Origin of the sequence: Undibacterium umbellatum (genome assembly GCF_014284125.1) — a bacterium.
In the GTDB taxonomy this organism is placed as follows: Bacteria; Pseudomonadota; Gammaproteobacteria; order Burkholderiales; family Burkholderiaceae_D; genus Undibacterium; species Undibacterium umbellatum.
In genome coordinates this window covers 115,344-227,179 of record NZ_JACOFX010000008.1, presented here as the reverse complement: position 1 = coordinate 227,179, position 111,836 = coordinate 115,344, and the positions used below count along the sequence as shown (strand labels likewise).

Annotated in this window: 110 protein-coding genes, 3 tRNA genes and 1 pseudogene (1 of these 114 only partly in view); 43 read left to right on the top strand and 71 right to left on the bottom strand. The window is 49.1% G+C overall.

Annotated features, from left to right (window positions below):
- The 6 genes and pseudogenes from H8L47_RS16670 to H8L47_RS16645 form a co-directional block, all read left to right on the top strand.
- Positions 1–308 (top strand): annotated as a pseudogene (locus tag H8L47_RS16670) (bifunctional DNA primase/helicase); the annotation flags it as partial.
- Positions 309–326: 18 nt separating this feature from the next.
- The gene (locus tag H8L47_RS16665; RefSeq protein ID WP_186954705.1) at positions 327–473 is read left to right on the top strand and encodes a hypothetical protein; all 147 of its coding nucleotides are present in this window, start codon (positions 327–329) and stop codon (positions 471–473) included.
- Positions 470–625 carry a hypothetical protein gene (locus H8L47_RS16660; protein WP_186954704.1) on the top strand — a complete coding sequence of 52 codons (156 nt, stop codon included), beginning with the start codon at positions 470–472 and terminating at the stop codon, positions 623–625. Before H8L47_RS16665 ends, H8L47_RS16660 begins: the two co-directional genes overlap by 4 nt.
- A complete protein-coding gene (locus tag H8L47_RS16655; protein WP_230413782.1) occupies positions 603–815 on the top strand; it encodes a DUF7706 family protein in 213 nt (70 codons plus the stop codon). Before H8L47_RS16660 ends, H8L47_RS16655 begins: the two co-directional genes overlap by 23 nt.
- Positions 816–824: 9 nt before the next feature.
- Positions 825–1,076 (top strand): DUF4224 domain-containing protein, encoded by a 252-nt coding sequence (locus H8L47_RS16650; RefSeq protein ID WP_186954703.1) that lies wholly within the window; start codon positions 825–827, stop codon positions 1,074–1,076.
- 47 nt (positions 1,077–1,123) lie between these two features.
- Positions 1,124–2,143: a tyrosine-type recombinase/integrase gene (locus H8L47_RS16645; RefSeq protein WP_222616568.1), complete on the top strand. Its 1,020-nt coding sequence runs from the start codon at positions 1,124–1,126 to the stop codon at positions 2,141–2,143.
- Positions 2,144–2,272: 129 nt separating this feature from the next.
- On the opposite strand, the gene H8L47_RS16640 is transcribed toward H8L47_RS16645, so the two are convergent.
- From H8L47_RS16640 to H8L47_RS16605, 8 genes are all read right to left on the bottom strand, one after another.
- A tRNA-Ser gene (locus tag H8L47_RS16640) sits at positions 2,273–2,362 on the bottom strand.
- Between the two features lie 41 nt (positions 2,363–2,403).
- Positions 2,404–4,422: a putative bifunctional diguanylate cyclase/phosphodiesterase gene (locus H8L47_RS16635; protein WP_186954701.1), complete on the bottom strand. Its 2,019-nt coding sequence runs from the start codon at positions 4,420–4,422 to the stop codon at positions 2,404–2,406.
- The gene (locus H8L47_RS16630) at positions 4,423–5,568 is read right to left on the bottom strand and encodes an HDOD domain-containing protein (RefSeq protein ID WP_186954700.1); all 1,146 of its coding nucleotides are present in this window, start codon (positions 5,566–5,568) and stop codon (positions 4,423–4,425) included. It lies immediately after the preceding gene.
- Between the two features lie 318 nt (positions 5,569–5,886).
- A complete protein-coding gene (gene hemW, locus H8L47_RS16625; protein ID WP_186954699.1) occupies positions 5,887–7,146 on the bottom strand; it encodes a radical SAM family heme chaperone HemW in 1,260 nt (419 codons plus the stop codon).
- A complete protein-coding gene (gene rdgB / locus H8L47_RS16620; protein WP_186954698.1) occupies positions 7,143–7,733 on the bottom strand; it encodes an RdgB/HAM1 family non-canonical purine NTP pyrophosphatase in 591 nt (196 codons plus the stop codon). Before rdgB ends, hemW begins: the two co-directional genes overlap by 4 nt.
- Before the next feature lie 26 nt (positions 7,734–7,759).
- Positions 7,760–8,497: a ribonuclease PH gene (rph, locus tag H8L47_RS16615; RefSeq protein ID WP_186954697.1), complete on the bottom strand. Its 738-nt coding sequence runs from the start codon at positions 8,495–8,497 to the stop codon at positions 7,760–7,762.
- A 3-nt stretch (positions 8,498–8,500) separates the two neighbouring features.
- Positions 8,501–9,436: a PP2C family protein-serine/threonine phosphatase gene (locus tag H8L47_RS16610; protein WP_186954696.1), complete on the bottom strand. Its 936-nt coding sequence runs from the start codon at positions 9,434–9,436 to the stop codon at positions 8,501–8,503.
- Between the two features lie 91 nt (positions 9,437–9,527).
- Entirely contained in the window at positions 9,528–10,541 is a 1,014-nt protein-coding gene (locus H8L47_RS16605) for a serine/threonine protein kinase (protein ID WP_186954695.1), read from the bottom strand.
- Positions 10,542–10,683: 142 nt separating this feature from the next.
- On the opposite strand from H8L47_RS16605, the gene H8L47_RS16600 reads away from it, so the two are divergent.
- The 4 genes from H8L47_RS16600 (at position 10,684) to H8L47_RS16585 (ending at position 14,973) form a co-directional block, all read left to right on the top strand.
- The gene (locus tag H8L47_RS16600) at positions 10,684–11,586 is read left to right on the top strand and encodes a YicC/YloC family endoribonuclease (RefSeq protein WP_186954726.1); all 903 of its coding nucleotides are present in this window, start codon (positions 10,684–10,686) and stop codon (positions 11,584–11,586) included.
- Between the two features lie 126 nt (positions 11,587–11,712).
- Positions 11,713–12,357: a guanylate kinase gene (gene gmk, locus H8L47_RS16595; protein ID WP_186954694.1), complete on the top strand. Its 645-nt coding sequence runs from the start codon at positions 11,713–11,715 to the stop codon at positions 12,355–12,357.
- A gap of 45 nt (positions 12,358–12,402) precedes the next feature.
- Complete coding sequence (rpoZ, locus tag H8L47_RS16590) at positions 12,403–12,606, top strand: DNA-directed RNA polymerase subunit omega (protein ID WP_186954693.1); 204 nt, start codon at positions 12,403–12,405, stop codon at positions 12,604–12,606.
- 264 nt (positions 12,607–12,870) lie between these two features.
- Entirely contained in the window at positions 12,871–14,973 is a 2,103-nt protein-coding gene (locus H8L47_RS16585) for a RelA/SpoT family protein (RefSeq protein ID WP_230413792.1), read from the top strand.
- A gap of 9 nt (positions 14,974–14,982) precedes the next feature.
- Here H8L47_RS16585 and H8L47_RS16580 read toward each other — a convergent pair whose 3' ends face one another.
- Together H8L47_RS16580 and greB are read right to left on the bottom strand one after the other, a co-directional pair.
- Positions 14,983–16,335, bottom strand: a complete 1,353-nt coding sequence (locus tag H8L47_RS16580; protein WP_186954691.1) for a DUF3422 family protein — start codon at positions 16,333–16,335, stop codon at positions 14,983–14,985.
- Between the two features lie 25 nt (positions 16,336–16,360).
- Positions 16,361–16,909, bottom strand: a complete 549-nt coding sequence (gene greB / locus H8L47_RS16575) for a transcription elongation factor GreB (protein WP_186954690.1) — start codon at positions 16,907–16,909, stop codon at positions 16,361–16,363.
- A gap of 166 nt (positions 16,910–17,075) precedes the next feature.
- Between greB and H8L47_RS16570 the strand changes: the two genes are divergently transcribed.
- Both H8L47_RS16570 and H8L47_RS16565 read left to right on the top strand, forming a co-directional pair.
- Positions 17,076–17,723 carry a response regulator gene (locus tag H8L47_RS16570; RefSeq protein WP_186954689.1) on the top strand — a complete coding sequence of 216 codons (648 nt, stop codon included), beginning with the start codon at positions 17,076–17,078 and terminating at the stop codon, positions 17,721–17,723.
- 58 nt (positions 17,724–17,781) lie between these two features.
- Entirely contained in the window at positions 17,782–19,437 is a 1,656-nt protein-coding gene (locus H8L47_RS16565) for a GGDEF domain-containing protein (RefSeq protein ID WP_186954688.1), read from the top strand.
- A 12-nt stretch (positions 19,438–19,449) separates the two neighbouring features.
- On the opposite strand, the gene H8L47_RS16560 is transcribed toward H8L47_RS16565, so the two are convergent.
- The 9 genes from H8L47_RS16560 to H8L47_RS16520 all read right to left on the bottom strand — a co-directional run bounded on the left by H8L47_RS16560 (position 19,450) and on the right by H8L47_RS16520 (position 27,858).
- Positions 19,450–20,676 carry a class I SAM-dependent methyltransferase gene (locus H8L47_RS16560; RefSeq protein WP_186954687.1) on the bottom strand — a complete coding sequence of 409 codons (1,227 nt, stop codon included), beginning with the start codon at positions 20,674–20,676 and terminating at the stop codon, positions 19,450–19,452.
- A complete protein-coding gene (locus H8L47_RS16555) occupies positions 20,673–21,236 on the bottom strand; it encodes a dTDP-4-dehydrorhamnose 3,5-epimerase family protein (RefSeq protein WP_186954686.1) in 564 nt (187 codons plus the stop codon). Before H8L47_RS16555 ends, H8L47_RS16560 begins: the two co-directional genes overlap by 4 nt.
- Positions 21,237–21,266: 30 nt before the next feature.
- On the bottom strand, positions 21,267–22,352 hold the full coding sequence (rfbG, locus tag H8L47_RS16550) for a CDP-glucose 4,6-dehydratase (protein WP_329605458.1): 1,086 nt from the start codon (positions 22,350–22,352) through the stop codon (positions 21,267–21,269).
- Entirely contained in the window at positions 22,316–23,086 is a 771-nt protein-coding gene (rfbF, locus tag H8L47_RS16545; protein WP_186954685.1) for a glucose-1-phosphate cytidylyltransferase, read from the bottom strand. Before rfbF ends, rfbG begins: the two co-directional genes overlap by 37 nt.
- Before the next feature lie 75 nt (positions 23,087–23,161).
- Positions 23,162–24,703 (bottom strand): amino acid adenylation domain-containing protein, encoded by a 1,542-nt coding sequence (locus tag H8L47_RS16540; RefSeq protein ID WP_186954684.1) that lies wholly within the window; start codon positions 24,701–24,703, stop codon positions 23,162–23,164.
- Positions 24,704–24,721: 18 nt separating this feature from the next.
- Positions 24,722–25,474, bottom strand: coding sequence for an SDR family NAD(P)-dependent oxidoreductase (locus tag H8L47_RS16535; protein ID WP_186954683.1), 753 nt, complete (start codon positions 25,472–25,474; stop codon positions 24,722–24,724).
- Complete coding sequence (locus H8L47_RS16530) at positions 25,471–25,698, bottom strand: acyl carrier protein (protein WP_186954682.1); 228 nt, start codon at positions 25,696–25,698, stop codon at positions 25,471–25,473. The genes H8L47_RS16535 and H8L47_RS16530 overlap by 4 nt, the downstream gene beginning before the upstream one ends.
- 44 nt (positions 25,699–25,742) lie before the next feature.
- Positions 25,743–26,828, bottom strand: a complete 1,086-nt coding sequence (locus H8L47_RS16525) for a class I SAM-dependent methyltransferase (RefSeq protein WP_186954681.1) — start codon at positions 26,826–26,828, stop codon at positions 25,743–25,745.
- A gap of 13 nt (positions 26,829–26,841) precedes the next feature.
- Complete coding sequence (locus H8L47_RS16520; RefSeq protein WP_186954680.1) at positions 26,842–27,858, bottom strand: class I SAM-dependent methyltransferase; 1,017 nt, start codon at positions 27,856–27,858, stop codon at positions 26,842–26,844.
- A 285-nt stretch (positions 27,859–28,143) separates the two neighbouring features.
- On the opposite strand from H8L47_RS16520, the gene H8L47_RS16515 reads away from it, so the two are divergent.
- Genes H8L47_RS16515 through H8L47_RS16505 form a run of 3 tightly spaced genes read left to right on the top strand, consistent with a single transcriptional unit; the run spans position 28,144 to position 30,936 of the window.
- Positions 28,144–28,869 (top strand): DapH/DapD/GlmU-related protein, encoded by a 726-nt coding sequence (locus tag H8L47_RS16515; protein ID WP_186954679.1) that lies wholly within the window; start codon positions 28,144–28,146, stop codon positions 28,867–28,869.
- Positions 28,870–28,873: 4 nt separating this feature from the next.
- On the top strand, positions 28,874–29,830 hold the full coding sequence (locus H8L47_RS16510; protein ID WP_222616567.1) for a glycoside hydrolase family protein: 957 nt from the start codon (positions 28,874–28,876) through the stop codon (positions 29,828–29,830).
- On the top strand, positions 29,827–30,936 hold the full coding sequence (locus tag H8L47_RS16505; protein WP_186954678.1) for an FkbM family methyltransferase: 1,110 nt from the start codon (positions 29,827–29,829) through the stop codon (positions 30,934–30,936). Before H8L47_RS16510 ends, H8L47_RS16505 begins: the two co-directional genes overlap by 4 nt.
- Here the strand turns inward: H8L47_RS16505 and H8L47_RS16500 are convergent.
- The 4 genes from H8L47_RS16500 to H8L47_RS16485 form a co-directional block, all read right to left on the bottom strand.
- The gene (locus tag H8L47_RS16500; protein WP_186954677.1) at positions 30,925–31,887 is read right to left on the bottom strand and encodes a glycoside hydrolase family protein; all 963 of its coding nucleotides are present in this window, start codon (positions 31,885–31,887) and stop codon (positions 30,925–30,927) included. The genes H8L47_RS16505 and H8L47_RS16500 overlap by 12 nt on opposite strands.
- A gap of 13 nt (positions 31,888–31,900) precedes the next feature.
- Positions 31,901–32,584 (bottom strand): WbqC family protein, encoded by a 684-nt coding sequence (locus H8L47_RS16495; protein WP_186954676.1) that lies wholly within the window; start codon positions 32,582–32,584, stop codon positions 31,901–31,903.
- Positions 32,585–32,699: 115 nt separating this feature from the next.
- Positions 32,700–33,818 carry a DegT/DnrJ/EryC1/StrS family aminotransferase gene (locus H8L47_RS16490; RefSeq protein WP_186954675.1) on the bottom strand — a complete coding sequence of 373 codons (1,119 nt, stop codon included), beginning with the start codon at positions 33,816–33,818 and terminating at the stop codon, positions 32,700–32,702.
- 41 nt (positions 33,819–33,859) lie between these two features.
- Positions 33,860–36,433 (bottom strand): O-linked N-acetylglucosamine transferase family protein, encoded by a 2,574-nt coding sequence (locus tag H8L47_RS16485; protein ID WP_186954674.1) that lies wholly within the window; start codon positions 36,431–36,433, stop codon positions 33,860–33,862.
- Positions 36,434–36,770: 337 nt separating this feature from the next.
- Between H8L47_RS16485 and H8L47_RS30285 the strand changes: the two genes are divergently transcribed.
- From H8L47_RS30285 to H8L47_RS16445, 8 genes are all read left to right on the top strand, one after another.
- Entirely contained in the window at positions 36,771–38,591 is a 1,821-nt protein-coding gene (locus tag H8L47_RS30285; RefSeq protein ID WP_186954673.1) for a flagellin N-terminal helical domain-containing protein, read from the top strand.
- Between the two features lie 88 nt (positions 38,592–38,679).
- Positions 38,680–39,057: a flagellar protein FlaG gene (locus tag H8L47_RS16475; RefSeq protein ID WP_186954672.1), complete on the top strand. Its 378-nt coding sequence runs from the start codon at positions 38,680–38,682 to the stop codon at positions 39,055–39,057.
- 107 nt (positions 39,058–39,164) lie between these two features.
- Positions 39,165–41,177 carry a flagellar filament capping protein FliD gene (gene fliD, locus H8L47_RS16470; protein ID WP_329605457.1) on the top strand — a complete coding sequence of 671 codons (2,013 nt, stop codon included), beginning with the start codon at positions 39,165–39,167 and terminating at the stop codon, positions 41,175–41,177.
- 46 nt (positions 41,178–41,223) lie between these two features.
- On the top strand, positions 41,224–41,694 hold the full coding sequence (fliS, locus tag H8L47_RS16465) for a flagellar export chaperone FliS (RefSeq protein ID WP_186954671.1): 471 nt from the start codon (positions 41,224–41,226) through the stop codon (positions 41,692–41,694).
- A 6-nt stretch (positions 41,695–41,700) separates the two neighbouring features.
- Positions 41,701–42,036 carry a flagellar protein FliT gene (locus H8L47_RS16460; RefSeq protein WP_186954670.1) on the top strand — a complete coding sequence of 112 codons (336 nt, stop codon included), beginning with the start codon at positions 41,701–41,703 and terminating at the stop codon, positions 42,034–42,036.
- 5 nt (positions 42,037–42,041) lie between these two features.
- Positions 42,042–43,388, top strand: coding sequence for a flagellar hook-length control protein FliK (fliK, locus tag H8L47_RS16455; protein ID WP_186954669.1), 1,347 nt, complete (start codon positions 42,042–42,044; stop codon positions 43,386–43,388).
- A complete protein-coding gene (locus H8L47_RS16450; protein ID WP_186954668.1) occupies positions 43,375–43,686 on the top strand; it encodes an EscU/YscU/HrcU family type III secretion system export apparatus switch protein in 312 nt (103 codons plus the stop codon). The genes fliK and H8L47_RS16450 overlap by 14 nt, the downstream gene beginning before the upstream one ends.
- 38 nt (positions 43,687–43,724) lie before the next feature.
- Positions 43,725–44,486, top strand: coding sequence for a flagellar brake protein (locus H8L47_RS16445; protein ID WP_186954667.1), 762 nt, complete (start codon positions 43,725–43,727; stop codon positions 44,484–44,486).
- A gap of 92 nt (positions 44,487–44,578) precedes the next feature.
- Here H8L47_RS16445 and fliE read toward each other — a convergent pair whose 3' ends face one another.
- Positions 44,579–44,929, bottom strand: a complete 351-nt coding sequence (gene fliE / locus H8L47_RS16440) for a flagellar hook-basal body complex protein FliE (protein ID WP_186954666.1) — start codon at positions 44,927–44,929, stop codon at positions 44,579–44,581.
- Positions 44,930–45,129: 200 nt separating this feature from the next.
- Between fliE and fliF the strand changes: the two genes are divergently transcribed.
- The 14 genes from fliF (at position 45,130) to H8L47_RS16370 (ending at position 58,091) form a co-directional block, all read left to right on the top strand.
- Entirely contained in the window at positions 45,130–46,821 is a 1,692-nt protein-coding gene (gene fliF, locus H8L47_RS16435; RefSeq protein ID WP_186954665.1) for a flagellar basal-body MS-ring/collar protein FliF, read from the top strand.
- On the top strand, positions 46,814–47,809 hold the full coding sequence (gene fliG, locus H8L47_RS16430; protein WP_186954664.1) for a flagellar motor switch protein FliG: 996 nt from the start codon (positions 46,814–46,816) through the stop codon (positions 47,807–47,809). Before fliF ends, fliG begins: the two co-directional genes overlap by 8 nt.
- Positions 47,802–48,482, top strand: a complete 681-nt coding sequence (locus H8L47_RS16425; protein WP_186954663.1) for a flagellar assembly protein FliH — start codon at positions 47,802–47,804, stop codon at positions 48,480–48,482. Before fliG ends, H8L47_RS16425 begins: the two co-directional genes overlap by 8 nt.
- Positions 48,482–49,876: a flagellar protein export ATPase FliI gene (fliI, locus tag H8L47_RS16420; protein ID WP_268978065.1), complete on the top strand. Its 1,395-nt coding sequence runs from the start codon at positions 48,482–48,484 to the stop codon at positions 49,874–49,876. Before H8L47_RS16425 ends, fliI begins: the two co-directional genes overlap by 1 nt.
- 32 nt (positions 49,877–49,908) lie before the next feature.
- On the top strand, positions 49,909–50,349 hold the full coding sequence (gene fliJ / locus H8L47_RS16415) for a flagellar export protein FliJ (protein WP_186954662.1): 441 nt from the start codon (positions 49,909–49,911) through the stop codon (positions 50,347–50,349).
- A 20-nt stretch (positions 50,350–50,369) separates the two neighbouring features.
- Positions 50,370–51,950, top strand: coding sequence for a flagellar hook-length control protein FliK (locus H8L47_RS16410; RefSeq protein WP_186954661.1), 1,581 nt, complete (start codon positions 50,370–50,372; stop codon positions 51,948–51,950).
- A gap of 345 nt (positions 51,951–52,295) precedes the next feature.
- Entirely contained in the window at positions 52,296–52,802 is a 507-nt protein-coding gene (fliL, locus tag H8L47_RS16405; RefSeq protein WP_186954660.1) for a flagellar basal body-associated protein FliL, read from the top strand.
- Between the two features lie 4 nt (positions 52,803–52,806).
- Positions 52,807–53,808, top strand: a complete 1,002-nt coding sequence (fliM, locus tag H8L47_RS16400) for a flagellar motor switch protein FliM (RefSeq protein WP_110253184.1) — start codon at positions 52,807–52,809, stop codon at positions 53,806–53,808.
- Positions 53,801–54,226: a flagellar motor switch protein FliN gene (fliN, locus tag H8L47_RS16395; protein ID WP_186954659.1), complete on the top strand. Its 426-nt coding sequence runs from the start codon at positions 53,801–53,803 to the stop codon at positions 54,224–54,226. Before fliM ends, fliN begins: the two co-directional genes overlap by 8 nt.
- A gap of 8 nt (positions 54,227–54,234) precedes the next feature.
- Positions 54,235–54,663 carry a flagellar biosynthetic protein FliO gene (fliO, locus tag H8L47_RS30080; RefSeq protein ID WP_186954658.1) on the top strand — a complete coding sequence of 143 codons (429 nt, stop codon included), beginning with the start codon at positions 54,235–54,237 and terminating at the stop codon, positions 54,661–54,663.
- 72 nt (positions 54,664–54,735) lie between these two features.
- A complete protein-coding gene (fliP, locus tag H8L47_RS16385; RefSeq protein ID WP_186954657.1) occupies positions 54,736–55,440 on the top strand; it encodes a flagellar type III secretion system pore protein FliP in 705 nt (234 codons plus the stop codon).
- Between the two features lie 8 nt (positions 55,441–55,448).
- Positions 55,449–55,718: a flagellar biosynthesis protein FliQ gene (gene fliQ, locus H8L47_RS16380; protein ID WP_162041086.1), complete on the top strand. Its 270-nt coding sequence runs from the start codon at positions 55,449–55,451 to the stop codon at positions 55,716–55,718.
- A 21-nt stretch (positions 55,719–55,739) separates the two neighbouring features.
- The gene (fliR, locus tag H8L47_RS16375) at positions 55,740–56,543 is read left to right on the top strand and encodes a flagellar biosynthetic protein FliR (protein WP_186954656.1); all 804 of its coding nucleotides are present in this window, start codon (positions 55,740–55,742) and stop codon (positions 56,541–56,543) included.
- A gap of 3 nt (positions 56,544–56,546) precedes the next feature.
- A complete protein-coding gene (locus H8L47_RS16370; RefSeq protein ID WP_186954655.1) occupies positions 56,547–58,091 on the top strand; it encodes an NAD(P)H-hydrate dehydratase in 1,545 nt (514 codons plus the stop codon).
- A gap of 42 nt (positions 58,092–58,133) precedes the next feature.
- On the opposite strand, the gene cysE is transcribed toward H8L47_RS16370, so the two are convergent.
- The 3 genes from cysE to rnr all read right to left on the bottom strand — a co-directional run bounded on the left by cysE (position 58,134) and on the right by rnr (position 62,243).
- A complete protein-coding gene (gene cysE, locus H8L47_RS16365) occupies positions 58,134–58,880 on the bottom strand; it encodes a serine O-acetyltransferase (protein WP_186954654.1) in 747 nt (248 codons plus the stop codon).
- 103 nt (positions 58,881–58,983) lie between these two features.
- Complete coding sequence (gene rlmB / locus H8L47_RS16360; protein ID WP_186954653.1) at positions 58,984–59,715, bottom strand: 23S rRNA (guanosine(2251)-2'-O)-methyltransferase RlmB; 732 nt, start codon at positions 59,713–59,715, stop codon at positions 58,984–58,986.
- Positions 59,716–59,750: 35 nt separating this feature from the next.
- Positions 59,751–62,243, bottom strand: a complete 2,493-nt coding sequence (gene rnr, locus H8L47_RS16355; RefSeq protein ID WP_186954652.1) for a ribonuclease R — start codon at positions 62,241–62,243, stop codon at positions 59,751–59,753.
- 159 nt (positions 62,244–62,402) lie between these two features.
- Here rnr and H8L47_RS16350 point away from each other — a divergent pair.
- Together H8L47_RS16350 and H8L47_RS16345 are read left to right on the top strand one after the other, a co-directional pair.
- Positions 62,403–62,487: transfer RNA gene (locus H8L47_RS16350), tRNA-Leu, on the top strand.
- A gap of 295 nt (positions 62,488–62,782) precedes the next feature.
- Positions 62,783–62,867, top strand: a tRNA-Leu gene (locus tag H8L47_RS16345).
- Between the two features lie 249 nt (positions 62,868–63,116).
- Here the strand turns inward: H8L47_RS16345 and H8L47_RS16340 are convergent.
- The 21 genes from H8L47_RS16340 to surE all read right to left on the bottom strand — a co-directional run bounded on the left by H8L47_RS16340 (position 63,117) and on the right by surE (position 84,882).
- Entirely contained in the window at positions 63,117–63,650 is a 534-nt protein-coding gene (locus H8L47_RS16340; RefSeq protein ID WP_110254186.1) for a phosphoribosyltransferase, read from the bottom strand.
- Between the two features lie 23 nt (positions 63,651–63,673).
- Positions 63,674–64,987, bottom strand: a complete 1,314-nt coding sequence (locus H8L47_RS16335) for an adenylosuccinate synthase (RefSeq protein WP_186954651.1) — start codon at positions 64,985–64,987, stop codon at positions 63,674–63,676.
- A 3-nt stretch (positions 64,988–64,990) separates the two neighbouring features.
- A complete protein-coding gene (locus H8L47_RS16330) occupies positions 64,991–66,142 on the bottom strand; it encodes an ATP phosphoribosyltransferase regulatory subunit (protein WP_186954650.1) in 1,152 nt (383 codons plus the stop codon).
- 114 nt (positions 66,143–66,256) lie between these two features.
- Complete coding sequence (gene hflC, locus H8L47_RS16325) at positions 66,257–67,159, bottom strand: protease modulator HflC (RefSeq protein ID WP_186954649.1); 903 nt, start codon at positions 67,157–67,159, stop codon at positions 66,257–66,259.
- A complete protein-coding gene (hflK, locus tag H8L47_RS16320; protein ID WP_186954648.1) occupies positions 67,159–68,433 on the bottom strand; it encodes an FtsH protease activity modulator HflK in 1,275 nt (424 codons plus the stop codon). Before hflK ends, hflC begins: the two co-directional genes overlap by 1 nt.
- Before the next feature lie 31 nt (positions 68,434–68,464).
- Entirely contained in the window at positions 68,465–69,592 is a 1,128-nt protein-coding gene (gene hflX, locus H8L47_RS16315; protein ID WP_186954647.1) for a GTPase HflX, read from the bottom strand.
- 34 nt (positions 69,593–69,626) lie between these two features.
- Positions 69,627–69,863 carry an RNA chaperone Hfq gene (gene hfq, locus H8L47_RS16310; protein WP_186946602.1) on the bottom strand — a complete coding sequence of 79 codons (237 nt, stop codon included), beginning with the start codon at positions 69,861–69,863 and terminating at the stop codon, positions 69,627–69,629.
- A 182-nt stretch (positions 69,864–70,045) separates the two neighbouring features.
- Positions 70,046–71,389, bottom strand: a complete 1,344-nt coding sequence (der, locus tag H8L47_RS16305; protein ID WP_186954646.1) for a ribosome biogenesis GTPase Der — start codon at positions 71,387–71,389, stop codon at positions 70,046–70,048.
- A gap of 5 nt (positions 71,390–71,394) precedes the next feature.
- Positions 71,395–72,555, bottom strand: a complete 1,161-nt coding sequence (gene bamB / locus H8L47_RS16300; protein WP_186954645.1) for an outer membrane protein assembly factor BamB — start codon at positions 72,553–72,555, stop codon at positions 71,395–71,397.
- A gap of 12 nt (positions 72,556–72,567) precedes the next feature.
- Positions 72,568–73,224 carry a YfgM family protein gene (locus H8L47_RS16295; RefSeq protein ID WP_186954644.1) on the bottom strand — a complete coding sequence of 219 codons (657 nt, stop codon included), beginning with the start codon at positions 73,222–73,224 and terminating at the stop codon, positions 72,568–72,570.
- A 42-nt stretch (positions 73,225–73,266) separates the two neighbouring features.
- Positions 73,267–74,625 (bottom strand): histidine--tRNA ligase, encoded by a 1,359-nt coding sequence (hisS, locus tag H8L47_RS16290; RefSeq protein WP_186954643.1) that lies wholly within the window; start codon positions 74,623–74,625, stop codon positions 73,267–73,269.
- Between the two features lie 14 nt (positions 74,626–74,639).
- On the bottom strand, positions 74,640–75,917 hold the full coding sequence (gene ispG, locus H8L47_RS16285; RefSeq protein ID WP_186954721.1) for a flavodoxin-dependent (E)-4-hydroxy-3-methylbut-2-enyl-diphosphate synthase: 1,278 nt from the start codon (positions 75,915–75,917) through the stop codon (positions 74,640–74,642).
- Between the two features lie 2 nt (positions 75,918–75,919).
- The gene (locus H8L47_RS16280; protein ID WP_186954642.1) at positions 75,920–76,933 is read right to left on the bottom strand and encodes a RodZ domain-containing protein; all 1,014 of its coding nucleotides are present in this window, start codon (positions 76,931–76,933) and stop codon (positions 75,920–75,922) included.
- Positions 76,926–77,732 carry a type IV pilus biogenesis/stability protein PilW gene (gene pilW / locus H8L47_RS16275; RefSeq protein ID WP_186954641.1) on the bottom strand — a complete coding sequence of 269 codons (807 nt, stop codon included), beginning with the start codon at positions 77,730–77,732 and terminating at the stop codon, positions 76,926–76,928. Before pilW ends, H8L47_RS16280 begins: the two co-directional genes overlap by 8 nt.
- On the bottom strand, positions 77,729–78,889 hold the full coding sequence (gene rlmN, locus H8L47_RS16270) for a 23S rRNA (adenine(2503)-C(2))-methyltransferase RlmN (protein ID WP_186954720.1): 1,161 nt from the start codon (positions 78,887–78,889) through the stop codon (positions 77,729–77,731). The genes pilW and rlmN overlap by 4 nt, the downstream gene beginning before the upstream one ends.
- Before the next feature lie 86 nt (positions 78,890–78,975).
- Positions 78,976–79,401, bottom strand: a complete 426-nt coding sequence (gene ndk, locus H8L47_RS16265; protein ID WP_110253161.1) for a nucleoside-diphosphate kinase — start codon at positions 79,399–79,401, stop codon at positions 78,976–78,978.
- Positions 79,402–79,625: 224 nt separating this feature from the next.
- Positions 79,626–80,960, bottom strand: a complete 1,335-nt coding sequence (rlmD, locus tag H8L47_RS16260) for a 23S rRNA (uracil(1939)-C(5))-methyltransferase RlmD (protein WP_186954640.1) — start codon at positions 80,958–80,960, stop codon at positions 79,626–79,628.
- 118 nt (positions 80,961–81,078) lie between these two features.
- Positions 81,079–82,092: an RNA polymerase sigma factor RpoS gene (gene rpoS, locus H8L47_RS16255; protein ID WP_186954719.1), complete on the bottom strand. Its 1,014-nt coding sequence runs from the start codon at positions 82,090–82,092 to the stop codon at positions 81,079–81,081.
- 209 nt (positions 82,093–82,301) lie between these two features.
- A complete protein-coding gene (locus tag H8L47_RS16250) occupies positions 82,302–83,240 on the bottom strand; it encodes a peptidoglycan DD-metalloendopeptidase family protein (protein WP_186954639.1) in 939 nt (312 codons plus the stop codon).
- Positions 83,241–83,284: 44 nt separating this feature from the next.
- A complete protein-coding gene (locus H8L47_RS16245; RefSeq protein ID WP_186954638.1) occupies positions 83,285–84,148 on the bottom strand; it encodes a protein-L-isoaspartate(D-aspartate) O-methyltransferase in 864 nt (287 codons plus the stop codon).
- Positions 84,145–84,882 carry a 5'/3'-nucleotidase SurE gene (gene surE, locus H8L47_RS16240; RefSeq protein ID WP_186954637.1) on the bottom strand — a complete coding sequence of 246 codons (738 nt, stop codon included), beginning with the start codon at positions 84,880–84,882 and terminating at the stop codon, positions 84,145–84,147. The genes H8L47_RS16245 and surE overlap by 4 nt, the downstream gene beginning before the upstream one ends.
- Before the next feature lie 105 nt (positions 84,883–84,987).
- Here surE and H8L47_RS16235 point away from each other — a divergent pair, with 105 nt between their 5' ends.
- Positions 84,988–85,968, top strand: coding sequence for an NADPH:quinone oxidoreductase family protein (locus H8L47_RS16235; RefSeq protein ID WP_186954636.1), 981 nt, complete (start codon positions 84,988–84,990; stop codon positions 85,966–85,968).
- 68 nt (positions 85,969–86,036) lie between these two features.
- On the opposite strand, the gene H8L47_RS16230 is transcribed toward H8L47_RS16235, so the two are convergent.
- The 16 genes from H8L47_RS16230 to H8L47_RS16155 form a co-directional block, all read right to left on the bottom strand.
- Positions 86,037–87,287, bottom strand: a complete 1,251-nt coding sequence (locus H8L47_RS16230; RefSeq protein ID WP_186954635.1) for an HD-GYP domain-containing protein — start codon at positions 87,285–87,287, stop codon at positions 86,037–86,039.
- A 99-nt stretch (positions 87,288–87,386) separates the two neighbouring features.
- Positions 87,387–88,112, bottom strand: a complete 726-nt coding sequence (locus tag H8L47_RS16225) for a uracil-DNA glycosylase family protein (protein WP_329605459.1) — start codon at positions 88,110–88,112, stop codon at positions 87,387–87,389.
- A 98-nt stretch (positions 88,113–88,210) separates the two neighbouring features.
- Entirely contained in the window at positions 88,211–88,807 is a 597-nt protein-coding gene (locus H8L47_RS16220) for a type II secretion system protein N (RefSeq protein ID WP_186954633.1), read from the bottom strand.
- An 11-nt stretch (positions 88,808–88,818) separates the two neighbouring features.
- Positions 88,819–90,039 (bottom strand): type II secretion system inner membrane protein GspF, encoded by a 1,221-nt coding sequence (gspF, locus tag H8L47_RS16215; protein ID WP_186954632.1) that lies wholly within the window; start codon positions 90,037–90,039, stop codon positions 88,819–88,821.
- 4 nt (positions 90,040–90,043) lie between these two features.
- Positions 90,044–91,474, bottom strand: a complete 1,431-nt coding sequence (gene gspE / locus H8L47_RS16210; protein ID WP_186954631.1) for a type II secretion system ATPase GspE — start codon at positions 91,472–91,474, stop codon at positions 90,044–90,046.
- A 3-nt stretch (positions 91,475–91,477) separates the two neighbouring features.
- Positions 91,478–93,646 (bottom strand): type II secretion system secretin GspD, encoded by a 2,169-nt coding sequence (gene gspD / locus H8L47_RS16205; protein WP_230413778.1) that lies wholly within the window; start codon positions 93,644–93,646, stop codon positions 91,478–91,480.
- Entirely contained in the window at positions 93,643–94,422 is a 780-nt protein-coding gene (gspN, locus tag H8L47_RS16200) for a type II secretion system protein N (protein WP_186954630.1), read from the bottom strand. The genes gspD and gspN overlap by 4 nt, the downstream gene beginning before the upstream one ends.
- A gap of 15 nt (positions 94,423–94,437) precedes the next feature.
- Complete coding sequence (gene gspM / locus H8L47_RS16195; RefSeq protein WP_186954629.1) at positions 94,438–94,938, bottom strand: type II secretion system protein GspM; 501 nt, start codon at positions 94,936–94,938, stop codon at positions 94,438–94,440.
- Entirely contained in the window at positions 94,938–96,185 is a 1,248-nt protein-coding gene (gene gspL / locus H8L47_RS16190) for a type II secretion system protein GspL (RefSeq protein ID WP_186954628.1), read from the bottom strand. The genes gspM and gspL overlap by 1 nt, the downstream gene beginning before the upstream one ends.
- A 7-nt stretch (positions 96,186–96,192) precedes the next feature.
- Positions 96,193–97,167, bottom strand: coding sequence for a type II secretion system minor pseudopilin GspK (gene gspK / locus H8L47_RS16185; RefSeq protein WP_305261984.1), 975 nt, complete (start codon positions 97,165–97,167; stop codon positions 96,193–96,195).
- A gap of 32 nt (positions 97,168–97,199) precedes the next feature.
- Complete coding sequence (locus H8L47_RS16180; RefSeq protein WP_230413777.1) at positions 97,200–97,886, bottom strand: PulJ/GspJ family protein; 687 nt, start codon at positions 97,884–97,886, stop codon at positions 97,200–97,202.
- The gene (gspI, locus tag H8L47_RS16175) at positions 97,876–98,253 is read right to left on the bottom strand and encodes a type II secretion system minor pseudopilin GspI (protein WP_186954626.1); all 378 of its coding nucleotides are present in this window, start codon (positions 98,251–98,253) and stop codon (positions 97,876–97,878) included. The genes H8L47_RS16180 and gspI overlap by 11 nt, the downstream gene beginning before the upstream one ends.
- A gap of 1 nt (position 98,254) precedes the next feature.
- Positions 98,255–98,719: a type II secretion system minor pseudopilin GspH gene (gene gspH, locus H8L47_RS16170; protein WP_186954625.1), complete on the bottom strand. Its 465-nt coding sequence runs from the start codon at positions 98,717–98,719 to the stop codon at positions 98,255–98,257.
- Positions 98,720–98,728: 9 nt separating this feature from the next.
- Positions 98,729–99,190 (bottom strand): type II secretion system major pseudopilin GspG, encoded by a 462-nt coding sequence (gene gspG / locus H8L47_RS16165; protein WP_186954624.1) that lies wholly within the window; start codon positions 99,188–99,190, stop codon positions 98,729–98,731.
- A gap of 217 nt (positions 99,191–99,407) precedes the next feature.
- On the bottom strand, positions 99,408–101,666 hold the full coding sequence (locus tag H8L47_RS16160; RefSeq protein ID WP_186954623.1) for a xanthine dehydrogenase family protein molybdopterin-binding subunit: 2,259 nt from the start codon (positions 101,664–101,666) through the stop codon (positions 99,408–99,410).
- Positions 101,667–101,707: 41 nt separating this feature from the next.
- Entirely contained in the window at positions 101,708–101,908 is a 201-nt protein-coding gene (locus H8L47_RS16155) for a DUF1289 domain-containing protein (RefSeq protein ID WP_186954622.1), read from the bottom strand.
- A gap of 221 nt (positions 101,909–102,129) precedes the next feature.
- On the opposite strand from H8L47_RS16155, the gene elbB reads away from it, so the two are divergent.
- Both elbB and H8L47_RS16145 read left to right on the top strand, forming a co-directional pair.
- Entirely contained in the window at positions 102,130–102,780 is a 651-nt protein-coding gene (gene elbB / locus H8L47_RS16150) for an isoprenoid biosynthesis glyoxalase ElbB (protein ID WP_186954621.1), read from the top strand.
- Between the two features lie 40 nt (positions 102,781–102,820).
- The gene (locus H8L47_RS16145) at positions 102,821–103,423 is read left to right on the top strand and encodes a MarC family protein (protein ID WP_186954620.1); all 603 of its coding nucleotides are present in this window, start codon (positions 102,821–102,823) and stop codon (positions 103,421–103,423) included.
- A 150-nt stretch (positions 103,424–103,573) separates the two neighbouring features.
- Here H8L47_RS16145 and H8L47_RS16140 read toward each other — a convergent pair whose 3' ends face one another.
- The 6 genes from H8L47_RS16140 to H8L47_RS16115 all read right to left on the bottom strand — a co-directional run bounded on the left by H8L47_RS16140 (position 103,574) and on the right by H8L47_RS16115 (position 109,486).
- A complete protein-coding gene (locus H8L47_RS16140; RefSeq protein WP_186954619.1) occupies positions 103,574–104,821 on the bottom strand; it encodes a CaiB/BaiF CoA transferase family protein in 1,248 nt (415 codons plus the stop codon).
- Between the two features lie 40 nt (positions 104,822–104,861).
- Positions 104,862–105,527 (bottom strand): HD domain-containing protein, encoded by a 666-nt coding sequence (locus H8L47_RS16135; RefSeq protein ID WP_186954618.1) that lies wholly within the window; start codon positions 105,525–105,527, stop codon positions 104,862–104,864.
- A gap of 31 nt (positions 105,528–105,558) precedes the next feature.
- Positions 105,559–106,155, bottom strand: a complete 597-nt coding sequence (recR, locus tag H8L47_RS16130) for a recombination mediator RecR (protein WP_186954617.1) — start codon at positions 106,153–106,155, stop codon at positions 105,559–105,561.
- A gap of 2 nt (positions 106,156–106,157) precedes the next feature.
- Positions 106,158–106,484: a YbaB/EbfC family nucleoid-associated protein gene (locus tag H8L47_RS16125; RefSeq protein WP_186954616.1), complete on the bottom strand. Its 327-nt coding sequence runs from the start codon at positions 106,482–106,484 to the stop codon at positions 106,158–106,160.
- Between the two features lie 71 nt (positions 106,485–106,555).
- Positions 106,556–108,838: a DNA polymerase III subunit gamma/tau gene (locus H8L47_RS16120; protein WP_186954615.1), complete on the bottom strand. Its 2,283-nt coding sequence runs from the start codon at positions 108,836–108,838 to the stop codon at positions 106,556–106,558.
- A gap of 9 nt (positions 108,839–108,847) precedes the next feature.
- Entirely contained in the window at positions 108,848–109,486 is a 639-nt protein-coding gene (locus tag H8L47_RS16115) for a TetR/AcrR family transcriptional regulator (protein ID WP_186954614.1), read from the bottom strand.
- 123 nt (positions 109,487–109,609) lie between these two features.
- On the opposite strand from H8L47_RS16115, the gene H8L47_RS16110 reads away from it, so the two are divergent.
- Complete coding sequence (locus H8L47_RS16110) at positions 109,610–111,253, top strand: isovaleryl-CoA dehydrogenase (RefSeq protein WP_186954613.1); 1,644 nt, start codon at positions 109,610–109,612, stop codon at positions 111,251–111,253.
- A 32-nt stretch (positions 111,254–111,285) separates the two neighbouring features.
- Here the strand turns inward: H8L47_RS16110 and H8L47_RS16105 are convergent, their stop codons facing one another.
- Positions 111,286–111,836, bottom strand: partial view of a potassium channel family protein gene (locus tag H8L47_RS16105; RefSeq protein ID WP_186954612.1) — the 3' portion only. Its footprint extends 238 nt past the window's final position; the window shows 551 of its 789 coding nt (coding positions 239–789); its start codon lies off the right edge, out of view; it ends in the stop codon at positions 111,286–111,288.

Here is a 111,836-nt window from a genome sequence, read left to right as displayed (position 1 = left end):
ACCATGTGCTCGTGCAGGAATTCTGGGAGGCGTTTGATTATCTGGATAACGGGGATATGTCGATCTTGAATCATTCGCGTGACCCGTCTTTGATTGCAGTCAATCTGAATCATTTCCTGCAGGTGGCAACAGAGAAACGTCAGCAAGTACCGCCATTGCGCGACTTGAAAAAGGTGCTGAAGACGAGCGCACGGCGCAAGTTTATCGAAGCTAACAAGCCTATCTACAGTCTTGTACGGAACACACAGTCACCAATCGCCACACCGGCAACAACCGTTAGATGCTGGATTTTCCAGCGCGACAAATAACTATTGAAAGGACCGAATATGAGCTTTCGAGTCAAAGTAAAAACAGAGCTGGGCGAGTTTCAATACTTCGCTATCGCCCAGGAGGCCTGCGCGGTGTTCGACGCTGTCTATGATTTTTTTGGTGCTTGTGGCGTTACCGTGAACCCTGTGAGGGGTGGCAAATGATTGTTGCTAAACATCGGATTTTGCAGGTGTTCGCTATCACCTATGCACCAGGCAAGGCCAACGCGGCCCGCTTTGATGAAGTTGCCCGGCTGTTGGGTATCGATGCTGAAACAGTGGAAGTAATCGTGAATGAAAACGTGGGGGTGCAGTGAAATGAGAACGGTGAAAATTACTTCATACATGAATGCGGATCAGGCTGAGGCGTTGGCGCAGTTTTTTAAGCGTATCGGGTTTTCTGAATTTAAACAGCTTGCAGTCAGTATTGATGAAGCCTATTTGATGCAGGAAGGTGCGCTGAAGGTGGCTGATGGCCTTGCTGACAATGGCTTTGCACCTCGTTGATTGATTTATATGAGTTCAATTTTTGAAACAAAGGTGGAGTCGGAGACGTTGACCAGCGATGAGCTGGCAAGTATCACCGGCTGCACGCGCCGGCACGACCAGGTAGCCTGGCTTAAAAGTAATGGCTGGGTTTATCACTTGAAGCGGAACGGGGAGCCAGTCGTTGGCCGCTTGTATGCACGCTTGAAGCTGGCGGGCGTGAATCCTGCCAGTTTTGCGCCTGCAGCGCCTTGGGTGCCTGATTTTTCTAAATTATCTTGATTTTTACTATGAGACCAAAAACTACGTCGCGGACATTGCCACCAAAAATGCTAAAACGAACTAAGAAGCTGAAGAGTGGCAAACTTTGGACAAGTTATTACTACAACGGGCGCGATGAAGTCGGTAAGCGATTGGAAATCCCTTTGGGTAAGGACTTGAACGAGGCCAAGCGGAAATGGGCTGAACTGGAGTGTGTTGCTGCGCCGGTTGAAACTGGCCTGATGTGTCATATTTTTGACCGCTATGAGCGGTTTATCTTGCCGGATAAGGCACGAAGCACTCAGAAAGACAACGCTGACTCAATAAGGCAATTGCGTAAAGTGTTCGACTCAGCGCCTATTGATGCTATTACGCCGCAAATGATTGCTGCTTATAGAGACGTGAGAACGGCGAAGATCCGCGCAAACAGGGAATTGGCGTTGTTGTCGCATATTTTCAACATTGCGCGAGAATGGGGATATACCGCACAAGAAAACCCTTGCCGTGGAGTGCGCAAGAATAAGGAGGAGCCCAGGGATTTTTACGCTTCAAAGGATGTATGGGAGGCTGTATACGCCCTCGCCTCCTTCGAGTTACGTGATGCGATGGATATGGCCTATTTAACTGGTCAACGACCAGGCGACGTGCTGCGCATGCTGGAGACTGATATTCATGACGGTGCACTGCATGTCAAACAAGGCAAAACCAAGAAATTTTTACGGATCATGCTTGATATCAATGGCGTGCGTTCGGAGCTGGGCCTTGCCCTCGATCAGATTCTTGCACGGCCGCACCGCATTAACAAATCTTATATTGTTACTACGGAACAGGATCAGCCTTTGAACAAATGGACCTTACGCTTGCGTTTTGAGAAGGCCAGGTCGTCTGCAGCGGAAAAAGCCCGGCTTGATGGAAATGAGCACCTTGCTGGCAAAATTGAAAAGTTTCAATTCAGGGATATTCGATCAAAAGCGGCCAGCGAAATCGCGAGTTTGCACGATGCCAGCAAATTGCTTGGACATAATGACAAACAGATCACAGAAAAAGTGTATCGCCGTATCGGTGAAGAGGTCAAACCGACCCGATAAATACGGGGGTTGCGGAGATCGTCTCCGCAACTCAGACCAATTTGCGCATTTTGAACGCTTGGCGGCCGGGCAATAATAATTGCTGAAAATAAAAAAGCCCTTGATTATCAAGGGCTTTTTCGTATTCGTTGGCGGAAGCTGTGAGATTCGAACTCACGAAGGCTATAACACCTCGCCAGTTTTCAAGACTGGTGCATTCAACCGCTCTGCCAAGCTTCCGAGCCTGATAGTATAACCTGAGTGACGGGCATGAGCAAGGCTCAAATGTCGAAATGGAAGTTTTTATCCAGTAAAGCAATCAATTGCTGGGGGCTGACGGGGCGGGAATAGAGGTAGCCCTGCACTTCGTCGCAACCGGCGTTGATGAGAAAAGCCAGTTGTTCGCGGGTTTCTACGCCTTCGGCGATGACTTTGTGCTTGAGCTGCTTGGCCATCATGATAATGGCGCTGGCGATGGCGCAGTCGTTCTGGTCCGTCGGGATGTTGAGGATGAAGGAACGATCTATCTTAAGCGTGTCTATCGGGAATCGCTTTAGGTAGGACAGGCTGGAATAGCCGGTGCCAAAATCATCGAGCGCCAGGATGACGTTCTGGGCGGTGATTTGCTCCATGATGGCAATCACGCTCTGCGTGCTGTGCATGAGCATGCTTTCGGTGATTTCCAATTCCAGCCATTGAGGTGAAATCTGATAGCGTTGCAATGCTTCCTTAATGCGCATCGGCAGGCTGTTGGTGAACTCTCTTGCTGTGACATTGACTGCGATGCGGAATGGCGCTATGCCGCTGTCTTGCCATTCCTTGGCCTGGGCACAGGCGGTTTCCAGTACCCAGGCATCTATTTGCAGGATCAGGCCGGTTTCTTCTGCGACGGGGATGAATTCTGCCGGGGAGATCAAGCCTTTTTCCGGGTGTTGCCAGCGCAGTAAGGCTTCAGCACCGATGATTTTGCCGCTTTGTATATCAACTTTGGGTTGGTACTGTAAATAGAATTCTTGGTTTTCTAGGGCCTTGCGCATGCTGGATTCAAGATACAGCCTGCCAGCGATACTCTGGTTCATGCTGTCGCTGTAAAAAACAAAGCTGCCAGATACATTGCCTGCACTATGCTTGGCCTTATACATGGCAATGTCGGCTTTTTGCAGCAAGACATTGGCGTCGTTACCATCTTGGGGGAAGACGCTGATACCTATGCTGGCACCGACGCGCAACTCATGTCCAGAGACGATGAAGGCATCATTCAGGGTGTGCAAGAGTTTTTGTACCACCAGGCTGGCATGAAAATGCTGGTTGATGTCTAGCACGGCAATGGCAAATTCGTCGCTACCTAAACGGGCAACGATGTCGTTCTCGCGCAAGGTAAGCAAAAACCTGGCGGCGACTTGGCTTAGCAATTCATTGCCAATATCGTGGCCCAGGGTGTCGTTGATGAGTTTGAAGCGGTTCAGGTCCAGGAAGATGATGGCGGCACTGGTGTTATTTCTTTGTGAATGCAGTAGCGCATTATCAACCAGTTGGCGGAACAGGCTGCGGTTGGGCAAGTTGGTGAGGCCATCGTAATAAGCCAGGTGATTAATCTTTTGTTCTGCTTCTTTGCGTGCAGTGATATCGCTGAGGTAGCCTATGATGCCTATGGGCAAACCCTGGGCATCACACAAGGGAGAAAGATTGAGGCTGGCCCAGAAAACCTCACCTGATTTTTTCTTGCGGCGCACTTCCATTTCACGACCGCCGTGCTCAAGGAAACTGTCATACATTTTCATGCCAGTTTCATCTTCACCGTCATACAGAAACAGGATGTTCTTGCCTATCACTTCTTGCGCAGCATAGCCAAACAGCTTTTCTGCACCACGGTTCCAGCTCAGGATAAAGCCTGCCAGATCCATGGTCACAATAGATTCATGGATTTGATCGATGATCTGGGTCTGTTGCCATTGGGCCTGGGCAGATGCCTGCATTTCCTGGTCAAGTTGGGCACGTCTGGAAAATAACTTGGCCGTGAGGCTGGCAAGTGTATTTAATTTTGCGAGGTCGGCTTCGTTGATGTGCCCTTTTTTTCCGGACAAGATGTAATAGGTTTCAGGCGATGTCATGCATAACACGTCGTCGCGTGCTTTTTGCGCATCGATCTTCCCGTGTTTGAATGCAGCATCAGCACCATGGAAAACTTCTTTGACTATGCGATTTAAAGCGGCGTCCAGTTCTTCACCTTGCAGGCACAATGCTGCCTCGCCAAGGCTGGCACCGACTTCCAGTTCATCTATCGCAGGCAGTCTGGTCATCTACATGTCCTGACAAACCTGATTAACCCACGCATAGGCGGTGATCACGCATTCATAATAATCGTCGGCACTCAAGCCAAGTTCCTCAATCAAGCCAGGAGTAAAGTCCTTGTATGGCCGGTCAGCCTTCTCGACCAGATCCAGGCTCTTGCCCAAGGCACCTATCTTTTGCAGCAAAGCGCTCAACACTTCAGAATTCAGGTTCAGTGGTTGCAAGACTTCAATCAAAGGATTGCCAAACAATTTATCCAACAAGGAAAACATACCAACCATGAAGGCACAATCCAGTTCATCTTTACTGCCGCCACGTTTAAGGCAAATTGCTTCCATCAGGCTGGCGCGAAAAGCAGCGCGTGGCATTAAAGGATTTAACCCACCATGATGATCTTGCTGGCGGGCGTACAACAATAATTGCAGCCATCTTTGCAATTGCCTGCGCCCTAGCAAATTAATGGCCTGACCAAAGCTGGATACGCGCACGGTTTGTGCAAAGGCAGCGGAACTGACCAGCTTGAAGAGCATGAATGAGAGTGTCGCATCCTGCTTGAATAGTTCTTCCAACTCTCGCGATTCGGCATCGCGAGCAACCAAACCCAACAGCTTGAGCAGGCGGGTCCTGGCTGTTGCATCTGCGGCCTTGTTGTGGACAGGTGGATTAAATGCATAATCGCCTGAGAACCACTTAAAGCCAGCTTCATCGGCTTGCGCCAGCAAAGCTGAATTTGGCAAGTTTTGCGCTATATGATTGCCGCCATGCAAACGTATCATCAAGGGTTTGACATGCGCTGGAATGTCTTTGCTGCAGTCAACGCTAATTTCTTTTGCACCCTCCCAGATGGCATTGGTCTCAATATCATCAATAACGACACGTGCCCCATGAGAGCTGAAATACTTGAGCCTGGACTGTGTATCTTTATCGTCTGTCGATCTGGAGGGCACAGAGAACAGTACGCGCGCCAAAGGCAAGCGCGTATCAATGTCTGCCGGCACAAGAACTGGATCTGGAACCCCGATCAAAACTGAAATGCCAGTGAGTTTGGCGAAAATTTCTTTTTCTTGCAAAAACTGGAGGATGCCAATCACTTCACTGACAGGCAAAGCGCCAAAGTCAGCTTGTAGGGCAAGCAATTGTTGCTTGCTATTCATTACAGGCAAAAAAGTGCCAATTCCACGGGCCAGTGTCATAAAAAACGGACTTAAATTGTTACAAAAATTGGTACAGATATTAGTTTGGGAATTAACCAATTGCAACACAATTTAAAGCGGCAGGTGAGGTTTTTTGATGCTTTTTGGAGCTATCTGACACAATTATCGGAAAATGGGCGCTAAATTGCTGTACTGGTGATTTTGCAGCAGATCGTGCAAACACTGCTAGCTACCTATCAGCATAGAAGATATTTTAGATTTCACCAATAAGACAAGTAGCAAATATGTTATGCCTCTCGATTAATGCAGGTGCTTGACTTAGTCGCCACCAAGGAAAATTTGTTGCAGGTCATTTAAAAATTGCTTGCCCAATGGCGTAGGACAAATAATTTCATGATCGCGATAAAGCAAGCCTTTATGCTCTGCAATCAATAGTTCTTTTTCTATTGTGTTGAGCAACATGCCTGTGCGTTCCTGGAACAGGTTGACCTTGAAACCCTGCTGCAAGCGCAGTGCATTCAACATGAATTCAAAACCCATTTCATCCGTTGGGATTTCAAGCGACTCTTGCACGCAATTACCACTGGCAACTGCATCCATATAGGCCCTGGGTTGCTTATAGCGCGCCTGGCGTATCACACGATGTGGGAAGGAGATTTTTGAATGCGCACCAGCACCTATGCCGAGGTAATCACCAAAGTTCCAGTAATTCAGATTATGTTTTGATGCCCTGCCCGCTTGTGCGTAGGCGGAGACTTCATAATTGCCAAAGCCTGCTGCCGCCATGCGACCGTGAATAATATCCTGCATTTCTGCGCTCAGGTCATCATCGGGTATGGCTGGCGGGAATTTGGCGAAATAGGTATTTGGTTCTAGCGTCAGGTGGTATAGCGACAGATGCGGCGGCGCGAAAGAGATAGCTGTTTCCACATCTTCCCTGACTTCTTCCAGCGTCTGACCTGGCAAGGCAAACATCAGGTCGAGATTGAAATTGTCAAAATTCGCCTGTGCGATTTCTATCGCGCGACGTGCCTCGTCACCATCATGAATGCGTCCCAAAGCTGCCAGATGTTTGGAGTTGAAGCTTTGTATGCCTATAGATAAGCGATTGATGCCGCTTTGACGATAAGATCGAAATTTTTCTGCTTCAAAAGTACCAGGATTGGCTTCCATGGTGATTTCTGCGTTGCCATCCAGTGGCAACAGCGTACGCAGGTCTGAAAGCAAGCGATCAAGACCTGCCGCCGACATCAGGCTGGGAGTACCGCCACCGATGAAGATGGTGTAGATCTTGCGCCCCCAGATCAGAGGCAATGCAGCCTCAAGATCGGCGCGCATGGCATCCAGGTAGGCTGATTCGTCAAAGCTGCCTTTAACTTCATGCGAATTGAAATCGCAATAAGGACATTTGCGCACGCACCAGGGGAAATGGATATACAGCGATAGCGGCGGCAACTGGGTCAGGTTCAGACTACCTGGTGCAAGATACTGGCTGGCCACATCACCGGGGATATTCGATAAGTCCGGTGATTTTTTTTGTACAGGCTGGCTTGCCGCTATGGGCTTGATGGGTATCATTTCAGTTTTTCTACAAGGGCGCGCAAGGCTCGCCCACGGTGCGACAATTGATTCTTTTCTGTTGCTGCGAGTTCGGCCACAGTCTTGTTCAAACTGGGAATGAAAAAATGAGGATCGTAGCCAAAACCATTGTCACCACGGGCATCCGCAATAATTTCACCTGCCCAGACACCGTCAGCAATCACAGGCTGAGGATCAAACTCTGAGCGCACAAACACCAACACACAATAATAATAGGCCGACTTGTCTGCTACGCCAGCCAAATCTGCGATGAGTTTTTGATTGTTGCGCAAATCAGACTTGGGCTCACCTGCAAAGCGGGCAGAAAGCACGCCCGGCGAGCCTTGCAAGGCATTGACGCAGATGCCGGAGTCATCGGCCAGTGCTGGCAAGCCTGTCAGGCGGGATGCATGTCTGGCCTTGGTCAGGGCATTTTCCACGAAACTGGGATATGGTTCCTCAGCCTCCGGCACTTCAAATTCAGATTGCGCCCTGAGGTCTATACCCAGCGGCGACAATATCTGGTAAAACTCTTTGAGCTTGCCCTGATTATTCGAAGCCAGGACTATTTTCTGGTTTTTACTCATGCTTGTACTTATGTTTATGCTTACAATCAGCTTACCTGCAAACCCAATACTTCTTTTTGCAAGGCGATCAAGTCAGTGATGCCGTCGTGCGCCAGATTGAGCAAGGTATTCATTGTCATGCGGTCAAACGCTTCACCTTCCGCCGTTCCCTGCACTTCCACAAAGTGGCCGTGCTCTGTCATGACGACATTCATGTCGGTGTCACATTGTGAATCTTCAGGATAATCAAGATCCAGTACAGGATGTGACTGATATACCCCCACCGAAATCGCAGCAACAAAATGCCTGAGTGGTACACGCGGGATGAGTTCACGTTCTACCAGTTTGGAAAACGCATCGTATGCGGCAACCATGGCACCAGTGATGGATGCTGTACGGGTGCCACCATCAGCCTGAATGACATCGCAATCAATATGCAGCGTGCGCTCGCCAAAGGCTTCAAGATCAAAGGCAGAACGCAGGGAGCGCCCTATCAGACGCTGGATCTCTTGCGTGCGGCCAGATTGCTTGCCCTTGGCAGCCTCCCTGTCCATGCGGCTATGAGTGGAGCGTGGCAACATGCCATATTCTGCAGTCATCCAGCCTTGTCCTTTGCCTTTTAGGAAACCTGGGACTTTATCTTCGATACTGGCTGTACATATGACTCTGGTATCACCAAATTCGATGAGGACAGAACCTTCGGCATGCTTGGTAAAATGGCGGCTGATAACCACCGGACGCAGTGCGTCCGGTGCGCGCCCACTAGGGCGAAATGAGTTTGACATGATTTAATTCTTAGAAGTGATGCGTGATGATTTGTGTATCGCGTTGCGAATTTCTGCTATGGCTTTTTCAATTTCCGCATCATTGAAAACATCGCCGTCTGTGACTTCCATTTCAGCATCGATTGGTGCCTGTATGGTAGTGGTAACAGAGCCGATAGGTAAAGTATTGGTAGAGATGATGGTGGAATTATCCATGCGATCATCGCCTTCCCACATCATGGCAAGGGCTGTGACGTTATCGCTTTGCTTGCCAGCGATATCGACAGCTGAGCGTATCAACTCGGGCACCGCACGCACGATGGTGTGATCATGAAGGCGCTGGGCCAGCATATGGTCAGGCAAGACTGACCACAGGCCATCAGAACACAGCAATAACAAATCGCCAGGCTGCAAAACAGCACGACGCGATAATTCAACGATAGGTGCGTTGGGAGCGCCCAGGCAGTTGAACAACTTGTTGCGGTCAGGATGGGTATGTCTTTCCGCAGGATCGACTTTGCCTTGGGCAATCAGAGTTTCCAGACGGGAGTGGTCCTTGGTACGCAATAAAATCTGCCCCTGGCGCATCCAGTACAAGCGTGAATCACCACAATGCGCCCAATAGGCATAGCCATTTTGTATGAGGCAGGCAACGATGGTGGTACGCGGTGTTTCCGGCAAATTATTGATGGCGCGGTAACGATGTATCTCTTGATGGGCAGCCAAGAAGCTGTCTTCCATGAAGCGCTCAGGCCGTCCTATCATAGGGTGAGCCTGTTGCTGGAACAAATTGCCTATGGTTTGCATGGCGATGGCAGCGGCCATTTCGCCCATGATATGACCACCCATGCCGTCCGCCAGCAAAAGCAAAATCGAATCGCGGGTAAAGCTATACCCCATCCGATCCTGGTTAACCTTGCGGCCACCAATATGACTTTCTTGATAAACGGAAAAACGCATGAGATTTTAAAAACTTATGAAAACTATTAATATAAACAAAACAAAGGATAAACCAATATAGGTTACCCAGGGTTTTGGCCAAAAGCGGCATTCAATTCAGGGTGCTTTCCTGTATCGTGGTATGGTCGCTTTCTACTTTCTTTCTCTTGCCACTGCCAATCAGGGTCTTGAATTTCAATGTCATTTTCTCTATGAAAGTCAATTCGCGCTGTGGCTGCGCCTGAATAGCCAGGGCTTTTTGCAAGGCAAATACACTTTGCGGCCGCTCCAGTGGATCAAGTTGCAGGCACCAGCGTACGACCTCGATCAGTTCTGTGGAGTATAAACCTTCCAGCTTGCGATAATGCCCTTCCATCTTGTCGCTGGTCTTGCGCTGATCTGAGGGTTGTGGTGGCGCACCAACCATACAGGCAAAAATCGAGGCACCAATGCTGTATATATCAGTCCAGGGACCAAGATTGCCATTCTTCAGATACAACTCTGGCGCGGCAAAACCAGGAGTATACATTGGGTAGAGCTTGGGGATGTCGGTTTTCAGGGTTTGACGGGCTGCGCCAAAATCCAGCAAGATCGGTGTGCCGTCCAAACGCAGATAGATATTCGCAGGCTTCAGGTCCAGATGCAGCAATTTATTGGTATGCACTTCACGCAAACCGTTCATGACCTGGTTGAACATACGACGAATGAATCGTTCTGACACCAACGGCTTTTCACCTTTGTCGCGACGGCGCAGGATATGTTCTTGCAGTGAGCGGCCAGATTCATAAGCCATGACCATGTAGACGGTCTCATTGGCCCTGAAAAAATTGATAACACTGACCACATTAGGGTGAGAGATACGTGCCAGTGCACGCCCCTCTTCAAAGAAACACTTCAAACCTATCCGATAAATCGGCAGGTTTTCATTGGAAATAGCCGGAACCAGCTCGCCCTGTTGGCGTAATGCCAGGGAACTTGGCAAATATTCTTTAATTGCAACTGCGTTGCCATCTTCATCAGAAGCCAGATATACAATACTAAAGCCACCGGACGCAATTTTCTTTACAATGCGATATCCGGCGATTTCCAGTCCATCTGGCAGAGGTGCGTTATTTTGTGCGGCCATCAATCTTCCAATTCACTATACAAAACGGATTGTGTTGATTATTGCGGTATTTGTAAAGAATATCCTAGTGTCTAATGCGCAATTTTGCCAATCTAATCCACAGTTCGCGCTTTTTTAAGGAAATACCTTGAGCATTTTTAGCATGACAGGTTATGCCACCAGCACTAATGAAACCGATGCTGGCACCATCACTATTGAGATCAAAAGCGTCAATTCTCGCTTTTTGGACCTGCAATTTCGTATTAATGACGAGTTTCGTTCGGTTGAGTCGCAGTTTCGCGAAGCGATCACGCGCAAGCTGGCGCGCGGCAAAGTGGAGTGTCGCTTCAGCTTTGGCAAAAAACTGACAGAAACACACAATAAGAGTCTTAATACAACTTTACTTGAGCAGCTTTCCAGTTTTCAGGCTGGCCTCAAGCCGCAGTTTCCTGATGCCGCTCCGCTGAGCACGAATGAGATCCTGCGCTGGCCTGGCGTTATAGAAGAAAGCGAAATCAATGCTGAATTCTTGCAGACTGCCATTAATGACACTATCAACAAGACGCTTGAAGCATTTATTGTTAGCCGTGAACGTGAAGGAGCAGCACTGGAACAAGTACTGCTGAGCCGTATTGCGGCCATGGAAGAAATCGTCACCCGAATCACGCCGTTGATGCCGCAGATCGTCCAGCAATTCCAGCAAAAAGCCACTACCAGGCTGGAGGAGGCACTGGGGCTGGCCCTACAATCAGGCGGCAGCAATGCTGGCCAGACTATTACGCGTGAAGAAGCTTTGGACCGCATACGCCAGGAAGTGACCATGTATGGCATTCGCGTGGATGTTGCGGAAGAACTGGCGCGCCTGTCTGCCCACCTGACAGAAACCAGGCATATCCTGAAAAAAGGCGGCCAAGTCGGTAAAAGACTGGACTTCATGATGCAGGAACTGAATCGTGAAGCGAACACTTTAGGCTCCAAAGCAGCATCCAAGGAATTGTCTGATGCTTCCATGGAATTGAAGCTATTTATAGAACAAATGCGCGAACAAGTACAAAACCTTGAATAAACAGGCGCATTTGCTTATACTCGCGCACTCTTTTTCTTGGGAAATGTTTCGAGATAAAAACGGGCTGTAAATATGCTCGTCCCTTTGCCTTGTAAATAAACTCAATAACCACACTGGAGGAATCTCATGCAAACCAATAATTCGACTGCCGGCAGTCTGTTTGTGGTGGCCGCCCCCTCTGGTGCTGGCAAGTCCACCCTGGTAAATGCCTTGCTGGCGCAGGAACCTGCCATCAAATTATCGATTTCCTACACCACCCGTCCGCCACGCCCTGGTGAACAAAATGGTCGCGAATACCATTTCACGACACCAGAAGATTTTCTGGTGCGCAAGGCTCAGGGAGAATTTCTGGAGTCAGCTGAGGTGCATGGCAACTACTATGGCACTTCACGTATTATCATTGAAGACCAGATGCGTTCGGGTACAGATGTTCTACTGGAGATAGACTGGCAAGGTGCGCAACAAGTCAGAAAACAATTTCCTGGAGCAGTTGGCATCTTCATCTTGCCGCCCTCCATTCCAGCACTGGAAGAACGTTTGAGAAAGCGAGGCCAGGACGAGCCGCATGTCATCACTAAGCGGATTTTGGCTGCCGGCGGTGAAATGGCCCACTCCCCAGAGTTCGAATATGTTATTATTAATCAAGACTTTGCAACAGCCTTGTCAGAATTGAATGCAATCGTGAAGGCAACACGCTGCCGATTTGCACAACAGGCAACACGCCACCATGAGCTGTTTGCCCAACTTGGCATTCACGCCAACGCGAATTGATTCGCAAATCCAATTTAGTTATCTAGTTTGTATCGAGGAAAAAACATGGCACGTATTACTATTGAAGATGCACTGAAACAAATCCCTAACCGCTTCCAGTTGACACTGTGCGCCACTTACCGCGCACGCCAATTGCTACAAGGCCATACACCCAAGGTTGACTCCAAGGACAAACCCACCGTCATCGCCCTGCGTGAAATCGCGGAAGGTAAAGTTGGCATAGAAATGCTGAAAAAAGTGCCAATGTAAGATACTGCATCTGCATTCTTAACCGCTACCTCTAAAAGCCTTTATCCGGTCGGGAATCACAGAATGAACCTCAATGATAGTTATTCATCTCTGGAAAACAAACCGGCCGATTCAGGTTCAGTCGCGCTGGCTGCTATACGCAGCCCAGCCAATGCTATCAATAAGCACAACTCCCATCTGGATGAGATAGACAGTGTTCGTGCGTCGTCAGCGAATACCGGCGTCGCTTCGATTACTGCATTGACTAATCGCGTCAGCGAGTACATGTCGGCCAGTGAACTAAAATTGGTCAAGGAAGCCTATCGCTTCTCTGATGAAATGCATCTGGGTCAGGTACGCAAATCTGGTGAACCATATATTTCCCACCCCATCGCTGTGGCTGAAATCTGCGCAGAATGGAAGCTGGATGTGCAAGCCATCATGGCCGCTCTTTTGCATGACGTGATGGAAGATCAGGATGTTAAAAAAGACGAGTTGATCGAACGCTTCGGCGCACCTGTTGCCACACTGGTCGACGGCCTCTCCAAACTGGAAAAGATAGAATTCCAGAGCCAGATAGAAGCCCAGGCAGAAAATTTCCGCAAGATGTTGCTCGCCATGGCGAGAGACGTGCGCGTGATTTTGGTAAAACTGGCAGACCGGCTGCACAATATGCGCACCCTCGATTTCATGTCGTCAGAAAAGAAGCGCCGCATCTCACGCGAGACCATGGACGTGTATGTGCCTATAGCACATAGGCTGGGCCTGAATAATATCTATCGCGAGTTGCAGGATCTGGCGTTTTCGCACCTTTACCCCATGCGTTACCGTACGCTGTCTAAAGCAGTTAAAGCTGCCCGAGGCAATCGTCGAGAAGTCGTTAACAAGATCATGGACGCGGTAAAGACCGCGCTGGCAGAAGCTGGCCTGAAAGCAGAAGTATATGGCCGCGAAAAAACCCTGTACGGCATTTACCGCAAAATGCATGACAAGCACCTGAGTTTTTCCCAGGTGCTGGATGTGTATGGCTTCCGCATCGTGGTCGGCGATTTTCGTGACAGTTATTATGCCCTGGGCAGTTTGCATGCCTTGTACAAACCCATGCCGGGCAAATTCAAGGATTATATTGCCATACCCAAGACCAATGGTTACCAATCCCTGCACACCACATTGATTGGCCCTTATGGTACGCCAGTGGAATTCCAGATACGCACGCGTGATATGCACCATGTGGCTGAATCTGGCGTCGCAGCACACTGGTTGTACAAGAATGAAGAAGGCAGCCTGACTGATTTGCAACAGCGGACTCACGCCTGGCTGCAGTCTTTGCTGGACATACAAAAACAGACTGGTGATTCTGCCGAGTTTCTGGAACATGTCAAGATTGACCTATTCCCCGATTCTGTGTACGTCTTCACACCAAAATCCAAAATTATTGCCCTGCCACGCGGAGCAACAGCTTTGGACTTTGCTTACACCATCCATACAGATATTGGTGACCAGGCGATTGCCACTCGCATCAATCATGAGCCAGTACCTTTGCGCTCTGAATTGAAAAATGGCGATATCGTCGAGATCATCACTTCCCCTAATTCGCGCCCGACACCAAACTGGCTGACTTATGTGCGCACAGGCAAGGCCAGGTCAGCAATACGCCATTACCTGCGCACGATCAACCTGAACGAATCAACAGAATTGGGCAAACAATTGCTGGCACAAGCACTAGTGTCGGTGAATCTGAATCCAGATTTGCCAGAGAGCCTGGTCGATAAATTGCTCAATGAATCCAGCGCCAAGTCTCTGGATGAAATCCATACCGACATCGGTATAGGAAAACGGATGGCTGCACTGGTAGCCAGGCATATCCTCGACCTGGTGGAAGATGATTCACCATCCATCCCTTTCCAGCAATATGGCGACAAGATCAGCAACAAGCGCGATCCAGTCATCATTTATGGCAGTGAAGGCTTGTCCGTGCAATTGGCAGCATGTTGCCTACCCATACCTGGCGATGGCATCGTCGGCCAGCTCAAGCGCGATCAGGGCCTGGTCGTACATACGGATGACTGTGAGCACGCCAAGCGCCTGCATATCAAGGAGCCAGACCGCTGGATCGACGTGAACTGGGGTGAAGACCTCAACCGTCGCTTCGATTGCCGCATTGCTGTGACAGTGACGAATGAACGCGGCGCCCTCGCCCGCATCGCCGCAGAAATTGGCGAATCAGACGCGAATATCAGCCATGTCAACATGGAAGACGGCGATGCCAATGACATGACCAATATTCACTTCACGATACAGATAGAAGACCGCACTCACCTGGCGAAAATCATGCGCAACATCAAGCATTTGACTGGTGTTACGCGGATAGTCCGAGAGCACGGTTAAAGAAGGCTGCTAGTGTATGGTCTTGTGCATTTTGCGCAAACCCCACCAGACCGCACCGGCAATCACCGGCAGCGATAAGCCAGCCAGAATATCCGGATTGATGGGCAGATCCATGGCCTTGAGACCCTTGCCTGCATAATAGACCAAACCTGTCACGTAATAACTGATCGCCACGACCGACAAGCCCTCTACCGCTTGCTGCAAGCGCAATTGCTGGCCAGCGCGGGCGTTCATGCTTTGCAGTATCTTGCGGTTTTGCTGTTCCTGAACGATGCCCACTCTGGTGCGCAACAAATCATTGGTATTGGCGATACGCTCTGCCAGCGTCTCCTGACGACGTACGATAGCTTCACAGGTATTCATGGCGGGGGCCAGGCGCCGGTCCATGAATTCACCTATGGTAGGCACCCCTTCTATCCTGAATTCGCGCAACTCGGCTATGCGTGACTGCACCAGCTTGAAATAAGCCTTGGATGCAGCAAAACGATAACTGTTTTCCAGAGCCAGTTTTTCAGTACGGGCGGCCAGGTCTATAATTTGCCGCAACAAGCTTTGCTCAGCATCGGTGGAATTAACCTCACCGTGACCATTAGCTGTCATGGTCATGGCTGCAGTCAGGGTAACCAGTTCACTTTCTATGTCATTCAACACGGGAGAAGCATTTTGCGCATGCGGCAGGCCCAGCAAGGCCATCATTCGATATGTTTCTATCTCCAGTAGTCGCTGCACAGTACGACCGGCTTGCTGATCCAGAAAGCCATTGTCCTTGACGACGAAGCGGCTGAAACCGTCAGCCTGGATCAGGAAATCAGTCCATACTTCGCCACGACTCAAAACTTCACACCCCACCACCACTCCACCCTCAAATATCTGCTTTACCGGCAAAGGAGGATTAAATGCCTGTGCGGCAGGAATAAGTGCCACATGGGTCGCCACCATGACTTTTTCTTGCAACTCAAACAACCATTGTTGCGGCAAATGACGAATTGGTGCATTCGCAAACACCTGCGCCAACTCGATTTCTGGCGAGACCTCGTTTTGCTGCTCGGCCTGGTTTTCTACAAAGGTATAGGTGGCAAATTCTGTATGGCATTCCCATTTAAGGCGGAAACGACCAAAATCATGGAAAAAATACTTGGCATCCCCTGAGGGACTGGCGACGGCAAAGTGCCGGCAAAAATCACCCAGTATGACTTGCTGCGTCAGCAGATTATCACCACCGAGATGAGCATCGCTCCGGGCAAAAATGGCCAGATGTGTTAATGTCTCAGGGGCATGCAGCCGCAACGAGGGTCTGGAATGGACTTCTGCCGCCAGCGGCACGCGCAAGGGATGATTGAGTTTGGAATAAGCAATGGACATGGGATTAATCGGGAAATTAGAAATCTTATGCCGGATAATTGACCTCAAGTATGGTCAACTCCTCGATTCCTCCTGGCGTCCGCAGCGTCACTGTATCGTCAACCCTGGCCTTGATGAGTGCTCTGGCGACAGGGGAAATCCAGCTGATCTTGCCTTGCAGGGGATCAAATTCATCTACGCCAACAATAGTGACGGTATGCATTTCACCATGCTGATTTTCATAAGTGACAGTAGCCCCAAAATAAATCTGCTCATACCCATGGTGTATGCGCGGGTCAAATACTTCTGCAAGATCAAGGCGCTTGGTCAAAAAACGGATGCGCCTGTCGATCTCGCGCAAGCGCTTCTTACCGTAGATATAGTCCCCATTTTCTGAACGGTCGCCATTAGAGGCGGCCCAGTGGACGATGTTAACGACCTCTGGACGCTCTACATCCATGAGTTGCAAAAACTCATCCTTCATGCGCTGATGCCCCTGGGGCGTCATATAGTTTTTAACACCGGCAGGAATAGCTGGCGCGCCGAATTCCTCTTCGTCGTCAGAATCTGGTTCTTTGATAAATGCTTTGCTCATTTCTACATTGTAATGGAGTTGACCAAAATAATTTTCTTTGTGGCACCGAAAGCCCACACTTAGCTTATAAAATAGACGAATACTTTGCTTGCCATTAGCATTCAATATCACTATAGATAGCTTGCTAGCTAATGTCAGGTCGACTGATTAAGAAAATGGATTTTGCATGACAGAAAAAGCATCAATTAATGTACTCATCGTCGATGATCATGCCGTCGTCAGGGAGGGGATAAAAAGCATTATCTCAACCACAACAGATATCGCCGTTATTGCAGAAGCAGAGGCTGGATTGGAAGCAATACGTCTGAGCCGCCAACTCGATTTCGAAGTCATGCTTCTCGATATTGCCTTGCCAGACAAAAACGGCATTGAAGTATTAAAGCAAATCAAATCTGAGAAGCCGGGTTTAGCTATACTTATGTTTTCTATACACAGAGAAGATCAATATGCCGTACGTGCGCTGAAGGCAGGTGCTTCTGGCTTTCTGAACAAGCAATGCAGCAGTACGCAGATTTTGGACGCGATACGCCAGGTAGCCCGCGGATTGAAATACATCAGCACGCAACTTGCGCAAGAACTGGCCAATAACCTGAATCAAGAACATGAAGATGCGCTGCACAAAACCCTGTCTGACCGTGAGTTCCAGACCATGACCTTGATCGCATCGGGAAAGTCTGTCAGCGATATTGCAAAAGAATTGTCACTTTCTGTAAAAACCATCAGCGAATACCGCTCCAGAATTCTATTGAAGATGAAATTGCGGCACAATGCTGAATTAACGCACTACGCCATTAAAAATCAGCTTGTAGATTAAACGGCAACATTGATGTCGTCAGCAATACTCTTGTTAGCAAGGTCATTGGCAAAGCAAAATGTCAAAAACTCCAAATAATACGCAATTCAAAAGCCCCACTGACATTGCACGCGAGACATTCCGACAATTGGCGATACAGAGAATTGCGCCAACGCCAGAAGCCTATCGCAAGCTTTATAATGACATCGCTGGCGTCCCGGATGCGCCGGTAGAGGCCACGCCTCCACCAGAAACAACACCACAAATTTCAGAAGCAGAGATTTTACTGGCCAATTTTGCCAACAATCTGCAACTTTCGACTGGTGACATGTCCAGCTTTGGTCAACGCTTCAGCCGTGCGATCAAGACTGGTAACTGGCAAGACTATGGCCGCGGGTTGACACTACTGGCAGACCGCATTACTGCACCTCCAGCAGCACCGAGCAACAATATCAGCCTGGTTGACGATCCAGTGCCCACGCCTGTCACCAGTAAAAATATCTCACTGGTTGATGATGGCCCGGTTGAAGACCCGCGCCTGCGCATACTCAAGGATCTGCTGTACCGGACTTTGACTCTCGCCCTCACTTCTTTGCTGAAGCCGACACCGCAGCTTGCTGGTGAATCAGAAAGCCTGGGCATGTCGGTGAAAACAGCAGTCAATGAAGCGGAACTTAACCAAATTGCTGGCCGCCTCAAGCAATTATGCTTTCAAATTGAATTACAAAGCGGGGATAGTGCGGAACAGCAGGAATTGCTGCTACGCTTGTTTGATCTGCTGCTGACCAATATCCATGATTTGCTGGACAATGATAACTGGCTGCGTGGCCAAATTGAAGTCGTACAAAATTTGATTGCTGGTCCGATTGATCACCGCGCACTGCAAGAAGCCACGCGTAGCCTGAAGGATGTCATCTACAAACAAGGCGTACTGAAAAACAGCATTGCCGAATCGAAAACCTCTGTCAAAAACATGATGACAGCGTTTATCGACAGATTAAATGCCATGGCAGATAGCACTGGTGCTTATCAGAACAAAATGGGAGCTTATTCACAGCAATTGAGCTCTGCCAAGGAGGTCTCTGAAGTCAGTGCCTTGATTGCCAGCATACTCAGTGAAACCAAAGAGGTACAGTCAGAAACCCTGCGTTCACGCGACATGATAGTCGCCGCACAAAAAGAAGTCAGCGAAGCAGAAGCACGCATCAAGGAACTGGAAAACAAGCTTGCCCACATGAGCGAGTTAGTCAGAGAAGATCAACTTACAGGCAGCCTGAACCGTCGGGGCATGGACGATGTGTTTGAGCGCGAGGCCGACCGCGCTGACCGCCGCAATACACCACTATGCGTCGCCCTACTGGACCTAGATAATTTCAAAAAACTAAATGACACCCATGGCCATGCAGCGGGCGACGAAGCTTTGGTGCATCTGGTACGCATCGTCAAGCAAACTTTGAGGTCCATTGACGTCGTGGCCCGTTATGGCGGTGAGGAATTTGTCATCATCATGCCTGAGACGCAACTTGATGAAGCGGCCCAGGCCATGATGCGGGTACAGAGAGAACTAACCAAGCATTTCTTTACAGCAAACGAACAAAGACTATTCATCACCTTTAGTGCTGGCGTCGCCTTGCGCAATCCGCACGAAGCTCAGGATGCCACCATCAAACGTGCGGATAAAGCCATGTACGAAGCCAAGCAATCCGGGAAAAACCGGGTTATCAAGGCCAGCTAAGTCCACCGGCAACTAAAAAACAGACAGCGTGGGGATAGCAGTAACAAACTTCCCACCCCAAGCGCGGATATAGCTCAATTGTCCCTCGATTTCCTGGCGCAAATTCCAAGGCAAGATCAGGACATAATCTGGTTTGTCTGCAACCAGTTCAGTTTCAGTCAAAATCGGTATACGGCTACCCGGCATATATTTGCCTTGCTTATGAACATTAATGTCGACAACATAGGTTAAAAGGTCAGGTCTGATGCCGGAAAAATTGAGCAAAGTGTTACCCTTTGCAGCTGCTCCGTAGCCCACCACCGTCTTCTCCTCCTTTTTGCAATTCAGTAAAAATTCCAGCAGCTCAAATTTGGCCTTTTCCGCCTGTTTTTGGGCGCTTTGATAAAAAGAGACATCTGTAATTCCTGCCGCGCTCTCTTTTTTCAGCATGGCGACGACGCTATCGCGCTGGTTGCGCAGTCCTGTATCGCTACGCTGCGCAAGAACACGCAAGCTGCCGCCATGAGTAGGCCATTCCTGCACATCAAAAACCTGCAGGCCATTTTTTTCAAAAATAGCCTGAACTGCATGCAAAGAAAGGTAAGAGTAATGCTCGTGGTAGGCCGTATCGAATTGATTCTCCTGCACCATATTCAGTAAATGCGGAAACTCAAAACTCGCCACCCCCTGAGGCTTAAGCAAGGCTGAAAAGCCAGCAACAAAGTCATTAATATCAGGTACATGTGCCAGCACATTATTGGCAACGGTGAGATCAGCAGATTGCTGATTTGCCTTTAACTCTTGCGCGAGATTGGTACCAAAAAAATTTTCAATGACAGGAATGCCCTTGGCACGTGCAGCGTTGGCCGTACTGGTGGTAGGCTCTACTCCTAAACAAGGAATGCCTGCTGCTTTCACATACTGCAATAGGTAACCATCATTGGCAGCCACTTCTACTACCAGACTATGTTCGTTCAAAGCCAATTCTTGGCGCATGGCTGCCACGAATTGCTCTGCATGCTTCAACCAGCTTGAAGAAAACGAACTGAAGTATGCATAATCCGCATCAAACAGGTTTTCGCGACCAGTAAAATCCAGAGTCTGAGCCAGCCAGCAAGCATCGCAAACCATCAACTTCAAAGGTAGCCAGACTTCCGGATTCTCCAGCGTATCGGTGCGCAAATAAGCATTTGAAGGTGGCGCACTACCAAGATCAAGAAATGGTTTTGTCAACTCGTGATCACAATGCCGGCATTTCATACGTTTACTCCACTAAATTCTTTGTCAAGCATAGGAAAAACACGATCTTTCCCGGATATTTCAGATATTGCCAAAGGCAGATTGATTCTCAATATCTCATCCAATATGTTCAAGCCCAGCTCATGTATAGGCATATAGCGTTGACTATGGCAGTACATCATTTCAACATCGTCGGTAAGAGTTTGAAATCCATGCGCAAAGCCTTCAGGTAACAAGTAACTGCACTTATTTTCTGCCGACAAGATGACAGCATGCCATTGCAAGAAAGTAAGTGAATTTTTTCTAACATCAACAGCGACATCCCATACCTCGCCTTTGAGGCAGGTAATCAGTTTCATTTCGGCATACGGTGGGCGTTGCATATGCAAGCCACGAAACGTGCCTTTTTTTACAGTCAAGGTACGATTGATTTGACTGACGGGCTGCTGCCATCCGAATTGCGCCAATTCTTCGGCGCAAAACATGCGTTCCAGATAACCACGTTCATCACCCAAAGGTTTGCGTTTCAAGACATGTAAGCCTGCGAGGGGCGTTGGTATTAATTCGAAGCGTTCAGACATGGTATTTCATCAAAAATCTTTGTATTAGCTTCAAAAGTAAGCATCAATGTCGCGCTGACACAGTTCATGTGCAGACGTGCCGGCCAAAAAGTCTGCATACCAGCGCACACTGCGCGATACCGCTACGGATAAATCCCAGCGCGGCTCTATAGATAATTGTTCCCTGGCCTTGCTGGCATCGAGTGACAATAATCCAGCCTCATGTACACCGTCAACATTGACGGCAAAATCGACATCGCCACGGCCAAACTCTTGCCTGGCCAAGTCCACCACTTCACGCACAGTTGCAGCACCATCGGGGCCAAAATTCCAGGCCTGGGCTAGATGGGCATTTTGATACCCGGCTTGCGCCAGTGACAGATAGGCAGCCAAAGGCTCCAGCACATGCTGCCAGGGGCGCACTGATTGTGGTCGCCGTACTTGCAGAGTCTGACCACTTTCCCATGCGCGTATCGCGTCTGGCAGCAGCCTGTCCTCAGACCAGTCGCCACCGCCAATCACATTGCCAGCCCGGGCAACAGCCACCGTCAATCCTTGTTCTGCCAAAAATGAATCGCGATAGCTGGCAATCAACAATTCTGAAGCCGCCTTGCTGGCGCTATAAGGATCATGGCCACCCAATTCTGCAGTTTCAGGATAGGGATCTGGTTGCTCAAGATTGCGGTAAACTTTATCCGTTGTCACCATCACGGCGACCCTGGCACTGTCCTGTCCGCGTAAAGCCTCCAATACATGGGCACTACCCATGATATTGGTCGCGAATGTTGCCAGTGGTTCACGGTAACTCGGCCTGACCAGGGCTTGTGCAGCCAGATGCAGAACCACCTCGGGCTGACAAGCTTGCACAACCTGCCTGACCAGGGCAGCATCCCTGATGTCGCCAATATGGCTGCGCATCTCCTGATCCAGCTTCAATGCAGCAAACAGGCTGGGCGTAGTATTTGGTGCCAGGGATAATCCTGTCAGCTCTGCGCCAAGATTTTTGAGCAAGAAAGATAACCAGGCGCCTTTAAAACCAGTATGCCCCGTCAGCAATACCCTGCGGCCACGCCAAAAATCGGTGTCCATCTGCATACGGTCTACCATTTCCGCCAGGGCGCACTGCCGGATTGCCACAATTCTTCCAGCAGGTTTTTCTCGCGCAAAGTATCCATGGGTTGCCAGAATCCGGCATGTTCAAATGCCATTAATTGCTGTCCACTCGCCAGTTCAGTCAGGGGACCCTGCTCCCAAGTGATGCCATCGTGATCAATAAGATCAAGCACTTTGGGTGACAAGACAAAAAATCCACCATTAATCCAGCCACCATCGCCCCTGGGTTTTTCAACGAAACCCAGGACTTCGTCACCATTACGCTGCAATACCCCATATCGACCCGGCGGCAAGACTGCCGTAACTGTAGCGAGTTTGCCATGATTGCGGTGAAAATTGATTGATGCTGTAATATCCACATCCGATACACCATCGCCGTAGGTAAAACAAAATGCTTCTTCGTCCTGAATATAAGGGGCGACTCTTTTGAGTCGCCCGCCCGTCATGGTCTCTTCGCCAGTATCTACCAGGGTGACTTTCCAGGGTTCGGCATGGCGCTCATGAACTTCCATGTGGTTCTTTTGCATGTCTATGGTCACGTCCGACATGTGCAGAAAATAATTGGCGAAATACTCTTTAATCAGATAGCCCTTATAGCCGCAACAAATCACAAAGTCATTCACGCCGTGAGCAGAATACGACTTCATGATATGCCAGAGTATGGGACGCCCGCCTATTTCTACCATGGGCTTGGGTTTGAGATGGGTTTCTTCAGAAATCCGCGTTCCCAGTCCACCAGCCAGAATTACCGCTTTCATGCGTATTGCTCCTTACTATAAATTTCCGACATTTTACGACAGGTCTGCGCCAGACCCCGTAAGGAAGCAAGAATCTCAATTTTTGATTTCAATTTCACTCAACTTTACTCTGTCAATTTTGCCATTGGCATTTTTTGGCAAGTTATCCAGAAAGCACAGATGTCTGGGCACCATATAGGCAGGCACTATAGCGGCAACCCTGACAAGCAGATCCGCTGACTGGCTCTTTACATTGACGGCGGCATAGGCAATGATCTGCCCCAGGCCGTTATCAAATTTTTTGTAAATCACTGCACATTCAGTCACTTCACCCAGAGTATTGATTGCAGCTTCGATCTCTTCGAGTTCTATACGATATCCCATGTGCTTGATCTGGAAATCTGCCCTGCCCTGGAAATGCAAATTACCTTCAGCATCGCGCATGACGATGTCACCAGTACGGTAACCCACATCGGTATAGCGTGTATGCAAAGGGTTTTGCACGAAGGCCAGCTCACTACGCTGGACATCAGCGTAATAAGCCAGACCAACTTGAGGCCCGCGCAAGAACAATTCGCCTTTGTCTGGATTTTGTTCATCCAACGCCAATATCTCGTAATCAAAATTTTGGGCCAGCTTACCCAAAGGGGCAAAACCGTTCATATCATCAAAATCTGTAGCCTGGACCTGATAAGCAGAACAGATGCAAGTACATTCAGTCGGACCATACACATTTTCCAGCTCGGCCCGGTCAGCAAACAGATCAAACAGTTGCTTAAGTTTGGGTTTCGGGAAACCCTCTCCACCGAAAATGATTTTTCGTATATTGGGCAAATCAGTTTTGCTCAAAGCACGCGTCGTCAATAAATACACCAGCATGGATGGTACAGAAAACCAGATAGTACAAGCCGACTGATTCAGCAAGCGCACCAGTGCACGGGTGTCATGCACTTGCCTTACCGTGAATGGCAGCAAGGTTGCGCCGGAAAACAAAGCGATATAAAAATCGAAAACGGAATTATCAAAATAGCTGGGATTCACATTGGTCAGCACGTCCTGCTCAGTCACATTGAACCTGTCCCGCGCCCACTGTATGAACCACAATAGATTTGCGTGAGACATCACAGCGCCTTTGGGCGAGCCGGTGGAACCTGAGGTGAACATGATATAGGCAGGTGAGCTGCCGGACACTGTCCGGCAGTCAGGCAGTTCACCATCCCTGGCAGACGCCTGCAATTCAGCCAGGCTTATGTGTCGGACGTTGACTTCCTCAAATTGCGCATCAGTGAATGGCAAATCCGAAAAACTGTTGACCAACAATGCTGGTTCGCAAGTGTGCAGGATTTTGCGCAAACGCTCCCAGGGGCTGGCAGGATCAAGATTCGTATAAATCAAACCCAGTCGCAAGCAGGCCAGCATGCAGGCGAATGCCTCAGTTGACTTGTCGTTGAACAAGGCCACCACCTGCCCTTGCCGCAAACCCTTTGAATGCAGTGCACGCGCTAGCATCTCAGCCTTATCGTTCAGGCTACGATAGCTGACAGCCTGGTCAGTGGCGGGATAATACAGGGCACGTCTGTCCGCAAAACGACGTACAATTTCACTAAAAGCAAGAGCCAGATTTGAGGTATAAGTCATATGCCAAGCAAGGACAAATTAAAGCACCAGGCCGCCATCTACTTCCAGGATGCTGCCTGTCAGGTAATCGTTTTCTATCGCGTAGTGGACCGCTTGAGAAACTGCCTGCATACCGCCAAGACGTCGCAAAGGTACTTGTTGTTGCAATTTCGCCAGCATGGTCTCGCTTAATGCTGTACGGGTTGATGGTGTATCGATAAATCCGGGAGCAATCGCGATGAAACGCAAACCCAGTGGCCCCAATTCCTTGGCCCAGGTATGCGTCAGTGCATTGACCCCTGCCTTGGCAGCAGAATAGGCCGACTGACCAGCGTTGCCATTGGCAGCAATAGAACTAATGGAAATCACCACACCTTTTTTGCGCTTGGCCAGCATGTGGTCGACCACACGGCTAGTCACAAAAAATACAGAATCAAGATCTGTCGCCATGACTTTGCGCCAATTATCACGTGAATGCGCCCGCTCGGTCCGCGACAGCATATTGACCAAAGGCTCGCTATGAATAATGCCTGCATTATTGATGAGAACATCAATTTCAAAGCCAGAATCTGTGACTGTCTGTATGGCGACATCCACGGCATCGGCATTTGCCACATCACATCGCACTGCACGAACACGGCCAGAAGCAAGCTGATTCAATTCCTCACATAGGTTTTCATCGTATTCAAGCACAAATACATTGGCACCTGCCTCATCAAGCTGTTCAACCAGATACCGGCCTATACCACGCCCACCGCCTGTAACAAGTACATTGGTGCCTGTAACCTTCATATATTTGCACCTTGCGCCAGCAAGGCTTTACGCGCATCACCAACTGACTTCATGTCGGCAATCTGGTCACCGCTAAACTGGACCTGGTAAGTATCCTCAAGGCGAGTGATCAAAATCATGTGCGCCAGAGAATCCCAACTCCCTATCTCGGTCAATATCAAGGTATCGACAATGCTGGATTCTGGCATACCGAAAACTTCAGAGAATATTTTTTCTATCGTCATATCTATTTTTACTTTTGCTGCGAAGTTTAATGCCACGGAAAGCATCAATTAAATTGTACAAATAAGGCCTTGCCACAGACGAATGATAAAGCGATGTCTTTTGCTCTATCCACCAATAACTGGTTGCCAATACGGTAAGGGCCATCACCGTGTGCCCAGATGTAATCATCAAGTATCAGCCATGCACCAGGCTTTAATAAAGTCAGCCAGTGCGCGCAGTCCTCTTGTACTCGCGCAAAGTCGTGGTTACCGTCTATATGTATCAGAGAAATTTTTCCTGAAAAACTGACCGATGCATTGGATGGCGATGAAAAATCTCGCTTGTTTGCATATTCTGTAAACGCGGCAACCGATGGCAATTGCAAATGCGCATGCTGCCCCCGGTTGAATGGCACCATGTTGACATAAAATCCCTCGCTCAAGACCTTGAAGTCCCAGTCATCTACCAAAGATTGAAATGAGGTGGTCGAGTCGGTTTGTATGGCCTGCTCGCGACCCCACGGGTCAACAGTCAAGAGTGGACCTATATTGTATTTCATTGCAAGGTAAGACAAGACAAAAGCAGAGCGCCCCATCAGGGAACCTATCTCTATGACATCGCCGTCCACAACGGTAGAGGCAATCCCCATTAGTGCAGCTAGCTTGTCGTCATTGGATTCGCCATAAATCAAGCTCACCTGCCGCAACACCCCAGCCACTTCGATTAAAGATAAAGCCTGGTTTCCAGCTGCACACAATTCGACAAATCCCAATAAGCGATTGGCTCGTGCCATCAACTGTCGGTGCTGCTGCACCTGTTGCCGTATCGGTGATTGTCCGACCATTTCTATTTGCAGTTGATGGGTATGGATAAAACGCTGCATGAAGTCATAGACACTGGACACTGGGCTATACAATCGCCGCACAGCATAAGTTTGCAGCAAATTCAGGAAGTGATGGCTAAAGTCCTCAGCGTAAATTGAGGGCAAATGCAATACCTCGGCACCATTGCTGGCCAGCAAATCACTCTTTACCGAGGCTGCACACAGGGTGTGTTCTGCACGGTGCTGCGCGGCAGTCAGGTAATCCAGTGCTGACTGGTCTACTGCCGGGAATATCAGAGTCACATCGCCTTGATTAGCATTTTCCATGGCCAGAGTCCGTTCAGTCTTTCTGACCCATGTCACGCTGGGCTGCTTCGCGCACCACTTCGTCCAGCCATTGATGCATGCTTTTGCCGGTTTTTGCGCGCGCCTCATAGGCCATACGCTTGGCTTCTGCACTCACGCCTTCGAGTTGTCCATACAGACGGGTCCTGTGGGTGCCGCCACGTGCACCGGGGATGTCGAAATCCAGGTCAGCACCTGGCTCGCCTTCTCCCACGACAAAGTCGATCAAATAAAATACTCCGCCGATGATCCATTCCAGACGAGTCTTGCGCGCTTCAACCGGCAACTTGTCCAGCGGCAGTGTGTAGACAAATTCCGGGTTTGAATTCATCAATATCTTGCCAAACTCGGTTTCCCTAAGCCATGGCGGCATGCTCTCATCACCCACCACCACCTTGCCACCCGGTTTGGTGACCCTGGCCATTTCAGAAAAGGCACGCTTGATGTCACCAAATGCATTGATGCCACCAAAATGGAAGCAGGCATCAAAGCTGTTGTCAGCAAATGGCAGATAATAGCCATTGGCGAGTGCAGGTTCGACATGAGTATCCACACCGTGCATGCGTTCCAGATTCTTGTTCAAGAATGAAGGCGACAGGTCTTGAATATACAATTTGCCATCCGGCCCCAGCCTTTTTGCAATAATCTCTGAATCCCTGCCGGTGCCTGCACCAGTTTCCAGCACGATGCTGCCAGGGGTGAGATTAAGTTTGTCAACCATCGCATTTCGTACGACTTGCTCATCTTCCCCATAGGTACTGAAAGTCAGAGGCAAAAAACGGTCATAGGCATCTGCCCTGTCTTCATATTGCTGCAAGGCTTTTTGATCTGCCAAAGGTAGTTCAAACGGGTAGACAAAATTGGGGACACCATTGACGATATCAAAGCGATTGCCTGATGTGCTACTCAGTGTACCTGACACTATTCCAGCAGCATCCCTGACCTCATTTGACAAAACCAGGGGTTCCAGTGTGATGGGATCAACATAGAAATTCTCTTCGCCAAAACGCATGTTCGCTCCAGGTGTAATGTTAAATAGGCTTATGCCATAGTGTATGTGCATTTAAGCAATTTCTTATCCCCGAATTCAAGGGGAAGACCCACTTATTTCTCATAATGAAGCGCTGCAAGCCTATCCAGATGTTTTATAACAACGATTTTGGGAGAAATAGCTGGTTTAAGCGAAAAATGGCACAGTTTCAAATCATTCCTCTATGCAATCAAAAGATAATAAAAAGCTTATACAGTATAGTGAGAAAATCTCTCGAAATCGATCTGAAGACAAGCAGGCCCACATATGAAAAACATGAAACCCATAGTGATCTTTGGTTTAGGAAAAATTTCTGATGTCGTCTATCAACACATAGTGCGTGATCAAAGCTTCCAGGTCCTGGCCTTTACTTGCGACAGGCAATGGCTGAACCAGGCGACTATAGACAAGGGCACACATCAGGGCTTGCCTGTTATCGCATTTGAAGACCTGGAAAAGACCTATCCCCCAGAAACGACAGATCTGATTATCGCCATGGGCTATCAAAATCTGAATGCCAGTCGCCTGAAAAAATGTGCCGAAGCCAAGGCTCGTGGTTATCATCTGGTCAGTTATGTCAGCCCAAAAGCAGATCAGGGGCACTGGCTGAATATAGGAGAAAATTGCGTCATTCTTGACGGTGTCGGCATACAACCGGGTGTCAGCATAGGCAATAATGTCTTTATCTGGAATAACGCATTGATAGGTCACCATTCCACCGTCAAGGACGATTGCTGGATTGCCGCCGGTGTCACCATTGGTGGTAGCACGACACTGGGAGAGCGTTGCTTCGTCGGTTTGAACGCGACTTTAGGCGGTGAAATCACGGTCGGTGCTGATAACCTGCTAGGTGGAGCAAGCCTGATACTGAAAAACACTGCAGACAAAAGTGTATTCATCGCTGCAGGCACAGAAAAATTCAGGCTCGACAGCCCTACTTTCCTCAGGATGACGTCCTTGCCCGCCATGGGAAACGGGCAAAAAAAGGATTAATGGCATGCTGAAATGGAAAAAACTGGGTCAGATATTCAATCCTTGTGCTAGCCAGCCGCGTCCATGGATGCAGGAATATGCACAATGCCCGACCGCCTTCATTTTGAATGAAAGCACCGTCCGGATTTTCATCGCATCCCGGCCCAGGCCAGACTCCGACCTGAAATATGTGTCCTATCCCGGTTATGTCGATCTTGACCGTCGTGACTTGTCAAAAGTCGTAGCGATTGCAGAATCTCCATTACTAGCTTTGGGCGGCTCTGGCGCATTCGACGAATTTGGCATCATGCCCAGCAGCTTTATCAAAACGGGTGATAGTATTCATGCCTATTACACAGGCTGGACGCGGATGTCTTCTGTCCCGTACACCCTGGCTATCGGCTTGGCGACCAGCAAAGATGGCGGCACCAGCTTTGGCAAACTGGGCCAGGGTCCCGTCCTGGGATTGAGCCTTAAAGAAGCTTATTTTGTCACCGGCCCCAGCGTCTTGAAAGTTGGGGATGAATGGTATATGTGGTATCTGAGTGGCAAAAAATGGTTATTTACTGAAGAAAAGCATGAACCCGTCTACCAGGTAGCACTGGCAACATCCTCAGATGGTATCAATTGGCAGCATGATGGCCAGCCCGTGGTTCCACGCCTGAGTGAAAATGAATGCCAGGATGTTTTTTCGCCCTTTTTCCTGAATGGTAAATGGCATGCCGTTTTCGCCTGGCGCCATCCATCCACTTCGGGTGGCGCTTACCGTATGGGCTATGCTTCTTCGCCCGATCTGAAAACCTGGATAAGGGACGATGCACAAGCCGGCATTTCCACCTCGGATAATGGTTGGGATGCACAAATGATTTGCTACCCGAATATCAAGGAAATTGATGGCCGCATTTTCATGTTCTATTGCGGCAATTCCTTCGGCAAGGAAGGCTTTGGTGTTGCAGAACTGATTTCGGGAGATGAACCATGACTATCATTGAGAAATTGCTGGATGAACCAAATCAGCAAAGAGTATTACTGGCTCAGCTAAAAGCCAGTAGCAAGCCCGTCATCATCTATGGCGCAGGTGTCTATGCCTATGTACTGAAGCGCTTTCTTGAATTGAATGACATCAAAATCCAGGCAGCAATGGTAGATGAAGAATATCTGGCGCAGCAGGCATTTGCCGATCTGTCCGTCGTCAGTACCGAGGATTACACAGCGCAATTAGGAAACTGCCACATTATCGTCGGCATTACCAATTACCCGCCCATGCTTGAAAAACTCAGGCGACTTGGTGCCAGTGATGTCCATGTAATTGATATCCCTGACTATTTGAACATGTCCCACGCTTTCATGGACAGGCCATTTGTCATACAAAATAGCGGCAATTTTGATCAGGCGTATAGCTTATTCGATGATGAATTATCCCGGCAAACCTATATAGCAGCGATCAATACGAAGGTAAGTGAAAATCTCACCCACATTGCACCCTGTGTCAGGCTGGACAATCTCTATTTCCCCAGCACGGAATTTTCACCTGGCGATCATGAAAGCTTCCTCGATGTAGGAGGTTTTACTGGTGACACCATCAAGGAATTTCACCACGTCAAACATGGTGCCTACGACAAAATTATATCGCTGGAACCGGGTGACAAGAATTTTTTGGAATTACAACAGACGATAGCCGATCAGCATATCCCCAGAGTCACGGCCATCAAAGTCGGGGCATGGCATGAGAAAACCGTATTACGCTTCACTACCAAAGCCATGCACATTGACAATGAAATCAGTGAGACTGGAGCTAGTGAAATCCAGGTGGACACGATAGATGCGATATTGCAGCAATTGGGCAGCGCGGTCAGCCTCATCAAACTCGACATTAATGGTGCAGAATATAATGCATTGAGCGGCGCGCGCCTGAGCATTAACAAGTACAGACCAAATATCGTAGTCCGGCTACACAAGAAAGAAGACTTTTACCGCCTGCCCATCTTGCTCAAGGAGATTGCGCCAGACATGAAACTATACCTGCGGCAGCGCAATTACATGTCCATGATGCTGATCCTGTATGGGATTTTTGATCTACATCAGTAATCTGGCTAATCCGAAGCCATGACGGCCAAATTCATTGCCGTTATAGAGCATGTAAATCTGGCCCTGGCAGGCAAACACGTGCGGATAGCAAGTCATGCCCGAATCCCAGCCAGCATCAGATAAACCCAGGCTCAGTTCATTATCGTCACGCTGCCAGTTCTGCAAATCTGTAGAACTGGCATGACCAATGCGATAAGAGCGTTCGCGATTATGACGAAAATCACTGGCTTCACGATAACAAAAAAACATATGGTAAACGCCAGCTATTTCTATGACAGTTGGCAGTGCCTGGCATTCATCTGGACCTAATCTGGATGCGATGATCTCTCGCCCGTCATTTTTTTTCCAGTCTATGCCATCTGCAGAAATTGCATGACCAATCTTGTACACCCTGTCGTGTTCGGCTTGCGCATCAAAATGCTGCCAGCCTTTGCCGAAGATATACCACATATGAAAATGTCCACCATACACTTGCACAAAGGGGTCAGCAATCAGACAGGGTTCGTGCAAAGAAGCTGACAAAACCGGGCCATCACCCAGTCGCTGGAAGGTCTTACCCTCATCATAACTAAGAGCTATGCCTATGGCACTATCTACCGGTACCGAACTACGCCGGTTGACGCCACCTATATAGCCATAGATCTGGCCTGCATGGCGCATAACATTCAAAGGGAAAATACCGTGTTCGTCAAAACAGCCCGGCTTTCCCAGTAAAATCACTTCATGGGTGGAAACGGCAAGGACATCCTTGAAATTCAACGCCATATCTACGTAAGCGACATGGCTCAGATATTTGCCATTGCTTTCATCGAGGCTACGTGTAGAAAAATAAATACGGGCAAAATCCCCAAACAATAGCACTTGCGGTGCTTGTGCAAAAGACTGACAATTATTGGATAGCTGATGCTCAGTGGGGTCAAATATTTGCCCCAACTTTTCCCATTTCATCATGCAATTAGCGCTTTCATAGCAAGGTGTAGCCATTTTTTAAATCATCGCTGATTTCATCGACCGAATTGAACATCATCAGATCAATGATAGACAGCCAGGGTACGAACTCTGCCCCAAATTGTTGATATACGCGCAACTCTGACTGAATGAAATGCAAAGCAATATTGCGTGATAAAAAATCCGCTTTGGAATACAAATCCTGGCCGCCGATCGCGTTCACATAATGCGTAGCGCCTACGCTCTGGCATATCGCCAGGACTTTTTCCTGACTTTTCAATTCATGATCAATATTCAGTTTGGAGGACGGTAATATTTTTGTCGATATATTCAGGTAGCTACAAATTTTCACAATAGAGTGATGTAAGAACCTGAACAGATTATGCTCAGGGTAGTGCAATATCACTTCCATCAAGGGGAAAACCTGCGTAAAGTAAGGCGCATGCAAATAAGCTGCCCTGATTTGATTGAGCAGTTTTTTTGCATCAAAACCATCTGCCAACTCCCGCTCGACAACGTCCAGATAATCCGATGCGGTTTTCAGCGGCAAAGAAATCAGTTTATCGCTGCCGTCCTGCAAAATACGATTCCTGTTAATCCAGCCTTTTTTTGTATACTTGATATTGTCGTAAATAACAAATATATCGACCGCCGAGATCAATTGAAAGTAAGCGATGTAAGGAAAAAAATATGGCTGCATGATCGCAACTTTTTTTTGAGCTGATTCAGGCACCACGTGTGGTCTATTATTCAAGCTCATTGCATTTGTCGCAAACATTTATTTTTCAACATCTCTTCAGCACATCAGTCCAGTATCAATGCAAAACCAGATCAGCAATAGTGTCCACTTCTGTTTCGCTCAATCCTGGATAAATCGGTAAACAAATGACCTTGCTGGCGATGTCACGGGCAACTGGCAAGTTTTGATGTGAAGCTGAAGCCAGGCCGCGGTACATGGGGAAGTCACTAATCAGTGGATAGAAATAGCGGCGTGCATAGATCTCATGCTCACGCAGTTTCTGGAACAAGGCATCTCGCGACATGCCATAGTCAGCTTCCACAAGAATAGGAAAATAAGAGTGATTGGGCTTGCTGTTTGCAATATCCTTCACACAAGTGATACCGGTGACATTTCCCAGTCTGGAGCGATACTGTGCGGCGATTTTTTGGCGCGCATCCAGCACCGCATCGATCCCTTTCAGTTGCAGCAAACCCAGTGCAGCATTGAATTCGCTCATTTTTCCATTGATACCCGGTGCCACTACGGTGACTTCGTCAACAAATCCAAAGTTCTTGAGATGATCGATGTGCTGCTTGGTTTTGGCATCAGGGCAGACAATTGCGCCCCCCTCAAAAGTATTGAAGACCTTGGTTGCATGAAAACTCAGTATCGACAAATCGCCAAAATTGAGCAGGCTGTTGCCATGATATTGCACGCCAAAGGCATGGGCAGCGTCGTAAATCAGCTTTAGCCCATAGTTGTCTGCAATTTTTTGTATGCGGTCAACATCGCAAGGCCGCCCATAGCAATGGACAGGCATGATGGCCGATGTTTGCGGTGTGATAGCCGCTTCGATTTTTTCTGCATCCAGATTGAAAGTGACAGGATCAATGTCAACAAATACCGGTTTGATGCCATTCCATAAAAGCGAATGCGCAGTTGCGACAAAAGAATATGGCGTGGTAATTACCTCGCCATTGATACGCAGGGATTGCAGCGCCGTAATCAAGGCGATGGTGGCATTGGCAAACAAGCAGAGATGCTTTACCCCTAGATAATCGCAAAGCGCCTGTTCCAGCTCATGATGAAATGGACCACTATTCGTCAGAATTTTATTTGCCCAGATCTTTTCCAGATAGGGCATGAACTCTTCCAAAGCTGGCAGCACTGGCTGCGTGACATAAATAGATGAACTACCGTCCGTTTTTTTCATATTCTTTTCCAGGAAGGGTGCGCCAGAACTGTTTTAATTCATTAAAGATTGGACTTGTCTATTGAGAAAGCTTCGGGCCTCTCACCATCACACCAATTAGCCCACATCTTGCGCATCGCCTGATGTAAGGCAGTGGCAATTAATTCTGGCTTGCATTTAATGGAATCCTGACAAACTGATCTCAGCGACATTCTGACTTCAGATAGCTTGTCCAGATTATCACACCAGTATTTACCTCTCACCACAAAATCGTCTACATCCTTAGCCAGGAAGCCCTGCATACCGACCTGTCCTAAAATCGCTGCAGCACTTCTGGATGCTAACAAATTTCCATCTATAGATAAAGTCGGCACCCCCATCCACAGGCCATGATGCGTCGTGGTTCCGCCATTGAATGGGAATGAATCCAGGCAAATATCTATTTTGTTGTAGAGATTCAGATATTCCTCAACACTGGTCCGTCCATAAAAACTAATGCGTTCAAAAGATATTCCATTTGCTGCAAAGGCTGAAATAAGAGCGGACGTATCAAATCCGGTGGGCATAGCCCCGATCAGAATTCTTGAATTCTCCACCACTGAAAGCAGTTGAGACCACGCGTCCAGGGTCTGGGTATTGATTTTACTCAAGCGATTAAAGCTGCCAAAGCTGATATAGCCCTTGCTCCTTGCTGGCAGTGCTTGTACTTCTGGTGCCAATGGGCTGGGCAAGAATGGTGCTGCGCAAGGCAAATTGGCAATTTTTTCAGTAAACAAATGATCGAATTGACCAGGTGGCAGGTAGAACTGGTCACCTATGTAGTAATCCATGGCCTGCAAGCCGGTCGTCCCCGGATAGCCAATCCAGCTAAATTGAATGGGGGCTGGCTTATGCGCAAACACCATCAGCCTGTTTTTTGCGGTATGTCCGGACAGGTCGCACAGAATGTCTATCTGGTCGCCCAGAATTTGCCCAACGACGTTCTCATCATCATTTTTGTGTATTTTTCGCCAATGCTTGAAATAAGTACGCAATTCTTTGCTTACTTCATCTTCGACATCATTGTTATCGTAAGCATATAAGTCCAACGTAGCAAAGCGGGACAAATAGTCAAGAACGGGAATAGCAAAGGTGGCCACCGCGTGATTATGAAAATCTCCAGATACAAAGCCGACTCTCAACACACGGTCTTTTTGTTTCACATTGGCATGCATGGGCCAATTTGGTATCAAGGGTGCCTCAAATCTCGCACTGTAATTTAAATGCTCCTGAAATAACTCCTGCGGGTTTAGCTTGCCAGTTTCACTTAAACAAAATAGCAGACAAGTATTGGCCTCGCTCTCGTTCTTTCCATACTGAATGGCGCGACGAAAATGTTGCTCTGCCATGTCAATTTCAGAATCCAGCGAGATGCTGATTTGCCCAAGACAGCGATGGGCATTACTTAATTTGGGATCGTTCTCTAGCGCTTTTTCAAAATACGGCCTGGCAACTACAAAATCTTTTTTATCCAGGTAAATACTGCCTACATTATTATAGGCGTCGGCTAATTTGGGATTTAACTCTATGGCGCGCAACAAATAAGGCAAAGCTTGATCATCCTGACCCATCAACGACAAGACAGAACCAAGAGCATGATGCGCCTCCGCCATGGCAGGAAATCTTGACACAGCCTGCTTCGCCAGTTCCAGGGCCTGGGGAAGCATTTTTCTTTGCCGCAATATCCCGACCAGATTAATGTGGGCAAAGGCAAAATCGGGGGCAAGTACCAACAACTTGCGCACAAAGCTTTCTGACTCAATCAACTTTCCCGCTACCCGCAACAGGTTAGCCAAATTATTATAAGCAGCCAGCATCTTGTCATCGATTTCCAGAGCCTTCCTGTAATGGGCTTCGGCTATGGTTAACTTGTTATTCTTGGCGGACACCAATGCAAAATTAAAGTGCGCCACGGCATCATCCGGCAATAGCTCCAGCGATTTCAACATGGCTTGCTCAGCATCGTCGAATCGAGACGAGTTCAATAAAGCCAACCCCAAAAATCGCCAGGCAATGCCATTGTGAGCATTTTTCTGTACCAGCTTGCGTGCAAGACGCTCTACCTCCTTAAAATTGCCCCTATCATATAATGAGGACAGTTTGCTCATTTCTGCAGCGGTAGCCGCAGCAGAGGTCTTGGCTTGTGTGATTTCTTTCGCAGGAGGAGCAAGCTCAACAAGGGCAAGCGCTTCCTGTTCTTCTTGTACAGGTACGGCAGAATGAAAGACCGTTGCGCGCAACTCCATGGCCTGACGTACTATTTCTGTATCGCCAAATAAATTCAGCACTGCTATATAGGCCTCCCAGTATTCTTCGCACTGTGGCGCCCCTTGGATTGCGGTTTCCAGATAAATGAGCGCTGTATCAGGAGAATCTGATACAGCCAGTAATTTCCCCAGCCCAAAATTTGCATCTGGCCGCTCTGGCGCATTGTCCAAAATTAATTTGTAGTTCGCTATTGCATGAGGCACATCTCCGGCTGCCGTTGCTGCTTGCGCTAAATGCAACAATTGCTGTATGGCCTGCTCAAATGCCTCCTCCGCTGTCATTTGTGCATTTTTTTTATTCATCTCAGCAGGGAATGCGGATTGACTCATAGTAAAACCTTAATAAAACGGGTCGAATACTGCACCCCATTATTTCTAATGTAGATAAAAAAGAGTAATTTTCACCATCGACAATAGCAAAAAAATGTTAAGTCAAAGCCGAAAATAAACGTATATATGGTCTCAAGTATTTTGAAATGCTGCCGTTTAACGGAGTATTGAGAGCAACTTTACCCTCAAAATAAAATATTTACTTTGAGCAACCCATTAAACTTTTGAAATAAGCGTCCGATACCTGATTGCAACGGCGGTCCAATATTATTGGTAGCACAGACCAAAGTTTAAGGCCACCGGCCATATTTACATAACTTGGGTAAGGAGAACTAACATGGCTTCATTTATTAATACCAATATCTCGTCTTTGAATGCTCAGCGCAATCTGACTACATCTCAGTCGTCCCTGAACACTTCCTTGCAACGTCTGTCTTCTGGTCTGCGCATTAATAGTGCTAAAGACGATGCGGCTGGCCTGGCGATTTCTGAACGTCTGTCTTCACAAATCGGCGGCTTGAATCAAGCTGTTCGTAATGCGAATGACGGTATCTCTCTTGCGCAAACCGCTGAGGGCGATTTGACACAAATTGGCTCCAACTTGCAACGTATCCGTGATCTGGCGGTTCAATCGGCTAACGCGTCCAATAGCGCCAGCGACCGCGCTGCGCTGAACAACGAAGCTTCACAACTGATCTCTGAGATCAACCGTGTTGCCAGCTCTTCCAACTTTAACGGCGTGAATCTGCTGGACGGTAGCTTCACAGCACAAACTTTCCAAGTTGGTGCAAATGCAACATCAAATGACCAAATTGCCATTTCTTCCATCGCCAGTGCTAAATCATCCAGCCTGGGTGTTGGTGCCAGCTCCAGCTATGCCACCAATATCTCTGGTGGTGTGAATGGTGTAGGCGGCTTCCAGTCTGGTGATCTGGTGATCAACGGTTTCAACATTGGTGCAACCAGCGGCGACGGCGTATCTTATGCTGATAGCAAAGGTAGTGCGATTGCCAAAGCTGCCGCAATCAACGCTTCAAACGGTACCACTGGCGTAACAGCAACAGCTCAGGCAACAACGACCAGCGGCACTGCTGCAACTGGTTTTGCTACTGCCATCGTTGCTGGTGATGTTCTGATCAACGGCGTTGATATCGGGGCACTTGCTGCTGCAGGCACTGCTGCGGAACGTGGTGCTCAAGTTACAGCCGCAATCAATGCAAAATCCTCACAAACTGGCGTAACTGCAGCATTTGACACTACTACAGGTGCAGTTGCTCTGACAGCAGCTGACGGCAGAAACATTACTGTTTCCAAAACCAATGCATCCACTGGCTTGGCAGCAACTGTTACTGGCCTGGGTAGTGCAACTACTGGTGCTGCAACAGCAATCGGCACAGCTGCTGCAACTACAACTACAGCAGGTACTGTCAAACTGACATCTACCAGCTCTGCCGGTATCGTGTTGGCGAACGGCGGAACAGGTGCAGCAACAACTGGTACGACCATCACAGGTACTAACTCCAATATCTCTGCTGGCGACATTCAGATCAATGGTGTGGACATTGGCGCAATTACTGGTGGTGCTACAGCAACATTGCAAGGCGATGCAATTCGCGATGCAATTAACCAAAAAACTAGAGAAACCGGCATTACTGCATCTAACGCTGCTGGCGTACTGACATTGACAAGTTCACAAAATGCTGGCTACACCTTTACTGTAAAAGGTACAGCAACACTGGCAAATACTGGCTTGGCAGCTACAACAACGACAGTTGCTGGTGCAGGTGCAACAGCAGCCGGCTTGACTGCTGGCGCCACTTCAGCAACGGCAACGGTTGGTGCAGGTGTTTCATCACTAGACCTGACTACAGCGGCTGGTGCCACAGCGGCTCTGACTACTATCGATGCAGCCTTGGCTTCTGTCAATAGTTCACGTGCTTCTTTGGGTGCTTACCAAAACCGTTTCTCCTCAGCAGTTAGCAGCTTGAATACAACTTCTGAGAACTTGACAGCTTCCCGTAGCCGTATCCGTGATGCTGACTTTGCTCAAGAAACAGCAACATTGACACGTGGTCAAGTATTGCAACAAGCTGGTACAGCAATCTTGGCTCAGGCGAACGCGTTACCACAAGGCGTCTTGGCTCTGCTGCGTGGCTAATCAATGAAATAAGTTTAGTTTTTCATTGAAAATGAGTGGTCCCCTGGTCAATTTTATGATCAGGGGAATTTTACTTTAAGGAAACATCATGGACGTCCTATCGATTACCAGTTCATCGTCAGGAGCACCTGTTTCAGATCGGTTGAGCACCGCGACGACCGCTCCTCAGATCGCGCAAAGCGCCGCGCCGCTGCAGACTGCCAATCCGGTCAGAGCCACCAGTCAAAGCTCCAAAGCCGCCTCTGCCGATGAAATTAATAAGGCTGTTGCCGAAATTAATAAATCTGTTCAAGTGAGCTCTCAAAACCTGGAATTCAGCGTAGATAACGACGCCAAAGAAGTCGTGGTCAAGATCGTTGATCAGCAAACCAAGCAGGTTATCAGGCAAATTCCTACCGAAGAAGCGCTAGAAATTGCCAAGTCGCTGGATAAATTGCAGGGTCTCCTGATAAAACAGACCGCCTAAGTTTAAATTTATGTCTATATTGAAAACAAGCAGGTAAATTCCCTTCTAAAGTCTGATTTACCCTTGCCGTTAATAAAGTAAAGTACCACTAACAAAAGGGGAATCACGTGGCAGGAATTCAATCAACAGGCATTGGTTCAAATCTCAATGTGAACGATATCGTCTCCAAGCTAATGCAGGTGGAGAGCCAGCCCTTGACATCGCTCGCAAAAAAAGAAGCGAGCTACCAGGCCAAACTATCCGCCTATGGCTCTCTTAACGGTGCGGTCAGTGCCTTTCAGAATGCATTGACATCACTTAATACACCATCAACTTTTCAATCACTGAACGCAAGTGCTGGCGATTCCACTATCGCCTTTGCGACAGCTAATAGTGCAGCAACTGCTGGTAGCTATAGTGTTGCAATCAGCAAACTGGCACAAGCTCAAGGTATATCAAGTGCGGGACAGGTTAGCTCTACTGACGCAATAGGCACAGGCACAGAAACCACTATCAGCTTCGCTTTCGGCACCATTACCGGAACGGCTGTTAGCGGCATATATCCACCCGGAACCACATTCCAGCAAGATGCCAATCAAACCGTTGGCACTGTAAAAATCAATAGCACAAACAATTCCTTGCAAGGGATTCGTGATGCGATCAATGCAGCAAATGTTGGCGTTTCTGCCTCCATAGTCGGTGATGGCAGTGCCACGCCCTACCATTTGGTACTTAATTCGAGTAAGACTGGGGCAGCATCCAGCCTCAAAATAACATCTTCAGGTGGAGATGCCGCAGTAACATCCCTGCTGGCATACGATCCAACCGCGACACAAAACTTTACTGAAGTCAGCACAGCCCAAAACGCTAACCTGACCGTGAATGGTATTGCCATTTCCAGCGCGTCCAATACTGTTCTGGGTGCCATGCAGGGGGTATCGTTGACTGTATCCAAGGTTGGCACAACCTCTATATCGGTTTCCGCAAATACGACTGGCATTACGGCTGGCGTAAATAGTTTCGTTAAAGCCTACAATGATCTCAATACGACCATAAAAAGCCTGACATCTTATGATCCCAATACCAAGAAAGCGGGCTTGCTTTTAGGTGACTCAACCACGCAAAGCATACAAAACCAAATCAGAAAAACTTTGTCGTCGTCTGTAAATGGTTTGGGCGGCGGATTGACGACTTTGTCACAAATTGGGGTCAGCTTTCAAAAAGATGGCTCCATTTCACTTGATGCTTCCAAATTATCCACGGCACTTGCAACCAAATTTAGTGATGTTGGCGGTTTGTTCGCCTCACTAGGCTCCGCCACTGACAGCCTGGCAAATATTACTGGTTCATCTTCTGCCACCAAAGCTGGCAGTTATGAACTGGCCATTACACAAATCGCCACCAAATCCAGCCTTACGGGTGATTTGACGCTGCCACCGTCAACAACCATCGACCCCAATACCAAGATCAGCGTCACGCTAGATGGAGTTGTTGCAGATGTCAGCCTGGCGGCAGGTAGCTACACTGCGACAGAACTGGCAACCTTAGTTCAAACATCAATCAATAGCACTTCCGCCTTTACCGCCGTAGGCGCAACAGCAAAAGCCAGCGTGGTTGGTGGCGTTTTGGCACTGGAATCAAACAAATACGGATCTACCTCGGCTATTAACATCGCCAGCAATACTGGAACTGGTGTTGCGTCGCTTACTGGCACAGTAGTAACAGGCAGTGTTGGCAAGGATGTCGCAGGGACCTTGAACGGCATCACGGCAACTGGCAACGGCCAATCATTAACAGGAGCGGCAGGAAGCCCTGCAGAGGGTCTCAAACTACTGATTGCAGGCGGGTCACTTGGTGCACGGGGCACCGTCAATTTTTCAGTTGGTTATGCCACCCAGTTAAGTAGTTTGATCAGTGGATTCACTGGCAGTTCAGGGACAATCACTAGCACGACCTCTGGAGTAACCGCCAGCATCAAAGAAATAGGCAAACAGCGCATTACTTTGAATAGTCGATTATTTGATGTAGAAGCACGTTATAGAGCGCAATTTACTGCCCTCGACAGGATAGTAAGCGGCCTCAACAACACCAGCACCTTCTTAACTCAGCAATTGGCAGCATTAACCGGTAGTAATAAGTAATCCAATCATTTGTTATGCACGCAAGAAAATATAAGGAAACGAGATTATGTTTGGCTCTTCACAAGCACGCGGCGCCAATGCCTATGCAAAAGTTGGCATTGAGACTGGCGTAGTCGCCGCCAGTCCACACAAATTGATAGTCATGCTGTTTGACGGGGCAATTGTTGCCATATCAAATGCCGTGCATCACTTGGGCACAGGTGAAGTAGCATCCAAAGGGCAAGCAATCTCCAAGGCCATTGCCATTATAGAAAATGGCTTGCGTGCCAGCCTGGATAAAAAAGCAGGCGGCGAAATCGCTGTCAGCCTTGACTCGCTGTATGAGTACATGACTTCCAGGCTATTGCAAGCCAATCTGGAAAACAGTGTAGTCATGCTCACTGAAGTACAGAATTTATTGCGTGATTTAAAGACCTCCTGGGAAGCCATCTCCCCTACAAAAGAAGTCGTCAATGAAGCACCAAAACTTAGTATTGACCCATTATCCCCTCGTCCCGCCAACTTTGTTGAGGCTTGAATCAAGATGAATAGTCTGGAATTAATCTCATTGTACGAAAATGTCGCCAACATAACGAGCAACATGCTGGAAGCCGCACGTTCAGGCAACTGGGAATTATTGGAACAACTGGAGAATGATTGCTCCAGTCGCGTACAAATCATACGTGAGAGTGAAATCCCTTTCGACCTGCCTGCTGAGATGCGGGACAAGAAAGTACGCATCATCAAAAAAATCCTGGCAGATGACAAGGAAATTCGCGACATCACCGAACCCTGGATGGCTGAGCTATCTGATTTGATGAAAAACTCCAGTACCAGTAGAAAATTATCCAATGCTTATGGTGCAGGTAATACGGCCTGATTTTTATGGCTACCCGACTCGATATTTTGCCCAAACCAGTTGCCAATATCGAGGCACCAGCTGCTGCAATTCCTGTTAGCGGAACCAAGCAGGACATCACACCAAAACTTGCCCAGCTTGTCACCGGGCAATTACTTAAGGGTGAGATTCTATCCAAATTAATGGACGGCAGTTTCACCGTCAGGGTGGCAGGAATCACTGCCAAAATGATGTTGCCAGAAGGTAGCAAAACAGGCGACCAGATTCCTTTGCGCCTGATTTCCACTGAACCCCGCCCCACATTCTTGCTGGAGCATGATGGAGACGCTCACTTCCCTGCCCCTCTCCCGCAAAATTATGCGGCTGGCACAGACAGGCGTCAGCCCCCAAATTTAAGCACATATCTTGGCCCGGTATCTGAGGAAGTCGCCACCCCTACGCAGCCAATACCAGGTTCGGCCAAAATCCTGGCGGAGGGCAACAAGCAAACCAATGCCTCAAGCATCGTCAATTTGTCAACGCAAGACGTTGGCCAGCAAAACGCCGATGAAATAGGCCTGAGCCCAGGGAAACTTGGATCACAGCAAATTGCCACTGCCCGGCCAACAGAAATCACTGCAAAAAATAATCTCGCCAATACCAATGCTGCCGACACCTTACCAGATCGCCTGAGTAGCACTCCCACTTCCTTAAGCAGTACAGGCAAGCTCATCACACAAATTCTACAAACAGCACCAGCCCAGGCTGACAAAGCCAATATTGCCAGCCCGACTCCAATCATGGCTACACCTGTCGAATTAAAAGATACCGCAACAACCGCTGTCAAACTACAACAGCAAATCAGCACCAGCGGCCTGTTTTATGAATCGCATGTTGCAGAATGGGCACAAGGCAAGCGTCCCATCGCTGATATCAAAGCTGAGCCACAGTCACATATTGGAGCCAGAAGTCAGACAGACAGCGTCCCAGGCAATCTAAGTACTACGCTCACCACCATCAACAAGGAAATGGGACAAATAATTCATCAGCAATTAAATGTTCTGGAGCAAAACATTGTACGATGGCAAGGGGAGCTTTTCCCGGGACAAAAAATCGAATGGGAAATAAAAAAAGAAAGCCAGAGCAAGCACAATCCACAAGAAATGGAGGATGCTACAAACTGGCAATCGGTGGTTCGTTTTGACCTGCCCAATTTAGGACCAGTTACAGCCATCATCAATCTGCAATCGAATGTTCTGGGCCTATCCCTGCGGGCTGAGCAAAGTAATACCGTATCTGCCTTGAAGAACCATGCTGGCGAACTGGCTACTGCCATGCAGATTGCCGGCGCGCCACTCATGTCTTTTGTGGTAAATAAAAATGAGCGCAGCTGAGCCTCCCTTTAAACCTGCACAAAATGCTGTTGCATTGGCCTACCAGACAGGGGATGCTGCGCCCAAAGTTGTTGCCAAAGGTAAGGGCCTGATTGCCGAGGAAATCATTGCCAGAGCCAAAGAACACGGGGTACATGTACATCAGTCCAAAGAATTGGTTTCATTGCTGATGAAAGTCGATCTTGACCGAGATATTCCTCCTGCCTTGTATCGGGCAGTTGCAGAACTACTCGCTTGGCTTTACCATATTGATACGGAAAAGTCTGAAACAATGTCGGAGACTTCAGGGCACGAATAAGTTGAACAGCCCCAATTTTTGAATGTGATTATAAAAATATGCCATCCACACCTCCGAGTCTGGGTACGGAAAATCAGAGCCCTTTTCAAGTTGATTCCCGCAGGGAAATCATAGGATTATTGCGCGGCCTCAAAGAAAGCAAGCAATTGATCAGCATGTTGATCAATAGCGGGTCAGAAGTCTTTATCACGTCCATACTTGACGTCGATGACAGCAGTAATATGGTGATTATCGATAGTGCACCGGGTCAACTGGCCAATCAACGCATTATTGACGCACCGAGGGTGTCATTTGAGGGGCTGCTGGATAGAATCAGCATACAGTTTTCCTCATCAAATCTGGAACGTATCGCCTTTGAAGATCGCCCTGCTCTGCAGTTCGCAATACCAGCGAATATGATACGTCTGCAAAGACGCGAATATTATCGTATCAATACACCACTATCAAATCCCATACGGGCAATGATTCCTGTACAACTAGATGACAGGCAAGAAACCTTGAAACTGGCCCTGGTTGACATCAGTTGCGGAGGAATTGCCATTCTGGATGAAAAAAAAGTGCTCGACAGCACTATGGGGGTCATCTATGAGCATTGCAAACTTGAATTGCCCACCATAGGTCTGGTAGATGTTGTTTTACAGGTCAGGAACTCTCAAGATCTGGTTTTGTTGAACGGCAAGTCGAATCGTCGCCTTGGCTGCCAATTCATCAACATGTCAAATAGTGTACTAGCCAGCATACAGCGCTACATCATGAAGCTGGAACGAGAGCGCAATGCCAAGCTGACTGGCATACGCTGAAAACACAAAAGCCCGATCTTTGAGCAATCGGGCTTTCGTTTCATTCCACTGTATTTACCGAACCCAAGCTTTCCTCCGCTAGCCCCAATGAATCAAATCTGCATATTCATGATGTCGTGATAGGCCGACACCAGCTTGTTCCTCACCTGCACTGTCGTCTGGAATGCGATACTGGATTTTTGCATGGAAATCATGACATCAGATAAGCTGACCTTATCATCCCCCATGGCAAATTTCTGCCCTAGTTGCTGTGATTTTGCTTGCGCCTGATTCACACTATCCAGAGAAGCCTTCAAAGCTTCCGAAAAGTCCAGCTTGCCAGGCGCTGGATTTTCTGTCTGGCTCACACCCAGGCCAGCACTCGCCTCCATTTTGGCCGCTGTCGCCTTTAACTGCGCAACCATGGCTTCGATGCGACTGGCGTCTATGCCTCCCATTTTCATCTGATCACCTCTAATATGGACTTTCACAATTGCTACATTAACAGTCGCAAGGCAAACCGGAGCTTCGAAAAGAGCAGTAAAAACATCGTTTTTCCCAAGTTTGATTTTGGTATTTAAGTGGACAATCGCTACAAGGAAAAAACCATATTTGGAATAGCAAGCATGCAATCCACAGACACATTAATCGTACAAGGTGAATTATGGCAACCGCAGAAAATATAGCAATTGCCCCACCTGGACCAGCCCTTCCGGGCCTATTTGGCTTGCCACAAACCCCGGTCACCCGCAACATCATGTTGTCAGTAGGTGCTGCCATCACGATTGCCATCATGGTTGGCGTGTGGCTGTGGAGCCAGACTCCTGACTACAAAGTCTTGTTTTCCAACTTCAATGACAGGGATGGTGGTGCCATTGTTGCCTCATTACAACAATTAAACATCCCTTACAAATATTCTGATGGCGGCAGTGCCATTTTGGTTCCTGCCAATCAGGTTCATGATGTGCGTCTGAAACTGGCGGCCCAGGGCTTGCCCAAGGGCGGCAATGTTGGATTCGAACTCATGGAAAATCAAAAACTGGGCATTTCCCAGTTTTTGGAACAAGTCAACTTCCAGCGCGCACTGGAAGGTGAGCTGGCACGCTCGATTCAGGCCGTATCGGCGGTGCAGACCGCACGCGTGCATCTGGCCATCCCAAAGTCACAAGTTTTCATCCGTGACCAGCAAAAACCAACCGCCTCGGTCTTGTTGAACCTTTATCCCAGCCGCATACTGGATCAACAACAGGTCAGCGCCATTATTCACCTGGTAGCCAGCAGTGTGCCGGAGTTGTCAGCAAAAAATGTGGCCATTATTGATCAGAATGGTAATTTGCTTTCTGATCCCAGCAAGCAAATGGCAAACAACACGCTTGATCCTTCACAGCTCAAGTATGTGCAAGAATATCAACAAAGCATTATCAAGCGCATAGAATCGATTATTTCACCTATTGTTGGTGCTGCAAATGTCCGCGCCGAGGCAACTGCAGATATCGATTTTTCCCGTACAGAGCAGGCGGCAGAAAGCTACAAGCCAAATTCACCACCTGAGGCTTCAGCCATCCGCAGCCAGCAAACCAGTGAGTCCTATAATAAGGGAACCAATCCATCAGGCATACCTGGGGCTTTGAGCAATCAACCCCCTGTGCCTGCCACTGCGCCCATCGTCGCCAGCGGTGCAGCCAATACGCAAAGCGCCGCTTCTAACGCAGGCCTGATGCAAAAAGATTCGACTATGAACTTTGAAGTCGACAAGACCATTCGCTACACTCAACAACCCATGGGCGGCGTCAAGCGTCTTTCTGTCGCTGTTGTCATCAATTACAGAACCGAAACTGATAAAAATGGCAAAACCACGACCCGCCCTTTGACAGACATAGAAAAAACCCAGATTACCGATTTGACCCGGGAAGCCATGGGTTTCAACAAGGACAGGGGTGATACATTGAATGTCGTCAATAGTCCCTTTGCCAGCCCTGAAAAAGAGCCTATAGTGGACTTACCGCTTTGGAAACAGCCTGATGTCTTGCAAATGGCGAAGGAAGTCGCCAAATATATAGGCGTTGCTATCGTCCTGGCTTACTTGTTTTTTGGATTCCTCAAACCCATGTTACTTAAAATAATGGGGAAAGACAAAGAAACTCTGGAAGCACTGGAAGCTGAAAAACGAGAGCAAGAGGAAGTAGAGAAAGAGGAAGAAGATGCTGCCATTGTGAATCTGTCGAGAGAAGCAGAACTACAAAACACCCGTCACGGTTCAAGCTATGAAACGAATTTGGAAATGGCAAAACAATTGGCAAAAGACGATCCACGTATTGTGGCTAACGTAGTAAAGGCATGGGTCAGCAATGAGTGACGATGGAGTCCAAAAAGCCGCCACCCTGATGTTGGCACTGGGTGAAGACGGCGCTGCAGAGGTCATGAAGTATCTTGGCCCGCGCGAAGTGCAAAAAATCGGTGCTGCTATGGCAGCGATCGGAGCCATCCCTCATGAATCCATCGCTAAAGTGCTGGAGGAATTCAAGTCTGCAGCTGATTTGAGCTCGTCGGTTGGCCTGGATTCTGATGAATATATACGCAACGTACTGACCAAAGCCCTGGGCGATGACAAGGCAGCCTCGTTGTTAAATCGCATCCTTGGCGGCAAGGATGCCAGCGGTATAGAAAGCCTGAAATGGATGGATTCCCCTTCAGTTGCTGAACTGATTAAGAATGAACATCCGCAAATTATTGCCACCATATTGGTCCATCTGGAAAGTGATCAGGCCTGTGAAATTCTGAATCAATTTACAGAGCGCCTGCGCAATGACATCGTCCTGCGAATTGCCACACTGGACGGTATCCAGCCTACTGCCTTGCGCGAACTGAATGATGTGTTGACCAAACTGCTGACAGGCAATGAAAGCCTGAAGAAAAAATCCATAGGCGGTGTACGAGCAGCGGCAGAAATCCTGAACTTTATGAGCGGAGAAAACGAAGCCTCCGTGATGGATAATCTGCGTAAATATGATGGCGACATGGCGGAAAAAATCATGGATGAGATGTTTGTCTTCGATAACATTCTGGAAATCGATGACAAAGGCATACAGTTATTGCTGAGGGAAGTGCAGTCCGATTCCCTGATCGTCGCACTCAAGGGCGCAAATCAGGACATGCGCGAAAAAATCTTCAAAAATATGTCGCAGCGCGCTGCTGAAATGATGCGCGAAGACCTGGATTCCAAGGGGCCGGTACGCTTGTCCGAAGTGGAAGCACAGCAAAAACAAATACTGCTCATCGTCAGACGCCTGGCAGATGAAGGCCAGATTATGTTAGGTGCCAAAGGCGAGGACGCATATGTCTAATGCCATGCGTGGTGGCGACATGACTGCTTTCCAACGCTGGGAAATGGCTTCATTTGGTGACAGTCGTCCCGCCCAGGTCGAAGAAATCAGGGCCGCAAGCGCCCAAGTGGCGGCCCAGCAGCACAAGGAAACAGAAATTGTTCGCGAAGCTGCAAAGCAGGAAGGATTTGCAGCTGGCTACAAAGAGGCCTATGAACGTGGTCTGAAAGATGGACAAGAAACTGCTTATGCAGAAACCATGGAACAGGTACAGGTAGAAATACAATCATTACAACAAATAGCTGTCGCATTTTCCGAACAATTGCATACTGCATCACAACAAATGGGCAATGAACTTATGCATCTGGCGCTGGACATTGCACAAGCCATGCTGAAAGCAAAGCTCGATACTGACCCAAGCGCGATACTGCCTATCGTTGAAGATGCAATCGCTCAATTGGCAAATGTGCAGCAGCCTGCGCAAATCATGCTGAACCCGGAAGATGTGGCGATGGTAAAAAATCAATTAGGTGAAACACTGAGTGCTGATGGCTGGCGTATTGTGCCTGATACCCAAATAGAACGCGGTGGTTGCAAGCTTGAAACCCAGCATAATCTGGTCGATGCCAGTTACTCAACACGCTGGAAAAAGCTACTGGATAGCATGCAAATCAGTAACAAGACTGCAGATTGATGCTCATGCAGGACACCTTCATCGACGACTGGAAATCCAAACTCAAGCTGAGCCGAGAGCAGATTTCCCATGTGCAAACCACATCCATGTCCGGCAGAGTGACCCGTGTCACTGGCCTGGTCATGGAAGCTGTAGGCTTACGCTTGCCAGTAGGCAGTGCCTGCACCATCCATTTGCAAAGCGGCGCGAAAATAGACGCCGAAGTAGTTGGCTTCGATGGCGACAGACTATTCCTGATGCCACACAGTGATCTGGATGGTGTCACACCAGGAGCGCCGGTTTTCCCGGCCGAACCAGAAGCCCATGAAATCGCCAATCACCCACGCCGTCGCCCCAGTGACAGAAGCCGTCATTTGCCAGTAGGCTATGAGTTATTGGGACGTGTTCTGGACGGCAATGGTCGCCCACTCGATACTCTTGGCCCGCTGGGCACCCATGAGTCAGCCCCTTTAGGTGCGCGTATTTATAACCCGCTGGAACGCGCCCCCATCGTTGAGACTCTGGATGTGGGTGTCCGTGCCATCAACAGCATGCTGAGCGTAGGCAAGGGCCAGCGCCTGGGTCTGTTCGCCGGTTCAGGCGTAGGCAAAAGTGTCTTACTGGGCATGATGGCGCGCTATACCGCTGCAGACATTATTGTGGTTGGCCTGATTGGTGAGCGGGGGCGTGAAGTTAAAGAATTTATTGAGCAAATTCTCGGCACTGAAGGCCTGGCCCGTTCTGTCGTGGTTGCGGCCCCTGCTGATGCCCCACCCCTGATGCGCTTGCAAGGAGCGGCCTATGCGACCACCATTGCAGAATACTTCAGGGATCAGGGCCGTAGCGTATTACTGATCATGGATTCGCTGACGCGTTATGCCATGGCGCAAAGGGAAATTGCCCTGGCCATTGGCGAGCCGCCTGCCACCAAAGGTTACCCACCATCTGTGTTTGCCAAGCTGCCTATATTAGTGGAAAGAGCTGGAAATGGTAAATCTGGTGGTGGTTCAATTACTGCATTTTATACTGTCCTGACTGAGGGTGATGATCAGCAAGATCCAATCGCAGATGCTGCCAGGGCCATTCTCGATGGCCATATCGTTCTGAACAGAGCTTTGGCAGAAAGTGGTCACTACCCTGCCATTGACATAGAACAGTCGATCAGCCGCGCCATGCATAGCATCACCACGCCAGAACACCAGGCCCTGGCTAGAAAACTGAAACAATTGTATTCTCGTTACGAACGCAGTCGCGATTTGATTAGCGTTGGTGCATATTCTCCCGGTTCCGATCCATTACTGGATGAAGCAATCCGCCTGAATGGAAGAATAGTTTCATTTTTACAACAAGACATCACTGAAAAATGCAGCATTCCTGAAAGCTTGGGGCAACTTCAGGCTCTATTCAACGGATAGAAAACCTGATCAGCGACTATACTTAATTCATCATGGCGTTGAAATCACCGATTACCACACTGATAGAAATGACAGAAAAAGAAGTTGACGATGCCGCCAAACTTCTGGGTAGGGCCATACGTGCGCATGAAGATACCGAAAAAAAACTGAATTTATTACAGCAATACCGAAACGACTATGCACAAAGATTGCAGGATGGTGCAGCAAAAGGTCTGAGCGTGTCGCAATATACGAATTTTCTGTCCTTCCTGGCAAAACTTGATACAGCTATAGACGGGCAAAGGCAAGTCGTCATGGATGCAGCACATCGTATCACCATGGCAAAAACCGAATGGCAAGCCAGCGAAAAAAAACGCCTTTCCTATGACACCTTGCAAAACCGCGCACAAACGGCACTACAAAAAAAAGAAGCAAAACGAGATCAGAAGCAAACAGACGAAATGGCAGCTCGCGCCCTCTTCTATAAGCGCTAATTTATTGACAGGTACCTCAAATGCAAGCGAATAACATACTCACAGCGATAGATAAACAGGGTACAGGCGTCAAAGCGGGCAAAAATGCTTCATCAGCCACTCCCGAAGTCAGTTTCAATCAAGTGCTCAATAAAGAGATCTCCAGCACAAAAAAGCCGGAGATGGATGTCACTCGCCCTGTCAATAAAACACCCACTCCAGCCAAGAATAATAACAACGTCAACAATAACAATAGCAATAGCAACTCTGCCAACAAAATGGCAAACAATGACAATAGCGCCCCTGCCACTGGCAAAACAGAGAAAACCGATAGTTCCACGACCGATGGCACAACTGTCAAGGATGATGAACTTGACACGATGAAAGAAGATGATCTTAGCGCTCAAATCCTAGCCCTGGTAGGTAACCTGGCAACCCCTCCAGTTGTAGCGGATGTAAACAAAACCAATATGTCCCCTGGCTTGGATGCTGTTAAAGCTGAAAGCCTGAACAGCATGTCCAATACAGATGTAGCCGCAATAGCCAAACTACCCGGTGAAAACCCCCTTGCCACATTGACACAGGCAGAAACTAATGCGCTGATTCCGGTAGCCCCACAAGCATCTAGTCAGCTCACATCAATTACTCAACAAAGTCAGGCAGAAGACGCGAGTAAGTCTGGAGTAGCCGCCATTGCTGCACAAATTATGGCCGTAAAAATCGACGACAAATCAATGGGGAAATTGTCTGAAAATGGCTTGAGCACCGTAGCATCTACGATTGCGACAGAAAATAATGGCGCAAGTAATTTGACCGCATCGCCTCCAACTGTATTGATATCAGTCAATCAGAGCCTCACAAAAGGTGCTACTAGCACGTCAGCCAAAACTGACCAGATTGACACTGCCGAAGAGAAACTCAATGCGGTCAAGCTCAACAATCTCGACGTGGGTAAAACTGTCAACGACAAGAGTGGTGATACACGCCCACAAACCTTAGCAACTGACACGCCCAAAGCATTTACAAACGATATTGCACTGGCAAAAGATGTCCTTGCTGAACGCATGGCTGAAATAAAAGCCACACCTTCCGGCAAAGACAGTCAGCAAGTCATTGCCCCTCCAGTTGTCGCAGCAAATAACGTCAACAGCACACAATTCAATGCGGCGGTGATTGCTGCAGAACAAATCGCGCCACGAGTAGGTAGCAATGGCTGGGACAAGGCAGTAGGTCAAAAAGTTGTCTGGATGGTAGGTTCAGGTTTGCAATCAGCAGAATTAACATTGAATCCACCTGATCTCGGGCCTTTACAAGTCGTGCTTAGTGTCAGCAATGATCAAGCCAATGCAAGCTTTAGCTCAGCCCAACCTGAAGTCAGGGAGGCACTGGAAGCTGCCTTACCCCGTTTGAAGCAGATGCTTAGTGATGCCGGGGTTCAACTGACAGGTTTTTCTGTCAATTCGCAGGCGCCTGGCCAGGGGCAAAATTTCACCCAACAACAAGCCAGAGACATGAATCCGTCCAGAACCACCAGAGGTCTTACTGATAATACCATTAGCCCAGCAGCTACCAACCCCGTCAGGATACAATCAAATAACGGTCTGGTAGATACTTTCGCCTGAAACACGTGTCAGTTGCTGCTAAGACTCCTCACTTCATACCTCGCCCAACTACAATCGCGACCATGCACGTCGCCAGTCGCGATTGCAATACCTGTCGATTTCACTATCTGACACATAACTTTTACCTGTCACTAGCATGATAGGTCGCTAGTCTCTGGAAAAAAGCCTGTACATACATGTAGAATGGCCATGAACGGCTAGTCCATGCAGCAAAGCAAGATCACTTCACTTTGCAATTAGTAGAGATAAGCTGAAATACGCCCTCTTTTTCTTGGATATTACATTCCAGCTATCAAGCATAATACTTAAAAATCATGGCATTCAATGCCTACAGAGAGGAAAACCATGGCGAAAGCACCAGCCAAAGCAGCAGATGCAGGTGATGCACCGGTAGCAGGAAAATCAAAGAAGAAACTCTTGATCATCATCGCTGCGGTCGTATTCCTATTGGTCGCTGCAGGCGGTGGCGCTGCTTTTTTTCTATCCAAGAAAAGCTCTACGCCAAAAGATAAAGAAACTAAAACTGAACCTGCAAAAGCGCCCGTCTTCCTTGCACTGGACCCATTTACGGTCAATCTTCAGTCAGATAATGGCGACAAATACTTGCAAATCAGCATGACGCTGCAGGTACAGGACGAAGAACAGGTTACTCTCATTAAGGCTAATATGCCGCAAGTACGCAGCCGCCTGTTATTGCTGTTGTCCAGCAAGGATGCGACTGAAATTTTGTCGTCTGAAGGCAAGGAAAAATTGGTGAGTGAAATCATAGAGAAAGTTGCTCTGCCTTTCACGGCCAAAGGTGATCCGCAAAAAATCAGTAGCGTCTTCTTCACGTCTTTTGTAGTTCAATAAATCAATGTCAGATAATTTTCTCTCCCAGGAAGAAGTTGATGCTCTCTTAAAGGGCGTCACTGGGGATCAGGACGATTCACAATCACTGGAGGATACCTCTGGTGTCAGGCCCTACAATCTTGCTACGCAAGAACGTATCGTCCGTGGCCGCATGCCGACACTGGAAATTATCAATGAGCGTTTTGCCCGACTGTTGCGCATAGGCTTATTCAACTTTCTGCGTCGCAGTGCCGAAGTGTCAGTTGGAACTGTCAGAGTATCGAAATACAGCGAATTCATCCGTAATCTGGTGGTGCCAACCAATCTTAATCTGGTTCACATGAAGCCCTTGCGTGGCACCTCATTGATTGTGCTTGACCCTGGCCTGGTGTTCTTGCTGGTGGATAATCTTTTTGGTGGTGATGGTCGTTTTCATACCCGTGTTGAAGGTCGTGATTTTACTCAGACTGAACAGCGTATCATTCACCGCATCCTTGAAATCATTTTTGAGACTTATTCCAAATCATGGGAGCCAGTTTACCCCATAGAATTTGAATATATACGTTCAGAAATGAACACCCAGTTTGCCAATATTGCGACACCGAATGAGGTCGTGGTTTCCACCACATTCACGATAGAACTAGGACCAGTCAGTGGTGAAATGCATTTATGCATGCCCTACTCCACCATAGAACCCATACGCGACATCCTCACCAGTAGCCTGCAGGGGGAAACCCTGGAAGTGGATAAACGCTGGGTGCGTCTGATGACGCAACAGATACAAATTGCAGAAGTCGAAATAGTTGCCGACCTGGGGACCACACGTGTCACCCTGGGCGATATACTGAATATGAAAGAAGGCGATATCATCCCTCTTTCCATTCCAGAAATTATTTCTGCAAAAGTTGATGGCACTCCCGTGATGGAGTGCAAATACGGTGTATTTAACGGACAGTATGCCTTGCGTGTGGAAAAGTTGATCAGTTCCAGCGTACAGGAAGTAGCACAAGGAGAAAATCATGGATGATAACGGCGAATCCCCCATCAGTGAAGACGACTGGGGTGCAGCAATTGCAGAGCAGGAAAGAGCAGAAGCCGCAGCAGCAGAAAAAGCTGAAGCGCCGCCTGCCAGCGCTGCTATTTTCAAGGAATTCAGCGGCAAGGGTACAACGACTGAAACCCATAATGACATCGACTTCATTCTGGACATCCCAGTACAACTGACTGTCGAACTGGGCCGTACCAAGATCGCCATCAAAAACCTGCTTCAACTGGCACAGGGTTCTGTTGTCGAACTTGACGGCCTGGCGGGTGAACCTATGGACGTATTGGTCAATGGCTGCCTTATTGCACAAGGCGAAGTGGTGGTGGTTAACGACAAGTTTGGTATACGTTTGACCGATATCGTCACGCCTGCCGAACGTATACGCAAGCTCAACAAATGAGGAAGCAAGTGCGTTATCTTGCATTGGCGTTGATCGTTTTGCTGAGCAATGCGGCATTTGCAGCCGAACCTGCCCCTATATCGCCAAGTGGTGGTTTATTGCAAATTGCTACTGCACTGCTGTTCGTGTTGGGACTGGTTTTTGCGGCCGCCTGGCTAATGCGTCGTCTGGGGCCCATGAACGCCGGCAATAAAATCCCGGTCAAGATCATCGGCGGTATCAATGTCGGTAATCGCGAGCGGGTAATGGTGGTTGAAGTCGGCGATCAGTGGCTGATCCTGGGAGTAACTGCAAACAATATCAATAAGCTCGGTAGCATGCCAAAACAAGACGAATTGCTGAATCAGTCAGCGCAAACAGCCGCAAGCGACCCTTTTTCTACCTGGCTCAAGCGCACACTAGATAAGCGAACGACCGAGCGATCTGACAACAGCTAAATACATTGCATGAATATTTTGCGCTCTCATCTGCCACTTTTATGGTTGCCCCTTTTGCTATGTGGACTCGCTATGCCTGAAGCGGCCATAGCCCAAGCCAATGGTGGCCTGCAAGCAATCACCAGCACACCAGCACCCGGTGGCGGACAGAACTATTCTCTCAGCATACAAACGCTGTTATTTCTGACGGCACTTAGTTTCTTGCCAGCGGCCCTGTTGATGATGACCAGCTTCACCCGGATCATTATCGTTTTGTCTCTACTCAGGCAAGCGCTGGGCACACAATCGGCGCCACCGAATCAGGTACTGGTGGGCTTATCCCTGTTTCTGACCTTGTTTGTCATGGGGCCGGTTTTTGACAAAATTTACGTTGATGCCTATCAACCGTTTACTGAAAATAAAATCACAATGCAAGACGCCATGGATAAAGGGGCAACTCCCCTGAAACAATTCATGATGAAGCAAACCCGGCAAACTGATCTTGCCCTTTACGTAAAATTGTCCAATTCTCCCCAGTTGCAGGGGCCAGAAGAGGTGTCCTTGCGGATTTTGATACCAGCTTTTATTACCAGTGAATTAAAAACTGCTTTTCAGATCAGTTTCGCCATTTTTATTCCCTTTCTCATCATCGATATGGTAGTCGCCAGTGTGCTGATGTCCATGGGTATGATGATGGTTTCACCTGCGATTGTGTCGCTCCCCTTCAAGCTCATGCTGTTTGTGCTGGTAGATGGCTGGCAACTGTTGATAGGCTCACTTGCGCAAAGTTTTTACTAAGGACCACCATGACACCCGATAGCGTAATGACACTGGGCCGCCAGGCCATGGAAGTCACCTTGATGGTCTCCGCACCCTTATTACTGGTGGCGTTGGGTATAGGTCTTATCGTCAGTATTTTTCAGGCAGCAACACAAATTAATGAAACAACCTTGTCCTTCATCCCCAAGCTGATAGGTATCTTTGTCACCCTCATTATTGCCGGGCCGTGGATGCTTTCTGTCCTGATGGACTATATGCGCCAAATGTTTTCCAGCATAGCCACCATGGCGGCCTGATTTGCATGCCGTCGTCTACCAATGATTTCCTATTCCAGTAATGAGCTGATTGCGCTGATCAATTCCTTCATCTGGCCCTTGACCAGGATTTTGGGATTGATTGCAGTGGCACCGCCGTTTGGAAATAATTCTGTACCAGTGCGTATCAAAATCATCCTGGGCGTGGTGCTGTCTCTCATCGTCGCACCTACGTTACCTGTTATGTCTGATCTCGATCCAATTTCGTTGAATGGCATCCTGGTGCTGGCGCAGCAGCTCATCATCGGTTTGGGGATGGGTTTTGTCATGCGAGTGATCTTTTCGGCTATAGAAATGGCTGGCGAGATTTCAGGTCTTACCATGGGCCTGGGTTTCGCTACTTTTTTTGATCCGCAAACTCAGGGGCGCTCTTCTGCCATTGCACAATTCCTGGTACTGACAGCCACATTGCTCATGCTGACGTTGAACGTGCATCTCTCCATGCTGGAGGCCTTGGTCGAAAGTTTTCATACCATCCCGATTGCGACCACCTATCAATCAGGCCTCAATTATCAAAAACTGGCGATCTGGGGTGAGCAGATTTTCAGTGTCGGTATGCACCTATCCTTACCTATCGTCGCAGCCCTGCTGGTAACCAATGTCGCCCTGGGGATATTGACGCGTGCAGCACCACAACTGAATATATTTGGTATCGGCTTTCCAATTACCATAGGTGTAGGTTTCTTGATGTTGGCACTGATAATGCCCTACCTACTCATCCCCCTACAAAATCTGTTTCAGAGTGGCATAGAAATGATGCAATCACTGGGGCAGCCTGCGTCAATACCCATCCCGGTAAAGAGATAAATCATGTCGCTTCAGACATTGACACATGAAGCCAGACTGTATAGCGTAGAACAAATACGAGATATAGAAACCCGCGCCTTGGCCCATCAGGGTGAAGTCACGCTCATGCAAAAAGCCGGGCAGGCGGCTGCCGGACTGGCAATCAAAATAGGCGCAATCAAGCAAGACCCACTACTTATTTTGGCAGGGCCCGGCAATAATGGGGGGGATGCTTATGAAGCCGGGAATCAATTGTCCAGACAGGGATATAAAGTAGTTTGTATCATGTGCGGAGAACTTGAGAATTACTCTCAAGATGCGCAAGCAGCGCTGCAAAGAGCCAAGAATGCAGGACTGGAATTTGTAGAATTAGACGCACTACTCCATGGCCCGCAACAAAACTGGAGCATGGTCATTGATGGCTTATTCGGGATAGGTTTGAAACGAGCCCCTGAAGCTGATATTGCCAGGCTCATCGAATTCGTCAATCAGCTAGCCGCTGAACTGGCAATTCCTGTTCTGGCGATTGATGTGCCTAGTGGCTTGAATGCTGATACCGGACAGCCTGCAAGCACTAGCAGTGCTGTTATTCAAGCCAGTCACACTATAACGTATATCGCCAATAAAATCGGCTTGCATACGGCATCAGGCAAAGATTATGCTGGTCATGTCACCGTCAATAAATTGGATATTTCTGAAAATTTCTTTCCAGAATGCCACTGCCATTTGAATGAGCGCACTTCCCTGTTACACGCCCTGGCACCGCGCCAACAAAACAGTCACAAAGGTAGTTTTGGCGATGTCGCGATACTTGGTGGTGCCAAGGGAATGGCAGGAGCAGCCATACTTGCTGCCAGGGCAGCTCAGTATTCTGGTGCAGGACGGATTTACTGCGGCATGCTGGCAGAAGCACCAGCGTACGACAGTCTGCATCCTGAAATCATGTTTCGCAAGATCGGGGAAATTGCACTGACAAATACCACGGTTGTCATAGGCCCAGGCCTGGGAACATCGACCAGTGCCTATGGCTTACTCACTGGCGCGATTCTAACTGCAAAGGCATTGATCATTGATGCCGATGCCTTGAATCTGATCGCTGCAGACACGAAGTTGCAGGCAATGCTAAGCAATAGAAATAACTCATGCATACTCACGCCACATCCACTGGAGGCGGCTAGATTACTCAACAAGAAAGTGGCAGACATCCAAAGTAATCGACTGCAAGCTGCTCAAGCATTGGCAAGGCAATTCAACGCCGTTGTCATACTAAAGGGTTCTGGCAGTGTCATTTGTCATCCAGATGGAGATTTGCTCATCAATACGACTGGCAATCCCGCGCTGGCAAGCGGTGGCACCGGTGATGTATTGGCAGGTATAGCAGGTGCCTTGCTGGCACAGGCATGCAGCAGCATAGATGCGGCGAGAATCGCCACTTGGGTACATGGCCATGCAGCCGACGCACTGGTCGCACGCGGAACAGGGCCTATAGGCCTGACCGCCAGCGAGTTACTGCCAGAGATCAGATCCATTATTAATCAGTTGGTCTATCAGACTAAAGCCTGCCATTAAATCGCGACAGGCTCAAGGCTAAAATAAGGTTCAGCTTGAGGCTCAATCAACCAGACTATTAATCTGCTCTGGAATCAATTTTTCTACTTCTGATGTCGCATCACAGGCGATGCCTGAATGCGCCAATGCTGCAGACAGTTTTTCTATCTGCTCTTGCTGTGCAGCAGCGTGATCGATCAGCTTATGCAAGACTTTGGAGATTGGGTCATCACTGTTTTGGGTCACACCATAGGCCGTGAACAGATGCGCAGTTTCTGAATCTGCAGAAGCCACTTCTTTTTTGATGACGTGAGCAGGATTGCCAACTGCAGTACCACCGGCAGGCACAGGCTTGAGTACCACAGAGTTGGAGCCTATCTTGGCCCCGGCACCAATGGTAAAGCCACCCAGCACCTTGGCCCCAGCACCAACAATGACACCTGCTTCAAGAGTAGGATGGCGCTTGGCACCGCGCGACAAAGAAGTCCCGCCCAGAGTCACTCCCTGGTAGATCGTGCAATCATCGCCAATTTCTGCAGTCTCACCAATAACCACACCAAATCCATGGTCAATAAATACCCTTCGGCCTATCGTTGCACCTGGATGGATTTCTATACCAGTCAGTACACGGGCAATATGAGAAATAAAACGCCCCAACCACTTCAGCCCACGTTTCCAGCACCATTGCGCCCAACCGTGCATGAGGATAGCTTGAAAACCAGGATAACAAGTGATCACCTCCCACGCATTACGGGCGGCAGGATCTTTCTTAATAATGCTGGCTATATCTTCTCTCAGGCTGTTAAACATGAAATTTATATGGATATGACGGAAGGGAATAAGATAGTAGCGTATTTCTGCAAACGCTGCGCCCGGCGCTCAAAATCGCCGGGCATTATCTGGCACGATGGCCTTACAGGCGCTGGCGACGTGCTTCGTAGAGACAAACACCTGAAGCCACGGAGACATTCAGGCTTTCGACAGAACCGAACATGGGGACACTGACCAACACATCGCAGGTTTCGCGAGTCAGGCGGCGCATGCCCTCACCTTCCGAACCCATGACCAGGGCGCAGCCGGATTTGAAATCCACATCATAGATATTTTTTTCGACATCATCGGTCGTACCGACCAGCCAGATATCACGCTCTTTCAACTCACGCAGGGTACGCGCCAGATTGGTGACGGTAATGTATGGCACTGTTTCAGCTGCACCACTGGCAACCTTGGCGGCAGTGGCATTCAAGCCCACAGCCCTGTCCTTGGGAGCGATAACCGCATGAGCACCGGCACCGTCTGCCACACGCAGGCAGGCACCCAGATTATGCGGATCAGTAATACCGTCCAGCACCAACAGTAAAGGTGGGCCATCAATCGCATCCAGCAATTCATCGAGGTTACGTGCCAATGACAACTCACTGGCTTTGGCCACTACACCTTGATGGCGGCGCGTACCGACAATATTGCTCAGTCGCTGATCATCCGCCGGGATGATGCGCACACCAGCAGCTTTTGCCGCTTGCAACAGGTCTTTCATACGGCCATCAACGCGCGAAGAATCTACATAGATTTCTTCGACGGAGGAGGCTTCATGACGGATCCGGGAGGTCACCGCGTGGAAACCAAAAATCATTTTACTTTTCATTTCATTCTTTTCTTTACATGCTTTTCTTTGAGGTACTAGCGTCTTTTCTTCGCTGACTTACCTGCAGCAGCAGGCGCTTTTTTCTTGGCGCTAGCGACAGCGGGTGAGGATTTCTGGCGACGCCCACCAGAAACATTTTCTTCTTTTACTTTTTGGGCAGGAACTGTTTTACCACCTCTGCCATAAGTGGAAACCACTTTTTCTTCAGGAGCAAGCAGCGCCTTTTTAGAGCTGGCAACACCCTTGCGATTTTTTTCATTTGCAGCACCACGAGTATCTGCCAATCCTGCAGAGCGTGGCGACACGGCCTGGACTATGGCCAGATCTATCTTGCGTGCATCCAGGTCAACCCGGCTGACTTGCACCGTTATTTTGTCGGTCAACTGATAACGCTTGCCAGTACGTTCGCCACGCAATTCATGGCGCGCCTCGTCGTATTGGAAGTAATCGGCACCCAACTCAGTCACGTGCACCAGACCTTCGATAAAGATCTCATCAAGCTGGACAAAAATACCAAACTGGGTCACACCAGTAATCATGCCGGTGAATTCTTCACCTACCTTATTGCGAATGAAGTAACACTTGAGCCAGGCTTCGACATCACGCGAAGCTTCATCAGCCCGGCGCTCGTTGGCAGAACAATGGACACCCAGAGCATCCCAGATAGTCTGTTCTTTTTCTTCCTTCTTCTTGCCAGCGGCCTTGTCAGCGATCTGCTGTTTTCTTGTCGCATTCGATACTGAACTATTCAAAAGCGTCAAGTCTATGCCCTTGGGTTCATACTTGCGACCTTGCAAAATTGCCTTGATGGCCCTATGAGTCAGCAAATCAGGATATCGGCGTATCGGACTAGTGAAATGGGCATAGGCATCGTAAGACAAACCGAAGTGACCAATATTATCTGGACTGTATACCGCCTGTTGCATGGAGCGTAGCAACATGGTTTGCAAGAGCGGCGCATCTGGTCGGCCTTTAATTTTATTCATCAGCTCTGCATAGTCCGATGCAGCAGGTTTGTCGCCACCACCAAGGAACAAACCCACCTGCTTCAGGAAATTTCTAACCTGAGTCAGTTTCTCTTTGGTCGGGCCAGCATGGATGCGGTAAGTTCCTGGGTGCTTATAAGTTTCGAGTAAATTTGCTGCGCAGACATTGGCTGCCAGCATGCACTCTTCAATCAGCTTATGCGCATCATTGCGTGTACGCGGCAATATCTTTTCTATTTTGCCTGCAGGATTGCAAACGATATAGGTTTCTGTCGTTTCAAAGTCGATAGCGCCACGAACCTGGCGGGCTTTCAATAAAGACTGGAAGACCTCATACAGATGCAAAAGATGAGGCACCAGTGTCTGGCGCTTGGCAGCCTCAGGGCCTTTGGTGTTACCCAATATGGCAGCCACTTCAGTATACGTGAAGCGAGCTGCAGAATGGATGACAGCCGGATAAAACTGGTAAGCCGTGACTTCTCCATCCTGAGTAATCACCATATCGCAAACCAGCGTCAGTCGATCGACATCAGGATTAAGTGAGCAAAGTCCATTTGAGAGGCGCTCTGGCAGCATCGGTATTACCCGGCGCGGGAAGTATACAGACGTGCTGCGCAGCAGAGCCTCCTCATCAAGAGCATCATTAGGATTGACATAGTGACTGACATCGGCAATCGCAACGATGAGCCTGTGACCTTTGCTACGACCTATCTTGACTGGTTCACAGTAAACTGCATCATCAAAATCGCGGGCGTCTTCACCATCAATCGTCACCAATGGGATATCACGCAGATCCACGCGGTCTGTGAGATCACTATCTCTGACTTCTGAAGGTAACTTGGCCGCAGCCTTTTTAACTGCCTCAGAAAATTCATGCGGCACACCAAATTTTCTAACAGCGATTTCGATTTCCATACCTGGATCATCGACATCACCCAATATCTCGACAATTTTACCAACTGGTTGCGCATAGCGGGTTGGCTGCTCAGTCAACTCGACGCTAACAACCTGACCAGCCTTGGCTTTACCTGGTGCACCGGTGAGCAAAATATCCTGGCTGAAGCGTTTATCTTCAGGCGCCACTATCCATACCCCGTTTTCATTTAGCAAGCGCCCGATGACATGGGTATTGGCTCTGTCGAGTATTTCAAGAATGCCGCCTTCTAGCCGGCCACGTCTGTCAGTACCAACCACGCGTGCCATGACACGGTCGCCATGCAAGACTTTTTGCATTTCGCGCTCTGGCAGGAACAGGTCTTCACTGCCATCATCAGGGATGAGGAAACCATATCCTTCGCGATGACTGCTGACTTTGCCGCTGATGAAATTATCTTGATTGGCGATGGAATAATTTCCACCTTTATCTACTTTGACTTGCCCATCTCTTTCCATCGCGTTTAATCGTCGTGTCATGCCATCTAACTCCTCAGGTTTCACTGACAACACCTCTGCAATCGCAGACGTTGTCATTTTTGCCGTGTTAGTACGTAGAACACCCAGTATCTCTTCGCGACTGGGGATGGGGTATGAATGCTTGTTCAAATTTTGTATTTTTTCTTAAAAAAGTTAATTTGGCTTACGCCAAAATCTTATCAGGCCATAGTTTACTGTAGCTAACCTTTTTCGCCTAACAATTCTTGTATTGCTCAGGTGACTCACCTTGACAAATGCTTCAATTAATTTATAATGTTGTTCTCCGTTGCCCACGTGGCGGAATTGGTAGACGCGCATGGTTCAGGTCCATGTGCCTTCGGGTGTGGGGGTTCGAGTCCCTCCGTGGGCACCACAATTTGAGAGCCCGCTGATGAAAATCAGCGGGCTTTTTCAATTATGCCTTCCGTTTTCAATCCCCTTGCCACAGCAAACCTGGCTTTCAAACAATCTCGTCCTCTCTGTAAGTCATTCTCACCCTACCCCAGACTGCCATATCATTTGCTGTTCATACATAACAAGACTCTCAGCAGATGCTAGTTTAATTGCTCATCAACATGCCAATATTAGCGCGCAAATTGCCAGTCGCATTATCCAGGAAAAATATTTCCCCAAAACCAGGTAAATGCTCTATAATAATGCCTTCCGTTGCCCACGTGGCGGAATTGGTAGACGCGCATGGTTCAGGTCCATGTGTCTTCGGATGTGGGGGTTCGAGTCCCTCCGTGGGCACCACAAGTTTGAGAGCCCGCTGATGAAAATCAGCGGGCTTTTTCAATTCCAGATTTGCTTTTCTCATTTGCGCAAGCTGCACCATATTTGCACCAACCATCCGCACCATCTCAAACAAGCAAAGTCTGACAGGGACTAATAAGCCCTCCCTCGGTGAAACACGAGAAATGCCTCACAATGAAGCACCAGACAATTGCATAGTGTCGACATAAAAAAACGGAAGCAAATTGCTTCCGTTTTTATAACTACCAATTAAGCTGCGCCCTTTTTCAACCAGGCATTCAACTGATGCGGCCTGATACTGTCATACTCTTCAAAAGGCTGATGTATCCAGGGATTGTTCGCCAGATAGTCCAGATAATAATCCGGAGCCACCGATGAACATGCCTTGTACCAGATCACTGCCGACTTTACTTCGGTCACAGCCGGGAAGTTTTCGCGCAAATGCACGAGCACCTTTTCCAGGGTAACGCCAGAATCAACAAGATCGTCCACTACCAGCACTTTGCCCTGCAGTGCACCCTTGGTCATGGAAATATACTTACCTATGTCCAGAGTGCCCTGCACTGTGCCTGACTCTTCGCGATATGAACTGGTCGACAAAATCGCCAGAGGCACATCAAAAATTCTGGAGAAAATATCGCCAGGACGCAAGCCACCACGGGCGAGACACAAAACTTGATCAAACTTCCAGCCAGACTCATGCACTTTCAATGCAAGCTGCTCGATGGAACGATGATAGGCTTCCCAGGAAACCCATAAGTCCTTGTCTGTAGATGCAGGCATATTCATATTTTTATTTTTCCTTCTTAGATAAACGGGTGCCTTAACACGATGGTTTCTTCGCGATCTGGTCCGGTAGAGACCATATCGACAGGAACACCAACCAGCTCCTGAATTCGCATAATGTAATTGCGGGCATTGACTGGCAGAGCATCCATGCTTTGTGCGCCAACAGTGCTTTCAGACCAGCCTGGCATTTCTTCATAAATAGCTTCGCAGCGTGCCGCTTCTTCAGCACCAACCGGAAAGATATCCACGACCTTGCCATCAATCTTGTAACCCGTGCACAGCTTCAATGTTTCCAGGCCATCCAGTACATCAAGCTTGGTCAGGCACATGCCAGAAACACCATTGATTTGCACTGAGCGCTTCAGCAAGGCGGCATCAAACCAGCCACAACGACGGGCACGGCCAGTGACTGTACCAAATTCATGGCCAACACTGGCCAAATGCTTGCCTACGCCTGCATCAGTTGGCAATTCAGACGGGAATGGGCCAGAACCTACGCGGGTTGTGTAAGCCTTGGTGATGCCCAGGATGTAATGCAACATATTTGGGCCAACGCCAGAACCCGCCGCCGCATTGCCAGCCACACAATTGCTGGATGTAACGAAGGGATAAGTACCATGATCCACATCCAGCAAACTGCCTTGCGCACCTTCAAATAACAAACTGGCACCCGCCTTGTGCGCTGCGTACAGTGCACTCGAAACGTCTGCCACCATAGGACGGATACGCGGCACATTGGCCAGCGTGTCATCCAGCGTTTTTTGGAACTCGACCGCTGGCGCTTTCAGATAATTGGTCAACACAAAATTGTGGTAATCCAGATTATCACGCAGTTTTTCCGCAAAACGCTCTTCGTTGAGTAAATCAGCGACGCGTATGGCGCGACGAGCAACTTTATCTTCATAAGCCGGGCCTATACCCTTACCTGTAGTGCCAATCTTGGCAGCGCCACGGGCAATTTCACGAGCCGCATCAAGCGCAGTGTGATAAGGCAAAATGACAGGGCAAGCTTCTGAAATTTTCAGGCGGGAAGCGACTTCCACACCATTTGCCTGTAGCTTGTCGATTTCACGCAAAAGATCAGGCACGGATAAAACCACGCCGTTACCGATATAGCATGCAGTACCAGCGCGCATGATGCCTGATGGTATCAGTTGCAAAGCAGTTTTTTGCCCGCCGATGACCAGCGTATGGCCGGCATTGTGTCCACCTTGAAAACGCACGACGCCCTGGGCGTGGTCCGTCAACCAGTCAACGATTTTTCCTTTGCCTTCATCGCCCCACTGGGTGCCGATTACGACTACGTTTTTTGCAATTTTAGTTTGTGTCATCACTCAACCTACATTTTGAAGAATCCATTTACCTGCATCGAAAATGAGTGCGCGATTGCAATCAAATTCGTCTTGTTCATTTTCGTGTCCTGGCAGACTTTGGATCACGATTTCGCCCTCACCACGCAATGCTGTGATTTTCTCGCGCAAAGCAGGATCACTACCCCAAGGGGCAAGGATTGCGTCTTTTCTCTCGGCGGAAGGCAGCAGACGTGCCAGTTCACGCAGATCTAGAGAAAATCCTGTTGCCGGGCGTGAACGACCAAAAGCCTCACCCACATGGTCATAGCGCCCACCACGTGCAACCGCATTTGGTAAACCAGGAACAAATACATTGAACATCACCCCACTATGATAGTGGTAGCCACGCAAATCAGCGAGGTCTATCGTGACATGGGCCGTGCCTGTCAGACGCACCAAATGCTCAAGCTCATCTAGTGCGGTTTGTATGCCTGTGAATGCAGGCAATACGGCACGCGCCTTTTGAATAATCGAGATATCGCCATACAGACCAGGCAAAGCCATCAATGCAGCACGCACTTCAGGTGAAAAATTCTGGCTCAATTTGTCGATGCTAGGCAAGTCTTTCGCTTCCAGCAAGGCATATAGTGCATTTTCTTCGGCCTTGGCCAATGGGTCAGCAGCCAATAAGGCACGCAAAACGCCGACATGGCACATATCCAGCCTAACATCTTTGACGTGCGCCAGTGCCAGACAAGCCAGTACCAGTTCCTGGATCTCGGCATCAGCCTCCAGACCAGCATGGCCATAAATCTCGGCACCAATTTGCAAAGGCTCGCGCGTGGCATGCAAGCCAGACGGTTTGGTATGCAAGACACTGCCTGCATAGCAAAGACGGGTAACCGTACGGCGGTTCAACAAGTGCGCATCAATACGGGCTACTTGCGTGGTCATATCAGCACGCAGCCCCATGGTACGGCCAGAGAGTTGATCCACCAGCTTGAAAGTACGCAAATCCATATCCTGACCGGCGCCAGTCAGCAAGGATTCTATGTATTCCAGCATGGGCGGCATGACCAGCTCGTAACCATACAGTCTAAAATTGTCCAGCAATACACGGCGCAGCTCTTCTATCTTGCGCGCTTCCGAGGGCAAGATGTCAGCAATATTTTCAGGTAAAAGCCAATTTGGCATGAAGAACAATCAAAAAAAACAAGAAATTGGTTTAGTCTATCCGACAAACAGCGATCTGCACAAAAATTGTGCAGATCGCTGTTTGTCGCTACTATTACTACATGTAGCAGAGTATTACTTGGTCTTTACAGCAGGGGCAGCACCACCAATTGAAGACGGGCTTTTGAAATACTTAAAGAATTCAGAATTTGGATCCACGATCAAAATGTCATTCTTACCCTTGAATGAGGCAGAATACGCTTCCATACTACGGTAAAACTTGTAAAACTCTGGATTCTGACTAAAGGCTTGAGCATAAATCTGCGATGCTTCCGCATCACCCGCACCGCGTATCTTTTGCGCATCACGGTTAGCTTCAGCCTTGATAACCAGCCTTTGCTTATCCGCATCCGCTCGAATCTCTTCGGACTCGGCCGCACCGGTAGAACGCAAGCCATTTGCCTCACGGGTACGCTCAGCCTTCATACGATCATAAACCGAAGTATTGATCTGCTCGACATAATCAACCCGCTTGAGGCGTACGTCAATAATCTCAACACCTATGTTCTTGGTTTCGTCAGACACTTTTTTCTTGATAGCGTCCATGACCTTGCCGCGTTGAGTCGAAATAACTTCGCCTACTTTACGTTTGGTAATTTCATCATTCAACGCAGCCTTGATGATTTGAGACATTCTGTTTTGCGCCCTGCGCTCTTCACCATTGAAACTGACAAAATATAGACGCGGATCCTTGATGCGCCATTTCACATAAGAATCAACCAGAATATTTTTTTTCTCAGAAGTCACAAAACGGTCGGCGGAATCGGTATCAATAGTCAGAATACGTTTATCCAAAAACAAGACGTTTTGAAATGGCGGTGGCAACTTAAAATGCAAACCTGGTTCACTAATCACGGACTTGACTTCACCCAAGGCAAATACAATCGCGTGCGAACGCTGGTCAACGACAAAAATAGTCGAGTATGCAACTAGAATTACTGCACAAAGTGCAATGATAAGGGTGGCTAACTTATTCATTATCTGCCCTCCCTTTCGCGTGTGTCACGATTATCTTTTGATCTTCCATCCTTGCCATAGCGCATTTCCACTGTGGGGATCTGGTCCGCAGCAGGTATAGCCACTTGCGCTGGCGCAGCAGCCTTTACCGCAGATTGATCTCCCTGATTAATCATTTTATCCAGCGGCAGATAAATCATGTTATTGCCTGTCTTGGTGTCCATCATCAACTTGCTGGTATTGGCGAATATTTGCTGCATGGTTTCCAGATATATCCTGTCTCTGGTAATTGCAGGCGCTTTTTGATATTCGGCCAACACTTGCTGGAAACGTGATGCATTACCCTGTGCATTAGCCACAATACTGGCCTTATAACCTTCTGCCTCCTGGATCATGCGTGAAGCTTCACCACGTGCTTTTGGAATCACATCATTAGCGTAGGCAATGCCTTCATTTTTCAGGCGTTCTTTATCTTGCTTGGCTTTTTGCGCATCTTCAAAAACAGCCTGAACTTGCTCTGGCGCCTGTACATTTTGCATGGTCACCTGTGCCACTTGCACACCTGAGCGATAAGCATCAAGGATCTTTTGCATTCCAGCATTGACATCAAGCGCTATTTTTTCGCGCCCTTCATACAAAACAAAATCCATAGTGCTTTTACCAACAATTTCACGCACAACTGCCTCGGCTACCTGACGTATCATCTCTTCCTGATCCCGATTGTTGTATAGCCAGTCAGCAGCATTATTCAATGTATATTGAACCGCAAATTGAATATCGACGATATTTTCATCATCTGTCAGCATCAGGGATTCACGTTCTTTGGAACCCTTTTTATAACCGATCTCTACTGTCCTGACTTGAGATAGATTGACTATCTCGTGGCCCTGTATTGGGTAAGGCCAGCGCCAGTTAAAACCCGCTGTAGTCTGATGACTGAATTTACCAAACGTCGTGATGACGGCAGTCTGACCTTCCTGCACTATGAAAAAACCACTGGACAACCAGACCAGAGCTATTACGGCAGCAATCAGCGAGGCGCCAATTTTAGCACCTGCTGAGTCTGGTGAAAAATTACCACCATTGCCTCCGTTATCACCGCCATTTTGCCCAAGCAAACGCCCTAACTTTTGGGTAAAGTCCTTCCACAACTGATCCAGGTCGGGTGGACCTTCAGGCGGTTTTTTATTATCTGGCTTATTGTTATTTTGGTTATTATTTTGCGAACCACGCCCCCATTGCGGGTCGTTTATAGACATGGTTAAACCAATTCTTTTGAGAAGTGAAACAAGCATTCTGTCGCTATCCAATGAATAGTGGGTTGGACTACTGAAGATCAAAGCGGGCATCAATCAATTCCGGGATTGCCAATTGCGCAATACCGGCTTTTTTTGCCAGAGCGAATTCTGCTATGGATTCGCGCAATAAACCTATACCTGCCCCGGAACGAGCGCTCAAAAAAACCCGTTGAATTTTATCACACTCATCTACTTCAATCGAAGGTTCCAAGCCTGCCAGGTCTATCTTATTCCACACCAGCATCTGTGGAATATGGTCTGCACCAATTTCCTTCAATACATGGTTGACCTGCTGAATCTGGTCAAAGCGCACTGGACTATTTGCGTCCACTACATGCAATAACAAGTCTGCATGTATCGTTTCTTCCAAAGTTGCTCTAAATGCAGCCACCAATTGATGCGGCAATTCACGTATAAAGCCAACCGTATCAGAAATCACGACATTTCCGGCATCGCCGAGATACAAGCGACGTGAAGTCGTATCCAATGTTGCAAATAACTGATTGGCGGCATAGGCGCCAGCCTTGGTCAGCGTATTGAACAAACTGGATTTGCCCGCATTGGTATAGCCGACCAGCGAAATCGATAAGGTATTGCTACGTCCACGTGAACGCCTCTGGGTTTCCCGTTGCTTATGTAATTTCTCAAGCTTTTGCTTGAGCATTTTGACACGCTCACCCAATAAACGACGGTCAGTTTCTAGCTGCGTTTCACCCGGACCACGCAAGCCGATACCACCCTTTTGCCTTTCCAGATGCGTCCAGCCTCGTATCAGTCTTGTTGCCAGATGCTGCAACTGAGCCAACTCAACCTGCACCTTACCCTCATGACTGTGGGCGCGCTGGGCGAAAATATCCAGTATCAAACTGGTTCTATCCACCACCCTCACCTTCAAGTGACGCTCCAGATTTCTTTGCTGCGCCGGAGAAAGTGCATGATTAAATATGACGATTTCAAGCACTCCATCGGCGACAGCATGGGCAATTTCATCCGCCTTGCCACTACCTACAAAAAGAGCAGCATCGGGACTGGAGCGTTTACAAGTAATAGTTGTAACCGGCTCTGCCCCCGCAGATTGCGCGAGCAAAGACAGCTCTTCCAGGCTGGCAGCAAAGTCGTCCTTGCCAAAATCAACGCCAACCAACGCTGCGCGCATGGTCGACTGTTTTCCAAATTCAGCACTCAAAAAATTACTCAGCCTCTGATTCAGTGTTAATGCTTACTGCACGTGCTGGCACGACGGTAGAAATTGCATGCTTGTATACCATTTGCGTAACGGTATTACGGAGCAAAACGACGTACTGATCGAAAGATTCGATGTGTCCTTGCAATTTGATGCCATTGACCAGATAAATTGATACAGGAATGTGTTCTTTACGCAAGGCGTTCAGAAATGGGTCTTGTAATAATTGCCCTTTATTGCTCATAACAGCTCCATTGTGTTGTTGTGATTAGGAGTTGGGGACTACTTATTAAAATACAAGTATTCCCAGAAGTTGATTACAAAGTAATGTAATCTATTTTCACTTTAATTGCATATCCTTGCTTAAATTTCACTGCAAAAGAAGATGAACCAAGCTGTTTTCACTTTTTAATACTTGCCAGCCAATTACTTTGACGACTTGTCGAAAGGGTTCTTGCCTGAGCGCATTTCTATTCTCAAAGGAGTTCCCGTCAATGAGAAAGTCTCGCGGAAATGTTTTTCCAGATAACGCTTATACACATCACCCACAGCTTCCAGCGCATTACCATGGATAACAATGATAGGTGGATTTTGTCCGCCTTGATGGGCGTAACGCAGCTTGGGACGTATTGACCCCTTGCGTTTGGGTTGTTGATGCTCTACCGCTTCGATCAGAGCGCGCGTCAGTTTAGGCGTCGATAAGTTAGCCATTGCTGCAGCATAAGCCGCATCGATGGACTTCATCAAGGGAGCTATACCTGTTGATTTCAGTGCGGAGATAAAATGAAATTTTGCAAAAGTCAGGAAATTCAGCTTACGCTCAATATCCAGCTTGATTTCATCGCGCCTGTCGCTTTGCAAGCCATCCCATTTATTCACGCCGACAACCAGCGCACGCCCTGATTCCAGAATAAAACCGGCAATATGGGCATCCTGCTCAGAAATATCTTGTTGAGCATCCAGTAGCAGCAAGACAACATTGGCTTCTGACACAGACTGCAGGGTCTTCACAACGGAAAATTTTTCTATCGCTTCAAACACCTTGCCACGACGACGAATACCTGCGGTATCGATCAGTGAGTAGTGCACACCATCGCGCTCAAATGGTATTTCTATGGAGTCACGGGTAGTACCAGGCATATCGAAGGCAATTACTCTTTCTTCACCCAGCAAGGTATTCACCAAAGTCGACTTACCGACATTCGGACGACCAACGATGGCAATCTTGATGCCTCGAACATTGGACTCTGGCTCCTCTGTTTCTGGCGGACGCTGTGCAAAGGCGATGTCGACCATTTCTTCGACCAAATCCGTTACGCCATCACCGTGGGCAGCAGAGATCACATAAGGATCACCCAGGCCCAACTCGTAAAAATCTGCAGTGACTGAGGTATATTTCATACCTTCAGCTTTATTTACGACCAACATGACGGAACGGCCTGATTTGCGCAGGAAATCCGTAATGGTTTTGTCATGCGGTGTCAGGCCCTGACGGCCATCGACGATAAAAACAACTACATCTGCCTCAGCCACAGCCTGTTTAGTCTGTTTGGCCATTTCATGCATGATGCCTTCTTTGGCAACAGGTTCGAAACCACCTGTATCAATCACCAAAAAGGGGCGTTCACCAACACGGCCTTCGCCGTAATGCCTATCCCGGGTCAAGCCAGGTAAATCTGCGACCAAAGCATCGCGTGAACGAGTGAGCCGATTGAACAGCGTGGATTTGCCGACATTTGGTCGGCCTATAAGTGCGATAACCGGCTTCATTATTATTACTCGGTTGCAAGAGCAACCACTGATCCTGATTTTGTTTGAACGATCAGTTTAGCATCGACCACCAAAGGCGCTGCTAAAATCTGACTACCATCGGTAGTAACACGTCCGATGAAAGAACCATCTTCCCTTGAGAGGAAGTGGACATAACCTGCGAAATCACCAACCGCTACTGCGCGATCGTATGAAATTGGTGCCGACAAGCGGCGATAAGCAAGTTTATCATTGCGCCACGCACTGGCACCACCGTTACGCGCATAGGCATTGACGGCACCAGCAACATCGGCGGCAAAAACGAAACGCTCGTCAACACTTACACCTACTTCGCTGGACAATGCCTTGCCCCAGCGCAACGCACCTGAACCCACATCAAAGCACGCAACCCTGCCCTGATAAGAACTGGCACAAATGTCATTACCCATAATGACAGGCACACCGGAGACATCGGCAACCCGTTCCAGCTCAGTTGCACCTTTAGGCTCGCCTACTGTTGCCTCCCAGCGCAAACCGCCATTGGTCAATGCCAGAGCAGCCATGCGACCACCAGGCAAGGCAACAATTGCCTGCTGACCATTCATTACTATGCCAGGCGCCAAACGCAGAGTCAAAGGCGGCAGTGGACGCTCCACCGACCATTTACGATCACCACTTGCCAAGTCATAAGCGCTTACCTTGTTGTCTATGCTGCGCACTACCACCAGACCCTGACCAACGGCTGGGGCGGACAATATCTCATTCGTACTCTGCACCTTCCAGCGCAATTTACCATCCAGATCAAAAGCAAAAACCTGACCCTTCTCACCTGCAACAACAACCGATGTGGCATCGACTCCGACACCAGCAGTCAGACGCGAGCCTGCATTGATACGCCAAACTGTACGACCAGTGGCCACTTCTATACGTGCTACCGTACCGTCAGCAGCAGCCACGTAGACATTTTGTGCGTACGCTGCGGGCGAGAAAGCATAATTGCCTGCCGTACCAATTGCCACAGTCCAACTAGATTTGATCGCCATTGTTGCCTTGATGTCCGTCAAGACAGCAGGCTGGTTTTTTGCGTCAGCTTTTGAAGAAAAAGGATTGAGTGACGACAGTGTGGAACAGCCTGTCAAAACGATAAATGCGGACGATACGACGAGCAGCTTGGCAGAAAATTGCATGTATGATTCCCCTTATTTACTAACAACTTTAGTATCTGTCGCGCCACCGATCACATCCAGCTTCATCTGCAAAGCCTGACGACCCGGACTTTTTTCCGACATTTTTTCCAAAGCTGCCTTGTATGCAGTCCGTGCGTCGTCGATTTTGTTTTGGGCTACATAAATATCGCCCTTGGCATCCAACACATCCGCTTCAAACTGAGCAGGGAAAGTGCCTGACAATTGCTTCATACCCTCTTCGTAGGCTTTCTCGTCGAGAGCGACGCCCGCCAGTCGAATCCTGGCCAAGGCCTTGTACTCTTCCGCCTTGGAAGTATCCGCGACCCATTGCAACTGGGATTTAGCCAGTTTCAGATCATTGGCTTCAAAAGCACTTTTGGCAGCAAGCAATGCTGCCATGGGCGCATAGGAGGTAGATGCAAATTTGGTTTTCAAATCTTCTGCAACTGCCTGTACTTTGGCACTATCTTTAGCAACAATGAATTTTTGCATTTCTTCATACAATTGCGATGCCTGCACAGACTGCCCTGTTTGACGCGAAGTCCAAGCATTCCAACCCGCATAGCTACCCAGGATAATGATCAAACCCCAGGTTGCCAGGTTGCCGTACTTTTTCCAAAGCGACTTGAGGTTATCCAGTTGCTCTTGTTCTTCTAAATTGTATGCCATAGCGTCTTCGTCTATCTATTCTATTAATTTAATCAAAATGAATTAATGATGTACATGATGGTGGCCTGGATCATCGCAGCAATCCGACTCAGCACTACCAGCGATTTGATCTACCAGGTAATCCACTGCTGTATCAAAGGGGACATTGACCTGATTATTTTCAGCGTCACCAGCACGCAATTCCTTGATACTCACTGTATTATTGTTCGCCTCATCCTCACCAATGATGACAGCGTAGGCAGCACCGCTACCATCTGCCTTCTTCATCTGTGACTTGAAGCTACCCACACCATTGGCAGTTGCGCAATGTAACACAACATCCAGACCAGCATCACGCAAACGTTCACTTAGGACCATGGCTTGCATTTGTGCTTCTACACCCTGATGCACCAGATAGACATCACACATTGCGGGTTGATGCACGTCGCCATTGGCTTTCATCAATTCCAGCAAGCGTTCTATACCCATGGCAAAACCACAAGCAGGTGTTGGCTTGCCGCCGAAAATACCAAACAAGGCATCATAACGACCGCCAGCACACACCGTGCCCTGAGAGCCCAAATCATCCGTCACCCATTCAAACACGGTACGATTGTAGTAATCAAGACCGCGCACCAGACGTGGATTGATGGTGAATGGAATGCTGTTATGACGCAAAATCTTTTGCACACCTTCAAAGTGCGCAAGGGATTCAGCCCCCAGGTAATCCAGCAATTTAGGCGCAGCATTCACCATCTCTTGCATTGCAGGATTCTTGGTGTCCAGAATACGCAGAGGATTACTCAGCAAACGTCTTTTTGCTTCGGCATCAAGAATGTCCTGATGTTGTTCAAAATAAGTGATCAGTGCAGCCTTGTGCTGATTTCTTTCTTCTGCATCACCAATAGAATTCAATTCCAGGCGCACATTATCCAAACCCAGATCATCCCAGAAGCGCTGGCACATCATGATTAGTTCTGCGTCGATATCAGGACCAGTAAAACCCAACGCTTCTGCACCCACCTGATGAAATTGACGATAACGGCCACGCTGCGGCTTCTCGTGACGGAACATAGGGCCGGTGTACCACAAGCGCCTTGGACCATCATAGATAAGATTATGTTCTATCGCAGAACGCACTACTCCAGCAGTGCCTTCCGGGCGCAAAGTCAGCTTGTCGCCATTCATGGAATCTTCAAAGGAATACATTTCCTTTTCGACGACATCCGTTACCTCACCCAAACCACGCGCAAACAGATTGGTAGGCTCAACAATAGGAGTACGGACTTGCTGGAAACCATAACTCTTCAATACAGATTGCACAGTATTTTCAAACAACTCCCATAACGGGGCATCATCCGGCAAAAGGTCATTCATCCCTTTCACACCGGCTATTTTTTCTGCTTTTTTTATTTCCGACATGCTTGCTACCTGATTTAATTATTTATTACGCCATGCACTGGTGCATAGTGACTCTTGACATATTCCAGCACGATGTCCTGAAACTCTTCTGCGATACGATCGCCACGCAAGGTAAGCGCCTTGGCGCCATCAATAAAGACCGGGGCAGCGGGTGACTCTCCCGTTCCGGGTAAACTGATACCAATATTGGCATGCTTGGATTCACCAGGACCATTGACGATGCAGCCCATGACGGCGACGTTCATATTCTCAACGCCTGGGTATTGGCTTTTCCAGACTGGCATCTGATTGCGCAAGAAGCTCTGGATATCGTCTGCCAGCTCCTGGAATACCGTTGAGGTTGTTCTGCCACAGCCCGGGCAGGCGATCACCATAGGAGTGAACTTTCGCAAGCCCATGGTTTGCAAAATCTCCTGCCCAACGATAACTTCTTTGCAGCGATCACCGCCTGGCTCTGGCGTCAGGGATATGCGTATGGTGTCGCCTATGCCTTCCTGCATCAGCACGGACAATGCCGCTGTTGAGGCAACAATGCCCTTACTACCCATACCTGCTTCGGTCAAACCAAGATGCAAGGGATAATCGCAACGCGCTGCCAATTCGCGGTAAACCGCGATCAAATCTTGAACGCCAGATACTTTGCAAGACAATATAATTTTGTCACCTGCCAGACCCAGTTCTTCGGCTTTTTGCGCACTCTCAATGGCAGAGGTAATCAGAGCCTGATACATGACAGCCTGCACACTCCAGGGAGTCGGACGCCTGGCATTATCATCCATGATGCGTGCCAGCAACGCCTGATCTAGACTCCCCCAGTTAACACCTATGCGTACCGGCTTATCGTAGCGACAGGCCATTTCTATCATTTGGGCAAACTGAGTATCACGTTTTGCGCCCTGCCCTACATTACCCGGATTAATTCTGTACTTCGATAACGCCCTCGCGCAATCAGGAAAGTCATTTAACAGTGTATGGCCGTTGTAGTGAAAATCACCTACCAGCGGCACATCTATACCCATCCTGTCCAGCTGCTCACGTATTGCTGGCACAGCCGCCGCCGCTTCCGCATTATTGACAGTGATGCGCACCAGCTCGGAACCGGCTCTCGCCAGTTCCTTGATCTGTATTGCCGTACCAATCACGTCTGCAGTATCGGTGTTCGTCATGGATTGCACGACAACAGGAGCACCACCACCCACAAGAACTTCACGGGTGCCATATACCACCTTGGCAGAACGGGATGCGCGTCTCAGCTTGGGACCAGAACCGATTTCCGATAAAAAATCCGTCATCATTACTTCACATTCATATTAATGACATTACTATCCTTGCCGGGCGCTATTTCCATGGACTTGCCGCGCAACCAGCCGTCCACACCAGCAGCATTACCTATCCTCAATTGCAAGGCTTCTTTCATGTCAAATACTTCTTCAGTACCCGCTTTCGCCAAATGAGAGGTCACAATACTGCCGTTTTCACGCTTGACCTGTATCCAGGAATCCTGCCTGAATTTCAACTTCAACTGGTTATTAGCAGAATCCGCAACCGGAGTTACCGATGGAACCAGAGGCACAACAGTTTGCGGAGCAATAACTGCATTGGAAGCCGATTGCTCATTCTCCGTCACTTGAGACTGACTAGCGACCTGATCACGCGCCTCTGGCTTAAAATCATTGACCGTCGCCACTACAGTAGGCAGCACTGGTGTAACTGGTTTTACAACGACAGTGTTAACTGGTGTCGGCTCAGCATTCTCAAGCATTTTTTCTGAAGCTACTTCCACTGGCTTTCCCGAAGTTTGCGAAGTCAGAAGATTTTTAAAATAGTCGCTCTGCTCCAGTTTTTGCACTACCAAGAAAATCAGAGCACATGCTGCCAACAAACCTGCACCAATAAGATATTTGCGGTTATTGCTGTCTTGCCGCCCAAGAAATGGTGTGCGCGACTCCATAAAAGGCGTGGCCAAAGTTGGGCGCATATCTGTCACCAACCCTGACAAGCCCACCTCTGCAGGCAAACAACTAATGATAGGTGCAGGGTCTAGCTTAAGGAGTTTTGCATACGACCGCACAAAACCACGCACGATCACCATTTTTGGCAAATCGTCAAACTGATTATTCTCCAGCGCACTGATTTGACGCTGAGATAGTTTGAGCTGATCAGCAACCTGCTGCAAACTCAGCCCCATTTGACTACGTGCAGCAGATAATTGTGAACCAGCAGTCTGCACAACAGACAATACCGTCTTGTGCTCAGACATCTCCGAAGGCAAGGGTTCAACAGGTAAATTCGCTCCCGCTTCACTCATCAAAAACTCCACGTTGATACTGAGACAATTCTTTAGAGTTAGGGTGACGGCGGCGTAATTGGGTACCCAAATTACTCACAGCAGCCTCATCCCCCAACTTCCTTTCAATTTTGATTGCCAACCATAAAACATCAGCAGCCAACACATCAAACTTCAATACGCGACTCATGTAAAACTGCGCTTGCTTATACTCACCGCGCTCATAGAGGATCTTTGCGAGGTTGGCGTTAATTGCAGGATTGGCAGGCTCCTCACGCAAACCTTGCATGAAGTAACGTTCAGCACCCATCGAATCCTTCATGCGCAAACTACACAGGCCAGCATTATTCAGTGCTTTACCTGGCGTGACGTAGTTGGGATCTTTGATTGCCTTATCCAGGTAAACTAGTCCCTGACTTTCACGCCCATTCAAACACAAGAAACGCCCATAGTTATTTCCTATGTCATTATTGCCCGGCGCGAGCTTTAAAGCATGGAGAAAATTATCTTCAGCCAATTGCTTTTCACCCATATCCATAAAAATCAGCGCACGTAAACTGTAAGCATCAACCAGATCAGAAGAAATTAGCAATGCCTGGCGAATTTCTTCCAGAGCTACTTTTTGCTGCCCCTGCTGGTAATAACCTATCGCCAACTGCATGCGTATGGCAGCACGTTTTTGAGCCTCTTGTTTTTCGACAGAAACATTTTCCTCTTGCCGCTCACCTTCCAGACGCTTGTTTGCACAGGCGGAAAGGGTTAATGCCAATGCCAGCAGCATACCCCGCAAAAAGTACTGACACATTTGAGAAATTTTCACTGAGTGATCTCCACGATCTTGCCAAAATTTTCACCAAACTTCTTTTGATATTCCGCCATCTTTTGCATGCGTTCTTGCACACGTGTTCTATCCTGCACTTCACCAGCCAATTGACCGCAAGCTGCATCGATATCATCGCCACGGGTTTTACGCGTGGTGGTCACAAGGCCCGCATCCAGCAAAATCTGGGCAAATGCTTTAATACGTGGATTGGCCGAGCGTTTCAGGCCAGATTCCGGGAAAGGATTAAAAGGAATCAGATTAAACTTGCATGGCACATCACGCACCAGCTCTATCAATTCCCGCGCATGGGCATCAGTATCATTGACGCCATCCAGCATGCAATATTCAAACGTGACAAAGTCGCGCGGCGCAAATTCAAGGTAACGCTTGCAAGCCGCCATCAACTCTTTCAATGGGTGCTTCTTATTCAGTGGTATCAGGCTGTCACGCAAAGCATCATTCGATGCATGTAGCGACACCGCCAACGCGACCGGGCATTCTTGCGACAGCTTGTCTATCATGGGCACAACACCACTGGTAGATAGCGTCACACGGCGGCGCGACAAGCCATAGGCATTATCATCGAGCATGAGACGCAAGGCAGTCACAGTTGGTTCAAAATTCAGCAAAGGCTCGCCCATACCCATCATGACCACATTGGTGATCTGACGTTCACCCTTAGGGCCAGGAGCAATACCTTTGGTCTTACGCAATTCAAATTCTGCCATCCAGAGTTGGCCTATGATTTCGCCTACGCTCAAATTGCGGTTAAAACCCTGTTTGCCGGTGGAACAAAAACGGCAATTCACGGCACAGCCAGCCTGAGTAGAAATACAAAGGGTACCGCGATTTTCTTCAGGGATAAATACAGTTTCTACCGCATTACCCTGGCCGACGTCAACCAGCCACTTTCTAGTGCCATCTGTAGAAGTATGGTCACTCATCACGGCGGGAGCGGCAATCATCGCTCGCGTTGCGAGCTTCTCGCGCAGGGATTTCGCGAGGTCTGTCATTTCATCAAACGAACGAGCACCAAACTGATGTATCCAGCGTTGCAATTGCTTGGCACGAAACGGCTTCTCACCCAAGTCACCGCAATATGCGACGAGCTGCGCTGGATCCAGATCCAATAAATTTGTGAGTACCGTCATGATCTTCTCTTTCGCACCTCATACAGCACCAGACTGTATGAGGTGTATATCTTAATTCTTTATTCTGTTACATGCAGACAAAGTCTGAATTAACGGGAATAAACGTTCAACGCTGGGAAGTAGTAAGCGATTTCCACAGCAGCTGTTTCTGGAGCATCAGAACCGTGAACAGCGTTAGCATCGATAGAGTCAGCGAAATCAGCGCGGATAGTACCAGCGTCTGCCTTCTTAGGATCTGTCGCGCCCATCAGGTCACGGTTTTTCAAAATTGCGCCTTCACCTTCCAGAACCTGGATCATTACAGGACCGGAAATCATGAAGTCAACCAGATCCTTGAAGAAAGGACGTGCACTATGAACAGCATAGAAGCCTTCAGCTTCAGCACGGGACAACTGCGCCATACGGGCAGCAACTACTTTCAGGCCAGCGCCTTCAAAGCGGCTGTAAATTTGACCGATGACGTTTTTTGCAACTGCGTCAGGCTTAATAATAGACAATGTACGTTCGATAGCCATCTAAAAACTCCAATAAAAAGAAAGGGTTAAGAAAAATTTCGAGAATTCATCTAACCTTAGATTTTACCACGAAACCACCATCCCAGATATGTCTTTCAAGAAATACAATTGATCGCAGACTGAAGCAATTGCGCTTTTAATATCTGAAACAAGGATTTCATTGCATTAAGGCAAATCCACTGCCAATTGCCAGCAATGACGCTCGATTTGCCACTGCAAAAAATCTAAATCAGATCAAAAACTGCCATGGATTCCACATGCGAAGTATGCGGGAACATATTGATAACGCCAGCGCTGCTGAGGCGGTAACCAGCTTGATTAACCAGCATGCCAGCGTCCCTGGCCAAAGTTGATGGGCTGCATGAGACATAGACCAGACGCTTGGGCTTTAACTCAGGTGCAATTTCGCCCAGATCAATCAACGCCTGACACACAGCCATGGCACCGTCACGCGGTGGATCAATCAAAAAGCGGTCAAATTTACCCAACTTCACGAAGTCTTGCGCAGTTATCTCAAACAGATTGCGCGTACTGAATGATGTTTTATCAGCCAGCCCATTATGTTTGGCATTTTCCAGTGCTCGCTCAGTCAGGGCATCACTACCCTCTATACCTACCACTTCTTTCGCAAGTGTGGCGATAGGCAGAGTGAAGTTACCCAGACCGCAGAACAGATCAGCAATACGCTCATCTTTTTGCACATCCAGCATACGTAAGGCACGCGCCACCAGTACGCGGTTAATATGATGATTTACTTGGGTAAAATCAGTGGGCTTGAAAGGCATTTTTACGCCAAATTCTGGCAATAGATAATGCAATTCACTGGTCGCAGGATAGTAAGGCGTGGCAGTCTCCGGCCCCTTGGTTTGCAACCACCACTGGACCTGATACTGATCTGCAAATGCCTTCAATTTAATTTCATCATCCTCGGTCAATGGCGCCATAATGCGCAAGACCATGGCAGTCACACCTTCACCTATGGCCAACTCGATCTGCGGCAAAGCCTCAACGATAGACAAAGATGCAACCAGACCTCGCAAGGGCATGAGCATGGCGGAGACATGTGCTGGCAAAATTTCACAGGCTTCCATATTCGCGACATAACGCGATTTTTTCTCATGGAAACCGACCAGTACTGTGCCTTTTTTAATGACGTGACGCACTGACAGGCGGGCACGGTAGCGATAACCCCAGGTCGGCCCGATGATGGGGCGCAGCATGATTTCGGACTTGACCTTACTGATGTGCCAGAGGTTATCTTCCAGCACACGCTGCTTCATGGCCACTTGGGCACTGGCATCCAAGTGCTGCATGGAGCAACCGCCGCAGGTGCCAAAAAATTCACACTTAGGCTCCACCCTTTGCGAAGACTCGCGCACCAGGCTCATCATGGTCGCAGCCTCCCAACTTGCCTTTTTTTTGTAGGTACTGAATTCCACCAATTCACCCGGCAGCGCGCCATCGACAAAGACCACCTTGCCTGCAGTGCCATCTTCATTTTGCAAATTACCGACGCCACGCGCGTCCATATCTAAAGAGCGAATTTCTATTGTATTCATGGAAATTGGCGGCGCGAGACATATCGCGCCGATAGGAATTGAGATTTAAAAGACGGAATTATAAGAGATGCGCGGATGCGCAACCCAAGAAATATGCGAATTGACGAGCGAATATGCCTTAAAGCACAGAATCACGCCCTACGCCACGTGAAGCAAACGAACGCTTGAGTTTGATCAGCGCCTCCTGCTGTATCTGACGCACACGCTCACGGGTTATCCCCATTTCATCTGCCAGGGTTTCCAAGGTTGCCGGATCATCATTATCGAGACCAAAACGGCGAACTATAACAATACGTTGCTTGTCAGGCAACTTTGACAACCAATCCCTGACCAGGATGGTCATTTCATGCTGCTCCGCGCGTATGTCAGGCGCATCGTCGCTGTCACCAGGCAACATATCCATGAGACTGGATTGAGGATCATTATCCAGTGGCGTATCGAGCGAAGTTGCGTGCTCGGACAAGGTCAGGATATCCTGCACCTCATCCACTGGCCTATCGACCAGCAAGGCAATATCTTCCAGCGCAGCATCCCTGCCATCACGCCTTTGCGATTCAAGATGGTACTTGGCTCTTAATATCTGATTCAATTCACGCACCATATGCACCGGCAAGCGTATGGTCCTGGCTTGATTCATGATAGCGCGCTCTATGCTCTGGCGTATCCACCAGGTTGCATAAGTTGAGAAACGGAAGCCGCGTTCGGGTTCGAATTTATCTATCGCATGCATCAAGCCGAGATTGCCCTCTTCTATCATATCAAGCAAGGCAACACCGCGATTAATATAGTGTTTGGCAATCGACACAACCAACCGCAGGTTGTGTTCTATCATCTTTTGTCTGGCTTCAAAATTACCCTGCTTGGCCAATGTGGCGTAATGTAGTTCTTCAGCCAAAGCAAATAAGGGCCGCGTGCCTATCTGGTTCAGATAATACTGGGTGGTATCGGTGGACAATTCTGCCGCCAATACATTTTTTAACTCATCTATGGGGGCAACAACAAGTGCTGCCGGGTCCTCACCCTGCTCGTCCTGCCCCTCCTGAGCCAGATCATTGGCTTCATCAGCCAAGTCTGCCGCATCTCCAATATCAGAAGATGAGTGCACATCTTCACCTGACGCATCCGCAGACATATCCGACTCATCGCTGATGGAAGAGCTTTCCAGCTTATATGTGCTTAAAGTGTTTTGCATAGTCTGAGCTTAGTTCACGAGTCCGGTATTTATTTCAGTCTGAACAAATTGTTTTTGAAAACGCCAATATCAATTCACCAACACTACTCTTACCCTCAAACCTTCAGCACAAACCAGAACCGACACCGCACTGCACACTGTCAATACACTTAGCGCGCAGGCAAATATCTGGCAGGATCAACTGGCTTACCCTGCACCCTGATTTCAAAATGCAGTTTCACTGTATCACTATCCGAATTTCCCATCTCAGCAATTTTTTGCCCCTTGCTAATCGACTGCCCTTCTTTTACCAAGATGGCCTTGTTATGCGCGTAAGCAGACAACAAATTACTGGTGTGTTTAATGATAACAAGATTACCATATCCACGGATGCCGCTACCGGCATACATGACCTTGCCAGATCCTGCCGCCAATATATCCTGCCCCAACTTGCCGCCGATGTCGAAGCCTTTATTCTTAACATCGTCAAATGTTGCGAGGACTTTACCGTCTACTGGCCACATCCATTCAACCGTCTCAGATTCTGTCGGTGCCGACTCTACTACTTTAACTGGAGTGATAGTTTCTGTTTTACTGGCTGGCACGGCGGCCGCTACTACAACATCACCCTTTTGCAACTCAGCAAGATTGGCGTCAGAAAACGGGCGTTTGTCGCCACGCGGCAAAGTTTTGTTGGTTGCAGGGTTGACTGCCAATGGCCTAACCTCTATCCCAGCATTGGAGGCAATACTCGAAGTTTGTGCTGGTTGACTGCCATCCGGAGGAGCGACACGCAATACCTGCCCCACTTTGATGTCATTCGGATTTTTTAAATCATTCCAAGCCACCAGATCGCTATAGCTCTGACCATGGTCAAGCGCGATCCTGTACAAACCATCACCTCGCTTGACGACATAAGTGCCACGTATACTGTCTGGTGCTTTGATAACTGGCTTGGCCACTTCGGTGGTAACAGTTTCAACCGGCCGGGACTCGACCCCACGCTCCACTACTGGCGCCCTGTTCGGCAAGTTGGTGCTACAGGCTGTCAAGCCTGCCAGTACGGTTACTGCAAAACCAGTTTGTAATATATGCTGTATTTTCTTCATTTCTTTTTTTTAATCCATCAAGTTCATTGTCTTTGAGAATAAACTTAAATTACGCCAGAATGCAAAGGAACAAAATGGCAATGTTCCAGCACTGAACTATTCCAATCATAGGTCGATACCCGCTCAATGAGTTGCAAAACCTGGTTGCGCCCACCGACCGGAGCAACCAGTCTGCCTCCCACCCGCAATTGTTTCAGCAAGGCTTGCGGCACTTCCATTCCTGCTGCAGCCAGTATGATACCGTCAAACGGTGCCTGATCAGGCAAACCTAGCATACCATCACCATAATGCAGCCTGATATTAGCGATACGCATAGGGCGCAAATTATTTTTTGCCAGTTCATGCAAAGCCTTGATACGCTCAATTGAATAGACTTCTTTTGCAATGACAGAAAGCACGGCCGCCTGATAACCACAACCAGTACCGATTTCAAGTACGCGCTCAAGTTTGCCACCATTGCGCATAATCTCAAGCATGCGGGCAACGATATATGGCTGCGAAATGGTTTGATGATGCCCAATAGGAAGAGAGGCATCAACATACGCCTGGCTGGCCATGCCAGACTCCAGAAAAAGATGCCGGGGCACCGCCAGCAAGGCAGCCAGCACAGTGGTGTCCTTGACACCTTGTTGTGCCACACGTGCCACCATCGCCCGTCTTACTCCTTCTGAAACCAATGGACCGGACAACAAGGATGGCGACAAACTACCTGAAACAGCGCCTTGAGGCAGATGCAACTCTTGCGACTTGGCCAACTTCGCTGCAGCAACACCATTCATGTGATGGGCTGCATTGCGCATCGCTGTTTGTGGCATGATAGTAGGCCTGTTGGTACCGCTACTTGTTTTGTCTTTTTGATTGACCACAGAAGACAAAGACAAAGGAAAACGTTTGTCTTTGGCCGTCATGCAAAATCCATATCCAAGTCAGCCAATTGCCGGGTATTGGTCAAATCTACCTGTAGGGGGGTCACTGACACAAAATGCTTGGTGGTTGCATCAAAATCCGTACCGGAGCCGACATCTCTTGCCGCCCCTGGAGGGCCTATCCAGTAGATATCCCTGCCATGCGGGTCTATCATGTGTATCACAGGCTCGGAAGTATGGCGCTTGCCCAAACGCGACTTGCGCACTCCCAGAATTTGATCAAACGGCAAATTTGGAATATTTACATTCAGCAAAAAAGGCCTGACAAGCTCAGGAAAACCACGCTTGACCATTTCCAGTGCGACATGCGCTGCCGCATCGAGATGCGCCCAGCCCTTTTCAGTTTGAGAAAAAGCAATTGCTGGTATGCCAAACAAATATCCCTCTGTCGCAGCAGCTACAGTACCGGAATACAAGGTATCGTCGCCCATGTTTTGCCCTTGATTGATGCCGGAGACGATAAGATCAGGCTTATCTTTCATGATGGCTGTCAGGGCAATATGCACACAGTCAGAAGGTGTACCATTCACAAAGTAAAACCCGTTGCTGGCACGCTGCACACTCAAAGGCCGGTCCAGCGTCAAAGCATTCGATGCGCCCGAGCGATTGCTATCAGGTGCCACCACAGTTACTTCGGCAATTGACGCCATGGCCTCAGCTAGCGCCACGATGCCTGGAGCCAGATAGCCATCATCATTACTGATCAGAATTTTCATGTTTTGTATTCTACCTGATGCTGAAATATAAATTTCTACAGAGAACAGATTTTTACGGCATAATCACAAAATCAAACGGTCGTACTATTTTATGGAGACATCAAGATGAAAGCTGTTGTTTGCAAGGAGTGGGGATTGCCAGACACTTTGGCGATAGTAGACTTACCAGATCTGGTACCAGCCCTCGGCCAGGTTGCCATCAATGTAAAGGCGGCTGGCGTCAACTTCCCGGATGTGTTGATCATACAGAACAAATACCAGTTCAAGCCTGAATTACCATTTACCCCCGGCAGTGAATTATCCGGAATCGTGTACGCGGTTGGTGAAGATGTCAGCCATGTCAAAGTCGGCGACAAGGTGATTGCTTTTATTGGCAATGGTGCATTTGCACAACAAGTAGTTGCTCCAGCCAATGCCGTCATGCCGATGCCACCGGGCATGGACTTTGATGTTGCAGCAGCGATCACCCTGACTTACGGCACATCCCACCATGCAGTTGTCGATCGCGCTCAATTAAAAGCTGGCGAAACCATGCTGGTGCTGGGCGCTGCGGGCGGTGTTGGCCTGGCAGCCATAGAAATTGGCAAAGCCCTGGGCGCACGCATTATTGCAGCCGCATCTACTGATGAAAAATTGGAAGTTTGCAAACAGCATGGTGCAGATGTCACCATCAATTACAGCAATCAGGATTTGCGTGAAGCCATCAAGGCCGCAACCGATGGCAAAGGGCCGGACGTTATTTACGACCCTGTGGGTGGGATATATGCAGAGCCAGCCTTCCGCTCAATAGGCTGGCGGGGTCGTTATCTGGTCGTGGGCTTTGCCAATGGTGAAATACCCAAGCTGCCATTGAACCTGACTCTGCTCAAAGGTGCTTCTCTGGTTGGGGTATTCTGGGGTGAATTTGCCAAGCGTGAGCCCAAAGCCAACCTGGCTGCCATGCGTGAACTGATGGGCTGGCTGCATGAAGGTAAAATCAAGCCGCACATCTCTGGCCGGTATGCGCTCAAAGACACGCCAGCAGCGCTTAATGATTTGGCAGCACGCAAAGTCACGGGCAAAATCGTCATACAACCCGAGAAGTAACTTTCCATATAGCCATACACCTCGTAATCGTGCGGGCGTCATACTTAACAACAAAGCCAGGGAAGCAGCTAGCGATTGCTTGCTGCTTCACCTAGCCAATAGCGGTTAATATCCTTGATACCCCATTTGGCTGCATCTTCACGCGTAGCTATCTTGTCATTCATGCCTGCCCTGGATAAATCGATAAGCTCAGGCGCAACATACGCCATGGATTTAACAGAAAAAAACACTCTGACTTTAGGCAGCAACAGGGACTTGCCCACTTGTTGCTCAACCACGACAGCCAAACGACCAGACTCCAGCCTGACCAGGGTACCGACAGGGAAAATACCTATACTCTTGACAAAAGCCTGGAATATTTTTTCATCGAAATGCCCCTTACTCCATTCTGCCATCTTGCGCAATGATTCTGCCGGACACCAGCCTTGCTTGTAGGGACGATCAGAAGTTATGGCATCATACACGTCACAAACTGCACCCATGCGGGCATACAAACTGATTTCATCCCCCTTCAAACGATTTGGGTAACCAGAACCATCGATTTTTTCGTGGTGGTGCAGGCAAACATCAAGGGCAACGGCACTAATGCCCTTAGCATCTTTCAGTAATTTATAGCCCGCAGCTGGATGCTCCTTGACAGAGACGAATTCAGCATCGGTAAGTTTGCCAGGCTTGTTCAAGATGTCGGCAGCCACCATCATCTTACCTATGTCATGCAACAATCCTGCCAGACCGGCCTCTCTCGCTTCTTCCTCAGACAAACCTAGCTGCTTTGCCAAGGCCACCATCAGTGCGCATACGGCGACCGAATGCATATAGGTGTAGTCATCCTTGGTCTTCAATCTGGCCAGCCCGATTAACGCACCCGGATTGCGCATCACGGAGTCGGCAATTTCTTCCACCATAGATTGCGCATTGTCAACATCAACCGCCTTGCCCATGCGCGCTTCATTAAACATGGAGAACACTGCCTGCTTGGATTTACTGACAATGGCAGAGGCACGCCCCAGCTCATCATCCATGGAAACAGCTGCAATTTGACGTGGTGCAGGTGCTGGTACAGTTTCGGGAACTGGCTCGGGTACAGGCTCAGGATCTGGTTTAGCTTGAAGTTTTACATCAGGCTCACCTAATACATCCAGGCCCTTGCTGACATCAATCCAGGCATGGCGAATACGGGTTGCTTGAATCTTCTTTAATTCTTCCGCTTCTGACAACATGAAAGACTTTTGCCAGAAAGGTGTGTCTATCCACGAACTACACAGCTCCTGTACATACATGCCAACCCTCAGCTGAGTAATTTCAATTTTCTTCAACATAGGCAGGATGTGGTTATGAATAAGGTGAACAGATCTGAGAGATCTGCCAGACAATTATTCTACAAAGCTGCTCAGCAAGCCAGAATTTAAAGCAGTATCTTACAAAATTTTTCTATCAGGCAATTTTTTCAAAAGTTCCATTGGGCGAAATAAAGCCTGCATAACACGATTAGCAATGAAACTTAAATTATAAGGATGCTCTGCACAAATTTGTTCATACGGCTTAGTTTCAGGCAGCGGCCGTATTTGTTCAGCTATTTTCCCCCACAAGACTAACACGGCAGGGGACTTCATGTGTGCGAGCTGGTGATGATATAACGCAGATAACACTGTTTGCAAAAATGGCTGCCATGCTTTGGCGTCTTTTGCTGGGGCTGTATCTTCACGAAAAATCAGGCTGGCATTCAGCAGCAAAAATCCCTGAGCAGCCAGATTTTGTTGCAATTCATCCAAAGTCTGTATGAAACCATTGCCTGGCTGGCGGGCCTGGTTGGCAACTGCAACCATAGCCTGTCCGGCTGTTGCTTCCTCCTGCAAATGGCCGGACGCAACCAGCAGCATTTTCATGAAATTGCGCAGAGAGGTCGCGCGGTTTACTTTTTTTGACAAGCCACCACCTTCTTCTTCCGACCACAAACTTTTTACCGCACCATCCATAAAACAGTAACCCGTTGCGCTTTCAGAACGGGGGTAAGGCCCCTCACCCATCAAGATGTAACGCACTTCATCCATGGGCATGGAAAATGCAGCAAATAATCTAGCTTGATTTGGCAGGCAGACAGAGTTCTTTAAGCCTGAAAAATAACTCGGATTGGCTGCGTGCACTTGTTGCAATCCAGCCTCCAAGACAGGTCGCCATGACGGATGCGCCTTGTCAATTGAGAGAAGCACATCTTCAGGACTATCGTTTTGCCACGCCATCTTTACTGACCACCCGGCATGGTTGCTGGCAGCGAAGCCGTTGGCATACCCGGGGTCACCATTGGGGGCGCTGGGCTACTCACAGGACCGCCAGGAATATCATTACGTTTTGGTGGTGGAAAAGCAACAGGTGCGACTTGTGGCGGCACCGTACCTGATGGATTCAAAGACGGGATTTGCACTGATCCACGACTCAACTCAGGCAACTGTGGCAAATCTACCCGGCGCATGGCACCCGATTCGGACACCATGACATATTGATCATGCACTTCCTTAAGGATCACACCGGGTGCAACTTCCTTATTCATCGCAACTGCCAATGCTGGCTTGCCATTGGCACTGATGATAGCAAGACTCTGTTCAGTTCTTTTCGCTAGGACGATACCTTTTAACTGGTAGTTAGTTGCACTGGCTTGCATGACCTGGCTGGCGCCAAATATGCCACCCCACTGCCCGGCTCCAGGCTCATAACTGCCTTGCTGAAAAACAGCAGCGACTGCCCTGGCCTGTGGCTTGAACAGCCGCAAACCCCAATAGCTCAGGGACGCACAAAGTGCGACAAACATGAGAAAAGTCACAAGGACAGGTAAGCGTTTCATTTTTATCCTTTTTAGCGTACCAACTGATTTATTTCTATGATGGGCATCAACACAGCCAATACGATGAGCAAGACGACGATACCCATGGTCAATATCAATACAGGCTCCAGCAAACCAGCCATGGTGAGAGCCCTTCGCTCAAGATCCTGCTCTTGCGTATTTGAGGCACGTTCCAGCATGGCAGGCAGTTCACCTGTTACCTCACCTGCGCGTATCATGTGTATTAACATGGGAGGGAAATGCTTGTGAGCTGACAAGGCACGCGCCAGACTGACACCCTCCCTGACGCTGGCCGTTGCTTCTTCCACCTGGGCGCGCATGGCAACGTTCGAGAGAGTTTCGCGACTGGTTTGCAATGCCTGCAAGATGGGTACGCCAGATCCTGTGGTAATCGCCAGGGTACTGGCAAACCTGGCTGTATTCAGGCTACGTTCAAATTTGCCATACAAGGGCGCACTCAATAGCCACCGGTGCCAACGCATCTTAAAGTCAGGATTACGCAACGCCAGCCGCCACAGAGAAAAAGCAGCAACTGCTAGCAAAGCCACAATCCAGCCATAGGCACGCACAAAGTCAGAGATAGCAAGCATCACCAATGTCAGGAAAGGCAATTTCTGCTTGGTGTTGGCAAACACGGAAACTATTTGCGGCACCACATAAGTCAGCAGGAAAATCACAATCGCAAAAGCCACCACGGTCACAATCGCCGGATAGGTAAACGCCAGCCTGACCTTTTGCACCAGCGCATTACGTCTTTCTATGTAATCTGCCAGCCGCGACAAAACACGCGACAAATGACCGATATGCTCGCCCGACGACACCAGCGCACAATAAATGTCAGCAAAGTCGTTGGGGTGTTGCTTCAGCGCATCAGATAGTGAGTTACCGGCCATGACTTCTGAACGTATTGACCCAACCAGGTCGCGTACATAAGTTCGCTCCGCCTGCTCCAGCAAGGCTGACAAGGATTGCTCCAGAGGCAGCCCGGCTTCCAGCAGGCTCGATAGCTGTCGTGTAAATAAGGCGATTTCCACTGTTGACAAACGATCGCCAAAAAAGACTGCCTTGCGCTTACCACCCGCATCCATCTGGTTGGCGATAGACTCAACGCTGACCGGCACCAGTCCCTGGGCACGCAAATCACTGCGTGCCGACCTGGCACTGTCTGCATTCAACACACCTTTGCTGGTATGACCTGCAATATCAACCGCCTCATATCGAAATGCTGGCATGCCTCTATTCCTTCGTCACGCGCAGTAACTCTTCTGGTGTAGTCACACCAGTTTTCAGCCAGCGCTGACCGTCTTCACGCATGGTTTTCATGCCGTCTGCCTGTGCCGCAATACGTATTTCTGCTTCGGCTGCCTCATGATGTATCTGGGCACGGATGGCATCGGTAGTTTGCAATAACTCATAGACACCTACACGCCCCTGATAACCGGTATGACCACAATGTTCACAACCGACTGCATGCCATGTACCTTCTTTTTCAACACGGCAGTGAATACAGAGTTTACGTACCAGCCGCTGCGCCACGACACCCAGCAATGAAGAAGACAACAGGAAGGGTTCTATACCCATGTCCAGCAAGCGTGTAACTGCTGCGGCAGAGTCATTGGTATGCAGCGTCGCCAGTACCAGATGGCCTGTCAGTGAGGCCTGCACTGCAATTTGCGCTGTTTCCAGATCACGTATCTCACCTATCATGATGACATCAGGATCCTGCCGCAAAATTGCGCGCAAGGCTTTGGCGAAGGTCATTTCTATTTTTGCATTGACCTGCGTCTGACCAACGCCAGCCAGCTCGTATTCAATAGGATCTTCTACAGTCAAAATATTGGTGGTACCGGCATTTACCCGCGACAGGGCCGCATACAAGGTCGTGGTCTTGCCAGAACCCGTTGGACCCGTCACCAGCACGATGCCGTGCGGTTGCGCAATCAACTTGTCGAATTGAGTCAGCACATCGGTACTCATACCCAAATGCCCCAGGTCCAAACGCCCCGCTTCCTTATCAAGCAAGCGCAGCACAGCGCGCTCGCCGTGCCCTGTTGGTAAAGTCGAGACCCGCACATCAACGGGCTTGCCACCTATGCGCAAGGTAATACGTCCATCTTGTGGCAAGCGTTTCTCTGCGATATCCAGTTGCGCCATGATTTTGATACGCGAGATCAGGGATGCGTGTATGGCTTTCTTGGGACGCACGACATCGCGCAAAGCACCATCAACGCGAAAGCGTACTACAGAAATCTGTTCAAACGGTTCAATATGGATGTCCGACGCGCCATCGCGCAATGCCTGTGTGAGCAGTGCATTGATCATGCGTATCACGGGTGCATCATCGGCCGATTCAAGCAAATCTTCAATAGCTGGCATGTCCAGCATGAGCTTGGCCAGATCAAGATCAGACTCCACCTCACCCACTACATCGGCTGCATCTCCACCAGAACCAGCGTAGGCCTTGGCAATAGCCTCTGCCAATTCAGCATGTGGGAGCATCAGTAGTTTGACTTTACCAAACTTGCGCCCGACTTCAGATATCGCTGCTGATGGTGTCATCTTCGAAATCTGGATTTCAACAACACCATTGACAACGGCATTGTCCCTCACAGCCAGCACAGAGAAATCTCTGGCAAATCCATAAGGCAATAAACGATGATCAAGCATGGCTTATTTGCCTTCCTTGCCTGTGGTCGCTGCCTTTTCTGGCGAGATTACCAGGGGGGTGGTCAACAGTCTTCCTTTTTCCGAATATGGCAGCAAATTATCAGTAGCGCCATCTTTAGAGGGCACTATCTGAGTGCGCATGTAATCATAGCGATCTACGGAAATATTATTGCTTTGTTCAGCATTGCGTATCACTGTGGGACGCAAAAACACCATCAGATTGGTCTTGGAACGCTTGCTGGTCTGGTACTTGAACAGGTTGCCGATAATTGGCAAATCACCCAGGCCAGTGACTTTTTCGCCGCCATCAGTTGTACTATCTTCAATCAAGCCACCCAAGGCAATAATCTGGCCGTCATCCACCAGTACATTGGTCGTGATGGAACGCTCCTTGGTAATAATACCTGCGACATTGGTTGTATCATCCACACTTGATACTTCCTGATAAATAGCCAGTTTGACTGTGCCACCTTCAGAAATTTGCGGCTTGATCTTCAGCTTTAAACCTACCTGTTTGCGTTCTATGGTCTGGAACGGATTGACACCTGCCGAGCCACCAGAGCCGGTTGTGAATTGACCAGTAATCAAAGGCACATTTTTACCAACAATGATGTTTGCCTCTTCATTATCCAGGGTGACTATATTTGGTATCGACAAGACATTGGCATTGCCATCTGTCTGCAACACCCGTGCTAACGCACCTAGCCCCAATTGCCCATTGATCTGTTTGAAAATACCCAGTGACAAGCCAGCGCCTGGCAGTACAGAACCTGCCGTGGCGGCATTGCCAGCGGCCAGATTAAGCAAATTATTTCCCTTGGTAGAGAATGAAGTGCCGCCACCTATGCGGTAATTACTGGTGCTGTCACCTGACAAACCCATCCATTGCACACCCAGTTCGTTTGACTTATCGGCACTCATCTCCACGATCAGTGCCTCTACATAGACCTGGGCACGGCGCGCATCAAGCTGTTCAATCACTGCACGAAGATTGCGATAGACGGGTTCGCTGGCAGTGATAATGAGCGTATTCGTGGCCGCATCAGACTGGATGTAACCAGCAGCACCACCGCCGCCAGAACTATTGCCAGTGCTGCTATTGCTGAACGAAGGCATGCTGCTCTGTGTGCCTCCAGACGTGTTTGCAGCTACCGGACTGTTCGTACCATTGGCAGCACTGCCAGCATTAGAAATATTGCTGCTGGAACCACGTGAGGAAGATGTATCGCCCGTAACGATGGACCGCAAGGTTTGCGCCAGCTTCTCAGCCTCGGCGTTCTTCAAATAAACCACATGCACATTGCCAGGCTGCGATGTTGGCTGATCGAGTTTGGCAATCAGAGACTTGATCTGGTTTGCTTTGGCAACTGAAGATGCACGTACCAGTATGGCATTTGAACGGGGGTCAGCCAACAATACAGGCTTGGTAGGATCAGCACCACTAGCGCCTGCATCGATCACTTTGGAAACCATGGCGGTGATATCGGAAGCGATTGCATGTTTGACCAGGATGACATCCATATCGGTCGTGGCTGGCACATCCAGTGCCGCGATGATCTTGTTCAGACGCTTGATGTTATCGGCGTAATCGGTGATCACCACGGTGTTATTGCCGGGGTTGCCATTAATCGTATTATTGGGTGAAATAAGAGGACGCAAGATGGTCACAATATTCGCAGAAGACTCATAATTCAATTTATAAATCTGCGTGATGACCTGGTCACCCTTGGCTGCTTCCGATCTGGCAGATCCCGCATTTTGAGTCGGACCAGGTTGTAGCTTGGCGTCTGACTCTGGCACTACCTTGGAATAACCATCTGCAGTCACAACAGAAAAGCCTTGCAGCCGCAAAGTGGAAGTCAGCAATTTAAAAGCCTGATCCTTGGTCAGCGGCGTCTCTGACACTAGATTGATCTGTCCCTTGACTCTGGGGTCGATGATGAAAGTCACACCGGTATAGTGACCTATCGCCTTGATGGCCGATTCTATATCTGCACCCACCAGGTTGATGTCTACCGTATTCTTCGACGGATCCTGAGCCATGGCCATGGGTGCCAATAGAAAGCCCGCAGTCAATAGTGCTGCACCAGTCAATGCAGACAATTGCTGGATAGGTTGGCGTAGCGAATTTCTTGTCATGGCGACCCTGTGCTTTAATGGAAATGTTTTCATTTGAACTCTAACGCAATTACATCTTTTTCACCGTCATTACGACGCTGCCCAAGCAAATTCAATAAATTTGCCAGCCTTGCTTCTTGTCCTGCTTCTGCCCATGCCTTGCCTGAAAACTGGAAACGACCATTCGTCATTTTTCCACTTCCTGCCAGCATCATCGGGCCTTTCATCGTTAACAACTGCATGTCTGCATCTGTTCCACGCAAATCAAAGGCCATCTGGTAACTTCCCAAAGGCTTGATCGGCGACAGGCGCGAAGCCATTTCTGCCATTTCCAGTTGCATATGCCCAGTCATACTCAGTTGCGCATTCTTGCGCGAAAAAAGCAACTCATTCCAGGACAAATGCAACGAGCCTGTCGGTCCTATAGTATTCAATGGCGCTCCTAACCCTTCCAGACGCTCTGGCGGCAATAGCAACACCGATGGACTGACTTGCCACTGACTGAAGTTTCCGGCAATCTTGACAGGTGCAGATAAGGCCGCGGGATTCTCCAGTTCTGCCTTGATTTGCCCCAGCATCAGTATGGGTGAAATTCGCCATTGAAAACGCCCGGGAAACAAGGGCGTCACCGGGCCAGTCTTGCCAGCAGCCACACCAATAAATGCCGAACCCTGCCAAAAACTGCCTTGCACATCACCCAGGCTCAATCTGCCCTGGCTTTGTTTCTCCACCACCAAACCCAACCAACTGGCAGGTAAAAACATGACCACAGTGACGATAACGCTCAAGATCGCAGCAAAAATCCATGTCAGACGTTTTGAAATTAACATCGTTCGATCCTGGACTCAGGGAGCATTTCTTTGTTGTCTCAACGTCAAAGTCGCACTCACCTGGCCATTTTCCAGCAATGCGACGAGTTTGGCTTCTTCCACTGTCAATCTGGATGCCTTTTGCATCTCCACCAGGCTCTCCATCAAATTGGCATAGGCAGCCGCTGGAATTTGCAAGCGCACCAAATCATCGCTGACAGCGACAGTCTGCGCCTTGATAGCGCGCCTGCCCAACACAGCCTCAACTTGCTCGCGGCTTACAGGGGGGATGAACTCAGACAAATTTGCCGTCAAACCAGTTTGTTGTTTACTCAGCTCGTTAATTTCTGCCAATTGCTGATTCAAATTTGGCAGGGACTCGCTTAACTGCTTTCGACCGTTCAGGGCCGGAGACAGAAAAAAACCATAAGTGATGGCGGCCATGATAAATAAGGCGCAAATCACCAACATTTTGCGTTCGCGCTCAATGCGGCCTTGCCAGAATAAATTAAACTGCTCTTTGACTGCGCTGAACATCAGTTCTTACCTCCGGTGGTAATACGCAAAGCCCCATCTGTCGAGGTGCTGATTTTCATGGATTGCTCTGCCAGCGCAGAACGCAGGGCATCCATGGGAATTTGTACATTGGGTTTAGTCCTGACGAACAGTGATCTGTCCTTATATTCGATGGAAGCAATGCCGCCCGGCACGCCTGCCCTGTCCCATACCTGTGAAAACTGCGCTGCCATGACGGCAAAATCATTGACTGCAAATTGTCCAGCAGCACGCTTGGCGATATTGACCTTTTGCTGCATTTGCTTGAGTGGGTCAGAAATGACCGTCTCTTTTGGATAGGTATTCCTGAATACCTGAATCAGCGCATTTTTCTGTTCTTTTTCTTCACGCTTCATACTGAACCATTCCAGATTCAGTGCCAGCAAATTAACGACCAACAAGCCTACTCCCAAACGCAATGGCCAGCGCCACTTGGCCCAATCAAAACCGCTCATATGCTCAGCGGCAACCCCGGTCATCAAATCAGGTGTTGCCGGGCTGACGCCCGCCACTCTGTTGATCCAGCTCACAGACATGACAGTTATCTTGTCTTCGAGATCGTCGGTTTTCAAAGCCTGCTGACAAGCTTCCACTGTACCTGCAGGAACATAGGCAGCAATTTTGGGATTGGTGCTGAGTTGCGCCAACATGGACAAGGCTGCTGCTACACTAGTATTTTCCAGGCTTAAACCCAGGCCATGCTGGACACCATCACGCAGGCTTAACTCCAAGCCCTCATCATTTTCATCGATCAGGGCCGACGCGGTCAGGCTTGACACATCGAAAGCAAGTGCCAATTGTGCCGGGTAGGCAGAGAATTTTTTCAGTGGCCAGTCTTTTACCCGTTTTGCCAGTCCTTCCAGCCAGGATTTATCTGTGACAGCGACGGTAATTTCGCCATTAAGCACATCGCTACTGACCAGCACCAGATCAGCGGGATCAGAAATCAGCTGATCTTCCAGTAAATTGGGTAAAGCCTGTTTCAGTTTGGCGGCCGACATGGGCGGCACTTTAGTTGTCAGTAAACTGGTATCACTAGCAGCCAGAATGAAAGCTACCTGCTTGGCAGCGAGAGCCAGAGACTTCAATTCATGCAAACTGGACTGACCTTGTTGTTGCAGGCGCCCCTCAGTTGAAATCAAGGCAAAGGCCAACGCCTGAGCAGACCAATCAGGTCGATTTTGTGCCGCCACTCTGGAGGGCAAAGAGATATACAGTGTGCTTGCCATTTTCTATTTAATTTTCCCGTACCCAAAGCACTGTTGTTGCCGACGCCGTTGATCCCATGCTATCGGCGCGTTCTATTAATGCACTGACATCCAGCGCCGAGCGATTCATTTTGACTTTACCATTGACAATAAAGAAATTGGTTGCAACAACGATATCCTTGTCTGTCAATGCTTTCAACTTATCCTCAAAGCGCGACTTGAATTCACTGGTGGTGCGAAAGTAAGCACGATCTCGACTGGCAATCATGGCTGCCGCGTCCCCCATGCTCAAGCCATTTACTCTGGCCGCCAGCACTTCAGCAAAGGTCGTATTGACATTAATCGAAGTCTTGCGTGGCAAAACCGTCACGAAAGCCTTCAAACGCTCCACCATGTCTGGCGAAAATCCATTAATTGCCAGCAAATCATCAATTTGCGTAAAACGCAGGAATTGTACTTCAGGAACAGACAAATCCGGGGCTTTTCCAGCACCTGTTTCACCGCCAGAAGAACCTGGGTTTGGACCGGCAACTGCCTTGCTTTGCGTCCTGGCTACCATATCTGCCACGGCTTGCGCCAGTTGCCCATCAAAGCGCAAGTTCACCAGCAAGCGGCTGAAAACATCCACTTCACGCTGATCTACATTGCCGTCTGTCGCCAGATTATTCAGGTTATACATAGCCTGTGCATCAATGACCTGACCAGACAAAGTAGCATCACTTTCATCATTTTCGGTTCTGGCATTTTCTACATATTGATCCAGCCTGGTATCTGCCAGCTTTACTGCCCATGGCTCACCAAGATGATCAATTGCCACAGTCTGCTTGGCATCTTCACGCAAGATCAACCTGGCCCAGTCTATTGCGCCCCGCAAAATCCATTTTTTTTGCAACTGCATGCGCTGATTTTCTATCGACCTGACTTGCACCTGCTGCTGCCAGAACAGGCTGGCAACGATAGTGATGGCCAATGTGGTCAACAACAAGGCTGTAATGACAGCCACACCTCGTTGGCGCCGGGGAACATTTCTCGTCCTCATACAGCACCCAGCAAAAACACTTTGGTCACTGGCAATTCACGGCCGCTTATTTGTATGGCAATTTCCAAACCTGTCAGCTTGCCATTTTTTGATGGTATGCCCGGCGCCACAATGGCAGGATTATCTTTGCCAGCTACCTCGCTACCTCCATTGCGCCAGCCGTTTTCCCCCTCTTTCCAGGTACGCATATCAAAACCTGTTACCTGGCTTTGCAATGCGATGGCGGGGCTGACCTCAGCATCCGCCAGGGCATTTTGCCAATCCTGATCAAGCACGGCCAATTCGCGTGTAGGCAGCATTTCTCGGCGCTTGAGTACACCATCCTGCACCCGGTAGACCACGACTTGCAGGCGGGTAGGCTGGTTCTCTTCAAAAACATTGCGTACCAGCACCAGTCGGGCACCAACAGCACTCAACACTTCCCGCCCCGGAAAATTGGTTGCATCCACCAGATGCGCGCAATCATTCTCCAACTGCGCAAAAGACAACTGCATGCCGCGTGTCTGCTCCATTTCTGCGGTCAGCAGCACACGGGCGCGTACGATACTGTCCAGGCCACGCCAGCCCAGCACAGCAATGATTGCCAAAATACTGATGGCGACCAGCAATTCTATGAGGGTGAAACCGGCTGCAGACAATCGGCGTGCATGCCTGTTGCGGCCAGCCATCAACTTAAAGCGCATTCGGCACCACCTGGGTCAGCTTGATGATGCGACGCTCAGGGCTATCTGCTTCATACACGAAAACTTCAACCCTTCTGAAAGAAGGATTGGGGGTGGCAATCACATGCTCTTCGCACATCAGGTGCAAATCCCCCTGCGGGCAGGCAAAAGTGCGCTCACCGAAGGCAGGCCATTCATGAGCAAGACGGATTTGTGACAGGCGATTTTCTGCTGACCAGGTCGCCATCATGGACGCCCTCAAGCTACTGCTGTTTTGGGTCAGGCTGCCGACTGCACGCAGACTAGCCCCCAGAGCAGTGCCAACGATGACCAAAGCCACCAGCACTTCAAGCAATGTAAACCCGGATTGTGAACGCAGATGTCGCATCTTACTCTACAAAAAAATGACCAATGCCATCCGCCCTGACGCTGACATGCTTGTCAGCAGACTTGATGGTCAATACAAAGGGTTTGTCTACCGGTTCGCGTCCAAACAGTATACGGATGGTAGAGGTATCAGCGGTTTGTGGCTGCATGGACAATTGCACGGGCGCGCTCTGGAAACTCCTCTCGCGCAACATCTCATCCTTCACGGGTGACCAGATCCTGTCTTCCCTGACCAGGAAGCGGTAACCACTCTGATCCACTTCAAAAGCCACTGGCAGATTGCGGACGATGGCTTCATCACGCGCCAATTGCAGTAACAGGGAGATTCTTCTGGCGTCATTTTCCAGGCGTTGTTGCTCACCCGGCATGGCATTAATACTGACAGCACCGAGTATGAGACCAAAAATAGTCAATACCACCAGCAACTCCAGCAAGGTAAATCCTCGCTGCCCACGCATGATCTTCATCCGTGCTTCTTATAAATCCCAGGAACCGATGTCGGCGTCTTCGCCGCTACCACCTGGCTGTCCATCTGCACCCAGCGAAAATACATCAACATCACCCCGTATACCTGGTGACAGAAATTGATACGACTTACCCCAGGGATCATTACGCAATTTTTCTATATAGCCGCCAGTTATCCAGGCATTTGCAGCTGGGCCGGATGTTGGCTTTTCGATCAGGGCTTGCAAACCTTGTTCTGTGGTTGGATAACGCTGATTGTGCAGCTTGTACATTTTCAGCGCACCCATGATGGTGGAGATATCCTGCTTGGCAGCAGTCACCCTGGCTTCATGGGTAAAACCAGTAAGCCTCGGGACCATAAACGCACCAAGAATGGCAATGATGGTCACGACCACCATGATCTCTATCAAGGTAAAGCCGCGCTCAGACTGACGAGCCTTGGCTGCAGATACAGGAACTGAAAAATTGGACATGGCAAAATTCTAAAAAAATAAAAACTGGATAAGCAAACAATGCGCTGCACACTACTATATGAAGCTGACGCAGTATAAATCCTGCAAATGCCACTGGGGCCGCATTCTGTATCGAATAGTAACAAAAAATGCTATCAAGACAATATATTTACATAAAAAAAGCATTTAATATGTATAAATTCTGTCTTGAATGCAGACATACTACCACCAGTATATTTCAACTCAATTTCAAGGGCAAACTACGCAGACGCTTGCCAGTCAGAGAAAATAAGGCATTGGCAACAGCCGGAGCAATGGGTGGCACACCTGGCTCGCCTACTCCCTGGGGTAGTTCGGCACTCTTGATGATAATGGTTTCTACTGCCGGTGCTTCATTCATGCGCAAGACCTGGTAGTCATTAAAATTACTCTGCACGACCTTGCCATCCTTGATCGTAATTTCACCATACAAGGCAGCACTCAGGCCAAAGACCACAGCACTCTCCATCTGCTGGGCAATGATGTTGGGATTAACCGCTATGCCGCAATCCACAGCACAAACCACTTTATGCACCCGGATTTGCCCTTCCTGCACCGAGACTTCTGCGACCTGGGCAACAATACTACCGAAAGATTCATGCAATGCCAGGCCATGCGCCCTGCCTTCTGCTGGTTTGCCTGCTTTTTGTACCGCTGCATCCAGCACTGCAAGATGACGTGGATGATCTTTCAGCAAAGCACGGCGAAATGTCAGGCTATCCTGATTGGCTGCATGAGCAATTTCATCAATAAAACTCTCTTTGAAAAAAGCATTATGTGAATGGCCAACTGAGCGCCAGAAACCAAGCGCAACGGGACTGGGGACGATGACATGTGCGATACGCTGATGTGGAATCTCATACGGCATATCAAACTCGCCTTCCGCCGTAGTTTTATCCGGGCCAGCACCAGCGAGACCAAATGTGCGCTTCAAGACCTGATGCGTAATTGAACCTGAGACAGACTTATTATCGTAGGCCAGCAATTTACCGGCACTATCCAACCCTGCCTTGAAGCGCGCCAGGGCCGCTGGCCGATACATGTCATGCGTAGTATCTTCTTCGCGGCTCCAGATCAGTTTGACCGGCGCACCCTTGGTTTCCATGGCGATACGCGCCGCTTGCGCGACCATGTCCACTTCCAGCCTGCGACCAAAGCCACCGCCCAGATAGGCCATGTGCAGAGTGACATCTTCAGATTTAAGTTTGGCGACTTTGGCAGCTACATCGGTGGCCACGCCGGGCACCTGAGTAGAAACCCAGATTTGCAGCTTTCCGTCCTTGAGCTGTGCAGTGCAATTAATAGGTTCCATCGCAGCGTGCGCCAGGAAAGGGGCACGGTATTCTGCTTCTATAGTTTTGGCTATTCCCGTGCCAGTCAGTGTCGCCTCGACATCCCCGGCCTTGTAATAAGCAAAGCCAGATTCGCTATCTAGCTTGCTGGCAAAGTCCTTAAAAATGCTTTCCGTCGACAGTTGCGCATGCTCACCGTCATCCCAGATGACTGGTAATTTATCCAACGCCTGTTTGGCTTGCCAATAAGACTGAGCGACCACAGCAAGACCGGCCACCGCCCCTTCCATGAAAAAATCAATGACCTGCACCACACCCTGCATGGATTTGACTGCTGCGGCATCAAAAGACTTGATGCGCCCACCTATGGTGGGGCTTTGCTTGATTGCAGCGTACAACATACCTTCTGGTCTGGCATCAATGCCAAACTGGGCACTACCATCCCCTTTAGGGGCAGCATCAGTACGCGGTTGCGACTCACCTATGATTTTAAAATCTTGCGGACGCTTGAGTCGTATATCGCCAGGCTTGCTGTTGACAGCATCGGCAGCCAACTCACCATAGCTGGCATGCTTGCCGGACGAATGGCGGACTACACCATCCTTTGTCGTGCATTCTGCTACGGCCACGTTCCATTTCTTTGCTGCTGCAGCGACCAGCATGGCACGAGCAGTGGCACCTGCTTCACGCATGGGCTGCCATGCATCTTTGACGCTGGATGAGCCACCTGTCATCTGCAAACCCAGTTCGCGGGCGAATTTCAAGGTCACCCATTGTGCTACGCGCTTCACACTGCCTTGATCGTCTGGATGAAATGGCAGGCCATCTGCCAATGCCGCCATGCTGCCATAAATTTTATCCGCGGGTACATACATGGGTTTAACCACACTCATAGGCACGTCGAGCTCTTCAGCCACCAACATTTGCAAGGCAGTATGGATGCCCTGTCCCATCTCGCTCCTGTGCATGGCGACGCTGACGGTACCATCTTGCGCAATTTTGATCCAGCCATTCATGGCGACTTCGCCATTTGATACTGGCAAGGGTTTACTGGCGTTCAGACGCTGGCGAGGTGGCATGACGCCCCAACCCACCAGCAAGGCACCTGTCAGTCCCAAACCACCCAGGATGAAGCGGCGGCGTCCTGATTTTTTTTCTTGCGACATACATAGTCTCCATTATTTTTTGCCGCTATTATTTGCTGCAATCAGGTATTGCGTCTTGGATAACCCTCAGCCAATATCCGAATCCAGACTACATCTTTTTGTTCTGCGGTCATGAACACCCATTCCGCCACCTCTGCCACTGTGCGGCCACAACCACGACAAACGTCATCAAATGTCGTTGAGCAAACGGCAACACAAGGAGTATCGGGACGTTCTTTACCTTCCGTCTTAATTACTGACATAGTCTTACTCTGGCTTTCAGGAATATGCCTGAATGAGCTAGGCTCGGGATAATAAAACGAGCGTTCGCCTTTTTCTGGCTAATAATAAATGTTTTTTTGCTTAGTGCGCTGGTAGCGGGCTCTATTTTTCCAGAAACTGGCGGACTTTGTTGACAGCCTACAGGCTTCAGCGGGAAAATTAGCTGCTTTCTGTCCTTCTCCCACAAATATAAAGGTACATTATGAAAGTAGCCGTCGTTCTTTCCGGTTGTGGCGTCTTCGATGGCGCTGAAATTCACGAGAGTGTCCTGACCATGCTGGCTCTTGTCAGAGCTGGCGCAGAACCAGAATTCCTTGCACCTGACATCCCGCAAGCCCATGTTGTCAATCATCTTACAGGGCAGGTCGCCGCAGGGGAAAACCGCAATGTATTAGTTGAATCTGCCCGTATTGCCCGTGGCAAGATCAAAGATATCGCGCGGGCCAATCCTGAAGACTATGCCGCAGTATTTTTCCCGGGTGGTTTTGGTGCAGCCAAGAATCTGTCCGACTTTGCCAGCAAGGGGGCTGACTGCCAGATACAGCCAGACGTTTTGCGCTTTGCCAAAGCCATCGCCGACGCTGGCAAACCTGCCTGCTATATATGCATAGCACCAGCCATGCTGCCGTTTGTATATGGCAGAGGTGTTGCGGTCACCATCGGCACAGATACGGACACAGCCGCTGCAGTAACTGCCATGGGTGGACAGCACATCAATTGCCCAGTGAAGGAATTTGTCGTCGACACAGAGAGAAAAGTAGTCAGCACACCAGCATACATGCTGGCAGAAAATATTGCTGAAGCAGCGACAGGTATAGAAGCCGCCGTCAAGGCTACACTGGCATTAATTTGAAGTCGCTTTTTCAAAGCATCAATTTTTACAAAAGGTCTTCATGACTCAAGATTTTTTTCAATCCCTGATGTTGCTGATATTGGTCACCGACCCTTTCGGAAACGTCCCCATCTTTGTCAGCGCCCTGTCCCATGTCGCGCCTGAAAGGCGTTGGCGCGTGGTGGTACGCGAATGTGCTATTGCCTTTGGCTTGCTTTTGCTGTTCATGTTCTTTGGCAAACACTTCCTGACCGCGCTGCAATTGACCGAGGCATCTTTGCGCATAGGTGGTGGCGTGATCCTGTTCCTGATAGCTCTGCGCATGGTCTTCCCGCAGGAAGGTGGTATTTTTGGTGATGTGGAAGATGGTCACGAGCCCTTCATAGTGCCACTAGCCATACCTGCTCTGGCTGGGCCTTCTGCACTAGCGACAGTCTTGCTGTTTTCATCAGACAGCAGGCAAGACATGATCGTACATCTGGCAGCGCTGACTGCCGTTGCGGTCGTCTGGCTAGTGGTATTATTGAGTGCGGAACGCATGCAAAAAGTCCTGGGCATACGCGCCATGACTGCATTTGAGCGCCTGATGGGTTTAATACTGACAGCGATGTCGGTCGAAATGCTGCTGGCGGGGATCAGGGATTATCTGAAAACCTTACACTGATCAAACATGGCTGACCAGGCATTGAGGGCTTGGTCAGTCATTTCAAAGTTTTAGTGATTAAAGGTGAAGTAACCCAGCAGGAACAGCGCCAGGGCAATCAGGAATTGTTTCAACATCTGTCGATTCATAGTTCACCTTTAAATTACTTATTTAAATTACCTTGTCCGCAGTCATTTGCGTTATCTCCGCATCACTATAACCCAACGCACTCAACACTTCCTGATTATGTTGACCAAGGCGCGGCCCCAGCCACTGCGTCTGCCCCGGTGTTTCTGACATCTTTGGCGTGATGGCTGGCAGCTTGACTGGTGTACCATCTTCAAAGGCATGCTGCTCAAACATCTGGCGCGCCAGGAATTGCGGGTCATTCATCATGTCACGTACAGAGTAGATTTTCCCTACCGGCACATCTGCAGCCTTGAGTATTTGCAAGGCCGTATCTATTTCGCGACCGGAACACCAGGCCTGAATTGCCGCATCAATTTCTGCCGTACGCGGGACACGGCCATCGTTGCGCACCAGGCCCGGATCTTGCGCCAGATCATCCCGGTCTATGGCTTTCATGAGTCTGTGAAAAATCGCGTCACCATTGCCTGCAATGACAATATTTTCACCTTCTGCCGTAGTATACGTATTCGACGGCACGATGCCGGGCAAGGCACCGCCAGTGCGCTCACGCACGACACCGGCATGATCAAATTCTGGCACCAGCGATTCCATTAGATTGAATACCGACTCATATAAAGCTACATCCACCATTTGCCCCTGGCCAGCGACACATGCGTCACCCTGCTTGCCATTCCAGCGCCCACCAGTGACATCACGGTGCCGCAAGGCCATCATGGCACCGATAACGCCATGCAGGGCCGCGACTGAATCACCAATTGATATGCCGACGCGCACAGGTGGCCGGTCAGCATGGCCTGAGACATAACGCAAACCGCCCATGGATTCACCGATGGCACCAAAGCCGGGCAAATCTTTCAAAGGCCCTGTCTGGCCATAACCGGAAAGGCGCACCATGATAGTGGCGGGATTGATCGCTTTCAAATCATCATATCCCAGCTCCCATTTTTCCAGCACGCCGGGTCTGTAATTCTCTATGATAATGTCGGCATCCAGGGCAAGGCGCCTGGCTATTTCACGTGCCTGTTCCTGTTTCATATTCAGGGTGATGCTTTTCTTATTGCGTGCTTGCACACTCCACCACAAGGAAGTGCCATCCTTCAATACGCGCCACTGACGCAGAGGATCACCACCATCGGGCGACTCGACCTTGATGACTTCAGCGCCAAACTCTGCCAGCATGCGCGAGCAAAAAGGCCCCGCAATTAGCGTACCCAATTCCAGAACCTTGATTCCCGCCAAAGGGCCGTGTGCTTTAGCTTGTGACTGCATAAGAGTAAAAATACGTCCAGAAAAGAGTTACAGGATCAACTCAGACAAAAGTGAGTTTCTTGATTTCCCATGCGATATTGGCGCGTGCCTGCGCATCAAATTGCGCCGCCATGATGGGATGAAAATATAAGTGTTCACGGCCAGCAAAGCGCTTCAGCACTTTTAAGCGCCCCGCTCTGTAAGCTGGCGCTTCCAGCCAGCGGAATTCATTGCGTATGGCACGACTATATTGCTGATAGACATCCTTGGGCGCACCCAGGATGGTCAAGGCAATATCCAGGAACAAGGGAATATCAGCAGCGCGGTTTTTAAAATCGGCTACCTCATGCCTGGCCGTCGCAAGTATGCATTGCTGCACATGCATGATGATGATGGGATTAATTTCCATGCGCATCATCAATTCGCCTGCCAGCTCTGCACTTTTCAACTCATTATTGTTGGCATGGGTGTCATACACCATGTCATGAAACCAGATGGCCAGGGATACGACAGAGAAATTCTGTATGTCAGCCCGCCGCTCTTCTGCATGCTTGAGCATGGACTGGATATGCGAGAGATTATGAAAACTGCGCTGTGGTTCCGAATAATGTTTATCAAGCAAAGTCCAGACTTCCATCGCATGTCTGGAACTCCCAGCCAATCCCCTTATCAGGTCTGACCATTGCAAGTGCAATTTGCTTTTTTGTTCGGCGGGGATCAGAAACATGATGGCTTATATTATTATCTCAGTGACTGAATTAAGTAGTCCGTCTATCCAGCATGGCGCGGGCAATGGTGCCAGCATCCACATATTCGAGCTCTCCACCGACTGGCACGCCGCGTGCCAGACGACTCACCCGCAAACCACGTGATTTCAGTGTCTCGCTGATGTAATGCGCGGTTGCCTCACCTTCATTAGTGAAATTGGTGGCCAGCACCACTTCCTGCACTTTACCGTCGGTGGCCCTGGTGACGAGTTTTTCCAGATGGATGTCTTTCGGGCCTATGCCATCAAGTGGTGAGAGCCGTCCCATGAGGACAAAGTACAGGCCCTTGTAAGTCATGGTCTGCTCTATCATCATCTGGTCTGAGGGCGTTTCCACCACGCATAGCAGACTGGTATCGCGCACTGCATCCAGACAGGTTTCGCAGACTTCGCTCTCGCTGAAGGTATTACAGGATGCGCAATGCTGTATGCGCTCAACCGCATGGGTCAAGGCCATGCCAAGGATGGCAGCGCCTTCCCTGTCATGTTGCAGCAAGTGATAAGCCATGCGCTGGGCAGACTTTGGCCCGACGCCGGGCAAGCGCCGCAGAGCCTCAGACAAGGCTTCCAGACTACCGAGTTTTTTCACACTCAGAATGGCATCTTGAAGCCAGGCGGCAATGGCATGCCAGCTGTCAAAGCTGACATTTTTTCTTGTGAAGTGGCTTCTGCCTTGCGTACCGCATCATTGAATGCAGCAGCAACCAGGTCTTCCAGCATGTCCTTGTCATCGCCCAGCAGAGATGGATCGATGGTAACGCGTTTGACATCGTTCTTGCAGGTCATGATAATCTTGACCAGACCAGCACCAGCCTGGCCTTCGACCTCTACCAGACCCAATTGATCCTGGGCTTTTTTCATATTGTCCTGCATTGCCTGGGCTTGTTTCATCAGGCCAGCTAATTGATTTTTCATCATAAAAATTTCTCCGAAAATAAAAATGGGATATTGATTAAAGGATGGTCACGCATTCTTATACGCCGCTGACATCAGACTGGCCGTATGCTACCCGTGACGATAGTGGCACCAAATTCGCGCATTAAAGTCTGCACGAAACTGTCGCTTTGTATGGATTTTTCTGCCTGCTGCTGGCGCACTTCACGCTCAGCTACAGCCTGTGCGTTGGCAGTATGCTCAACCGCACCTATCTCGGTTTCTACCCGTATGTTTTTTTCAAACCGCTCAGTCAGGGCTGCGCTGAGTTTTTCAACACTGCCAGAAGACAAAAGGGTCGCAAGAGGAAGACGCAAACGGAAAACATGAGCATTACCATCCTGCTTGCAACTGACCAGTTCACTTTGCTGCGTCATTTGCTGCGCTACGCCGCGTACTGGCAAGCTGGCTGCCAGTGCAGGCCAATGACCATCCCAGCTCAACTCAGGGACTGGGGCACTTGCGATCAGACGATCGACATTCAGGGTGATGGATTCTCTGGGCTTGAGCACTTCTGCAACGACAGCTTGCGGTTCCTGGTCAGCAGTTGCAACTGTGTCAGCAAGCACGCCCACTTCAACTGGTGCGGCTTGCTCCTGATGTGTGGCAGGAGTCATCACTCTCGGTGGCATTGCCGGTTTTGCAGGCTCTGCATCGAAGAACATTTCTTCATCCCAGGGCGGTGGCATATCATCCATGCCCATGGATTGCATATCCTGTTCTGCGATCAAAGGTGCGGGTGCAGATACTGGCTGGACAGGCTTGGCCACTGGTTGCGCCGATGATGGCGCTACTTTGACAGTCGGCGGAGCAACAGGACGAACAGGCGCTATGGGTGAGACTGGAGCTACTGGGGCGACAGGAGCAATTGCAGCTTTGGCTGCGGGCTCAACTTCGGCAGAAGCGGGCTTCCCAGCTTGTGTGCCATTCTTGGTATTTGCGCGCGCGGCAGCCAGGGCAGCCATGACCGGGCTGACACGTGTGCCAGCAGCAGGCGTGCTGACTCGAGCCTCAGTATTATCCTGCGCCGCCGGTTTAGGTGCTTCTGCCGGAGCACGGACTGGCAACACTGCCGGCGCTGCATTTACTGCAGAGGCAGCGCTACTACTATTACTGGGCGCTGCAGGACTGGCAACAGGGCCGGGACGGGCAGGACTTTGTGCAGGCGGCACATTGCTCGTACTATTCACTGGCAACGCCGGACGCCCACCAGCCGGTGGCGTACTGGCAGGTGGCTGCGCCCATTGTTCGCCACTGACAGGTTTGAATGCCAGCATGCGCAACAGCGTCATGCTAAAACCAGCATATTCATCAGGAGCCAGCGCCAGCTCATTGCGACCATGCACGGCAATTTGATAAAACAGTTGCACTTCTTCCTTGGCGAAACTCTGCGCCAGACGCAATACCTGTTCGCGTTCAGGAATATCTTCTGCCACTGCTGCAGGCACCATTTGCGCCACGGCGATCTGGTGCAGCAAACTGCCCAGATCTTGCAGGGCAGCTTTATAAGACAGGCTGCGCGCTGCCATTTCATCGGCAACGTCAAGCAAGGCCTTGCCATCCTGGGCCAGCAAGGCATCCAACAGGCGTATCAGGTAAGACTGGTCTAGCGCACCCAGCATGCCTTGCACTGCATCCAGGCTGACTTTACCAGCGGCATAGGCAATTGCCTGGTCGGTCAGCGACAAGGCATCGCGCATGGAGCCATGTGCGCCCTGAGCCAATAAACGCAAGGCAGACAACTCAAAATCGATTTGCTCTTGTCCCAGGATATTTTCCAGATGGCCAACAATATGGCCAGGTGGCATTTGCTTGAGATTGAATTGCAAGCAGCGTGACAAGACCGTAACCGGGATTTTTTGCGGGTCGGTGGTTGCCAAAATGAATTTGACGTGCTCAGGCGGCTCTTCCAGCGTTTTCAACATGGCGTTGAAAGCGTGGTTGGTCAGCATGTGCACCTCGTCTATCATATAGACTTTAAAGCGTGCATTGGATGGAGCATAAATTGCCTGTTCGAGCAGCGAGGCCATTTCATCGACGCCACGGTTAGAGGCGGCATCCATTTCTATATAGTCAACAAAGCGCCCGGCATCAATTGCCGTACAGGCTTCGCAGACACCGCAAGGATGGGCAGTGATACCCGTCTCGCAGTTAAAGGATTTGGCCAGTATGCGTGACAGCGTCGTCTTGCCAACACCGCGTGTGCCGGTAAACAAATAGGCGTGATGCAGCCGCTGCTGCTCTAGCGCATGCGATAAGGCACGGACCACGTGCTCTTGCCCCACCAGAGTTTCAAAACTCTTGGGGCGATATTTTCGGGCGAGGACTTGATAGGACATCCCGCGATTTTACCTTATTCGGGCGCTCTGATCAGTGATTTGCAGATATCCCAACACCAAGTTTTTCATCTGAGCAAGAAATTCAGGTGCTTGCAGGCTTTGCGGGGACAACATCAGTGTCTGATACAAGACCCCATAGACAGCCGCATGGACTATCGCCGGACTGGTATCTGGATAAGCCGCACGGTCCGAGCTTGCGGCAAAAGCTGACTCCCAGATATCGACAACTTGCCCGTACAGGGCGCTATAGGCTTCCATGTTGGAAATTTGCCGCTCCAGGAAAATCAGAGCAGACCACTCTTCAGTTTTGTCTGCATGCAAAAGAATAATGCGCTCCAGCAGATCCGTTACGATATCTTGCAAGGGCTGACCATGTTGCAACCCTACCCAGATGCGCATCTGGGCTCCAATATTCTTCATGCGCTCATGTATGCAATGCGCCGCTATCGATTTTTTGCCAGGGAAGTATTCATACAAGGTGCCCAGACCCACGCCAGCAACCAGGGCGATATCGCGCATGGTCAGATCGGCATAGCTTTTTTCGACCAAAAGCCGAACAAAGGCATCAAGAATTGCCAATTGTGTCATTTTCGAGCGTTGCTGCACTGGCTTGCGGCGTAATTTCAAAGGGCTGGCAGACTCGCTCATGGTGTTTCTTGTCGGTTAAGGTCGGAGACTAAATTGGCCGCTGAAAAGCGAACATGTTACTTACTTCATCAGACTACACTATTCAGCTGGCTTATTTAATTACACCATATCAATGAGGCTCATATGCAGTGGCAAACCCATGAAATAAGCAATCAGGTCGCAGATCTGCAAGATTACAATATTTTCACTAGTGATACCGTTCTAATGAGTAGTCTGGCGCAGTATCAAGCTGACTGGTATCAAAATACACTGAAAACGTCCGGACAAGAATTAGGAAGCAGCGCAGTGCTGGAAGCTGCTGCACTGTCCAATACGCATTTGCCAGAATTGCATACCCATGACAGACAGGGCAAGCGCATAGACCGGGTAGATTTCCATCCCAGCTGGCATCAATTATTGAGGATATTGCGCAAGCAAGGCCTGCATGCCAGCCCATGGAGCCAGCCGCGCATGGGTGCACATGTTGCCCGTGCTGCTGGCTATTTCATGCAATCGCAGGTGGAATCTGGCTCCCTATGTCCCAGCACCATGACTTTTGCATCCATCCCGGTGCTACAAAACGAAGTGTTCCTCTTCGCGGAACTCAAAGACAAGCTGTACTCGCTGGAACATGATCCACGCGACCTGCCGATAGCACAGAAAAAATCCATCTTGATAGGCATGGGCATGACAGAAAAGCAGGGCGGATCGGATGTGCGCACCAATACCACCACTGCCGTGGCGCTGGGCGTCAATGGACGAGGTCAAGCCTATGCACTGACAGGTCACAAATGGTTTTTCTCAGCCCCCATGTGCGATGCCCATCTGGTCCTGGCCAAGACTGAGACTGGTTTATCCTGTTTTTTCGTGCCTCGCTGGTGTCCTGACGGCAGCAAGAATGCGATCCTGGTACAAAGACTAAAAGACAAACTGGGCAACAAATCAAACTCCAGCAGCGAAGTGGAATTCCATAATGCCTACGGCGTCATGATAGGCAATGAAGGCCGGGGTATACCAACCATCATAGAAATGGCCAACCTGACCCGGCTGGATTGCGTCATCGGCAGCGCTGGCCTGATGCGGCAAGCACTGGTACAAGCCATCCACCATGCGCGTCACCGCACAGCTTTCGGCAAGAAGTTGGTGGATCAACCTTTGATGCGCAATGTGTTGGCTGACCTCGCACTGGAAAGCGAAGCAGCGACACGCCTCATGTTGCACTTGGCTGCTGCAATTGACGCACCAGATGACAACTTGCAACGCGCCTGGAAACGCATCATGACGCCTGCCGCAAAATTCTGGATATGCAAACGCGCACTGGAATTTACTGGTGAATGCATGGAAGTCTGGGGAGGCAATGGCTATGTCGAGACTGGCCCCATGGCAAGGCTGTACCGCGAAGCACCGGTCAACTCTATCTGGGAAGGCTCTGGAAATGTCATGTGCCTGGATGTGCTGCGCGCCATGGATAGAGACCCAGAGGGCTTGCAATTATTGCTGCAATTTTGGAACAGTTCGACATCTGAGCAGGTCAGGCAAATGGTGCAGGAATTAAAAAAAGACCTGGCATTAACAGAATTCAGAGAAAAGAATGCCCGTCGCATTACCCAGAAACTGGTGCTGACAGCCCAGGCTTTCCTGATGAGCGAATATGCTGAAGAAGATGTTGCTATCGCGTTTACTCACAGCCGTATGGATGCTGAATGCGGTCGAGTATATGGAAGTCTGGGTGGCGAGATAAGCAACACCCTACTTGATCATATTATCAGCCGGGCATTTACTGAGTAGAAAATTCATTTGACCTCGGGCTGCCAGACTAATTACTCTGTTTGCGCACCCTGCCTAGGCTCCCTTGCTTTTTCCCTTTCGAGGAAAAGACGATCACGGCTGCGCAACTCATCCCTGAGAGCAGCCACTTCCCTGCTCAAGTGACGGATATCTGCATGCAACTGCTTTTCCAGATTAGCCTCTTCCTCCTCCACAAACAAGGCTGCAATATTCGCCGTTACTATGGAAAACATGGCGTAACCAAGCAATACGATGAAGACGGCAAATATCTTGGATGCAGGGGTAGAAGGAACAATATCTCCATAGCCCACTGTAGCTATCGTAGTAAAAGCCAGCCAGACACCATTCGCATAGCTATGTACATTGGGCTCCAGCCAGTAAAACCCTGCACCTGCAGAACAAAGCATCAGCAAAGCCAGCACGATCATTTGCACTAGATGACTGGGTTTCATATGCTGCAAAACCAGAGTGGCAAGACGCAGCAGAATGACGGCTACCAGCGCTAGTCGCAACACCCATTCGAGCGTACCCGATGCTTCGCCAGTAAAAATAACACTCAGCAAGCAGCCAGTGATGATCATGC

Bases quoted from the DNA above. Each gene is read 5' to 3' on its own strand.
- H8L47_RS16445 (WP_186954667.1), top strand. From the start codon at position 43,725: ATGCCATCCACACCTCCGAGTCTGGGTACGGAAAATCAGAGCCCTTTT.
- hflK (WP_186954648.1), bottom strand. From the start codon at position 68,433: ATGCTTGTTTCACTTCTCAAAAGAATTGGTTTAACCATGTCTATAAAC.
- fliS (WP_186954671.1), top strand. From the start codon at position 41,224: ATGTTTGGCTCTTCACAAGCACGCGGCGCCAATGCCTATGCAAAAGTT.
- der (WP_186954646.1), bottom strand. From the start codon at position 71,389: ATGAAGCCGGTTATCGCACTTATAGGCCGACCAAATGTCGGCAAATCC.
- H8L47_RS30285 (WP_186954673.1), top strand. From the start codon at position 36,771: ATGGCTTCATTTATTAATACCAATATCTCGTCTTTGAATGCTCAGCGC.
- H8L47_RS16660 (WP_186954704.1), top strand. From the start codon at position 470: ATGATTGTTGCTAAACATCGGATTTTGCAGGTGTTCGCTATCACCTAT.
- fliP (WP_186954657.1), top strand. From the start codon at position 54,736: ATGCCTGAAGCGGCCATAGCCCAAGCCAATGGTGGCCTGCAAGCAATC.
- bamB (WP_186954645.1), bottom strand. From the start codon at position 72,555: ATGCAATTTTCTGCCAAGCTGCTCGTCGTATCGTCCGCATTTATCGTT.
- gspD (WP_230413778.1), bottom strand. From the start codon at position 93,646: ATGAAAACATTTCCATTAAAGCACAGGGTCGCCATGACAAGAAATTCG.
- gspE (WP_186954631.1), bottom strand. From the start codon at position 91,474: ATGCTTGATCATCGTTTATTGCCTTATGGATTTGCCAGAGATTTCTCT.
- H8L47_RS16655 (WP_230413782.1), top strand. From the start codon at position 603: ATGAAAACGTGGGGGTGCAGTGAAATGAGAACGGTGAAAATTACTTCA.
- H8L47_RS16535 (WP_186954683.1), bottom strand. From the start codon at position 25,474: ATGAAGGTTACAGGCACCAATGTACTTGTTACAGGCGGTGGGCGTGGT.
- H8L47_RS16500 (WP_186954677.1), bottom strand. From the start codon at position 31,887: ATGATGAAATGGGAAAAGTTGGGGCAAATATTTGACCCCACTGAGCAT.
- fliL (WP_186954660.1), top strand. From the start codon at position 52,296: ATGGCGAAAGCACCAGCCAAAGCAGCAGATGCAGGTGATGCACCGGTA.
- H8L47_RS16650 (WP_186954703.1), top strand. From the start codon at position 825: ATGAGTTCAATTTTTGAAACAAAGGTGGAGTCGGAGACGTTGACCAGC.
- H8L47_RS16295 (WP_186954644.1), bottom strand. From the start codon at position 73,224: ATGGCATACAATTTAGAAGAACAAGAGCAACTGGATAACCTCAAGTCG.
- hemW (WP_186954699.1), bottom strand. From the start codon at position 7,146: ATGATACCCATCAAGCCCATAGCGGCAAGCCAGCCTGTACAAAAAAAA.
- H8L47_RS16495 (WP_186954676.1), bottom strand. From the start codon at position 32,584: ATGCAGCCATATTTTTTTCCTTACATCGCTTACTTTCAATTGATCTCG.
- fliM (WP_110253184.1), top strand. From the start codon at position 52,807: ATGTCAGATAATTTTCTCTCCCAGGAAGAAGTTGATGCTCTCTTAAAG.
- rdgB (WP_186954698.1), bottom strand. From the start codon at position 7,733: ATGAGTAAAAACCAGAAAATAGTCCTGGCTTCGAATAATCAGGGCAAG.
- H8L47_RS16565 (WP_186954688.1), top strand. From the start codon at position 17,782: ATGTCAAAAACTCCAAATAATACGCAATTCAAAAGCCCCACTGACATT.
- H8L47_RS16410 (WP_186954661.1), top strand. From the start codon at position 50,370: ATGCAAGCGAATAACATACTCACAGCGATAGATAAACAGGGTACAGGC.
- hflC (WP_186954649.1), bottom strand. From the start codon at position 67,159: ATGAATAAGTTAGCCACCCTTATCATTGCACTTTGTGCAGTAATTCTA.
- fliG (WP_186954664.1), top strand. From the start codon at position 46,814: ATGAGTGACGATGGAGTCCAAAAAGCCGCCACCCTGATGTTGGCACTG.
- gspH (WP_186954625.1), bottom strand. From the start codon at position 98,719: ATGAAGATCATGCGTGGGCAGCGAGGATTTACCTTGCTGGAGTTGCTG.
- gspN (WP_186954630.1), bottom strand. From the start codon at position 94,422: ATGTTAATTTCAAAACGTCTGACATGGATTTTTGCTGCGATCTTGAGC.
- H8L47_RS16155 (WP_186954622.1), bottom strand. From the start codon at position 101,908: ATGTCAGTAATTAAGACGGAAGGTAAAGAACGTCCCGATACTCCTTGT.
- H8L47_RS16180 (WP_230413777.1), bottom strand. From the start codon at position 97,886: ATGCGCTTTAAGTTGATGGCTGGCCGCAACAGGCATGCACGCCGATTG.
- fliR (WP_186954656.1), top strand. From the start codon at position 55,740: ATGATTTCCTATTCCAGTAATGAGCTGATTGCGCTGATCAATTCCTTC.
- fliJ (WP_186954662.1), top strand. From the start codon at position 49,909: ATGGCGTTGAAATCACCGATTACCACACTGATAGAAATGACAGAAAAA.
- H8L47_RS16450 (WP_186954668.1), top strand. From the start codon at position 43,375: ATGAGCGCAGCTGAGCCTCCCTTTAAACCTGCACAAAATGCTGTTGCA.
- H8L47_RS16340 (WP_110254186.1), bottom strand. From the start codon at position 63,650: ATGCCTGCATCTACAGACAAGGACTTATGGGTTTCCTGGGAAGCCTAT.
- H8L47_RS16540 (WP_186954684.1), bottom strand. From the start codon at position 24,703: ATGACTTATACCTCAAATCTGGCTCTTGCTTTTAGTGAAATTGTACGT.
- H8L47_RS16505 (WP_186954678.1), top strand. From the start codon at position 29,827: ATGACTATCATTGAGAAATTGCTGGATGAACCAAATCAGCAAAGAGTA.
- rlmB (WP_186954653.1), bottom strand. From the start codon at position 59,715: ATGAAAAGTAAAATGATTTTTGGTTTCCACGCGGTGACCTCCCGGATC.
- H8L47_RS16145 (WP_186954620.1), top strand. From the start codon at position 102,821: ATGACTCAAGATTTTTTTCAATCCCTGATGTTGCTGATATTGGTCACC.
- rpoS (WP_186954719.1), bottom strand. From the start codon at position 82,092: ATGTCTGCGGATGCGTCAGGTGAAGATGTGCACTCATCTTCTGATATT.
- H8L47_RS16665 (WP_186954705.1), top strand. From the start codon at position 327: ATGAGCTTTCGAGTCAAAGTAAAAACAGAGCTGGGCGAGTTTCAATAC.
- fliQ (WP_162041086.1), top strand. From the start codon at position 55,449: ATGACACCCGATAGCGTAATGACACTGGGCCGCCAGGCCATGGAAGTC.
- gspI (WP_186954626.1), bottom strand. From the start codon at position 98,253: ATGCGACATCTGCGTTCACAATCCGGGTTTACATTGCTTGAAGTGCTG.
- H8L47_RS16330 (WP_186954650.1), bottom strand. From the start codon at position 66,142: ATGCCAAATTGGCTTTTACCTGAAAATATTGCTGACATCTTGCCCTCG.
- H8L47_RS16630 (WP_186954700.1), bottom strand. From the start codon at position 5,568: ATGAATAGCAAGCAACAATTGCTTGCCCTACAAGCTGACTTTGGCGCT.
- H8L47_RS16135 (WP_186954618.1), bottom strand. From the start codon at position 105,527: ATGTTTCTGATCCCCGCCGAACAAAAAAGCAAATTGCACTTGCAATGG.
- rph (WP_186954697.1), bottom strand. From the start codon at position 8,497: ATGTCAAACTCATTTCGCCCTAGTGGGCGCGCACCGGACGCACTGCGT.
- H8L47_RS16110 (WP_186954613.1), top strand. From the start codon at position 109,610: ATGCAGTGGCAAACCCATGAAATAAGCAATCAGGTCGCAGATCTGCAA.
- H8L47_RS16245 (WP_186954638.1), bottom strand. From the start codon at position 84,148: ATGACGGCCAAAGACAAACGTTTTCCTTTGTCTTTGTCTTCTGTGGTC.
- rfbF (WP_186954685.1), bottom strand. From the start codon at position 23,086: ATGAAAGCGGTAATTCTGGCTGGTGGACTGGGAACGCGGATTTCTGAA.
- H8L47_RS16230 (WP_186954635.1), bottom strand. From the start codon at position 87,287: ATGTTGAAGAAAATTGAAATTACTCAGCTGAGGGTTGGCATGTATGTA.
- H8L47_RS16580 (WP_186954691.1), bottom strand. From the start codon at position 16,335: ATGTCCATTGCTTATTCCAAACTCAATCATCCCTTGCGCGTGCCGCTG.
- H8L47_RS16645 (WP_222616568.1), top strand. From the start codon at position 1,124: ATGCTAAAACGAACTAAGAAGCTGAAGAGTGGCAAACTTTGGACAAGT.
- fliI (WP_268978065.1), top strand. From the start codon at position 48,482: ATGCTCATGCAGGACACCTTCATCGACGACTGGAAATCCAAACTCAAG.
- H8L47_RS16115 (WP_186954614.1), bottom strand. From the start codon at position 109,486: ATGAGCGAGTCTGCCAGCCCTTTGAAATTACGCCGCAAGCCAGTGCAG.
- rlmD (WP_186954640.1), bottom strand. From the start codon at position 80,960: ATGAATACAATAGAAATTCGCTCTTTAGATATGGACGCGCGTGGCGTC.
- hflX (WP_186954647.1), bottom strand. From the start codon at position 69,592: ATGCGCGCAGCGTTGGTTGGCGTTGATTTTGGCAAGGACGACTTTGCT.
- gmk (WP_186954694.1), top strand. From the start codon at position 11,713: ATGCAAACCAATAATTCGACTGCCGGCAGTCTGTTTGTGGTGGCCGCC.
- elbB (WP_186954621.1), top strand. From the start codon at position 102,130: ATGAAAGTAGCCGTCGTTCTTTCCGGTTGTGGCGTCTTCGATGGCGCT.
- greB (WP_186954690.1), bottom strand. From the start codon at position 16,909: ATGAGCAAAGCATTTATCAAAGAACCAGATTCTGACGACGAAGAGGAA.
- H8L47_RS16520 (WP_186954680.1), bottom strand. From the start codon at position 27,858: ATGCGTTTTGGCGAAGAGAATTTCTATGTTGATCCCATCACACTGGAA.
- ndk (WP_110253161.1), bottom strand. From the start codon at position 79,401: ATGGCTATCGAACGTACATTGTCTATTATTAAGCCTGACGCAGTTGCA.
- H8L47_RS16460 (WP_186954670.1), top strand. From the start codon at position 41,701: ATGAATAGTCTGGAATTAATCTCATTGTACGAAAATGTCGCCAACATA.
- H8L47_RS16585 (WP_230413792.1), top strand. From the start codon at position 12,871: ATGTCGGCCAGTGAACTAAAATTGGTCAAGGAAGCCTATCGCTTCTCT.
- fliE (WP_186954666.1), bottom strand. From the start codon at position 44,929: ATGAAAATGGGAGGCATAGACGCCAGTCGCATCGAAGCCATGGTTGCG.
- H8L47_RS16570 (WP_186954689.1), top strand. From the start codon at position 17,076: ATGACAGAAAAAGCATCAATTAATGTACTCATCGTCGATGATCATGCC.
- hfq (WP_186946602.1), bottom strand. From the start codon at position 69,863: ATGAGCAATAAAGGGCAATTATTACAAGACCCATTTCTGAACGCCTTG.
- H8L47_RS16425 (WP_186954663.1), top strand. From the start codon at position 47,802: ATGTCTAATGCCATGCGTGGTGGCGACATGACTGCTTTCCAACGCTGG.
- H8L47_RS16125 (WP_186954616.1), bottom strand. From the start codon at position 106,484: ATGATGAAAAATCAATTAGCTGGCCTGATGAAACAAGCCCAGGCAATG.
- H8L47_RS16635 (WP_186954701.1), bottom strand. From the start codon at position 4,422: ATGACCAGACTGCCTGCGATAGATGAACTGGAAGTCGGTGCCAGCCTT.
- H8L47_RS16485 (WP_186954674.1), bottom strand. From the start codon at position 36,433: ATGAGTCAATCCGCATTCCCTGCTGAGATGAATAAAAAAAATGCACAA.
- H8L47_RS16370 (WP_186954655.1), top strand. From the start codon at position 56,547: ATGTCGCTTCAGACATTGACACATGAAGCCAGACTGTATAGCGTAGAA.
- rpoZ (WP_186954693.1), top strand. From the start codon at position 12,403: ATGGCACGTATTACTATTGAAGATGCACTGAAACAAATCCCTAACCGC.
- H8L47_RS16530 (WP_186954682.1), bottom strand. From the start codon at position 25,698: ATGACGATAGAAAAAATATTCTCTGAAGTTTTCGGTATGCCAGAATCC.
- gspF (WP_186954632.1), bottom strand. From the start codon at position 90,039: ATGCCAGCATTTCGATATGAGGCGGTTGATATTGCAGGTCATACCAGC.
- gspM (WP_186954629.1), bottom strand. From the start codon at position 94,938: ATGTTCAGCGCAGTCAAAGAGCAGTTTAATTTATTCTGGCAAGGCCGC.
- surE (WP_186954637.1), bottom strand. From the start codon at position 84,882: ATGAAAATTCTGATCAGTAATGATGATGGCTATCTGGCTCCAGGCATC.
- H8L47_RS16220 (WP_186954633.1), bottom strand. From the start codon at position 88,807: ATGAAACGCTTACCTGTCCTTGTGACTTTTCTCATGTTTGTCGCACTT.
- H8L47_RS16610 (WP_186954696.1), bottom strand. From the start codon at position 9,436: ATGCGTTTTTCCGTTTATCAAGAAAGTCATATTGGTGGCCGCAAGGTT.
- H8L47_RS16525 (WP_186954681.1), bottom strand. From the start codon at position 26,828: ATGGAAAATGCTAATCAAGGCGATGTGACTCTGATATTCCCGGCAGTA.
- H8L47_RS16335 (WP_186954651.1), bottom strand. From the start codon at position 64,987: ATGACACAAACTAAAATTGCAAAAAACGTAGTCGTAATCGGCACCCAG.
- H8L47_RS16510 (WP_222616567.1), top strand. From the start codon at position 28,874: ATGCTGAAATGGAAAAAACTGGGTCAGATATTCAATCCTTGTGCTAGC.
- cysE (WP_186954654.1), bottom strand. From the start codon at position 58,880: ATGTTTAACAGCCTGAGAGAAGATATAGCCAGCATTATTAAGAAAGAT.
- fliK (WP_186954669.1), top strand. From the start codon at position 42,042: ATGGCTACCCGACTCGATATTTTGCCCAAACCAGTTGCCAATATCGAG.
- H8L47_RS16515 (WP_186954679.1), top strand. From the start codon at position 28,144: ATGAAAAACATGAAACCCATAGTGATCTTTGGTTTAGGAAAAATTTCT.
- gspL (WP_186954628.1), bottom strand. From the start codon at position 96,185: ATGGCAAGCACACTGTATATCTCTTTGCCCTCCAGAGTGGCGGCACAA.
- fliN (WP_186954659.1), top strand. From the start codon at position 53,801: ATGGATGATAACGGCGAATCCCCCATCAGTGAAGACGACTGGGGTGCA.
- ispG (WP_186954721.1), bottom strand. From the start codon at position 75,917: ATGACGGATTTTTTATCGGAAATCGGTTCTGGTCCCAAGCTGAGACGC.
- H8L47_RS16560 (WP_186954687.1), bottom strand. From the start codon at position 20,676: ATGAAATGCCGGCATTGTGATCACGAGTTGACAAAACCATTTCTTGAT.
- H8L47_RS16235 (WP_186954636.1), top strand. From the start codon at position 84,988: ATGAAAGCTGTTGTTTGCAAGGAGTGGGGATTGCCAGACACTTTGGCG.
- H8L47_RS16555 (WP_186954686.1), bottom strand. From the start codon at position 21,236: ATGTCTGAACGCTTCGAATTAATACCAACGCCCCTCGCAGGCTTACAT.
- H8L47_RS16120 (WP_186954615.1), bottom strand. From the start codon at position 108,838: ATGTCCTATCAAGTCCTCGCCCGAAAATATCGCCCCAAGAGTTTTGAA.
- H8L47_RS16600 (WP_186954726.1), top strand. From the start codon at position 10,684: ATGACAGGTTATGCCACCAGCACTAATGAAACCGATGCTGGCACCATC.
- H8L47_RS16160 (WP_186954623.1), bottom strand. From the start codon at position 101,666: ATGTCGCAAGAAAAAAAATCAGGACGCCGCCGCTTCATCCTGGGTGGT.
- H8L47_RS16280 (WP_186954642.1), bottom strand. From the start codon at position 76,933: ATGAGTGAAGCGGGAGCGAATTTACCTGTTGAACCCTTGCCTTCGGAG.
- gspG (WP_186954624.1), bottom strand. From the start codon at position 99,190: ATGTCCAATTTTTCAGTTCCTGTATCTGCAGCCAAGGCTCGTCAGTCT.
- H8L47_RS16250 (WP_186954639.1), bottom strand. From the start codon at position 83,240: ATGAAGAAAATACAGCATATATTACAAACTGGTTTTGCAGTAACCGTA.
- hisS (WP_186954643.1), bottom strand. From the start codon at position 74,625: ATGTCGGAAATAAAAAAAGCAGAAAAAATAGCCGGTGTGAAAGGGATG.
- fliF (WP_186954665.1), top strand. From the start codon at position 45,130: ATGGCAACCGCAGAAAATATAGCAATTGCCCCACCTGGACCAGCCCTT.
- H8L47_RS16490 (WP_186954675.1), bottom strand. From the start codon at position 33,818: ATGAAAAAAACGGACGGTAGTTCATCTATTTATGTCACGCAGCCAGTG.
- H8L47_RS16140 (WP_186954619.1), bottom strand. From the start codon at position 104,821: ATGCAGTCACAAGCTAAAGCACACGGCCCTTTGGCGGGAATCAAGGTT.
- H8L47_RS16605 (WP_186954695.1), bottom strand. From the start codon at position 10,541: ATGGCCGCACAAAATAACGCACCTCTGCCAGATGGACTGGAAATCGCC.
- H8L47_RS16475 (WP_186954672.1), top strand. From the start codon at position 38,680: ATGGACGTCCTATCGATTACCAGTTCATCGTCAGGAGCACCTGTTTCA.